At 72.4% G+C, this 107,881-nt stretch carries 98 protein-coding genes, 5 tRNA genes, 4 pseudogenes and 1 riboswitch (1 of these 108 running past the window's edge); of the genes and pseudogenes, 32 read left to right on the forward strand and 75 right to left on the reverse strand.

Features of this window, described 5'->3' with window-relative positions; translation table 11 throughout:
- Both gabT and ABZ924_RS07465 read left to right on the forward strand, forming a co-directional pair.
- Positions 1-340, forward strand: the final stretch of a protein-coding gene (gene gabT / locus ABZ924_RS07460) for a 4-aminobutyrate--2-oxoglutarate transaminase (RefSeq protein WP_361905532.1). 995 nt of this gene lie to the left of the window's left edge; 340 of the gene's 1,335 nt are visible here — the last part of the coding sequence; its start codon lies off the left edge, out of view; it ends in the stop codon at positions 338-340.
- A gap of 448 nt (positions 341-788) precedes the next feature.
- Entirely contained in the window at positions 789-1,250 is a 462-nt protein-coding gene (locus ABZ924_RS07465) for a phosphatase PAP2 family protein (protein ID WP_361905535.1), read from the forward strand.
- A 41-nt stretch (positions 1,251-1,291) separates the two neighbouring features.
- Here the strand turns inward: ABZ924_RS07465 and ABZ924_RS07470 are convergent, their stop codons facing one another.
- The 7 genes from ABZ924_RS07470 to ABZ924_RS07500 form a co-directional block, all read right to left on the reverse strand.
- On the reverse strand, positions 1,292-1,768 hold the full coding sequence (locus ABZ924_RS07470; protein WP_361905537.1) for a hypothetical protein: 477 nt from the start codon (positions 1,766-1,768) through the stop codon (positions 1,292-1,294).
- Between the two features lie 155 nt (positions 1,769-1,923).
- Positions 1,924-3,342: an FAD-dependent oxidoreductase gene (locus tag ABZ924_RS07475; RefSeq protein ID WP_361905539.1), complete on the reverse strand. Its 1,419-nt coding sequence runs from the start codon at positions 3,340-3,342 to the stop codon at positions 1,924-1,926.
- Positions 3,343-3,363: 21 nt separating this feature from the next.
- Positions 3,364-4,158, reverse strand: a complete 795-nt coding sequence (locus ABZ924_RS07480) for an ABC transporter permease (protein WP_361905542.1) — start codon at positions 4,156-4,158, stop codon at positions 3,364-3,366.
- Positions 4,158-5,087, reverse strand: coding sequence for an ABC transporter permease (locus tag ABZ924_RS07485; RefSeq protein ID WP_361905545.1), 930 nt, complete (start codon positions 5,085-5,087; stop codon positions 4,158-4,160). The genes ABZ924_RS07480 and ABZ924_RS07485 overlap by 1 nt, the downstream gene beginning before the upstream one ends.
- Positions 5,084-6,253, reverse strand: a complete 1,170-nt coding sequence (locus tag ABZ924_RS07490) for an ABC transporter ATP-binding protein (RefSeq protein WP_361905548.1) — start codon at positions 6,251-6,253, stop codon at positions 5,084-5,086. Before ABZ924_RS07490 ends, ABZ924_RS07485 begins: the two co-directional genes overlap by 4 nt.
- A gap of 69 nt (positions 6,254-6,322) precedes the next feature.
- Positions 6,323-7,570, reverse strand: a complete 1,248-nt coding sequence (locus tag ABZ924_RS07495; protein ID WP_361905551.1) for a spermidine/putrescine ABC transporter substrate-binding protein — start codon at positions 7,568-7,570, stop codon at positions 6,323-6,325.
- A gap of 51 nt (positions 7,571-7,621) precedes the next feature.
- Entirely contained in the window at positions 7,622-9,136 is a 1,515-nt protein-coding gene (locus tag ABZ924_RS07500; protein WP_361905554.1) for a gamma-aminobutyraldehyde dehydrogenase, read from the reverse strand.
- Positions 9,137-9,317: 181 nt separating this feature from the next.
- Between ABZ924_RS07500 and ABZ924_RS07505 the strand changes: the two genes are divergently transcribed.
- The gene (locus ABZ924_RS07505; protein WP_361905556.1) at positions 9,318-9,866 is read left to right on the forward strand and encodes an NADAR family protein; all 549 of its coding nucleotides are present in this window, start codon (positions 9,318-9,320) and stop codon (positions 9,864-9,866) included.
- Between the two features lie 467 nt (positions 9,867-10,333).
- Positions 10,334-11,932: a TROVE domain-containing protein gene (locus ABZ924_RS07510; RefSeq protein WP_361905559.1), complete on the forward strand. Its 1,599-nt coding sequence runs from the start codon at positions 10,334-10,336 to the stop codon at positions 11,930-11,932.
- Between the two features lie 124 nt (positions 11,933-12,056).
- On the opposite strand, the gene ABZ924_RS07515 is transcribed toward ABZ924_RS07510, so the two are convergent.
- On the reverse strand, positions 12,057-12,770 hold the full coding sequence (locus tag ABZ924_RS07515; RefSeq protein WP_361905561.1) for a DUF4190 domain-containing protein: 714 nt from the start codon (positions 12,768-12,770) through the stop codon (positions 12,057-12,059).
- Between the two features lie 110 nt (positions 12,771-12,880).
- Between ABZ924_RS07515 and ABZ924_RS07520 the strand changes: the two genes are divergently transcribed.
- From ABZ924_RS07520 to ABZ924_RS07540, 5 genes are all read left to right on the forward strand, one after another.
- On the forward strand, positions 12,881-13,906 hold the full coding sequence (locus ABZ924_RS07520; protein ID WP_361905564.1) for an adenosine deaminase: 1,026 nt from the start codon (positions 12,881-12,883) through the stop codon (positions 13,904-13,906).
- 21 nt (positions 13,907-13,927) lie between these two features.
- Positions 13,928-14,617: a glycerophosphodiester phosphodiesterase gene (locus tag ABZ924_RS07525; RefSeq protein ID WP_361905567.1), complete on the forward strand. Its 690-nt coding sequence runs from the start codon at positions 13,928-13,930 to the stop codon at positions 14,615-14,617.
- Positions 14,614-15,825, forward strand: a complete 1,212-nt coding sequence (locus tag ABZ924_RS07530) for a histidine kinase (RefSeq protein ID WP_361905570.1) — start codon at positions 14,614-14,616, stop codon at positions 15,823-15,825. The genes ABZ924_RS07525 and ABZ924_RS07530 overlap by 4 nt, the downstream gene beginning before the upstream one ends.
- Complete coding sequence (locus tag ABZ924_RS07535; protein ID WP_361905573.1) at positions 15,822-16,556, forward strand: response regulator transcription factor; 735 nt, start codon at positions 15,822-15,824, stop codon at positions 16,554-16,556. The genes ABZ924_RS07530 and ABZ924_RS07535 overlap by 4 nt, the downstream gene beginning before the upstream one ends.
- A gap of 157 nt (positions 16,557-16,713) precedes the next feature.
- Positions 16,714-17,943, forward strand: a complete 1,230-nt coding sequence (locus ABZ924_RS07540) for a serine hydrolase domain-containing protein (protein ID WP_361905576.1) — start codon at positions 16,714-16,716, stop codon at positions 17,941-17,943.
- A 33-nt stretch (positions 17,944-17,976) separates the two neighbouring features.
- On the opposite strand, the gene ABZ924_RS07545 is transcribed toward ABZ924_RS07540, so the two are convergent.
- Positions 17,977-19,155: a spermidine/putrescine ABC transporter substrate-binding protein gene (locus ABZ924_RS07545; protein ID WP_361905579.1), complete on the reverse strand. Its 1,179-nt coding sequence runs from the start codon at positions 19,153-19,155 to the stop codon at positions 17,977-17,979.
- 105 nt (positions 19,156-19,260) lie between these two features.
- The gene (locus tag ABZ924_RS07550) at positions 19,261-20,700 is read right to left on the reverse strand and encodes a gamma-aminobutyraldehyde dehydrogenase (RefSeq protein WP_361905582.1); all 1,440 of its coding nucleotides are present in this window, start codon (positions 20,698-20,700) and stop codon (positions 19,261-19,263) included.
- A 169-nt stretch (positions 20,701-20,869) separates the two neighbouring features.
- On the opposite strand from ABZ924_RS07550, the gene ABZ924_RS07555 reads away from it, so the two are divergent.
- The 7 genes from ABZ924_RS07555 (at position 20,870) to ABZ924_RS07585 (ending at position 27,905) form a co-directional block, all read left to right on the forward strand.
- The gene (locus tag ABZ924_RS07555; protein WP_361905585.1) at positions 20,870-21,373 is read left to right on the forward strand and encodes an Lrp/AsnC family transcriptional regulator; all 504 of its coding nucleotides are present in this window, start codon (positions 20,870-20,872) and stop codon (positions 21,371-21,373) included.
- Positions 21,374-21,376: 3 nt separating this feature from the next.
- The gene (locus tag ABZ924_RS07560) at positions 21,377-22,738 is read left to right on the forward strand and encodes an aspartate aminotransferase family protein (protein WP_361905587.1); all 1,362 of its coding nucleotides are present in this window, start codon (positions 21,377-21,379) and stop codon (positions 22,736-22,738) included.
- Positions 22,739-22,939: 201 nt separating this feature from the next.
- Entirely contained in the window at positions 22,940-23,728 is a 789-nt protein-coding gene (locus ABZ924_RS07565) for an ATP-binding cassette domain-containing protein (RefSeq protein ID WP_361905589.1), read from the forward strand.
- Positions 23,710-24,789, forward strand: coding sequence for a hypothetical protein (locus ABZ924_RS07570; RefSeq protein ID WP_361905591.1), 1,080 nt, complete (start codon positions 23,710-23,712; stop codon positions 24,787-24,789). Before ABZ924_RS07565 ends, ABZ924_RS07570 begins: the two co-directional genes overlap by 19 nt.
- A 26-nt stretch (positions 24,790-24,815) precedes the next feature.
- The gene (locus tag ABZ924_RS07575; RefSeq protein WP_361905593.1) at positions 24,816-25,907 is read left to right on the forward strand and encodes a Rossmann fold nucleotide-binding protein; all 1,092 of its coding nucleotides are present in this window, start codon (positions 24,816-24,818) and stop codon (positions 25,905-25,907) included.
- Between the two features lie 80 nt (positions 25,908-25,987).
- On the forward strand, positions 25,988-26,899 hold the full coding sequence (locus ABZ924_RS07580; protein ID WP_361905595.1) for a hypothetical protein: 912 nt from the start codon (positions 25,988-25,990) through the stop codon (positions 26,897-26,899).
- Positions 26,900-26,966: 67 nt separating this feature from the next.
- Positions 26,967-27,905, forward strand: a complete 939-nt coding sequence (locus ABZ924_RS07585; RefSeq protein WP_361905597.1) for a DMT family transporter — start codon at positions 26,967-26,969, stop codon at positions 27,903-27,905.
- On the opposite strand, the gene ABZ924_RS07590 is transcribed toward ABZ924_RS07585, so the two are convergent.
- From ABZ924_RS07590 to rpsB, 9 genes are all read right to left on the reverse strand, one after another.
- Complete coding sequence (locus ABZ924_RS07590; RefSeq protein WP_361905599.1) at positions 27,862-28,911, reverse strand: ABC transporter ATP-binding protein; 1,050 nt, start codon at positions 28,909-28,911, stop codon at positions 27,862-27,864. The two genes, ABZ924_RS07585 and ABZ924_RS07590, sit on opposite strands and share 44 nt — an antisense overlap.
- The gene (locus ABZ924_RS07595; RefSeq protein ID WP_361905601.1) at positions 28,911-30,527 is read right to left on the reverse strand and encodes an iron ABC transporter permease; all 1,617 of its coding nucleotides are present in this window, start codon (positions 30,525-30,527) and stop codon (positions 28,911-28,913) included. Before ABZ924_RS07595 ends, ABZ924_RS07590 begins: the two co-directional genes overlap by 1 nt.
- Positions 30,528-30,616: 89 nt before the next feature.
- Positions 30,617-31,714 carry a thiamine ABC transporter substrate-binding protein gene (locus tag ABZ924_RS07600; protein ID WP_361905603.1) on the reverse strand — a complete coding sequence of 366 codons (1,098 nt, stop codon included), beginning with the start codon at positions 31,712-31,714 and terminating at the stop codon, positions 30,617-30,619.
- A gap of 84 nt (positions 31,715-31,798) precedes the next feature.
- Positions 31,799-31,908: riboswitch (TPP riboswitch) on the reverse strand.
- A gap of 121 nt (positions 31,909-32,029) precedes the next feature.
- Positions 32,030-33,145, reverse strand: a complete 1,116-nt coding sequence (gene rlmN / locus ABZ924_RS07605; RefSeq protein WP_361905605.1) for a 23S rRNA (adenine(2503)-C(2))-methyltransferase RlmN — start codon at positions 33,143-33,145, stop codon at positions 32,030-32,032.
- A 213-nt stretch (positions 33,146-33,358) separates the two neighbouring features.
- The gene (locus ABZ924_RS07610; RefSeq protein ID WP_361905607.1) at positions 33,359-34,435 is read right to left on the reverse strand and encodes a phosphatidate cytidylyltransferase; all 1,077 of its coding nucleotides are present in this window, start codon (positions 34,433-34,435) and stop codon (positions 33,359-33,361) included.
- On the reverse strand, positions 34,435-34,992 hold the full coding sequence (frr, locus tag ABZ924_RS07615) for a ribosome recycling factor (RefSeq protein WP_361905609.1): 558 nt from the start codon (positions 34,990-34,992) through the stop codon (positions 34,435-34,437). Before frr ends, ABZ924_RS07610 begins: the two co-directional genes overlap by 1 nt.
- Positions 34,993-35,077: 85 nt before the next feature.
- On the reverse strand, positions 35,078-35,857 hold the full coding sequence (pyrH, locus tag ABZ924_RS07620) for a UMP kinase (RefSeq protein WP_361905611.1): 780 nt from the start codon (positions 35,855-35,857) through the stop codon (positions 35,078-35,080).
- Positions 35,858-36,019: 162 nt separating this feature from the next.
- On the reverse strand, positions 36,020-36,856 hold the full coding sequence (tsf, locus tag ABZ924_RS07625; protein ID WP_361905613.1) for a translation elongation factor Ts: 837 nt from the start codon (positions 36,854-36,856) through the stop codon (positions 36,020-36,022).
- Between the two features lie 138 nt (positions 36,857-36,994).
- Positions 36,995-37,849 carry a 30S ribosomal protein S2 gene (rpsB, locus tag ABZ924_RS07630; RefSeq protein WP_361905615.1) on the reverse strand — a complete coding sequence of 285 codons (855 nt, stop codon included), beginning with the start codon at positions 37,847-37,849 and terminating at the stop codon, positions 36,995-36,997.
- A 249-nt stretch (positions 37,850-38,098) separates the two neighbouring features.
- Between rpsB and ABZ924_RS07635 the strand changes: the two are divergent.
- Positions 38,099-38,557: pseudogene (locus ABZ924_RS07635) on the forward strand (M23 family metallopeptidase); the annotation flags it as partial.
- An 88-nt stretch (positions 38,558-38,645) separates the two neighbouring features.
- Here the strand turns inward: ABZ924_RS07635 and ABZ924_RS07640 are convergent.
- The 18 genes and pseudogenes from ABZ924_RS07640 to proS form a co-directional block, all read right to left on the reverse strand.
- On the reverse strand, positions 38,646-39,203 hold the full coding sequence (locus tag ABZ924_RS07640; RefSeq protein ID WP_361905716.1) for a helix-turn-helix domain-containing protein: 558 nt from the start codon (positions 39,201-39,203) through the stop codon (positions 38,646-38,648).
- 52 nt (positions 39,204-39,255) lie between these two features.
- The gene (whiG, locus tag ABZ924_RS07645) at positions 39,256-40,092 is read right to left on the reverse strand and encodes an RNA polymerase sigma factor WhiG (protein ID WP_361905617.1); all 837 of its coding nucleotides are present in this window, start codon (positions 40,090-40,092) and stop codon (positions 39,256-39,258) included.
- Positions 40,093-40,301: 209 nt separating this feature from the next.
- Positions 40,302-41,486 carry a DNA-processing protein DprA gene (gene dprA, locus ABZ924_RS07650; RefSeq protein WP_361905619.1) on the reverse strand — a complete coding sequence of 395 codons (1,185 nt, stop codon included), beginning with the start codon at positions 41,484-41,486 and terminating at the stop codon, positions 40,302-40,304.
- 224 nt (positions 41,487-41,710) lie between these two features.
- Positions 41,711-43,345, reverse strand: coding sequence for a YifB family Mg chelatase-like AAA ATPase (locus ABZ924_RS07655; protein WP_361905621.1), 1,635 nt, complete (start codon positions 43,343-43,345; stop codon positions 41,711-41,713).
- Entirely contained in the window at positions 43,345-43,716 is a 372-nt protein-coding gene (locus ABZ924_RS07660) for a YraN family protein (protein WP_361905623.1), read from the reverse strand. The genes ABZ924_RS07655 and ABZ924_RS07660 overlap by 1 nt, the downstream gene beginning before the upstream one ends.
- Positions 43,717-43,842: 126 nt before the next feature.
- Entirely contained in the window at positions 43,843-44,151 is a 309-nt protein-coding gene (locus tag ABZ924_RS07665; RefSeq protein ID WP_014675276.1) for a DUF2469 domain-containing protein, read from the reverse strand.
- Between the two features lie 55 nt (positions 44,152-44,206).
- Positions 44,207-44,713, reverse strand: a complete 507-nt coding sequence (locus ABZ924_RS07670; protein WP_361905624.1) for an NUDIX hydrolase — start codon at positions 44,711-44,713, stop codon at positions 44,207-44,209.
- Positions 44,703-45,515, reverse strand: a complete 813-nt coding sequence (lepB, locus tag ABZ924_RS07675; protein WP_361905626.1) for a signal peptidase I — start codon at positions 45,513-45,515, stop codon at positions 44,703-44,705. Before lepB (ABZ924_RS07675) ends, ABZ924_RS07670 begins: the two co-directional genes overlap by 11 nt.
- A gap of 42 nt (positions 45,516-45,557) precedes the next feature.
- On the reverse strand, positions 45,558-46,454 hold the full coding sequence (gene lepB, locus ABZ924_RS07680; RefSeq protein WP_361905628.1) for a signal peptidase I: 897 nt from the start codon (positions 46,452-46,454) through the stop codon (positions 45,558-45,560).
- Positions 46,408-47,503, reverse strand: a pseudogene (gene lepB / locus ABZ924_RS07685) (signal peptidase I); the annotation flags it as partial. The gene lepB (ABZ924_RS07680) and the pseudogene lepB (ABZ924_RS07685), both read right to left, overlap by 47 nt.
- Positions 47,484-48,251, reverse strand: a complete 768-nt coding sequence (gene lepB, locus ABZ924_RS07690) for a signal peptidase I (RefSeq protein WP_361905630.1) — start codon at positions 48,249-48,251, stop codon at positions 47,484-47,486. The pseudogene lepB (ABZ924_RS07685) and the gene lepB (ABZ924_RS07690), both read right to left, overlap by 20 nt.
- 44 nt (positions 48,252-48,295) lie before the next feature.
- Positions 48,296-48,646, reverse strand: coding sequence for a 50S ribosomal protein L19 (gene rplS, locus ABZ924_RS07695; protein WP_361905632.1), 351 nt, complete (start codon positions 48,644-48,646; stop codon positions 48,296-48,298).
- Between the two features lie 133 nt (positions 48,647-48,779).
- Positions 48,780-49,601: a tRNA (guanosine(37)-N1)-methyltransferase TrmD gene (trmD, locus tag ABZ924_RS07700; RefSeq protein ID WP_361905634.1), complete on the reverse strand. Its 822-nt coding sequence runs from the start codon at positions 49,599-49,601 to the stop codon at positions 48,780-48,782.
- Positions 49,601-50,152 carry a ribosome maturation factor RimM gene (rimM, locus tag ABZ924_RS07705; protein WP_361905636.1) on the reverse strand — a complete coding sequence of 184 codons (552 nt, stop codon included), beginning with the start codon at positions 50,150-50,152 and terminating at the stop codon, positions 49,601-49,603. The genes trmD and rimM overlap by 1 nt, the downstream gene beginning before the upstream one ends.
- Positions 50,153-50,231: 79 nt before the next feature.
- Complete coding sequence (locus ABZ924_RS07710) at positions 50,232-50,471, reverse strand: RNA-binding protein (RefSeq protein WP_007266827.1); 240 nt, start codon at positions 50,469-50,471, stop codon at positions 50,232-50,234.
- A 2-nt stretch (positions 50,472-50,473) separates the two neighbouring features.
- Positions 50,474-50,914 (reverse strand): 30S ribosomal protein S16, encoded by a 441-nt coding sequence (gene rpsP / locus ABZ924_RS07715; RefSeq protein ID WP_361905637.1) that lies wholly within the window; start codon positions 50,912-50,914, stop codon positions 50,474-50,476.
- Between the two features lie 185 nt (positions 50,915-51,099).
- Positions 51,100-51,699, reverse strand: coding sequence for a hypothetical protein (locus tag ABZ924_RS07720; protein WP_361905639.1), 600 nt, complete (start codon positions 51,697-51,699; stop codon positions 51,100-51,102).
- A gap of 211 nt (positions 51,700-51,910) precedes the next feature.
- Positions 51,911-53,323, reverse strand: coding sequence for a proline--tRNA ligase (proS, locus tag ABZ924_RS07725; protein WP_361905641.1), 1,413 nt, complete (start codon positions 53,321-53,323; stop codon positions 51,911-51,913).
- 131 nt (positions 53,324-53,454) lie between these two features.
- Between proS and ABZ924_RS07730 the strand changes: the two genes are divergently transcribed.
- The gene (locus ABZ924_RS07730; protein WP_361905643.1) at positions 53,455-54,132 is read left to right on the forward strand and encodes a methyltransferase type 11; all 678 of its coding nucleotides are present in this window, start codon (positions 53,455-53,457) and stop codon (positions 54,130-54,132) included.
- A gap of 37 nt (positions 54,133-54,169) precedes the next feature.
- Here ABZ924_RS07730 and ftsH read toward each other — a convergent pair whose 3' ends face one another.
- The 6 genes from ftsH to ABZ924_RS07760 form a co-directional block, all read right to left on the reverse strand.
- Positions 54,170-56,131, reverse strand: a complete 1,962-nt coding sequence (gene ftsH, locus ABZ924_RS07735) for an ATP-dependent zinc metalloprotease FtsH (protein ID WP_361905645.1) — start codon at positions 56,129-56,131, stop codon at positions 54,170-54,172.
- A gap of 128 nt (positions 56,132-56,259) precedes the next feature.
- Complete coding sequence (ffh, locus tag ABZ924_RS07740; RefSeq protein ID WP_361905647.1) at positions 56,260-57,825, reverse strand: signal recognition particle protein; 1,566 nt, start codon at positions 57,823-57,825, stop codon at positions 56,260-56,262.
- Positions 57,826-58,125: 300 nt separating this feature from the next.
- Positions 58,126-60,549, reverse strand: coding sequence for a [protein-PII] uridylyltransferase (locus ABZ924_RS07745; protein WP_361905649.1), 2,424 nt, complete (start codon positions 60,547-60,549; stop codon positions 58,126-58,128).
- A gap of 15 nt (positions 60,550-60,564) precedes the next feature.
- Entirely contained in the window at positions 60,565-60,903 is a 339-nt protein-coding gene (locus ABZ924_RS07750; RefSeq protein WP_361905651.1) for a P-II family nitrogen regulator, read from the reverse strand.
- A complete protein-coding gene (locus ABZ924_RS07755) occupies positions 60,900-62,252 on the reverse strand; it encodes an ammonium transporter (protein ID WP_361905653.1) in 1,353 nt (450 codons plus the stop codon). Before ABZ924_RS07755 ends, ABZ924_RS07750 begins: the two co-directional genes overlap by 4 nt.
- A 327-nt stretch (positions 62,253-62,579) precedes the next feature.
- Entirely contained in the window at positions 62,580-63,938 is a 1,359-nt protein-coding gene (locus ABZ924_RS07760) for a hypothetical protein (protein WP_361905718.1), read from the reverse strand.
- Between the two features lie 560 nt (positions 63,939-64,498).
- Between ABZ924_RS07760 and ABZ924_RS07765 the strand changes: the two genes are divergently transcribed.
- Complete coding sequence (locus tag ABZ924_RS07765; protein ID WP_361905655.1) at positions 64,499-65,167, forward strand: bifunctional DNA primase/polymerase; 669 nt, start codon at positions 64,499-64,501, stop codon at positions 65,165-65,167.
- Between the two features lie 131 nt (positions 65,168-65,298).
- Here the strand turns inward: ABZ924_RS07765 and ftsY are convergent, their stop codons facing one another.
- The gene (ftsY, locus tag ABZ924_RS07770) at positions 65,299-66,519 is read right to left on the reverse strand and encodes a signal recognition particle-docking protein FtsY (RefSeq protein WP_361905657.1); all 1,221 of its coding nucleotides are present in this window, start codon (positions 66,517-66,519) and stop codon (positions 65,299-65,301) included.
- Between the two features lie 147 nt (positions 66,520-66,666).
- Here ftsY and ABZ924_RS07775 point away from each other — a divergent pair, with 147 nt between their 5' ends.
- Both ABZ924_RS07775 and ABZ924_RS07780 read left to right on the forward strand, forming a co-directional pair.
- Positions 66,667-68,157, forward strand: a complete 1,491-nt coding sequence (locus tag ABZ924_RS07775) for a cytosine permease (RefSeq protein WP_361905659.1) — start codon at positions 66,667-66,669, stop codon at positions 68,155-68,157.
- 63 nt (positions 68,158-68,220) lie between these two features.
- Complete coding sequence (locus ABZ924_RS07780) at positions 68,221-69,207, forward strand: LLM class flavin-dependent oxidoreductase (RefSeq protein WP_361905661.1); 987 nt, start codon at positions 68,221-68,223, stop codon at positions 69,205-69,207.
- A gap of 48 nt (positions 69,208-69,255) precedes the next feature.
- Here the strand turns inward: ABZ924_RS07780 and ABZ924_RS07785 are convergent, their stop codons facing one another.
- From ABZ924_RS07785 to ABZ924_RS07800, 4 genes are all read right to left on the reverse strand, one after another.
- Positions 69,256-70,689 carry a sugar porter family MFS transporter gene (locus ABZ924_RS07785; RefSeq protein ID WP_361905663.1) on the reverse strand — a complete coding sequence of 478 codons (1,434 nt, stop codon included), beginning with the start codon at positions 70,687-70,689 and terminating at the stop codon, positions 69,256-69,258.
- Between the two features lie 234 nt (positions 70,690-70,923).
- Positions 70,924-74,856 carry an AAA family ATPase gene (locus ABZ924_RS07790; RefSeq protein ID WP_361905664.1) on the reverse strand — a complete coding sequence of 1,311 codons (3,933 nt, stop codon included), beginning with the start codon at positions 74,854-74,856 and terminating at the stop codon, positions 70,924-70,926.
- Positions 74,857-75,037: 181 nt separating this feature from the next.
- A complete protein-coding gene (locus tag ABZ924_RS07795; protein ID WP_361905666.1) occupies positions 75,038-75,253 on the reverse strand; it encodes a hypothetical protein in 216 nt (71 codons plus the stop codon).
- Between the two features lie 349 nt (positions 75,254-75,602).
- Positions 75,603-75,884 (reverse strand): acylphosphatase, encoded by a 282-nt coding sequence (locus tag ABZ924_RS07800; protein WP_361905668.1) that lies wholly within the window; start codon positions 75,882-75,884, stop codon positions 75,603-75,605.
- 135 nt (positions 75,885-76,019) lie between these two features.
- Here ABZ924_RS07800 and ABZ924_RS07805 point away from each other — a divergent pair, with 135 nt between their 5' ends.
- The gene (locus tag ABZ924_RS07805) at positions 76,020-76,901 is read left to right on the forward strand and encodes a CAP domain-containing protein (protein WP_361905670.1); all 882 of its coding nucleotides are present in this window, start codon (positions 76,020-76,022) and stop codon (positions 76,899-76,901) included.
- A 75-nt stretch (positions 76,902-76,976) separates the two neighbouring features.
- Positions 76,977-77,387 (forward strand): helix-turn-helix domain-containing protein, encoded by a 411-nt coding sequence (locus ABZ924_RS07810; protein WP_361905672.1) that lies wholly within the window; start codon positions 76,977-76,979, stop codon positions 77,385-77,387.
- Here ABZ924_RS07810 and mutM read toward each other — a convergent pair.
- From mutM to ABZ924_RS07855, 9 genes are all read right to left on the reverse strand, one after another.
- A complete protein-coding gene (gene mutM, locus ABZ924_RS07815; protein ID WP_361905674.1) occupies positions 77,360-78,229 on the reverse strand; it encodes a bifunctional DNA-formamidopyrimidine glycosylase/DNA-(apurinic or apyrimidinic site) lyase in 870 nt (289 codons plus the stop codon). The two genes, ABZ924_RS07810 and mutM, sit on opposite strands and share 28 nt — an antisense overlap.
- A 197-nt stretch (positions 78,230-78,426) precedes the next feature.
- Positions 78,427-79,263: a ribonuclease III gene (rnc, locus tag ABZ924_RS07820; RefSeq protein WP_361905676.1), complete on the reverse strand. Its 837-nt coding sequence runs from the start codon at positions 79,261-79,263 to the stop codon at positions 78,427-78,429.
- 19 nt (positions 79,264-79,282) lie between these two features.
- Entirely contained in the window at positions 79,283-79,456 is a 174-nt protein-coding gene (gene rpmF, locus ABZ924_RS07825; RefSeq protein ID WP_026165248.1) for a 50S ribosomal protein L32, read from the reverse strand.
- A gap of 2 nt (positions 79,457-79,458) precedes the next feature.
- A complete protein-coding gene (locus ABZ924_RS07830) occupies positions 79,459-80,127 on the reverse strand; it encodes a DUF177 domain-containing protein (RefSeq protein WP_361905678.1) in 669 nt (222 codons plus the stop codon).
- Between the two features lie 111 nt (positions 80,128-80,238).
- Complete coding sequence (locus ABZ924_RS07835) at positions 80,239-81,300, reverse strand: ATP synthase F0 subunit B (RefSeq protein WP_361905680.1); 1,062 nt, start codon at positions 81,298-81,300, stop codon at positions 80,239-80,241.
- A gap of 104 nt (positions 81,301-81,404) precedes the next feature.
- Positions 81,405-81,884, reverse strand: a complete 480-nt coding sequence (gene coaD / locus ABZ924_RS07840; protein WP_361905720.1) for a pantetheine-phosphate adenylyltransferase — start codon at positions 81,882-81,884, stop codon at positions 81,405-81,407.
- Positions 81,885-81,913: 29 nt separating this feature from the next.
- Positions 81,914-82,489 (reverse strand): 16S rRNA (guanine(966)-N(2))-methyltransferase RsmD, encoded by a 576-nt coding sequence (gene rsmD / locus ABZ924_RS07845; RefSeq protein WP_361905682.1) that lies wholly within the window; start codon positions 82,487-82,489, stop codon positions 81,914-81,916.
- A gap of 187 nt (positions 82,490-82,676) precedes the next feature.
- Positions 82,677-84,887, reverse strand: coding sequence for an ATP-dependent DNA helicase RecG (recG, locus tag ABZ924_RS07850; protein WP_361905684.1), 2,211 nt, complete (start codon positions 84,885-84,887; stop codon positions 82,677-82,679).
- Positions 84,888-84,903: 16 nt separating this feature from the next.
- The gene (locus ABZ924_RS07855; RefSeq protein ID WP_361905686.1) at positions 84,904-86,535 is read right to left on the reverse strand and encodes a DAK2 domain-containing protein; all 1,632 of its coding nucleotides are present in this window, start codon (positions 86,533-86,535) and stop codon (positions 84,904-84,906) included.
- Positions 86,536-86,776: 241 nt separating this feature from the next.
- Between ABZ924_RS07855 and rpmB the strand changes: the two genes are divergently transcribed.
- Positions 86,777-86,962 (forward strand): 50S ribosomal protein L28, encoded by a 186-nt coding sequence (rpmB, locus tag ABZ924_RS07860; RefSeq protein ID WP_064070327.1) that lies wholly within the window; start codon positions 86,777-86,779, stop codon positions 86,960-86,962.
- Positions 86,963-87,151: 189 nt separating this feature from the next.
- Here rpmB and thiD read toward each other — a convergent pair whose 3' ends face one another.
- Positions 87,152-87,955 (reverse strand): bifunctional hydroxymethylpyrimidine kinase/phosphomethylpyrimidine kinase, encoded by an 804-nt coding sequence (gene thiD, locus ABZ924_RS07865; RefSeq protein ID WP_361905688.1) that lies wholly within the window; start codon positions 87,953-87,955, stop codon positions 87,152-87,154.
- A complete protein-coding gene (locus tag ABZ924_RS07870) occupies positions 87,952-88,935 on the reverse strand; it encodes a thiamine-phosphate kinase (protein ID WP_361905690.1) in 984 nt (327 codons plus the stop codon). The genes thiD and ABZ924_RS07870 overlap by 4 nt, the downstream gene beginning before the upstream one ends.
- 245 nt (positions 88,936-89,180) lie before the next feature.
- Between ABZ924_RS07870 and ABZ924_RS07875 the strand changes: the two genes are divergently transcribed.
- Both ABZ924_RS07875 and ABZ924_RS07880 read left to right on the forward strand, forming a co-directional pair.
- On the forward strand, positions 89,181-89,414 hold the full coding sequence (locus tag ABZ924_RS07875) for an Lrp/AsnC ligand binding domain-containing protein (protein WP_030162831.1): 234 nt from the start codon (positions 89,181-89,183) through the stop codon (positions 89,412-89,414).
- Positions 89,415-89,437: 23 nt separating this feature from the next.
- The gene (locus ABZ924_RS07880) at positions 89,438-89,932 is read left to right on the forward strand and encodes a DUF3515 domain-containing protein (protein ID WP_361905722.1); all 495 of its coding nucleotides are present in this window, start codon (positions 89,438-89,440) and stop codon (positions 89,930-89,932) included.
- An 81-nt stretch (positions 89,933-90,013) separates the two neighbouring features.
- Here the strand turns inward: ABZ924_RS07880 and ABZ924_RS07885 are convergent, their stop codons facing one another.
- From ABZ924_RS07885 to ABZ924_RS07895, 3 genes are read right to left on the reverse strand one after another with little or no spacing between them, the layout of a single operon-like run.
- The gene (locus ABZ924_RS07885; RefSeq protein WP_361905692.1) at positions 90,014-91,171 is read right to left on the reverse strand and encodes a D-alanine--D-alanine ligase family protein; all 1,158 of its coding nucleotides are present in this window, start codon (positions 91,169-91,171) and stop codon (positions 90,014-90,016) included.
- A 39-nt stretch (positions 91,172-91,210) separates the two neighbouring features.
- Positions 91,211-92,221 carry an NAD(P)H-dependent glycerol-3-phosphate dehydrogenase gene (locus ABZ924_RS07890; protein ID WP_361905694.1) on the reverse strand — a complete coding sequence of 337 codons (1,011 nt, stop codon included), beginning with the start codon at positions 92,219-92,221 and terminating at the stop codon, positions 91,211-91,213.
- Positions 92,218-92,970, reverse strand: a complete 753-nt coding sequence (locus tag ABZ924_RS07895; RefSeq protein ID WP_361905696.1) for a lysophospholipid acyltransferase family protein — start codon at positions 92,968-92,970, stop codon at positions 92,218-92,220. The genes ABZ924_RS07890 and ABZ924_RS07895 overlap by 4 nt, the downstream gene beginning before the upstream one ends.
- A 218-nt stretch (positions 92,971-93,188) precedes the next feature.
- On the opposite strand from ABZ924_RS07895, the pseudogene cofC reads away from it, so the two are divergent.
- Positions 93,189-93,842 (forward strand): annotated as a pseudogene (gene cofC / locus ABZ924_RS07900) (2-phospho-L-lactate guanylyltransferase); the annotation flags it as partial.
- Between the two features lie 297 nt (positions 93,843-94,139).
- Here the strand turns inward: cofC and ABZ924_RS07905 are convergent.
- The 4 genes from ABZ924_RS07905 to leuC form a co-directional block, all read right to left on the reverse strand.
- On the reverse strand, positions 94,140-94,826 hold the full coding sequence (locus ABZ924_RS07905) for an HU family DNA-binding protein (protein WP_361905698.1): 687 nt from the start codon (positions 94,824-94,826) through the stop codon (positions 94,140-94,142).
- A 144-nt stretch (positions 94,827-94,970) separates the two neighbouring features.
- On the reverse strand, positions 94,971-95,198 hold the full coding sequence (locus ABZ924_RS07910; RefSeq protein WP_361905700.1) for a hypothetical protein: 228 nt from the start codon (positions 95,196-95,198) through the stop codon (positions 94,971-94,973).
- A 137-nt stretch (positions 95,199-95,335) separates the two neighbouring features.
- Complete coding sequence (gene leuD / locus ABZ924_RS07915; RefSeq protein ID WP_361905702.1) at positions 95,336-95,929, reverse strand: 3-isopropylmalate dehydratase small subunit; 594 nt, start codon at positions 95,927-95,929, stop codon at positions 95,336-95,338.
- A gap of 3 nt (positions 95,930-95,932) precedes the next feature.
- On the reverse strand, positions 95,933-97,366 hold the full coding sequence (gene leuC, locus ABZ924_RS07920; RefSeq protein ID WP_361905704.1) for a 3-isopropylmalate dehydratase large subunit: 1,434 nt from the start codon (positions 97,364-97,366) through the stop codon (positions 95,933-95,935).
- A gap of 185 nt (positions 97,367-97,551) precedes the next feature.
- Here leuC and ndgR point away from each other — a divergent pair, with 185 nt between their 5' ends.
- On the forward strand, positions 97,552-98,268 hold the full coding sequence (ndgR, locus tag ABZ924_RS07925) for an IclR family transcriptional regulator NdgR (protein ID WP_030304142.1): 717 nt from the start codon (positions 97,552-97,554) through the stop codon (positions 98,266-98,268).
- 207 nt (positions 98,269-98,475) lie between these two features.
- On the opposite strand, the gene ABZ924_RS07930 is transcribed toward ndgR, so the two are convergent.
- The 9 genes from ABZ924_RS07930 to ABZ924_RS07970 all read right to left on the reverse strand — a co-directional run bounded on the left by ABZ924_RS07930 (position 98,476) and on the right by ABZ924_RS07970 (position 102,539).
- A tRNA-Glu gene (locus tag ABZ924_RS07930) sits at positions 98,476-98,548 on the reverse strand.
- Between the two features lie 27 nt (positions 98,549-98,575).
- Positions 98,576-98,647, reverse strand: a tRNA-Gln gene (locus tag ABZ924_RS07935).
- A gap of 23 nt (positions 98,648-98,670) precedes the next feature.
- Positions 98,671-98,743: transfer RNA gene (locus tag ABZ924_RS07940), tRNA-Glu, on the reverse strand.
- A gap of 61 nt (positions 98,744-98,804) precedes the next feature.
- Positions 98,805-98,877, reverse strand: a tRNA-Glu gene (locus ABZ924_RS07945).
- Between the two features lie 27 nt (positions 98,878-98,904).
- Positions 98,905-98,976: transfer RNA gene (locus tag ABZ924_RS07950), tRNA-Gln, on the reverse strand.
- An 86-nt stretch (positions 98,977-99,062) separates the two neighbouring features.
- Positions 99,063-99,791 (reverse strand): HAD family hydrolase, encoded by a 729-nt coding sequence (locus ABZ924_RS07955; protein ID WP_361905706.1) that lies wholly within the window; start codon positions 99,789-99,791, stop codon positions 99,063-99,065.
- A gap of 131 nt (positions 99,792-99,922) precedes the next feature.
- Positions 99,923-101,407: a glutamate--tRNA ligase gene (gene gltX, locus ABZ924_RS07960; RefSeq protein WP_361905708.1), complete on the reverse strand. Its 1,485-nt coding sequence runs from the start codon at positions 101,405-101,407 to the stop codon at positions 99,923-99,925.
- Complete coding sequence (locus ABZ924_RS07965) at positions 101,400-102,200, reverse strand: fumarylacetoacetate hydrolase family protein (protein WP_361905710.1); 801 nt, start codon at positions 102,198-102,200, stop codon at positions 101,400-101,402. The genes gltX and ABZ924_RS07965 overlap by 8 nt, the downstream gene beginning before the upstream one ends.
- A 153-nt stretch (positions 102,201-102,353) precedes the next feature.
- Positions 102,354-102,539, reverse strand: a complete 186-nt coding sequence (locus ABZ924_RS07970; RefSeq protein WP_361905712.1) for a hypothetical protein — start codon at positions 102,537-102,539, stop codon at positions 102,354-102,356.
- Positions 102,540-103,102: 563 nt separating this feature from the next.
- Between ABZ924_RS07970 and ABZ924_RS07975 the strand changes: the two genes are divergently transcribed.
- The 4 genes and pseudogenes from ABZ924_RS07975 to ABZ924_RS07990 form a co-directional block, all read left to right on the forward strand.
- Positions 103,103-106,858, forward strand: coding sequence for a nitrate- and nitrite sensing domain-containing protein (locus ABZ924_RS07975; protein WP_361905714.1), 3,756 nt, complete (start codon positions 103,103-103,105; stop codon positions 106,856-106,858).
- A 9-nt stretch (positions 106,859-106,867) separates the two neighbouring features.
- Positions 106,868-107,281: a roadblock/LC7 domain-containing protein gene (locus tag ABZ924_RS07980; protein ID WP_125541158.1), complete on the forward strand. Its 414-nt coding sequence runs from the start codon at positions 106,868-106,870 to the stop codon at positions 107,279-107,281.
- A gap of 154 nt (positions 107,282-107,435) precedes the next feature.
- Positions 107,436-107,831: a DUF742 domain-containing protein gene (locus tag ABZ924_RS07985; protein WP_125541140.1), complete on the forward strand. Its 396-nt coding sequence runs from the start codon at positions 107,436-107,438 to the stop codon at positions 107,829-107,831.
- Positions 107,812-107,881 (forward strand): annotated as a pseudogene (locus tag ABZ924_RS07990) (ATP-binding protein); the annotation flags it as partial. The gene ABZ924_RS07985 and the pseudogene ABZ924_RS07990, both read left to right, overlap by 20 nt.

The raw sequence follows: 107,881 nt of genomic DNA on the forward strand, positions 1-107,881 counted from the left end.
CGAGACGATGAAGGAGCTCGACCTCAACGCCAAGGCGAAGAAGATCGAGTCCATCATGAAGTCGCGCCTGTCCGCGATGCAGGAGAAGTACGAGATCATCGGCGACATCCGCGGCCGCGGCGCCATGATCGCCATCGAGCTGGTCAAGGACCCGGAGTCCAAGACCCCGAACCCGGAGGCGGCCGGCGCGCTGGCCAAGGCCTGCCACGCCGAGGGCCTGATCGTCCTCACCTGCGGCACCTACGGCAACGTGCTCCGCTTCCTCCCCCCGATCGTCATCGGCGAGGACCTGCTGAACGAGGGCCTGGACATCATCGAGGCTGCGTTCGCGGGCATCTGAGCGAACATCCGAACACGCGTCCCGGTCGCTACCACCGGTAACGGGCGGGCGCTGTGAAGAAGATGTGGGGGGCCGATGGCAGGACCGCGTTCCTGCTGTCGGTCCCCCTTTCGCTGCCGTACGGTTTCTGCAGATGAGTGAGACACCCCGCTCCCGGGAAACCGGGGGCGACACCGGTACCGGGCTTCCCCAGCGCCGCACCGGGCCTGCGTTCGCGCACTCTCCTCACCGATCGGACGGCCGGACGCCCCAAACCCCCCGGGGCGCACGGCAACCCGATCCGGGCGGCCGTCCCGGAACCATCCCCCCTGTTCCGGGACGGCCGGCCACTTCCCTCCTCTTCCTCCTGCTCCCTTTCCTGGGGCTCGCCCTGACGACCTGGCAGGTCCTGGTCTCGGGCCCGCTGCTCGCCCCGGACGAGCGCCTCAGCCGCGCCCTGGTGCGCGCCGTGCCCGACGCGGTCACCGAGCGCCTCTCCGACCTCGGCAACGTCCAGGTCGCCGTCCCGGTCCTGGCGCTGGCAGCCCTGTACGCCGCCCGGCGCGGCAACCGCCTCGGCGCCCTCGCCGCGGCCCTGGCCATGGCCCTGGTCCCGGCCCTCGTGGTCCCGCTCAAGGAGTGGACCGCCCGCCCGGGGCCGCTGGAGCCGTGGGCCGCCGGCTACTTCCCCTCGGGCCACACCGCCACCGCGGCCGTCGCGTACATCGGCGCGGCCCTGCTGCTGCGCCCGTACACCCGCCGCCCCTGGCCGGTGGCCGTCGCGCTCGCCCTGACGGCGGCGACGGCCTGCGGCCTGATCCTGCGCGGCTGGCACTGGCCGCTGGACGTCCTGGCCAGCCTGCTGCTGTGCCTGCCGCTGCTGTGCGGCGTCGGCCTGGCCGTACGACGGGGTGTCAGACCCCCCGCCTAGTGCTGCGGCCGGCCCGCGCGTCCGGCGGCGGGTCGGGCCGGTCAGGGCCTGCGGCGCCGGTTCCCCGCGGATCCCTCCGCCCGGGAGGCCGCCGCCTCGTGCATCGCGAGCTCCAGCACCGCCGGATCGGTGAGGGTGCCGCGCCCGTCCGGCACCACCAGCCAGCGGACCGAGCCCCTCGCCCGGCCGGGGTACGGGACCGCGATCCAGCTCCCGCGCCCCGCACCCCGTACGCCGGTGCCGATCCAGTGCGCGGCCGTGCCCGCGGGGACGAAGAAGCCCAGCCGGGTGCCGCCGGAGCCGGCGAGCACCGGGCCGGGCCGGGCGGGCAGCAGCTTCAGGACGGCGAGGGCGGAGCGCCCCAGCTCCCCCGGCAGGATCAGCACGTCCCAGTGCCGGCCGGCGGGGAGCAGGACGACCCCGAGGGGGTTGCGCTCCCACTGCCGGCGGCAGGCGTGGGGATCCGGCGCCGCCGAAGCCAGCCATTCCACCGCGGTCCTGATATCCGAGCCCTGCATCGCCCGGCCTCCGTTCCCTGTAGGTGAGGGGTCCTCACCGGGAGAGAGCGGGGCCGGGCGCGGCGATGACGCGGGTTTGCGTACTCCATGGTGGTGAAGCGGCTCACGGCCCGGTCGACGGGCGCGCGCCGGAGCACGCGCCGGCGGACGGCCGGTCAGCTGTCGAAGCCCAGGCCGAACTTGTCCAGCGTCTTCAGCCACAGGTTGCGGCGGCCGCCGCGGGCGTCGGCGCGGGCCAGCGACCACTTGGTGAGGGTGATGCCGGTCCAGGCGAACGGCTCGGGCGGGAACGGCATCGGCCGGGACTTCACCATCTGCAGCTCCGTCCGCTCCGTGCGCGCCCCGTCCAGCAGGTCGAGCATCACGTCGGCGCCGAAGCGGGTGGCCCCGACGCCGAGCCCGGTGTAGCCGGCGGCGTACGCCACCCTGCCGGAGTGCGCGGTGCCGAAGAAGGCGGAGAAGCGCGAGCAGGTGTCGATGGCGCCGCCCCAAGCGTGGCTGAAGTTGATGCCCTCCAGCTGCGGGAACGCGGTGAAGAAGTGCTGGGCGAGCTTCAGGTAGGTCTCGGGGCGGTGGTCGTACTCGGAGTCGAGCCGGCCCTTGTAGGGGTAGACGGCGTCGTAGCCGCCCCACAGGATCCGGTTCTCCGGGGTGATGCGGAAGTAGTGGAACTGGTTGGCGCTGTCGCCCATGCCCTGGCGGCCCTGCCATCCGATGGCCTTCAGCTGCTCGGTGGTCAGCGGCTCCGTCATCAGCGCGTAGTCGTAGACGGGGACGGTGAAGGGGCGGATCCGCTTGACCAGCGAGGGGAAGATGTTGGTGCCGAGGGCGACCCGCCGGGCGAAGATCCGCCCGTAGGGGGTGCGTACGGCCATCCCCGCGCCCGAGGAGGCCAGCGACAGGCCCCGGGTGTTCTCGTAGATCCGCACCCCGAGGTCGAGGCAGGCCCGCTTCAGGCCCCAGGCCAGCTTGGCCGGGTTGAGCATGGCCACGCCGTCGGTGTCCCACAGGCCCGCGAGGAACGTCGGCGAGTCGACCTCGGCGCGCAGCTCGTCGCGGTCCAGCCAGCGCATCCCGCCGGCGAGGCCGAGCTTCTCGGCCTCCTCGTGCAGTTCGCGCAGTTCCTCGACCTGGTGCGGCTCGGTGGCCACGTCGATCTCGCCGGTGCGCTCGAAGTCGCAGTCGATGCCGTAGCGGGCGACGGCCGCCTCGATCTCGTCGAGGTTGCGCGCGCCGAGCTCCTCCAGCTTGGCGAGCTCGCCGGGCCAGCGGGCCAGGCCGTTGGCGAAGCCGTGGGTGAGGGAGGCGGCGCAGAAGCCGCCGTTGCGGCCGGAGGCGGCCCAGCCCGCCTCCTTCGACTCGATCAGGACGACGTCCCGGGCGGGGTCGCGCTCCTTGGCGATGAGCGCGGTCCACAGCCCGCTGTAGCCGCCGCCGATGACCAGCAGGTCGCAGGCCTCGTCGGAGGTCAGGGCCGGCTGCGGGTCGGGGCGGCCGGGGTCGTCCAGCCAGTACGAGACCGGCAGTGCTTCGGAAAGGGATTTCGCAACGCTTCGCATGGCGACTGGGGCCATGTCTTCCAACTCCCTACAGAGTTACTTGGGCTGTGCGTTCTTGCGGCGGTTGCCGGCGATCTGGCCGGCGAGGACCACCAGCACCGCGATGACGAACATCGCCGTGCCGATGACGTTGATCTGCACGGGCGTACCGCGCTGGGCCGATCCCCACACGAACATGGGGAAGGTGACGGTGTTGCCCGAGTTGAAGTTCGTGATGATGAAGTCGTCGAAGGACAGCGCGAAGGACAGCAGTGCGCCCGCCGCGATGCCCGGCGCGGCGATCGGCAGGGTCACCCGCAGGAAGGTCTGCACCGGGCTCGCGTAGAGGTCGCGGGCGGCCTCCTCCAGCCGGGGGTCCATCGACAGCACGCGCGCCTTGACGGCGGCGACGACGAAGCTGAGGCAGAACATGATGTGGGCGATCAGGATCGTCCAGAAGCCCAGCTCGATGCCCATGTTGAGGAACAGGGCGAGCAGCGAGGCCGCCATGACGATCTCGGGCATGGCCATCGGCATGAAGATCAGCGAGTTGACCGCTCCGCGCGCCCGGAACCGGTAGCGGACCAGGGCGAACGCGATGGCGGTGCCGAGCAGGGTGGCGACGAGGGTGGACCACAGGGCGATCTGGAGCGACAGGGACAGCGAGCCGCACAGGTCGGCGACCCCGCACGGGTCCTTCCAGGCGTCGAGCGAGAACTCCTGCCAGGCATAGTTGAAGCGCCCGGTGGGATTGTTGAAGGAGAAGACGGTCACGATCACGTTCGGCAGGATCAGGTACGCGAGCGTGCCCAGGCCGAGGATCACGACGAGGTTGTGGCGGAGCCATTTCATCAGACCAGGTCCTCCGTTCCCGCGCGGCGGATGTAGATCGTGACCATGACCAGGACGACGGCCATGAGGATGAACGACAGCGCGGCGGCCGTCGGGTAGTCGAGGATCCGCAGGTACTGCGACTGGATGACGTTGCCGATCATCCGGGTGTCGGTCGAGCCGAGCAGCTCGGCGTTGACGTAGTCGCCGCTCGCCGGGATGAAGGTGAGCAGGGTCCCGGAGACCACGCCCGGCATGGACAGCGGGAAGGTGACCTTGCGGAAGGTGGTGGCGGGGCGGGCGTACAGGTCCCCGGCGGCCTCGTGGAGGCGGGTGTCGATGCGCTCCAGCGAGGTGTAGAGCGGCAGGATCATGAAGGGGAGGAAGTTGTACGTCAGACCGCAGACCACGGCGAGCGGCGTGGCCAGCACCCGGTCGCCCTGGGTGACCCCGAGCCAGCCGGTGACGTCCAGGAAACCGATCTTGTTGAGGACGGCGACGACGGGTCCGCCGTCGGCCAGGATCGTCTTCCAGGCCAGGGTGCGGATCAGGAAGCTGGTGAAGAACGGGGCGATGACCAGCACCAGCAGCACGTTGCGCCAGCGGCCCGCCCGGAAGGCGATCAGGTAGGCCAGCGGGTAGCCGAGCAGCAGGCACAGCACGGTCGCGGTGCCGGCGTACGCCAGGGAGCGCAGGAACTGCGGCCAGTACTCGGTGAAGGCGTCCCAGTAGGTCCCGAAGTGCCAGGTGACCTCGAAGCCCTTTTCGAGGGAGCCGGTCTGCACCGAGGTGGAGGCCTGGTAGATCATCGGCAGCACGAAGAAGACCAGCAGCCACAGGATGCCGGGCAGCAGCAGCCAGTACGGGACCAGGCGCTTGCGCAGCGACGGCCGGTGGGCCGGGGGTTCGGCGGGGGCGGAGGCCTCGGGCGGGGCGGCGGTGGCGGTCATGCGCCCTCCTCGACCGTCTCGATGCCCGCGTCGCCCATCGTCCCTGCAAGCATGGACTGGGCGGCGTCCAGGCCGAAGGTGTGCTCCGGGTTCCAGTGCAGGACGACCTCGGCGCCGGGGGTCAGGCGGGGGTCGCGCTCGATGTTCTGGACGTACACCTCGAGCTCGGGGCAGACGGGGCTGTCGACGACGAACTGGGTGGAGACTCCGATGAAGGAGGAGTTGGCGATCCTGCCCGTGACCGTGTTGCGGCCGGCCGCGATGGTGTCCCGCTCGGCCGCGGGGACCAGGGAGATCTTCTCGGGGCGCACCCCGACCAGCAGCTTTCCGCCCGCCTTCGGGGTGGTCGAACATCGGGCCGCGGGCAGCCGGAGCCGGGTGTCGGCCGAGCTGACGACCACGTCGCTGCTGCCGGCCTCCAGGACCTCGGCCTCGATGAGGTTCGAGGTGCCGAGGAAGTTGGCGACGAAGGTGGTGCGCGGGTTCTCGTACAGCTCGCCGGGCGCGCCCAGCTGCTCGACGCGGCCGCCGTTCATCACGGCGACCGTGTCGGCCATGGTCATGGCCTCCTCCTGGTCGTGCGTGACGTGCACGAAGGTGATGCCGACCTCGGTCTGGATCCGCTTGAGCTCCAGCTGCATCTGGCGGCGCAGCTTGAGGTCGAGGGCGCCGAGCGGCTCGTCGAGCAGGAGCACCTGGGGGTGGTTGATGAGCGCGCGGGCGACGGCGACGCGCTGCTGCTGGCCGCCGGAGAGCTGGTGCGGCTTGCGCTGGGAGAACTGGCCGAGCTCGACGAGTTCGAGCATCTCCTCGACCTGCTTCTTGACGGACTTGATGCCGCGGCGGCGCAGGCCGAAGGCCACGTTCTCGTAGATGCTCAGGTGCGGGAAGAGGGCGTAGCTCTGGAAGACCGTGTTGACGGGGCGCTTGTACGGAGGCAGCTGGGTGACGTCGCGCTCGCCGAGGTGGACCGTGCCGGTGGAGGGCTCCTCCAGTCCGGCGATCATGCGCAGGGTGGTGGTCTTGCCGCAGCCCGAGGCGCCGAGCAGGGCGAAGAAGGAGCCCTGCGGGATGGTGAGGTCCAACGGGTGCACGGCGGTGAAGGTGCCGTAGTGCTTGCTGATGCCGGCGAGACGTACGTCGCCGCCCGCGGTCTTGTCAGTCATGGGCCTTGAGCCTTCGGTGGTGGTGTGTCGGGGAGGGGTGCGGGGCGCGGGTGCCGCTACGGCGGTCCGTCAGGCTCCGATGAGCTTGGCGAACTTCTCCTCGTACGCGGTCTCTTCCTCGCTGGTGAGCAAGCGGAAGGCGTGGGCCTTGGCGGCCATCTCCTCGTCCGGAATGATCAAGGGGTTGTCCGCGAGCGCAGGATCGATTTTCTCAAGGTCCTTCTTGACCCCTGCGACGGGGCAGACGTAGCTGATGAAGGCCGCCAGCTGGGCCGCGACAGGGGGCTCGTAGTAGTAGTCGATGAGCTTCTCCGCGTTCGCCTTGTGCCGGGCGTGCGCCGGGACGATCAGGTTGTCGCTCGAGGTGATGTAGCCCGGCGCCGGGATCGCGTACTTGATGTCCGGGTTGCCGGCCTGCAGCTGGATGATGTCGCCGGCCCAGGCCAGGCAGGCCGCGATGTCGCCCTTGTCGAGGTCGGAGGTGTAGTCGTTGCCCGTGAAGCGGCGGATCTGCTTGGTGTCCACGCCCTTCTGGAGCCGCCCGATGGCCGCGTCGTAGTCCGCCGTGGTGAAGGTCGCCGGGTCCTTGCCCATGTCGAGCAGGGTCATCCCGACGGTGTCGCGCATCTCGGTGAGGAAGCCGACCCGGCCCTTGAGGGAGGGGTCGTCGAGCAGCTGGGTGACGGAGTCGACCTTCTTGCCGTCCGTGGCCTTGGCGTTGTAGGCGATGACGGTGTCGATGCCGGTCCACGGATAGCTGTAGGCGCGCCCCGGGTCCCAGTCGGGGCTGCGGTACTGCGGGATCAGGTTGGCGTAGGCGTGCGGCAGGTGGGAGGGGTCCAGCTTCTGCGCCCAGCCGAGGCGGATGATGCGGGCGGCGAGCCAGTCGGTGACGACGATCAGGTCGCGGCCGGTGTCCTGGCCGGCCGCGAGCTGCGGGCGGATCTTGCCGAAGAACTCGACGTTGTCGTTGATGTCCTCGGTGTACTTGACCTTGATGCCGGTCCGTTTGGTGAACTCCTCCAGCGTCGGGTGGGTCTTCTCGTCGTCGCTGGTGTCCATGTACTCGGTCCAGTTGGAGAAGTTGATCTCCTTCTCCTGTGCCGAGTGGTCGTCGGAGGCCGCCGCCGTGCCCTCCCGCTTGGCGGGCGGGATGCCGCAGCTGGACAGGGAGGCGAGGCCGCCGAGGGTGAGCGCGCCGACGCCGGAGGCGCGCAGCAGGGAGCGGCGGGTGAGGGCGCCGCGCCCTTCGGTGAGGCTGCGGCGCATCGCGGCGGCCTGCGCCGCCGAGAGGCGATCGGGCTCGAACTGCTCCATGGGCTGTGCCCTTTCGGAAATGGTCGGGCCGCTGGTCAAACGGCCCTGCTGCTATCGGTCCCCGAAGATCGTGCGGTGCCAGTCCTTGGCGGCCACCGCCGTGTTGTCGTACATGACGTGCTTGACCTGCGTGTACTCCTCGAAGGAGTAGGCGCTCATGTCCTTTCCGAAGCCGCTCGCCTTGTAGCCCCCGTGGGGCATCTCGCTGATGATCGGGATGTGGTCGTTCACCCAGACGCAGCCCGCCTTGATCTCGCGGGTGGCGCGGTTCGCCCGGTAGACGTCGCGGCTCCAGGCGGAGGCCGCGAGCCCGTAGGGGGTGTCGTTGGCGAGGGCGATGCCCTCGTCGTCGGTGTCGAAGGGCAGGACGACGAGGACGGGCCCGAAGATCTCGGCCTGCACGACCTCGCTGTCCTGGGCCGCGTCGGCGATGAGGGTGGGCCGGTAGTAGGCGCCCCCGGCGAGCTCGCCGCCCGGGACCTCGCCGCCGGTGACGACGGTGGCGTAGGCGCGGGCGCGCTCGACGAAGCCGGCGACGCGGTCGCGCTGCGCGTGGGAGACCAGCGGGCCGAGGTCGGTCGTCGGCTCGAAGGGGTCGCCCAGGCGGACGCCGGCCATCAGCTCGGCGACGCGGGCGGTGAAGGCCTCGTACAGGGGGCGCTGGACGTAGGCGCGGGTGGCGGCCGTGCAGTCCTGGCCGGTGTTGATCAGGGCGGCGGCGACGGCGCCGTGCGCGGCGGCCTCCGGGTCGGCGTCGTCGAAGACGAGGAAGGGGGCCTTGCCGCCGAGCTCGAGGTGGAGCCGCTTGACGGTGGCGGTGGCGATCTCGGCGACGCGCTTGCCGACGGCCGTGGACCCGGTGAAGGAGGTCATCACCACGTCCGGGTGGCCGACGAGGTGCTCGCCCGCGTCGCGGCCGGCGCCGGTGACGATGTTGATCACGCCGTCGGGGATGCCCGCCTCCCGGGCGGCCTGGGCGAACATCAGGGAGGTCAGCGGGGTGAGCTCGGCGGGCTTGAGGACGATGGTGTTGCCGGCGGCGACGGCCGGGAGGATCTTCCAGGCGGCCATCTGCAGCGGGTAGTTCCACGGGGCGATGGAGCCGATGACGCCGAGGGGCTCGCGGCGCACGTAGGAGGTGTGGTCCGCGGAGTACTCGGCGGCGGCCTGGCCCTGGAGGTGGCGGGCGGCGCCGGCGAAGAAGGCGGTGTTGTCGATGGTCCCCGGCACGTCGAACTCGCTGGTCAGCTTGATCGGCTTGCCGCACTGCAGCGACTCGGCGTACGCGAGGTCCTCGGCCTGCGCGGCCAGTACGGAGGCCAGCCGGTGCAGGGCGTCCGAGCGCTCGCCGGGGGTGGCCGCGGACCAGGCGGGGAAGGCGCGCCGGGCGGCGGCGACGGCGTCGTCCACATCGGCGGTGGAGGCGAGCTCGTAGGTGAGCACCTCCTCTCCGGTGGCGGGGTCGACGACGGTGTGCGACCGTCCGGAGGTACCGGGCCTGAGCCGCCCGTCGATGTACTGCGCGCCGTCGGCGAAGCGTTCCTTGACCTGGAAGCGAATACCCATCACGCTCTCACGCTCTCGTGGCTTCAGCTCGAATTGAGTGCCGATCCTGGCAGAGGTGTTCTTCACCGCCAAGTGATTCCGTTGTTGCCTTTTGATTACGCGACGGAATCGGTCGACCATGTGTCCAGACACACCCCAAATCCCGTACGAAGTGTCAGTGGAGACTGCAAGACTCCCGTGCATGGAGAAGATCGACAAGTTGATCGAGCAGGTCAGCCGCGGTGACCGCGTGAAGTTCCTGCCCTTCTGGGGGCACCGGCCGCGTCCGGACGGGACCCTCGGGCCGAGCTGCATGAGCCAGTGGTGGCCCTCTCCCTTCACGGTAAGTGAGGTGCGCTACGACACCGCCGAGCACTGGATGATGGCGGGGAAGGCCCGGCTGTTCGGGGACCCGGAGGCCGAGCGGAAGATCCTGGCGGCCAGGACCCCGGCCGAGGCCAAGAAGGCCGGTCGGCTGGTGCGCGGGTTCGACGAGGCCGTGTGGGAGCGGGAGCGGTTCGGCCTGGTCGTGGAGGGCAGCGTGCACAAGTTCGGCTCGACGCCCGAGCTGCGCGGGTACCTGCTGGGCACCGGGGAGCGGGTGCTGGTGGAGGCGAGCCCGGTGGACCGCATCTGGGGGGTCGGCCTGGCCCCCGACGACGACCGGGTCCTGGACCCGGGCAGCTGGCGGGGCCTGAACCTGCTGGGGTTCGCCCTGATGGAGGCCCGCGAGCGGCTGCGCGCGGCGTAAATGCGTGGCGGGGGCCGGGCGCCCCCGCCTACCGTGGAACTCGTCCAGGTGCGCAGGCGAGACCTACTTCCACTCTTCATGGGGAGGCCGCGGGTTCGAGTCCCGTCACCGGCTTCGGGCCGGTGTAGCTCAGTCGGTAGAGCACCACGTGGTTTCGCCGCCTCGAACTCTGGACACCCACGTCACGCACCTCCCGGTGCGCGGGCTGCGGCTCCTTCTTTTGCAGAGAAACCCAGGCCGCCGCCACCTTGATCTCGGGAGGCCGCGTGCGGGTTGCCCGGTGCGCAGGCGACGGCTACTTCGGGACCAGGAGGTCGCGGGTTCGAATCCCGCCCGGCCACGGCCGGTGGAGCAGCTCGGAAGCTCGCCTGGCTATATATGCCGTCTCCGACTTCGATCTCGGGCATCCCGCGCGTCACGCCTCCCCCTATTTGTGCGGATTCTTACTGGATTCGGGGGGATTCATCATGGCCCGCTTCAACGTGCGCCGCTCCACGGCCGCGCCGTCCGCGGCCGCCGCGCCCGCCTCGCCCGTGCGCTCCACCGGCCGGCGGGCCCGCAACCACCACGACAGCCCCGGCTTCGCGCGCGACGCCCGCTGCGAGCTGTTCCTGCTGGCCGTGGCCAATTTCGTCGGGCAGCGCACCGCGTACGAGTCCCCCGGCAGCCGGGACGACCGCTTCGCCGCGCTCGTGCGCCGGCTCGCCGTCGAGGACCCCGAGTGGACCGCCGGCCTGCTCGGCTGGCTGCGCGGCGAGGGCAACATGCGCACCGCCTCGCTCGTCGGCGCCGCCGAGTACGTCAAGGCCCGGCTCGACACCGGAGCCACCGCGGGCCCCTCGAACCGGCAGGTCGTCGACTCGGTCCTGCAGCGCGCGGACGAGCCCGGCGAGCTGCTGGCCTACTGGACGGCCGTGCACGGGCGGGCCGTCCCCAAGCCCGTCAAGCGGGGCGTCGCCGACGCCGTGCGCCGGCTCTACTCCGGCACCTCCCTGCTGAAGTACGACACCGCCTCCAAGGGCTTCCGCTTCGGCGACGTCCTCAACCTCGTGCACGCCTCCCCCGACCCGGCCAAGCCCTGGCAGGGCGAGCTGTTCCGCTACGCCCTCGACCGCAGGCACCACCCGGAGACGGCCGAGGTCCCGGCCGGCAACCGCACCCTGGCGGCCCACGAGGAGCTCATGGCGCTGCCGGTCGAGGAGCGCCGGGCGCAGGTCACCGCGCCGGACGGCGCCGAGCGGCTGGCCGCTGCGGGCATGACCTGGGAGGCACTGGCCGGGTGGCTGCAGGGGCCGATGGACGCGGCCGCCTGGGAAGCCGTCATCCCGTCGATGGGCCCGATGGCGCTGCTGCGCAACCTGCGCAACTTCGACCAGGCGGGCGTCTCGGACGCCGTCGCCGCGCAGGTCGCGGCCCGGATCAGCGACCCGCAGGCGGTGGCCCGGTCCCGGCAGTTCCCGTTCCGCTATCTGGCCGCCTACCAGCACGCGCCGTCGCTGCGCTGGGCGTACCCGCTGGAGCGGGCGCTCGGCCACTCGCTGGCCAACGTGCCGGCGCTGCCGGGCCGCACCCTGGTCCTGGTCGACCGCTCCGGGTCGATGTGGTCCCCGCTGTCGGACCGCTCGCAGCTCAACCGGGCGGACGCGGCCGCCGTCTTCGGCACGGCGCTGGCCCTGCGGGCCGAGGAGGCGGACCTGGTGCAGTTCGGCACGGACAGCAAGCAGGTCCCGTACGCGCGGGGCGAGTCCGTCCTGAAGGTGCTGGAGCGGTTCGAGGACCTCGGCGGCACCTACACCGCGGAGGCGGTCCGCAGGCACTACAAGGACCACGACCGGGTCCTGATCGTCACCGACGAGCAGGCCTCGTACGGGTACGGGAACGACCCGACGGCCCTGGTCCCGCAGGAGGTGCCGGTCTACACCTGGAACCTGGCCGGCTACCGGGTGGGCCACGCGCCCTCCGGTTCCGGCAACCGGCACACCTTCGGCGGGCTCGGCGACGCGGCGTTCCGGATGGTGACCCTGATCGAGGACGGCAGCAACGCCGACTGGCCGTGGGCGGCGTAGCCGGAGCCACGGACGCGTGAAAGCGGCGCAGGGCCGGTCCCCCGGGCGGTACGTGCCCGGGACCGGCCCTGCGCCGTCGTCCTTGTCCTTCCTTGTCCTTCTTCGTCCTTCGTCCGCCCTGCGGTCAGACCCGCTCGCGCATGCGTGTGTCCGAGTGCGGGGTGTCGTGGCGGAAGTCGCCGTCCCGGTCGAGGATGCCGATGATCCCGATCACCAGGAGGGCGGCGCCCAGCACGATGCCGATCGCGCCCAGGATGATCCCGGCCAGGGCCATCCCGCCGTTGGTGGCCTCGCCGCGCCGGGCCTTGCCGCGGCCGAGCACTCCGAAGACGACCGCCGCGATGCCGAGCGCGACCGCGAGGAAGCTGGTGAAGCAGCCGACCACGGCGATGATGCCGAGGACGAGCGCGGTGACCCCGAAGCCGTTGCGCGGCTGCGCCCCGTACGGATAGGCGCCGTAGCCCGGGTAGCCCGGATATCCGTACGCGGGCGGGGCGGGCGCCGGAACCGGGGCCGGCCCCGGGTACGCGTAGGCGGGCGGGGCCGGCTGGGCCGGGTACCCGTAGGCGGGCGGCAGCGGCGTGGGCGCGGGCTGCTGCGGCGCGGGCTGCTGCGGTGCGGCCCCCGGCTGGGGCGCGACCCCCGGCTGCGGCCCGGGCGACGGCTGCGGCGCGGCCGCCGGGGGTATGTCGGCCCCCGGCATCCCCGCGATCGTGGGCTGGTCGTGCACGGACGGCGGGCCCGGCACCCCGTGTGCGCCCTGGGGTCCGCCGAACTCGCCCGCCGGCCGCTCCGGCGGCGCCCACGGGTCCCTCGGCTCGGGGCTCTGGTCGGTCATGCGTCGCCCCCCTCTCGTACGGTCATGCTATGTGCTGCCGCGGACAGTCCCCGGCCTGCCTACGATGAAGGCCGTCCCGTCCGCACCCGTGTTCTTCCGAAAGGCACCCCATGACCGACCTGAACCCCTTCATCGCGGGGCTGCCCAAGGCGGAACTCCACGTCCACCACGTCGGCTCTGCCTCCCCCCGCATCGTGGCCGAACTCGCCGCGCGCCACCCCGACTCGAAGGTCCCCACCGACCCCGAGGCGCTCGCCGACTACTTCACCTTCACGGACTTCGCGCACTTCATCGACGTCTACCTGTCCGTGGTGGACCTGGTGCGCACCCCCGACGACGTGCGCACGCTGACCTTCGAAGTCGCCCGCGACATGGCCCGGCAGAACATCCGCTACGCCGAACTGACCATCACCCCGTACTCCTCCACCCGCCGCGGCATCGACGAGAAGGCCTTCATGGAGGCCATCGAGGACGCCCGCAAGGCCGCCGAGTCCGAGCTCGGCGTCATCCTGCGCTGGTGCTTCGACATCCCCGGCGAGGCCGGCCTGGAGTCCGCGGCCGAGACCGCCCGCCTGGCCGTCGACCTGCGTCCGGAGGGGCTGGTCTCCTTCGGGCTCGGCGGTCCCGAGATCGGCGTCCCGCGCCCGCAGTTCAAGCCGTACTTCGACGCCGCCCGGGCCGCGGGCCTGCACAGCGTGCCGCACGCCGGCGAGACCACCGGGCCGGAGACCGTCTGGGACGCCATCCGCCACCTCGGCGCCGAGCGCATCGGGCACGGCACCAGCTCCACGCAGGACCCGGAGCTGCTGGCGTACCTGGCCGAGCACCGCATCGCCCTGGAGGTCTGCCCGACCTCCAACATCGCCACCCGCGCCGTGACCGACCTCGACCGGCACCCCATCAAGGAGATGGTCCAGGCCGGCGTGCTCGTCACCATCAACAGCGACGACCCGCCGATGTTCGGCACCGACCTCAACAACGAGTACGCGGTGGCCGCCCGCCTCCTCGAACTCGACGAGCGCGGGCTCGCGGCGCTGGCGAAGAACGCGGTCGAGGCCTCCTTCCTGGACGAGGCGGGCAAGGCGCGGCTCGCCGAGGAGATCGACACGTACACCGCTGCCTGGCTGGCGCGCTGACACCCGTCGACAATGGGTGCCATGCGCACCCTGACGGCCATCGGCCACCGCGGCGATCCCTACCGCTTCCGTGAGAACACGCTGTCCTCCATCCGCTCCGCCTTCGCACGCGGGGCGGACGCGGTCGAGATCGACGTACGGCTGACCCGGGACGGGGAGCCGGTCCTCCTGCACGACGAGACGCTCGACCGGCTGTGGGGCCATGACGTGCGGCTGGACGCCGTCACGGCCCCGCAGCTCAGGGAGTTGACCGACGGTGGGATCCCGACGCTGCGCGAGGCGCTGGCGGCGGCCGGCACGGGCCGGCTGATGATCGACCTGCCGGGGGCGACGTACGAGGCCGTACGGAAGGTGGTCGGACAGGTCCGCGAGTGCGGGGCCCGGGAGCGCACCTCCTACTGCGCGGGCCCGAACACCATGCTGGAGGTGCGGGCCGCCGACCCGGACGCGGAGATCGCGCTCACCTGGACGACGCTGTCGCCGCCGCGCCGGGTGCTGATCGACGCGGTGTCGCCCACCTGGCTCAACTACCGCTTCGGACTGGTCGGCCCGGAGCTGGTGGACGCCCTCCACCGCGACGGGCTGCTGGTGTCGGCCTGGACCACCGACACCAAGTGGTCGATGCGCAGGGTGATCCGGGCCGGGGTGGACGCCGTCACCACCAACCGGCTGGACGCGCTGGCCGCCGTGCGGGCCGGGCTCGGCCGGTGATACGCACCCTGGGCGAGCGGATCCGGCGCGCCGATCCGCGCCGGCAGGACCTGGGGCTGACGCTACTGGTCCAACTGGCCGTCTCCATCCCCTTCGTGGTGCCCCGGGCGGCCGATCTGCCGCCGGCCGACTGGCTCTCGTACGGGATGACCACGCTCGGGGTGGTGCCGCTGGTGTGGCGGCGCCGGGCGCCGGTGGCGGTGCTGGTCGCCGTCCTGGCCTTGGGGGGCGTGTACCACGTAACCCTGGACGGTCCCGGCCAGCCGCTGCCGTACGCGGGCCTCATCTCCTTCTACACGGTGGCGGTGCAGTGCACGGCGCGGGTCCGGCTCGCGGTGGGGCTGCTGACGGCCGTGGCGGTCGCGCTGTCGGTGGGCTGGAACACGGGAACGGCGCGGGAGCTGCTGTTCACCCTCTTCGTCTCGGCGGCGGCCTACGCGCTGGGGCGCCTGCAGTACACCCGGCAGGCCTACACGCAGGCCGTGGAGGCGCGGGCCGCCGAGCTGGAGCGGGCCAACCGGATCGAGGCGGAGCAGGCCGCGGCGCGCGAACGGGCCCGGATAGCCCGGGAGATGCACGACATCCTCTCGCACGCCGTCAGCATCATGATCGTGCAGGCGGAGGCCGGCCCGCCGGCGGTGCGCCGGGCCCCGGAGCGGGCGGAGGCGGCCTTCGAGGCCATCGCCGAGACGGGGCGGGACGCGATGGCGCAGCTGCGGACGATGCTCGGGGTGCTGCGCACGCAGGAGGCCCCCGCGCCGCGCGCGCCGCAGCCCGGGATCGACGGACTGCCGGCGCTGCTGGAGCGGGTCCGCGGCAGCGGGCTGGAGGTGTCCTACGCGCGGACGGGTGCGGTGCGCGCGCTGCCGGGGGCGCTGGAGGCGACGGTGCACCGGGTCGTGCAGGAGGCCCTGACGAACGTGGTCAAGCACGCGGGGGCGCGGTCGGTGTCGGTACGGCTGGAGTACGGGGAGCGGAGCCTCGCGGTGACGGTGGACGACGACGGGCCGGGGTCGGGTGCGGGCGGGACGCCAGGGGGGACGCAGGGCGGGGCGGCGGGCGGGGCGGTGGGCGGGCACGGGCTCATCGGGATCCGGGAGCGCGCGGCCGCGCACGGCGGGACGGCGGTCTGCGGCCCGCGGGCGGACGGGCGCGGGTTCCGCGTGGCGGTGACGCTTGTAACCTCCCCGCTGGAGGTGGGGAGATGACGATCCGTGTGGTGGTGGCCGACGACCAGGAGCTGGTGCGCAGCGGTTTCGCCCTGATCCTGGACCTGCAGGACGACATCGAGGTGGTCGCCGAGGTCGGGGACGGTGCCGCGGCGGTGGCCGCGGTGCGCGAACTGCGCCCGGACGTCGCGCTGCTGGACATCCGGATGCCGGTGCTCGACGGGATCGAGGCGTGCCGGGCGATCGCGGCGCAGAGCGCGTGCCGGACGGTGATGCTGACGACCTTCGACTCGGACGAGTACGTGTACGAGGCGCTGCACGCAGGGGCGAGCGGGTTCCTGTTGAAGGACGTGCGGCGGGACGATCTGGTGCACGCGGTACGGGTGGTGGCGGCGGGCGAGTCGCTGCTGGCGCCGTCGGTGGCGCGGCGGCTGATCGAGGAGTACACGGCGGTCACGGCGCGGTCTGCGGCCGGGGCGGGAGCAGCCGGGGCGGGAGCGGCCGGGGCCGGGGCGGTGTCCGGGGAGCGGCTGGAGGTGCTGACCGCGCGGGAGCGGGAGACCCTGCTGCACCTGGGGCGGGGGCTGTCGAACGCGGAGATCGCGCTGGCGATGGTGGTCAGCGAGCACACCGTGAAGACGCACGTCGGCAACGTGTTGGCGAAACTGGGGCTGCGCGACCGGATCCAGGCGGTGATCTGCGCGTACGAGACGGGTCTGATCGCCGCGGGGGCGGGGGGTGGCTCTGCGGTCCCTCCCTCGCGAGAGTGAGGAAGGGCGGGGGGACTCCCTCGCGCCGGTGAGTTGTCGTACTGCAGAAGACCCCTCTGCGTGGTGATCCGCGAAGGGCCTGGTGAGCCGCAGCATGGAGTGGTCGGGGCCGCAGGGGGCGGCCCGGATGACCCACAGGGGGAACACGATGAAGGCCATGAAGGCATCGACGCGCACGACGCTGATCGCGACGGCGCTCGTGCTCGGGATCGCGGCCGGTCCGACCGTGGCGCACGCCGCCGCCGCGGCGCCCGCCCGGGCTGCGGCCGGGGCTTCGGCGGCGGCGTCGGATGCGGGCGGGGGCGCGGGGCCGGTGGTCTCCACCCCGCCGAATGCGGCGGCACTGCAGCGGGCCATCGAGGGGCTGGGGCCCGAGCACAAGGACGCCACGGCCGCGCTGGTCCGGGTGGGCGGTACGAGCGGCAGCTGGCGGGGCAGCTCCGGCGTCGCGGACATCCGCAGCGGCCGGCCCGCCCTGGAGCAGGGCCGGTTCCGGGCCGGCTCGGTGACGAAGACCTTCACCTCGGCCGTGGTGCTCCAGCTGGCCGCCGAGGGCAGGATCGATCTGGACCGGCCGGTGCAGCAGTACCTGCCGGGCCTGTTCCCGGACTCCTTCGAGCCGATCGCGGTGCGGCAGCTGCTGAACTACACGAGCGGGATCCAGGCCCCCGACGGGCCGGGCGACGACTTCGAGGCGGAGTGGGAACACCGCTTCGACGTGACCGACCCGCGGGCGCAGATCGCGGGCGCGCTGGCCAAGGGTCCGGAGTTCCGGCCCGGCGCGGCTCAGCACTACCTGAACATCGACTACACGGTCCTGGGCGTGCTCGTGGAGAAGGTGACGGGGACGGCGTACGAGGAGGCGGTGGCACAGCGGATCCTGCGGCCGCTGGGGCTGCGCCAGACCTCCTTCCCGGGGCTGACGCAGACCCGGATCCAGGGTCCGTACAACCACGGCTACCAGGCGGTGCCGCGGCCGGACGGCTCGCGGGAGCTGCGCGACGTGTCCGAGTGGAACAGCTCGGGCCGCTGGGCGGCCGGGGACATCATCTCGACCACGGCCGACCTGGAGCGGTTCACGGTGGCCCTCTTCAGCGGGAGGGTCGTGCCGAAGGCGCAGCTGGAGGAGATGTTCACGGTCCCGCAGGTGAAGGACTTCGCCACCGGCGAGGACGCCGCGCTGACCGCGGGGATGTCCCGGATCGTGCTCCCGGACGGGACGGTGGCCTGGGGGAAGACCGGTGGCCGGCACGGGTACACGACCGCGATAGGCGCGACGCGTGACCTGTCGCGCACCCTCGTCTACTCGGTCAACGCCACGGACGCCAAGGGCAAGGACATGAACAAGGTGGCGTACGGGATCGTGGCAGCGGCCTTCGCGAAGTAGGCGGCCGGACCGGTCACCGTCCGGCCGACCCCGTCAGAGTCCGACGATGGCGTTCCAGCGGGCGGCGAGGGAGCGCCGTTCGGCCGAGGAGATGTCGCGGGCCACGGCCAGGCGCGCCCGCATCTGCTCGTCGGGGAAGATCAGCGGGTTCTCGGCCAGCGCGGCGGTCTCCTTGTCCTCCGAGCGGGCGAGCACCTCGCGTGCGGCCGGCACGGGGCAGACGTAGTTGACGGCGGCGGCGAGCTCGGCGGCCACTTCCGGCGCGTAGTAGTGGTCGATCAGCGCTTCCGCATTGGCCTTGTGACGGGCCAGGTTGGGCACGAGCATGCTCTCCGCCCACAGCTCGGCGCCCTCCTCGGGGACGACGAACTCGATGTCGGGGTTGTCGGCCTTGAGCTGGATGGCGTCGCCGGAGTAGGCCTGGCAGGCCAGGACGTCGCCCTTGCTGAGGTCGGAGGTGTAGTCGTTGCCGGTGAAGCGGCGTATGTGCCTCTTCTTCACCATGCTCTCGACCTGGTCGCACATGCGGTGGAAGTCGGACTCGGTCCACCGGGTCACGTCGACGCCGTTGCCCTGCATCAGCAGGGCGAAGGACTCGTCGAGGCCGGAGAAGAGGGTGACCTTGCCCGCCAGATCCGGGTGCCACAGGTCCCGTACGGACTTGATCTCCCGGCCCAGCGCCTTGCGGTTGTAGGCGATGCCGGTGATGCCCGACTGCCACGGGACGGTGTGCAGCCGGCCCCGGTCGAAGGCGGGGGCCCGCAGCTGCGGGTCGAGGTGCGCGGCCACGTTGGGCTGCCGGGCGCGGTCCAGCGTCTGGGCCCAGCCCAGGTGGACGAAGCGGGCGGCCATCCAGTCGCTGACCACCACGATGTCGTGGCCGGTGTCCTGGTGGTTCATCAGGGCCGGGCTGACCTTGCCGAAGAACTCGTCGTTGTCGTTGATCTCCTCGCTGTAGCGGACCTCGACGCCGGTCCGCTCGGTGAAGGCCTCCAGGGTGGGGCGGCGCTCCTCGTCCTTGTCGTCGATGTCGATGTAGAGCGGCCAGTTGGAGAAGTTCAGGGTCCGCTCGCGGTCGGAGCGGTCCGGGCCTCCCCGCCGGTTCTCGGCGACGTAGGCGGCGGGCACGCCGCAGCCGGTGAGGGCCGCGAGCAGGCCGGCGGCACCGATGCCGCGCAGGGTCGTGCGGCGGGAGAAGGCGGGTTCAGGCATGGGGAAAGCCTCGGGGAACGCGAAGAGGGCGGGCAATAGACACATTGTCTACTGCCCGCCCCCTCAGGGTCGTGCGGTGATCGATGCGACCGCCGTGACGGCAGGTCAGCCGTCGAGCGAGGTCATCACGTGCTTGATGCGGGTGTAGTCCTCGAAGCCGTAGGCGGAGAGGTCCTTGCCGTAGCCGGACTTCTTGAAGCCGCCGTGGGGCATCTCGGCGACGAGCGGGATGTGGGTGTTGATCCACACGCAGCCGAAGTCGAGGTGCTTGGACATGCGCATCGCGCGGGCGTGGTCCTTGGTCCACACGGAGGAGGCGAGGGCGTACTCGACGCCGTTCGCGTACTCCAGGGCCTGGGCCTCGTCGGCGAAGGACTGGACGGTGATGACCGGGCCGAAGACCTCGTTCTGGACGATCTCGTCGTCCTGCTTGAGGCCGGAGACGACGGTCGGGGCGTAGAAGTAGCCCTTGTCGCCGACGCGGTGGCCGCCCGCCTCGACCTTGGCGTGCGCGGGGAGGCGCTCGATGAAGCCGGCGACCTGCTGGAGCTGGTTGGGGTTGTTCAGCGGGCCGTAGAGCACGTCCTCGTCGTCCGGCTGGCCCGTCTTGGTGTCGGCCGCGGCCTTGGCGAGCGCGGCGACGAACTCGTCGTGGATGGACTCGTGCACGAGCACGCGGGTCGCGGCGGTGCAGTCCTGGCCGGCGTTGAAGTAGCCGGCGACGGCGATGTCCTCGACCGCCTTGGCGATGTCGGCGTCCTCGAAGACGACGACCGGGGCCTTGCCGCCGAGCTCCAGGTGGACGCGCTTGACGTCCTTCGAGGCGCTCTCGGCGACCTGCATGCCCGCGCGCACCGAGCCGGTGATGGAGGCCATCGCCGGGGTGGAGTGCTCGACCATGGCCTTGCCGGTCTCGCGGTCGCCGCAGACGACGTTGAAGACGCCCTTGGGCAGGACGGAGTCGATGATCTCGGCCATCAGGACGGTGGAGGCCGGGGTGGTGTCCGAGGGCTTGAGCACCACGGTGTTGCCCGCGGCGATGGCCGGGGCGAACTTCCACACGGCCATCATCATCGGGTAGTTCCACGGCGCGACCTGGGCACAGACGCCCACGGGCTCGCGGCGGATGATCGAGGTCATCCCGTCCATGTACTCGCCGGCCGAGCGGCCCTCGAGCAGGCGGGCCGCGCCCGCGAAGAAGCGGATCTGGTCCACCATCGGCGGCAGCTCCTCGCTGGCCGTCAGGCCCAGCGGCTTGCCGGTGTTCTCCGACTCGGCGGCCACGAGCTCGTCCGCGCGCGCCTCGAAGGCGTCGGCGATCTTGAGCAGGGCCTTCTGGCGCTCGGAGGGGGTGGTGTCGCGCCAGCCCGGGAAGGCGGCAGCGGCCGCGGCCATGGCGGCGTCGACATCGGCCTGGCCGGAGAGCGGGGCCGTGGCGTACACCTCGCCGGTGGCGGGGTTGACCACCTCGGTGGTCCGCCCGTCGGCGGCGTCCTTGAACTCTCCGCCGATGTAATTGCGCAGACGACGCAGTTCGGTGGTCACTACACCCACACTCCTGATCACATGTCCAATGATTGAGACGAGCCCCAAGCCTAGCCCCTCGGCGGACGCTTTCGACAGGGCCACATGCCGCCAACTACGAAATCAGCAAGATCAGCGACTCCAAACAACGGATTTCATCGATTCCGTCTTGCGGAACAGACGACTCCTCGTGCACAGTGATGTCGTGGTCAGTCGAAGCGCAGATTCCCGGAACAGACAACCGTCCCCTTCGGTCGATGCTGTGTCCCTGGCGATCATCGAGCAACTGCAGGAGGACGGCCGCCGTCCTTACGCCGCCATCGGCAAGGCCGTCGGCCTGTCGGAGGCGGCCGTGCGCCAGCGCGTGCAGAAGCTGCTCGACCAGGGCGTCATGCAGATCGTCGCCGTCACCGACCCCCTCACCGTCGGTCTTCGGCGCCAGGCCATGGTCGGCATCAACGTCGAGGGCGACGTCGATCCGGTCGCCGAAGCACTGACCCAGATGGCCGAGTGCGAGTACGTGGTGATGACCGCGGGCTCGTTCGACCTGATCGTCGAGATCGTCTGCGAGGACGACGACCACTTGCTGGAGACGATCAACAAGAGGATCCGCGCGCTCCCCGGCGTGCGATCAACCGAAAGCTTCGTTTACCTGAAGCTGAAGAAGCAGACCTACATGTGGGGAACTCGATAGCCCGTGAGCCAAGACCTCTCCAAAACCGCGTATGACCACCTGTGGATGCACTTCACCCGCATGTCGTCGTACGAGAACTCCCCCGTGCCGACCATCGTCCGCGGTGAGGGCACGTACATCTTCGACGACAAGGGCAAGCGCTACCTCGACGGTCTCGCCGGACTGTTCGTGGTCAACGCCGGTCACGGCCGCAAGGAGCTCGCCGAGGTCGCCTACAAGCAGGCCCAGGAGCTCGCGTTCTTCCCCGTGTGGTCGTACGCGCACCCCAAGGCCGTGGAACTCGCCGAGCGCCTCGCCGACTACGCGCCCGGCGACCTGAACAAGGTCTTCTTCACCACGGGCGGCGGCGAGGCCGTCGAGACCGCCTGGAAGCTCGCCAAGCAGTACTTCAAGCTGCAGGGCAAGCCCACCAAGTACAAGGTCATCTCCCGCGCGGTCGCCTACCACGGCACCCCGCAGGGCGCGCTGTCCATCACCGGCCTGCCGGCTCTGAAGGCCCCCTTCGAGCCGCTGGTCCCGGGCGCGCACAAGGTGCCCAACACCAACATCTACCGCGCCCCGATCCACGGCGACGACCCCGAGGCCTTCGGCCGCTGGTGCGCCGACCAGATCGAGCAGCAGATCCTCTTCGAGGGCGCCGACACCGTCGCCGCCGTCTTCCTGGAGCCGGTGCAGAACGCCGGCGGCTGCTTCCCGCCGCCGCCCGGGTACTTCCAGCGGGTCCGCGAGATCTGCGACGAGTACGACGTGCTGCTCGTCTCCGACGAGACCATCTGCGCCTTCGGCCGCCTCGGCACGATGTTCGCCTGTGACAAGTTCGGCTACGTCCCGGACATGATCACCTGTGCGAAGGGCATGACCTCGGGCTACTCCCCGATCGGTGCCTGCATCGTGTCGGACCGCGTCGCCGAGCCCTTCTACAAGGGCGCCAACACCTTCCTGCACGGCTACACCTTCGGCGGCCACCCCGTGTCCTCCGCGGTGGCCATCGCCAACCTCGACATCTTCGACAAGGAAGGCCTCAACCAGCACGTGCTGGACAACGAGTCCGCCTTCCTGAAGACGCTGCAGAAGCTGCACGACCTGCCGATCGTGGGCGACGTCCGCGGCAACGGCTACTTCTACGGCATCGAGCTCGTCAAGGACAAGGTCACCAAGGAGTCCTTCACGGACGAGGAGACCGAGCGCGTGCTCTACGGCTTCCTGTCCAAGGCGCTCTTCGACAACGGCCTGTACTGCCGGGCCGACGACCGCGGCGACCCGGTCATCCAGCTGGCCCCGCCGCTCACCGCCGACCAGGGCACCTTCGACGAGATCGAAGGCATCCTGCGCTCGGTGCTCACCGAGGCGTGGACCAAGCTGTAAGGACGAAGCCGCAGGGCCGGCCCGCAGGGGCCAGGCTGTAAACAGGCCCGATGACACGGCCCGGACCCCCCGTTCGAGTGAGAACGGGCAGGTCCGGGCCGTGTGCTGTCACCGTCCGGGACGTTCATCTCTTTACATCTCAGTGCGGGCGCCAGTGACCGAACCGGCTCCGCTTCGTTCCCCCGGACGGAGGTGTACGCCATGGTGGCTCCACCGGACAACGCCCCACCGGACAATGACGTCCTCTGGGCACGGTCCGTTCACTACTCCCACCGGGGGTCCCCCCGGACGAAGTCCCAGGGAGGTTCGCCCGCCCTCATCGGGGTCTCGATCAACGTCCGCCAGGGCGAGATCCTCGCCGTGACCGGCCCGCGCGGCAGCGGCAAGACCACCCTGCTGCAGTGCCTGTCAGGCCGGCTCGTTCCCGATCAGGGCGAGATCTGGTTCAACAGCGCTCCCGTCCACACCATGGGCGCCCCCGCCCGCGAGCGGCTGCGCCGCGACCGGTTCGGCTGGATCGGCCCCGAGCCGGCGCTGCTGCCCGAGCTCACCGCGTGGGAGAACGCGGCCCTGCCCCTGCTCGTCTCGGGCGCCTCCCACCGCACCGCCAAACACGCCGCCTGCGCCTGGCTGGACCGCCTCGACATCGGCGGCCTCGCCCGCAAGCGCCCCCGCGCGCTCACCCGGGCCGACGCCCAGCGCATCGCCCTCGCCCGCGCCCTGGTCAACGAGCCCGCGGTGGTCTTCGCCGACGAACCCACCGCCCCGCTGCACCGCGCCGAGCGCTCCCTGCTCCTGCGCACCCTCACCACCGCGGCCCGCTCCCACGGGATCACCGTGGTGCTGGCCACCCACGAGGAGGAGACCGCGGCCGTCGCCGAGCGCTGCTTCGGCCTCCTCGACGGCCGTCCCGCCGGGGCGGCCGCCACCGTCTCCGGCGGTCCCGGCGACACCCCGGAGGACCAGGCCGCGTGCTCGCTCTCCGCCTAGCCCGCGGCTCCCGCCCGCTGCTCCAGCTGCGCCGGCTGCTGGTCGCCGCCGTCTGCGCCGGCGCCGCCTTCCTGCTGCTCTTCGTCCTGGCCGGCGCCACCGCCCGGCCTGCCGGATCGTTCCAGCGGCTGCTGTGGGCCCTGGTCCCGCTCGCCGCCGCGGTCCAGTTCGCCGCCGCCGTCGCCCGGACCGACCCCGCGGGCCGGACCCGCGCCGGGACGGACGCCGTCGGGCTGGGACCCGTACCGCTCGCCCTCGCCGCCGCGGTCTCCACCGCCGTCTGCGGCGCCCTGGGCAGCGCCCTGGCCCTGGCCGCCTTCCTCCACCTGCGCGGCGACCTCACCGGGCTGCCCTTCGACGGCGCCGGGGCCGGGCTGCTCCACGCCGACCGGCCGCTGCCCCTCGCCGCCGCCCTCACCCTGATGGCCCTGGTCCCGCTGGGCGCCGCGGCCGCCACGGCCCTCGCCCTGCGCCCGCACACCCCGCCCGCCCCGCAGACCGGGCTGCCCTGGGGCATCGCCCTGACCGCCTGCGGGCTCGCCGTGCAGGCATGGGCCGGCCGCGGCGGCGCCGGGAACCCGGCCGGCTGGGCCCTGACCGCCGCCGGGCTCGCCCTCGCCGGGCCGGGCCTCGCCCACGCCTGCGGGGCCCTGGTCCAGGCCGTCCGGCCCGGCGCCCTGCGGCTGCTGGCCGGGCGGCCCCTGCAGGAGGAGGCGCCCCGGCTGGGCCGGCCCCTCGGAGTGCTGTGCGCGGTGGGCGCGGCTGCCCTGACCGCCTCGGCCCTGCCCGGCGGGGGCGCCCTCGGCGCCGGCGGCCCGCTGGGCCCGCTGACCGGTGCGGCCGCCGCCCTGGTCGGCGCCTGCGCCGCCGCCACGCTGCTCGCCTCCGCCGTGGAGGTCCGCCAGGCCCGCGCCGCCACCCGCGCGGTCCTGGCCGACCTCGGCGCCCCCGGCAGCGTCCTGCGCACGGCCGCCGGCCTGCGGGCCGCCGCGCTGCTCGCCGTGTGCGTACCGGTCAGCTGGGGTGTGGCGCAGCTGACGTCGCTGGTGCTGACCCGCTGACGCGCGCAGCGCTTAGGGTGGGCCGAATGGTCAACGCAGACATCGAGATCGAGACGCTCGCCGAGTTCGACCGGGTCGTCTCCCGCGGCTCCCTCAGCGGCTACCGCATCCAGTCGGTCAACCTGCTGGACCGCACGTTCGCCCTGCTGTCCGCCGACACCTCCCACGCCGTGTTCCTCGGCTGCCCGATGGAGCCCGACGCGTCCGTCAAGGTCCGCGCGGACGGAGCCCTGGTCTTCCCGCCGGTGCCGGACCTGCCGTTCAACCCCTACCGTGGCCTGCTGTACACGGCCGACGAGCTCTTCGAGGGGCTGTCCGCCGGGTACGAGGCCACCCGGGACGCCGAGTCCTACGCCTGGTACCAGCAGACCAAGGCCGACGGCGACGTGCTGTCCTCGATGCTGCGCTCCCTCCACGACGACGCCGTCTCCGACGCCCTCGACGAACACCTCGCCGGCGCCCGGGTGGTCGGCGTCATGGGCGGCCACGCGCTGGCCCGCGGCGCCGACGGCTACCGGGGCGCCGCCGAGCTGGCCCGGACCCTGGCCCGCTCCGGGCTGACCGTGGCCACCGGAGGCGGTCCCGGTGCCATGGAGGCCGCCAATCTCGGCGCCCACCTGGCCCCCGCCCCCGACGACGCCCTGCCGGAGGCGCTGGAGATGCTGGCGAAGGCCCCGTCCTTCACGCCCTCGGTCTCCGACTGGGCCCGGGCGGCGTTCGCCGTACGGGACCGCTGGCCCGACGGCGGGGACTCGGTGGGCATCCCGACCTGGTTCTACGGGCACGAGCCGCCGAACGCCTTCGCCGGCCACATCGCCAAGTACTTCGCGAACGCCACCCGCGAGGACGGGCTGCTGTCCCGATCCAACGCGGGCGTGGTGTTCCTGCCGGGCGCGGCGGGCACCGTACAGGAGGTCTTCGACAACGCGACCCCCAACTACTACGCGTCGCGCGGTGAGCCGACGCCGATGGTGCTGGTCGGACGCAGGCACTGGACCGAGCACCTGCCCGTGTGGCCGCTGCTCCGGGCCCTGGCCCGCGGCCGGTCCATGGAGTCGCGCATCGCACTGGTGGAGTCGGTGGAGGAGGTCCCGGCGGCGCTCGCCGCAATGGGCTGACGGCGCGAGGCAACTTCGGGGGCCGTTCTCACGTCTGGCAGAGGTACCGCAAAACCTGCCAGACGTGAACGGAGCGCTCGGTGCTCATAGGCCTGCTGACCGCGATAGCGGCGTCCATCTGCTACGGCACGGGATCCGTCCTGCAAGCCGTCGGCTCGCGCCGCGCGGCCCGTACGACCCCCGCCGAGGCCGGGGTGACCGCGCACGGCGGCCCGAACCTGTCTTCCACCGCCAAGGCGGCGATGACGTGGGAGTTCATCCTCGGCACCGTTCTGGACTTCGCGGGCTTCGGCCTGGGCGCGCTCGCCGCCCGGCTGCTGCCGCTCTTCCTCTCCCAGACGGTCATCAGCGCCAACCTGGTGATCACGGCGGTGCTCAGCGTGCGGATGCTCGGCATCCGGCTCACCCGCAAGGAGTGGATCTCCATCGGCGTGGTGTGCGCGGCGCTGGTGCTGCTGGCGACGGCCGCCGGCCACGAGGGCGGCCACCACGCCCCGATGTCCACGCACTGGTGGCTGTTCGGCGTGACCCTGCTGATCATCGTCGGCGGCACGGTCGCGGTACGGCTGCTGGGCGGGCGGGCGGCGATCCTCGCGGGTCTGCTGTCGGGCCTGGCCTTCGGCGCGCTCGGCGTCGGCGTGCGGATCCTGAACGGCATCGACCCGTTCGACATCGCCTCCCTGCTCGGCGACCCCGCCCTGTACGCCATCGTGCTGGCCGGTGTCGGCGGCATGTACCTGCACACCGTCGCCCTCCAGATCGGCTCCGTCAACGGCGCCACGGCCGCGCTGGTGGTCGGCGAGACCGTTCTGCCCGGCGCGATCGGCGTGCTCTGGCTGGGCGATGCGTCGCGGCCGGGGCTGGCCTGGCTGGCCGTGCTGGGGTTCGTCCTCGCGGTGGCCGGCGCGGTGGCCGTCGCCTGGTACGGCAACCACGACGGGGCGCAGGCCCCCGCCGAGCCGGCGGAGCCGGAGCCGGCCGGCGTCCGGTAGGCGCTCCCGACCGACGGACGGGGGGTGGCGGACGGCGGGCTTCCGGGCGGCGCCCTACCGTGAGGGGATGGAGCAGCGTCCCGACCGGGTGGCGCCGACGGCGTTCACCGCCGGCGCCGTGCTCGCGGGCGGCAACGCGGTCGGGGTCCGGATCTGCCTGCGCGAACTCGACCCGTTGTGGGGCGCCGCCCTCCGGTTCGGGGTGGCGGCGCTGCTGCTCGCCGGTGTCATGGCGGCCCTGCGCCTGCCCCTGCCGCGCGGCCGGGCCCTCGCCGGCGCGGTGGCGTACGGGCTGCTCAACTTCGGCGTCACCTTCGCCCTGACGTACTACGCGCTCGTGGAGATCCACGCCGGGCTGGGGCAGACGCTGCTCGCGCTGGTCCCGCTGGTCACCCTGCTGCTCGCCGTGGTCCAGCGCCAGGAGCGCTTCCGGGCGTCGGCGGCCGCGGGCACCCTGTGCGCCCTGGCCGGGGTCGCGGTGATCTCCCGGGCGCCGCTGCAGGCGTCGGTGCCGCTGCCGTCCTTCGCGGCGCTGCTCGCGAGCGTGCTGTCGTTCGCCGAGGCGGCCGTGCTCGTGCAGCGGATCCCGAAGGTGCACCCGGTGACGATGAACGCGGTCGGGATGGGCGCGGGGGCCGCGGCCCTGTTCGCCGCGTCGGCCGCGGCGGGGGACCGCTGGGTGCTGCCCGGGCGCGCCGCGACGTGGTGGGCGCTGCTGTACCTGGTCGTCGCGGGTTCGGTGCTCGTCTTCGTCTTCTACCTGCTGGTGATCCAGCGCTGGGGCGCGGCCCGGGCCGCGTACGCGTTCGTGGCGGTCCCGGTGGTCGCGATCCTCGCCTCGGCCTGGCTCGACGCCGAGCCGCTGACCGCCTCGCTGCTGCTGGGCACCCCGCTCGTCCTGGCGGGGGTGTACCTCGGGGCGCTGCGCGGGAGCGGCCGTGCCCGGAGCCGGGCCCGGCCTGCTAGGCCGACGGAAGGACGACCACCTGGGACGGGGCGAAGGTGACGGCGACCCGGTCCCCGGGGGACGGGGCTGCGGCCAGGTCGCACTCGGCCTCCAGCGGCGGACCCTGCGCCGGGCGGAGCAGCACGGCGACGTGCGTGCCGCGGAAGGTCCGCGAGAGCACCTCGCACGGCAGGCCGTCCGTGCCGAGCAGGACCCCGGCCGGACGGATCAGGACCTGCTGATCGCCCTCCGGGGAGCCGTCGGGTACGGGCACCTTGCCCCAGGCGGTCGCCGCGGCGCCGCCCGAGACGGTGGCCGGGGCCACGTTCCGGAAGCCGAGGAAGCGCGCCACGAACACCGAGGCGGGCCGCTGCCAGACCTCCAGCGGCGTACCGGCTTGCGCGATGCGGCCCTCGCGCATCACCACCACCCGGTCGGCCAGGGCGAAGGCCTCGCCCTGGTCGTGGGTGACCGCCAGCACTGTGGTGCCCAGCCGGGAGAACAGCTCGCGCAGCTCCACCACGAGGCGTTCGCGCAGCCCACGGTCCAGCTGCCCCAGCGGCTCGTCCAGCATCAGCAGCCGCGGCGAGGGCGCCAGCGCCCGGGCGAGGGCGACCCGCTGCTGCTCGCCGCCCGAGAGGGAGGACACCGAGCGGCGCTGGGCGCCGGGCAGCCCGACCAGCTCCAGCAGCTCCGCGACCCGAGCGGTGTGCGCGGCGCGCGCCCGCGCCCCGCGCCCGGCGCCGTCGGCGGAGCCGCGCATGCGCAGGCCGAAGGCCACGTTCCCGGCGACGTCACGGTGCGGGAAGAGCTGGTGGTCCTGGAACATCAGGCCGACCCCGCGCCGGTGCACCGGCACCCGTGCCTGGTCCGCCCCGCCCAGCAGGACCCGGCCGGCCGACACCGGCTGGAGCCCGGCGACGACCCGCAGCAGTGTGGACTTGCCGCTGCCGCTCGGCCCGAGCACGCACACGATCTCGTGCTCGGCGACCTCGAGGTCCACGGAGTCGACGACGGTGCGCTCTCCGAATCGGACCGACACGCCGGCCAGTTCGAGCAACGTCATCAGAACTCTCCCGAGGTCTTGTCGGGGCGCAGCCGCTCCAGCACCAGCAAGGACACCGCACACACCAGCATCAGAATCGTGCTCAGGGCCATCGCCTGTCCGTAGTTCAGCTCACCGGCCCGCCCGAGCAGCCGGGCCACGGCCACCGGCAGCGTCGGCCGGTCCGGCCGTGCGATGAAGACGGTCGCACCGAACTCCCCCAGCGAGACCGCGAAGGCGAACCCGGCCGCGATCAGCAGGGCCCGCCGCACCAGCGGCAGGTCCACCTCCCGCCAGGCTCTCAGCGGGGACGCGCCGAGCACGGCGGCGGCCTCCCGCAGCCGCACGTCCACGGCCCGCAGCACCGGCAGCATGGTCCGCACCACGAACGGCACGCCGACCAGCGCCTGCGCCAGCGGCACCAGGATCCACGAGGTCCGCAGGTCCAGCGGCGGCTCGTCCAGGGTGATCAGGAACCCGAAGCCGACCGTCACCGCGGAGACCCCGAGCGGGAGCATCAGCAGCGCGTCGAAGCCGCGGACGAACCGGCCCCCGCGCCGGGTGAGCGCGGCCGCGGCCAGTCCGCCGATCAGCACGGCGATGGCGGTGGCGGCCAGCGCGTACTGCAGGGAGTTCCAGATCGCCTCCAGCGGCGGGACCAGGAACGTTCCGCCACCGGCGCCCGCGCTCTGCAGCGCCCGGTAGAAGCCGAACCCGTACCCGCCGGGGGCGTCGAGGGACCGCTCCACCAGGACGCCGAGCGGCAGCACGACCAGCAGCGCCACGCTCAGCAGCACCCCGCCCAGCAGCGCCCACTGTCCGGCGCCGCGCGGCCGGTGCACGGTCCGGGCGGGATCCACGAGCCGCAGCGCGGTCTCGCGCCGGCGCACCGTCCAGGCGTGCACGCCGAGGATCATCAGGACGGCGGCGAACTGCACCATCGTCAGGACGGCGGCCGTGGGCAGGTCCAGCAGCTGTGCGGTCTGCCGGTAGACCTCGACCTCCAGGGTGGCGTACGAGGGCCCGCCGAGGATCTGCACGACGCCGAAGGAGGTGAAGGTGAACAGGAACACCATCAGCGCGGCGGCTGCCACCGCCGGGGCCAGCGCCGGCAGCGTCACGCGCCGCCACGCGGCGAAGCGCCCGGCGCCCAGCACCCGGGCGGCCTCCTCCTGCCGCGGGTCGAGCTGGGCCCACAGCCCGCCGACCGTGCGGACGACGACCGCGTAGTTGAAGAAGACGTGTGCGAGGAGGATCGCCCAGACGGTGGTGTCCAGCCGGACGCCCCACAGCTCCTGGAGGAGCCCGCCCCGCCCGACCAGCGCCAGGAAGGCGGTCCCGACGACCACGGTCGGCAGCACGAACGGAACGGTGACCACGGCCCGCAGCAGCTGCTTGCCGCGGAAGTCGAACCGTGCGAAGGCGTACGCGCCGGGCAGTGCGATCAGCAGGGTCAGCGCGGTTGACGCGAGCGCCTGCCAGGTGGTGAACCACAGGACGTCGGCGATGTCGGGCCGGGCGAGCACCTCGCCGATGCGGCCGAGCTGCCAGCCCTCGTCGGTCTTGACGCCCCGGCCGACGATCGCGGCGACGGGATAGGCGAAGAACAGCCCGAAGAAGGCCAGCGGTACGGCCATCAGGGCGAGCCTGACGGCCGTACCGCGTGCGCCCTCGCGCGGCGCGGCAGCGCCTGCGCGGGGGCGGCCTCCACCTGGGTCCGCGGAAATTACTTCACGACGATCGAGGACCACGTCTTGACCCACTGCTCACGGTTCTTGGCGATGGTCTCGGGAGCCACGTTCTCCGGCTTCTCGATGACCACGCCGTGCTTCGTGAACAGCTCCGGCAGCTTCGCGTCCTTGACCACCGGGTTCACGAACATCTGGAGCGGCATGTCCTCCTGGAACTTCCTGCCGATCAGGAAGTCGATCAGCGCCTTGCCGCCCTCCTCGTTCTTCGCGCCCTTGAGCAGGCCGGCGAACTCGACCTGGCGGAAGCAGGTGCCGGTGGACACGCCCGTGGGGGCCTCGGCCGGCTGCGGCTCGCCGTACAGCACCTCGACCGGCGGGCTGGAGGCGTAGGAGACGACCAGCGGACGGTCGCCCTTGGCCTTCTTGCCGCCCGCGGAGCCGGAGAAGCGCTCGTTGTAGGCCTGCTCCCAGCCGTCGACGACCTCGACGCCGTTGGCCTTCAGCTTGGTCCAGTAGTCCTTCCAGCCGTCCTCGCCGTACTTGCCGACGGTGGCGAGCAGGAAGCCGAGGCCGGGCGAGGAGGTCGCCGCGTTCTCGGTGACGAGCAGGCCCTTGTACTCGGGCTTGAGCAGGTCGTCCAGCGTCTGCGGCGGGGCGAGCTTCTTGTCGGCGAAGTACGCCTTGTCGTAGTTGACGCAGATGTCGCCCGAGTCGACCGGGGTGACCCGGTGCTGCTTGTCGAGGACGTACTCGGGCTTGACCCCGTCCAGGCCCTTGGCCTCGTACGGCGTGAAGATCCCGTTGTCGAGGGCGCGGGAGAGCAGGGTGTTGTCCACGCCGAAGAACACGTCGCCGCGCGGCGAGCCCTTGGTGAGGATCTCCTGGTTGAGGGCGGCGCCCGCGTCCCCGGACTTGAGGACCTTCACGGTGTAGCCGCTCTGCTGCTCGAACTCCTTCAGGACCGTGTCGGTCACGTTGAAGGAGTCGTGGGAGACGAGCGTGATCGTCTTCTGCTTCGGCGACTCGCTCCCGCCGGCGGCCGGCTTGTCGTCGCCGCCACCGCAGGCGGCGAGCGTGGTCACGCCGAGCGCGGTGGCGAGCACGGCGCCCGCGATCTTCCTGGTGGTGCTCACTGGTGGATTCCTCCTGGAGTGACCAGGAGAAGACGCGGCCCTGCCCGGCGCTGTCAGGAGCGGACGCCGGGCAGGGCGCAACAGCTTGAGTGATGACCGAACTTCCTACCCCGAATGACCGGGGCGAGGTTCAGAGGGTCTGCGGTGGACGGTGACCGCACTCTCAGCGCTGTGGCGCTCCCCTGTCGGAATATGCAAATAGGTACGGCCACAGCGTACCCCGTGGCCGTACCCGGGCCTGCGGGGAACCGCAGGCAACTGCGCAGGTCAGCGCGTCAGTGCCGGTCAGCGCCGGTCAGCGCCGGTCAGTGCCTGTCAGCGCTCCGATGCGGCGAGCTGGCCGCAGGCGCCGTCGATCTCCTGACCGCGCGTGTCGCGTACCGTCACCGGAACGCCGTGGCGGGCGATGGCCTCCACGAAGGCACGCTCGTCCTCGGGGCGCGAGGCGGTCCACTTGGAGCCCGGCGTCGGGTTCAGCGGGATCAGGTTGACGTGGACGCGCTTGCCCTTGAGGAGCCGGCCGAGGAGGTCGCCGCGCCAGGCCTGGTCGTTGATGTCGCGGATCAGGGCGTACTCGATGGAGACCCGGCGGCCGGACTTCTCCGCATACTCCCAGGCCGCGTCGAGGACCTCGCGGACCTTCCAGCGGGTGTTCACCGGGACGAGGGTGTCGCGCAGCTCGTCGTCCGGGGCGTGCAGCGAGACGGCGAGGCGGCACTTGAAGCCCTCGTCGGCGAAGCGGTGGATGGCCGGGACCAGGCCGACGGTGGAGACGGTGATCCCGCGCTGCGAGAGGCCGAGGCCGTCGGGCTCGGGGTCGGTCAGGCGGCGGATGGCGCCGACGACGCGGTTGTAGTTGGCCAGCGGCTCGCCCATGCCCATGAAGACGATGTTGGACAGGCGGGCCGGGCCGCCGGGGACCTCGCCGTCGCGCAGAGCGCGCATGCCGTCGACGATCTGGTGCACGATCTCGGCGGTGGACAGGTTCCGGTCCAGGCCGGCCTGGCCGGTGGCGCAGAACGGGCAGTTCATGCCGCAGCCGGCCTGCGAGGAGATGCACATGGTGACCCGGTCGGGGTAGCGCATCAGCACGGACTCCACGAGCGTGCCGTCGTGCAGCTTCCACAGGGTCTTGCGGGTGGTGTCGTCGTCGCACGAGATGTGCCGGACGACCGACATCAGGTCCGGCAGCAGCTCCTGCTGGAGCTTCTCGCGGGAGCCGGCCGGGATGTCCGTCCACTCGGCCGGGTCGTGCGCGTAGCGCGCGAAGTAGTGCTGCGAGAGCTGCTTGGCCCGGAACGGCTTCTCGCCGATCGCGGCGACCGCCTCGCGGCGCTCCTCGGGCGTGAGGTCGGCCAGGTGCCGGGGCGGCTTCTTCGCCCCCTTGGGCGCGACGAAGGTGAGCTCTCCCGGAGCGGGGCGGGGTGCCATGATCGGTCCTTCCTCAGGGCGACGAGGTCCGACGACCTCCGTACGGGCGGAGGTGATGGCGGTGGCGCGTCCGCGCCGGAGACCTCACACGAAATGCATCCCCGCGATCACGGGGTGAAGGGCGCACCACAGGTGGTGGTGCGCCCTTCAGGATAACCCGGTCGGCCCAGCCGATGCCCTCGGCCGGCTCTCGCCCCGTGCCCTGCGGTGGTGTCAGCCGGTGCCGACGAAGAGGGCCAGCAGCAGCCACACCACCGGGGCGGTGGGCAGCAGGGAGTCGAGCCGGTCCATGATGCCGCCGTGGCCCGGCAGCAGCGTGCCCATGTCCTTGATGCCCAGGTCCCGCTTGATCATCGACTCGCCGAGGTCGCCGAGGGTGGCGCTGACGGCGACCGCGAGGCCGAGCAGCAGGCCCTGCCACCAGGCTCCCCCGTCGATGAGGAACTCCATGCACAGCGCGCCGGCGCCCATCGCGAAGGCGACCGCGCCGAAGAGCCCCTCGCGGGTCTTGCCGGGGCTGATGCGCGGGGCGAGCTTGTGCTTGCCGAAGCGCCAGCCCACCGCGTAGGCCCCGGTGTCGCTGACCACGGTCAGCAGCAGGAAGGTGACCACGCGCTGGGGCCCGTCGTCCGCGGTGAGCAGCATCGCGACGAAGGTGGCCAGGAAGGGCACGTAGAACGCCGCGAAGACACCCGCCGTGACGTCCTTGAGGTAGTCCTCGGGCGGTTCGGTCATCCGCCAGACCAGGACGGCCAGCGCCGTCAGGGCCATGGCCACCCAGGCTCCCTCGGCCCCGCGGACGTATCCGGCGATGACCATGGCGGCGCCGCCGATCGCCAGCGGGACGAGCGGCGCCTTGATGCCCTTCTTCTCCTGGAGCCGGGAGGTGAGCTCCCACAGGCCCACGACGACCGCGACGACGATGACGCCGACGAAGACCGCCTTGACGATGAAGAGCGAGGCGAAGATCACCGCACCGAGGCCGACGCCGACCCCTATGGCGGCCCGCAGGTCGCGCCCGGCCCGCTTCTTCTGCGGCGGGGGCGAGGCGTCCTGCGGTGCCTGCGAAGGCGGAGGCGGGGGGCTGGGCATGGGCTCCTGCGGCGGCATCTCGGCGCGGAACGGGGGGCCGCCGTCAGCGGCAGCCCCCCGATCGCGTGCTTCCCGGTCGTCGAAGTCACGGCCGGCGGCATCGGGCACGATGGGCATGGGCCGAGTGTGCGGTCCCACCAGCGCATCGTATGCGGGACCCGCCGGAACCGGCTCCGTGGCCCAGGGAGAGTCGTTCATCAGACCTCGAGGAGCTCGGCTTCCTTGTGCTTGAGCAGCTCGTCCACCTGCGCGACGTACTTCGCGGTGGTGTCGTCGAGCTCCTTCTCGGCGCGGCGCACCTCGTCCTCGCCGGCCTCCTTGTCCTTGACCAGCTTGTCCAGGGAGTCCTTGGCCTTGCGGCGGACGGAGCGGATGGACACGCGCGAGTCCTCGGCCTTGCCCTTGGCGACCTTGATGAACTCCTTGCGGCGGTCCTGGGTCAGCTCGGGGAAGGTCACCCGGATGATGTTGCCGTCGTTGCTCGGGTTGACACCGAGGTCGGAGTCGCGGATGGCCTGCTCGATGTTGCGCAGGGCGCTCTTGTCGAACGGGGTGACGATGGCCATGCGCGGCTCGGGCACCGAGAAGGAGGCGAGCTGGTTGATGGGAGTGAGCGCGCCGTAGTAGTCCGCGACGATCTTGTTGAACATCGCCGGGTGCGCACGGCCGGTGCGGATCGCGGCGAAGTCTTCCTTGGCGACGACGACGGCCTTCTCCATCTTCTCCTCGGCCTCGAGGAGGATTTCTTCGATCACCACGTGCTCCTGCATGTCTTGAATGGATGGTTCAGGCGGGCGGTGCGGGCCGGGCCCCGCGGGGCCCGGTCCGGCTGCGGACCGCTCAGGCCCGGGTTCCCTGGTCGCTCACGAGCGTGCCGATCTTCTCACCCTTGACGGCGCGGGCGATATTGCCCTCGGCGAGCAGTTCGAACACCAGGATCGGCAGCTTGTTGTCGCGGCACAGCGTGATGGCGGTGGCGTCGGCGACCTTGAGGTCGCGGGAGAGCACCTCGCCGTACTCCAGCGCGTCGAACTTCACTGCGTCGGGGTTCTTCTTCGGGTCGGAGTCGTAGACCCCGTCGACGCCGTTCTTGCCCATGAGCAGGGCCTCGGCGTCGATCTCCAGGGCGCGCTGGGCGGCCGTGGTGTCGGTGGAGAAGTACGGCATGCCCATGCCCGCGCCGAAGATGACGACGCGGCCCTTCTCCAGGTGCCGTACGGCGCGCAGCGGGATGTACGGCTCTGCGACCTGGCCCATGGTGATCGCGGTCTGCACACGGGAGTCGATGCCTTCCTTCTCCAGGAAGTCCTGGAGGGCGAGGCAGTTCATGACGGTGCCGAGCATGCCCATGTAGTCGGACCGGGCGCGGTCCATGCCGCGCTGCTGGAGTTCGGCGCCGCGGAAGAAGTTGCCGCCGCCGATGACGACGGCGATCTCCGCGCCGTCGCGCACCACCGCGCCGATTTCACGCGCGATGGCGTGCACGACGTCGGGGTCGACGCCCAGTCCTCCGCCACCGGAGAAGGCTTCGCCGGACAGCTTCAGCATGAAGCGGCGGCCCTTCTTCCCGTGGTCGCTCTTGTCGTCGGAAGCGGTGTGGGGGTCCACGCCCTGATTCATGGAGATCTCCTCGTGCGCATACGAAGAAGGCCATTGCCGGTGGGTCCTCGCGGTTCCCTCTACGGCAATGGCCTCCTCGTCAGATCTGCGGTCGTTCCGCGCGGACGCGGACGACTGCTTCAGACCCTACCGGGGTCCGGTGTCCGTCGTGTACCGACGGACTCAGATGCCGACCTTGATGCGCGCGAAGCGCTTCAGGGTGACACCGGCCTCGTCCAGAACCTTCTGGACGGACTTCTTGTTGTCCAGCGCGTACGGCTGGCCGAGGAGGGTGGCCTCCTTGAAGAAGCCGTTGACGCGACCCTCGACGATCTTGGCGATGGCAGCCTCGGGCTTGCCCTCCGCGCGGGTGACCTCTTCGGCGATGCGGCGCTCGGACTCGACCTTCTCGGCCGGGACGTCCTCGGCGGACAGCCACTGCGGGGCGAACGCGGCGATGTGCTGCGCGACGCCGCGGGCGACCTCGGCGTTCTCCTTGTCGAGCTCGACCAGGACGCCGATCTGGAACGGCAGGTCGGGCATCGTGCGGTGCATGTACGCGGTCACGTAGCCGCCGGAGAACTGCGCGAAGCGGTCCAGGACGATCTTCTCGCCGAGGTTGGCGTTGGCCTCGTCGACGAAGGCGGTGACGGTCTTGCCGGGCTCGATCTCGGAGGCGAGCAGGGCCTCGATGTCGGCCGGGGAGGTGGCGGCGACGTGGGCGGCCAGCTGGTTGGCGACGGCCAGGAACTTGTCACCCTTGGCGACGAAGTCCGTCTCGCACTTCAGCTCGACGATGACGCCGGAGGTGTTGTCGTCGGCAATGAGGGAGACGACGGCACCGTTCTCGGCAGAACGGCCCTCGCGCTTGGCGACACCCTTCTGACCCTTGATGCGGAGGGCCTCCTGGGCCTTCTCGACATCGCCGTCGGCCTCGACGAGCGCGTTCTTGCAGTCCAGCATGCCGGCGCCGGTGAGCTCGCGGAGCTTCTTGACGTCAGCGGCGGTGTAGTTCGCCATGAGTCTTTTGCTTCTCTCTCGAAGTCGTAGATCTACGGGTGAACGGCGGAGGAGGCGCGCTTCGTGAGCGCGGCTCCCCCGCCGTCATCGTCCGTGCTGCGAGTGCCCGGCACGTGAACGCCGGGCGCTCCCAGTGGGTCAGGCCTGCTCGGCGTCCGCGGCCGGGGCCTCGGCGGCCGGGGCCTCGGCGGCGGCGGCCGGCTCGTCGGCCTTCTTCTCACCCTCGAGCAGGTCGCGCTCCCACTCGGCGAGCGGCTCGCCGGCGGCCTTGTCGCCCGGCTTCGAGTCACCGGTCGCAGCGCCGGAGCGGGCGATGAGGCCCTCGGCGACGGCGTCGGCGATCACGCGGGTGAGCAGGGTGACGGAGCGGATCGCGTCGTCGTTGCCCGGGATCTTGTAGTCGACCTCGTCGGGGTCGCAGTTGGTGTCGAGGATCGCGACGACCGGGATGTGCAGCTTGCGCGCCTCACCGACGGCGATGTGCTCCTTCTTGGTGTCGACGATCCAGACGGCGCTGGGGACCTTCGACATCTCGCGGATACCACCGAGGGTCTTCTCCAGCTTGGCCTTCTCGCGGGAGAGGACCAGGAGCTCCTTCTTGGTGAGACCCGAGGCAGCGACGTCCTCGAAGTCGATCGCCTCGAGCTCCTTCAGGCGCTGCAGGCGCTTGTAGACGGTGGAGAAGTTGGTGAGCATGCCACCCAGCCAGCGCTGGTTGACGTACGGCATGCCGACACGCGTCGCCTGCTCGGCGATGGCCTCCTGGGCCTGCTTCTTCGTACCGACGAACATGATGGAGCCGCCGTGCGCGACGGTCTCCTTGACGAACTCGTAGGCGCGGTCGATGTACGACAGCGACTGGAGCAGGTCGATGATGTAGATGCCGTTGCGCTCGGTGAAGATGAAGCGCTTCATCTTCGGGTTCCAGCGACGGGTCTGGTGACCGAAGTGGACGCCGCTCTCCAGCAGCTCCCGCATCGTTACGACGGCCATGGCCATCTCCTTGGTTTTCTCGGTTTGGTCCTGACGTCCCATCGCGTCCTGCCCCCGGGAGGGGACCGAGAGACGCTGCCGCGCGGCCGGATCGGCCGGTGCTGGGGCGTGCGAAGTCGACCCGGTGACCCGGATCGCCGTAAGAAGTGTACGGGACCGGGCGGTATGCCAGGTGACGCCGCTGTCCACAGCGGGCCGCCCGTCCACAGGCGCCGTCGCGCTGCGCGACGGGTTCGGGACGCTGCGGTCATGACGACGCTGCTGCTCATCCTGCTGCTGGCGGTGGTTCCCGCCCGCGCCGCCGGCCCGCCCGCCGCCGGCCTGCCCACCGCCGGCCCGCCCGCTGCCGGCCCGGCGGCGGCTGCCGGCGGCGCCCGGCCGCTGGCCGCGCCCTTGGTCGTGGTGGGCTGGTGGGACCCGCCGCCGGGGCCGTACGCGGCCGGGCACCGCGGGGTGGACCTGGCCGCTCCGGTGGGGGCGCCGGTGCGGGCGGTGGGGCCGGGCCGGGTCCACTTCGCCGGGCCGGTCGCCGGGCGCGGGGTGCTCTCCCTCACCCTGCCGGGCGGGCTGCGCACCACGTACGAGCCGGTCAGACCGCTGGTCGCGGAGGGCGAGGCAGTCACCCCGGGCCAGGTGGTGGCGGTGCTGACGGAGGGCGCGCACTGTGCGCAGCCGTGCCTGCACTGGGGCCTGCTGGCCGGCGAGGCCTACCGCAACCCGCTCGCCCTGGTCCCCCGGCCCACGCCCCGACTGCTGCCGTCGGCGGCGGTGCCCGCCGGGCCGGCAGCCCCCGGCCTCAGCCCCGTACGCCGTGCAGGGCCATGGCCACGGCCGTCTCGGTCACCACGGCCGGGTCCTCGGCCGCGCCGAGCTCGATGCGCCGCACCGCCGCGTCGACCACGCCCTGCAGCAGCATCGCGGCCAGCTTCGGCTGCTCCTGGCCCAGGGCCCCGAGCGCCTCGACGATCATCGCCACGAGTCCGCCGTGCGCCGCGCGGATCTTCTCCCGCGCGCCCGCGTCCAGCTCGCTGGCCGAGATCGCGACCACCGCCCGGTGCCGCCGGTCCCCGACCAGGCCCAGCTGGCTGCGCACATACGCCTCGATCTTCGCCTCGGGCGTCGGCGCCTGCTCCATGGCCGCCTCGATCTCGGCGGCCCACACGGGGAAGTCCACCGCGCAGAGCTCTTCGACCACGGCCGCTCGGGAGCGGAAGTACTCGTACACGGAGGACCGGGCGAGCCCGGTCCGCTCCGCCAGGGCGGGGAAGGTCAGCGCTTCCGTACCGCCTTCGGACAACAGGGTCCGGGCGGCGTCCAACAGGGCGCCGCGCTGCATCGACCGGTGCTCGGCCACGGAGGCCGCTCGAATCCTGGGCACGCTCCCACTGTACGGAGCCACCGCAGGCTCAGCGGCCCACATCCGCCAGCTTGGCGCGCAGTTGGAGCACGGACTTGGTGTGGATCTGGCTGACCCTGCTCTCGGTGACGCCCAGGACGTTGCCGATCTCGGCGAGCGTGAGGCCCTCGTAGTAGTAGAGCGTCACCACGGTCTTCTCGCGTTCGGGCAGCGTGTTGATGGCCCGGGCCAGCAGTCGGCGCAGCTCGCGGTCCTCGGCCACCTCCACGGGGTCGTCCGCGGCGGTGTCCTCGAGGGTGTCCATCAGGGAGAGGCGGTCACCGCCCTCGCCGCCGACGTGCAGCAGCTCCTCGAGGGCCACCACGTTGGCCAGCGACAACTGGCTGAAGACCGTGTGGAGTTCCTCCACCGCGATCCCCATCTCGCCGGCCACCTCGTGCTCGGTGGGGGTGCGGCGCAGCTGCGCCTCCAAGGTGGCGTAGGCCCGCTCCACGGCCCGGGCCTTCTGCCGCACGGAGCGCGGGATCCAGTCCAGTGCCCGCAGTTCGTCGATCATCGCGCCGCGGATGCGGGTGATGGCGTACGTCTCGAACTTGATGGAGCGGTCGAGGTCGAACTTCTCGATGGCGTCGATCAGCCCGAAGACCCCGGAGGAGACGAAGTCGGCCTGTTCCACGTTGGGCGGCAGGCCCACGCTGACCCGGCCGGCCACGTACTTCACGAGCGGCGAGTAGTGCAGGATCAACTGCTCCCGCAGCCGCTCGTCCCCCGTCTCCTTGTACGAGCGCCACAGCGCCTCCAGGGACGAGGGCGCGGTGGACCGCACGCTGCCGCGGGCAGCGGAGGGCACAGCAGCGCGGTCGGACCCTGAGGTGTGCTGGGGCATGCTTCGCCTTTGCCGGAGCCGGATTCCTTGGGAGCGTAGCGTGACGAGAGTGTCGCGGTGCGCGAAGAGTACGGGATCGTATGAGGCCCCAGCAGCGCCCCGACTCGCGCGGGCGACCCGGGACCGGCGCCTGGCGCTCGGTCCCGGCGGCTGCCGGCGGGAAGACCGCGTGATTCATCGCCTTCACTCTTTCACCGCAGCGCCCCAGGTCAACGACCGCCTCGCCGGGCGCCACCGGTTTGAGTGCCTCCTTCTCGTGTTCGCGGGGTCAACCGCCAGCCGTCGCCCAGCCGTTCGACGAACCCCAGAGAGTGAAGTTCGTACAGTCTGCCGATGACTTCATCGGTGCCGGTTCCCGCGGCGAGGGCCAGTTGCGCCGGCTGTACGGGGCGGCCCGCCGGGATGGCTTCGAGCACCCGGGCGGTGTCCGGGTCCAGCAGGTCCCGGGCGAGGATCGGCCCGCGCCGCGCGGGGGCCAGCTCGCCCATGCCGCCGACCAGCTCGACCACCTCCGCGGCGTCCGTGACGAGCACGGCCTCGCCCCGCAGCAGCTCGTGCACCCCGGCCGACAGTCCGCTGGTGGCGGGCCCGGGCACGCCCATGGTGAAGCGGCCCAGCTGCCGGGCCCACCGTGCCGTGACCAGGGAGCCGCTGCGGTAGGCGGCCTCGACCACGACGGTCCCGCGGGTGAGGGCGGCGATGACGCGGTTGCGCAGGACGAAGCGGCTGGGGGTGGGATGGCTGCCCACCGGCAGCTCGCCCAGCACCAGCCCCTGCCCGGCGATGGCGCCGAGCAGCCCGGCGTGCCCGCGGGGGTAGGCGACGTCCACCCCGCAGGCCAGCACCGCGGCCGTGGCGCCGCCGGCGCCGAGGGCCCCGCGGTGGGCGGCCGCGTCCACCCCGTACGCCGCTCCCGACACCACGACCCAGCCGCGCTCGGCGAGCCCCGCGGCCAGGGTGTGGGCCATGTGCGCGCCGTACGGGGTGCAGGCACGGGCGCCGACCAGGGCGACCGAGCGCAGCGCCCAGGTCCGCAGGTCGGGCCGGCCCCGCACCCAGAGGCCGACGGGCCGTGCGTCGCCGAGGTCGTCGAGCTGGGTGGGCCACTGGGGCGAGCCGGGGCAGATGAACCGGCAGCCCGCCGCGGCGGCCTCGGACAGCTCCCGCCGCGGGTCGGCGAGCGCGGCCCGCGCGCGCCATCCGGCGAGCCGCTGCGGCCCGACACCGGTGAGCTCCTCCGGCTCGGGATCCGGGCCGGTCAGCAGCCGCATCAGCCCGGCGGCGCCGTGCTCGCGCAGCCAGCGCCCGCCGTGCTCGTCCCCGGGCTCGATCACCCGGGCCAGCGCCACCCGCGCCAGCACCTCGTCGCCGTCCCCGCCCTCCGGTTCCCACACCGCTGCCCCGGACGTACTTCCACCGGCCGCCCCCGCCCCGGACACCGCTGCGCCGGCAGCGCCGGACAGCCCGGCCCCGGGCACCGCTGCACCGCTCGCCCCGGCCCCGGACACCCCCGCATCAGATGCCTCCTCACCGGGAGGCCCGCCACCGGAACCCCGGGCCGGGAGCGACCACGGGTCGGCTCCCGGCTCCGGCTCCGGGGGCGGCCACGGCGGCGCGGTCATGACCCGGCTCCCGGGGCCAGCAGGGCGCCGCGGGCGATGCCGGTGCGCAGTTCCAGGGCGACGGCCGCGTCCAGGGCGTCGGGGCGGTCATTGCCCCGCAGGTCGGCCACGGTCCAGGCGACCCGCAGCACCCGGTCCAGGCCGCGGGCGGTGAGCAGACCCCGCTCCAGCTCCCGCTCCGCCTGGGCCAGTGCCCCCGGCGCGGCGGGCCAGCGGGTGCGCAGCTCATGCCCGGGCACCTCGGCGTTGACCCGCCACGGGGTGCCCTCCAGCCGGGCCGCGGCGCGCTCCCGAGCCGCGCGGACCCGCTCGGCGACCGCCGCGGTGGCCTCGCCGCGGCCGCGGCCGCCGAGCAGGTCGGAGCGGCTGACCGGCTCGACCTCCACCCGCAGGTCCACCCGGTCCAGCAGCGGCCCGGACAGCCGCGCCTGGTAGCGCCGGACCACCGAGGGCGGGCATTCGCAGCCGGTGCCGTGCGCGGTGTGCCGCCCGCAGGGGCAGGGGTTCGCCGCGAGCACCATGAGGAAGCGGGCGGGCAGCTGCACCACCCCGGCGGCCCGGGCGATGACGACCCGCCCCGATTCGAGGGGCTGGCGCAGTGCGTCGAGCGCCTTCGCGCTGAACTCGGCGGCCTCGTCGAGGAAGAGCACGCCGCGGTGGGCCAGCGAGACCGCGCCCGGCCGGGGCACCCCCGCCCCGCCGCCGACCAGGGACTGCATGGTCGCCGAGTGGTGGGGCGCGCAGTACGGGGGCCGCAGGACCAGCGGATCGCCGGGCGGCAGGATGCCCGCGACCGAGTGGACGGCCGTGACCTCGAGGGATTCCTGCCGGCCGAGCGGCGGCAGGATCCCGGGGATCCGCTCGGCCAGCATGGTCTTGCCGGCGCCCGGGGGCCCGCTGAGGAAGAGGTGGTGGCCCCCGGAGGCAGCCACCTCCAGGGCCCGGCGGGCAGCATGCTGCCCGGCGACGTCGGCGAGGTCGGGGAGGTCCGCCTCGGCCCCCGCCCCCGCCCGGCCCGGGGAGATCCCGGTGCCCAGCCCCGCGCCCGGGAGCAGCAGGCCGGCCGGTACCGCGCCCGGCGGTCCGGCCCGGTCCGGCGGTTCCTCCTCGGGGACCTCCCCGTCGGTCAGGACCGCGATCAGCTGCCGCAGGGTCCGGACGCCGAGGACCGCGACGTCCGGGACGAGCGCGGCCTCGGCGGCGCACGGCTCGGGCACCACCACATGGCGGTGGCCCGCCTCGGCCGCGGCGAGGACGGCCGGCAGGATGCCGGGCACCGGGCGCACCCGGCCGTCCAGCCCCAGTTCCCCGATGAGCACCAGATCGGCGATGACGGCCGGATCCACCACCTCGGCGGCGCCCAGCACGGCGGCCGCCACGGCCAGGTCGAAGCCGGCGCCCGATTTGGGCACGGAGGCCGGGCTGAGCCCGACGGTGAGCTTCTTCTGCGGCCAGGCCGCGCCCGAGTTCACGACGGCGGCCCGGACCCGGTCCCGGCTCTCGACCAGGGTCTTGTCGGGCAGCCCCACCAGGGTGAAGGCCGCGACCCCGGGTTCGAGATCGGCCTGGACCTCCACCACCACGCCCTCGACGCCCACCAGGGCGACCGAGCAGGCCCGTGCGAAGCCCATCACGCCACCCCCCGCACGTGCTCCACGACCGGCGCGCCGCGCCGCGGCAGCAGGACGCCCACCAGGTCGATCCGCACGCCGCCGGGCGGCGGTCCGCCGTGGTCGGCGAGCCAGCGCCCGGCGAGCCGGCGCAGCCGCTCGGCCTTGCCCGCCCGCACGGCGGCCATGGGATGTTCGAAATCCCCCGTCCGGCGCGTTTTGACCTCGCACACCACGAGGGCGTCCCCGTCCCGCGCGACGATGTCGATCTCCCCGCTGCGGCACCGCCAGTTCCGCGCGATGACGGTCATCCCCGCCTCGGTCAGCCGCCGTACCGCGAGCTCCTCGCCGTACCGCCCCAGTGCCTGCCGTGCCACGTCCTTCGCGTTCATCGGGCACCACCTCCGCCCCCGACGATCCCGGGGGCGCGCCCGACGAGTGGATCTTTGTGGACGGTCAGGCCGTTGTGGACAAGCCGCTCACCCCCAGGGGTGAGACCAGGGCCGTGACCTGCGGGATCAGCCGCCCGGCAGTTCGAGGTCGCTCTTGTTGAGCTCCTCGATGTTGACGTCCTTGAAGGTCAGCACCCGCACCTGCTTCACGAAGCGGGCCGGCCGGTACATGTCCCAGACCCAGGCGTCGGCCATGGTGACCTCGAAGAACACCTCCCCCTGGACCGAGTGGACCTGCATCTCGTAGTCGTTGGTGAGGTAGAAGCGGCGTTCCGTCTCGATCACGTACTTGAACAGCCCGACGACGTCGCGGTACTCCCGATAGAGCTTCAGCTCCATCTCGGTCTCGTACTTCTCGAGGTCCTCGGCGCTCATGGCATGTTCCCCTTCAGCCGTGCGTCCCCCTATTGTGCGCCAGGCCGGGGCCCCCCTAGACGATTTCCGGCGCCAGGACCACCGGCGCGCCCGGAGGTCCGTCGTCGAGCAGCGTACGCAGCAAGACCGCGAGCCGCTTCGGATACACCGTTTCCCGGGCCGCGAGGAGCTCCGCGGAGGTCCACCACCGGGTCCCGGTGACGCTGCGCCGCTCCAGCTCCGTCAGCCCGCCCATCTCGGTGCGTGTCTGCGCGGTCCGGGCCAGGTAGTACCACTCGTCCTGCTCCCAGCGCCGCCCGTCGAACGGGAAGGAGCAGTACCGCTGCCACACGACCGGCCCGAGCTCGACCTCGGTGATCCCGGTCTCCTCGGCGAGCTCCCGCAGGGCGGCCTCCTCGCGGCTCTCCCCGTCCTCCAGGCCCCCGCCCGGCGTGAACCACCAGTCGACGCCCGGATCGTCCGGTTCGAAGCCGTGCAGCAGCAGGATCCGGTCCTCGGGGTCGAGCAGGATCACCCGGGACACCTTGCGCGGGCCGTCCGCGGCGGCCGGCTCAGCGGGCACCGGCCGGCTCCCCCGCGCGCCCGCGCCCGCGGCCCCGCCCCAGCATCCGCGCGAGCGGCCCGTACGCGGCCCCCAGCACCACCAGCGCCGCCCCGGCGCCCACGGCGGCCAGCTGCAGCTTCAGCGGGCCCGCCTTCGAGGTCCCGCCGGGCAGGGCGTCGTATGTCTGCGGCCGCGCGAGCATGGTCATGGACGGCCAGGCCACGGCGTCGACCCGGGCCCGGACCGCCGAGCGGGGCACGGTCCCCTGGCCGGCCTCCTGCAGGTGGGCCCGGGAGTCCAGCGAGGCGGAGCGCCGGTCGCCCAGCAGGAAGAGGTTGCCGTCGGGCACCGTCACCTCGAACGGGGTGTCGGAGGGCGCAGCGATGCCCGTGATCGGGTCCGGGCGGCCCTTGTCGGGGTCGACATAGGGCTCGTCGAGCTCCTTGCCGTTCACCGTGAGCCGGCCGCCCTGGCCGCAGCACTTCACGGTGTCGCCGCCGATGCCGACGACCCGCTTGACCATGGGAGAGTCGCTCCACATGGCATCAGTAAAGACGACCACGTCGCCGCGGCGCACCCGGCCGCCGTCGATCCGCTGGGCGAGCACCCGGTCACCGGGCTTCACGGTCGGCATCATCGAGTCGGTCGGCACGGTGTACGGCTGGTAGACCAGCGCCCCCCACACGAAACCACCCAGGAAGAGCACGAAGCCGACGGCCACGGCGATGCCCGACAACACGTTGCCGATACCGCCGCGGCCGTCCTTTCCACCGCGTATTGCCTGCGTTGCTTGCGCTCCGCTTGCCTGCGTTCCGCCCATTGCAGCGCCCCCACATCCGGGATCGACGACCTGGGCGGCACCCTACCTGTCGGTAGTCCTGCTGGTCAGCCCCCTGCGGCGGCGCCACAGCACGACCGGGACCGCCCCGGCGAGCCCGAGCGCGGCCGGTCCGACCCCGATGGCCTTCGCCGGGGCCTGGTCTCCGATGCCGGGCTGGTCGAAGGTGTCCGGGATCGGCAGGGTCGCCCAGCGGGTGACCGGCCAGGCCACCACCACGGCCCGGCCGACGACCTTGTCGACCGGCACGAAGCCCTGGGTGGAGTCCTGCATGTGGTAGCGGGAGTCCTGGGAGTTCTGGCGGTGGTCGCCCATCACCCAGATCTTTCCCTTGGGCACGGTGATCGGGCCGAAGGGGGCGTCGTCGCAGGGGGTGTTGCCGGGGAAGATGTACGGCTCGTCGAGCTCCTTGCCGTTGACGACGACCGGGCCGCCCTTCTTGCACTCGACCGTGTCCCCGCCGATGGCGATGGTCCGCTTGATCAGGTCCTTCTCGTCCGCGGACGGCATCAGACCGATCTTGCTGAGGATCTGCTGCGCGAAATTGGGCTCCGGGGTGGGCTCCCCGGCCAGCCAGCTCGCCGGGTCGTGGAAGACCACGACCTCGCCGCGCTCGGGCTCCGAACCGAACCAGGGGGTCAGCTTGTCCACGAGCACCCGGTCGCCGCGCTGCAGGGTGTTCTGCATGGAGTCGGACGGGATCGAGAACGCCTGCACCAGGAAGGTCTTGATCAGCAGGGCGAGCAGCAGGGCGATACCGATCAGGAGCGGGAGCTCCTTCCAGAACGACCGGTGCGGGCGCGCCTCGGCGCCGTCCTCCGCGCCGTCGTCGCTCTCGCGGGCATCGCGCTCGGCATCGCGCTCGGCACCCTCCGGCCGCTCCTCGCCTTCGTCGCGTCCGGACCGCGCGCCTACCGCCACGTCCCCCACATCCACTCCTCACTCGGAATTGCCGCCCCGCGCCGAACCGGTCACGGGTCCTCCCCTCCCTTAACGAGCGGGAGTTCCCTAGGGCTCGGGAGACCGAGGACACACTATGCGACGGGCACGCCCCGGCGGCGCCCGCGGCGGCCGCGTCGTCGGCTGCGTTGCTGATCGGGGACCGTGCGGAAGGTCGCGGGCTGCTCCAGCTTGCGCCAGTGGTCGAACGGCCAGGCGATGACCACGGCCCGCCCCACGACGCCCTCCTCGCCGATCGTGCCCTGGAAGGCCTCGTCGAGGTGGAAGCGGGAATCGGCCGAATTCGCGCGGTGGTCGCCCATGACGAACAGCCGTCCGGGCGGTACGTGCACCTCAAACCGGATGTCGGAGGGGGAATTGCCGGGATTGACGTACGGCTCCTCGAGCGGCGCGCCGTTGACGGTGACGCGGCCCTTGGCGTCGCAGCACGCGACGGTGTCGCCGCCGACCCCGATGACCCGCTTGATCAGGTCCTGCTCGTCGGCCGAGGGCAGCAGGCCGATGAAGGTCAGCGTCTGCTTGATCTGCTTGACGCCGACGGGGTCCTGCGGCGGGCGGGCGGCCTCGCCCCGCAGCCAGCCGCCGGGGTCCTTGAAGACGACGACGTCCCCGCGCTCGACCTTCGAGCCGAACCACGGGGTCAGCTTGTCCACGAGGACCCGGTCGCCGATCCGGATGGTCTGCTCCATGGAGCCGGACGGGATGAAGAACGCCTGCACCAGGAAGGTCTTCAGGAGCAGGGCGATGCACAGGGCCGCGACGACCAGCAGCGGCACCTCGCCGGCCCGGCGGGTGCGCCGGCGCCTGCGGACCTTGCGGGCCAGCCGGCGCCGCTCGGCCCGGCCCCCCGCCTCCGGCGGCGCGGCGGAGCGCCGGGGTCCGGCGGAACGCTGCGGCTCGGCCGAAGCCTGCGGCTCCGCCGGTCCCTGCGGCTCGGGCTCGCGCTCCGGCTGCGGCTCCGGACCGCGCTCGCGGCGCGGCCTCCCCCGGCTACCCATGGCCGCCCGCATCCGCGGCGCCCCAGCGCGCGGGGGGCCAGCCGATCCAGTCGGCCCGGCCGATCACCTTCTCCACGGGCACCATCCCTCCGCCGGGCTCACCCAGGTGGTCCCGGGAGTCGCGGGACTGGGACCGGTGGTCGCCCATGACCCACAGCGTGCCGAGCGGCACGACGATCCGGAACGGCACGCGCGACGGCGTGTCGCCGGGGTACAGGTACGGCTCCGCCACGGGCACTCCGTTGACCTTGATCCGCCCGTCGGCATCGCAGCAGACCACGTCGTCGCCGCCCACGCCCACGACCCTTTTGACGAAGTCGGTCTCGGACGGCTCGCCGATCCCGAGGGCGGAGCCCGCGCCGCGCAGCAGCCCGGCGAGCGGGCCGGCCTCGGCCTTCTCCCGTACGAAGGAGCCGGTGCCGTCGAAGACCACCACGTCCCCCCGTTTCGGCTGCGCGCCGAAACGGTACGCCAGCTTGTTGACCAGCACCCGGTCGCCGACCTGGAGCGTCGGCTCCATGGAGCGGCTCGGGATCAGGAAGGGCTGGACGACGAAATGGCTGAGCAGCAGCAGGAAGACCGTGCAGAGCGCGCCGAGCGCCGCGGCCCGCCGCCATCCCGAAAGCCGCCGCCCGCCCGGGAGCGCGGGCCCGGGACCGCCCTCGGGACCGCGCCCGCGCCCCAACGCAGAACGCGGCCGCCCCTCCCCCGTGTCGGGGGAGGAGTGGCCGCGCTGTGTGAGCTCTGCTTCGGTGTCCATCGGGGGCGAGCCTATCCGGCCGTCCCCTGGATCCGGAGAGGAGATCAGCGGTCGCGCTTCTCCTTGATCTTCGCGGCCTTGCCGCGGAGCTCACGGAGGTAGTACAGCTTGGCGCGACGGACGTCACCGCGGGTGACGAGCTCGATCTTCTCGAAGATCGGGGAGTTCACCGGGAAGGTGCGCTCGACGCCGACGCTGAAGGAGACCTTGCGAACGGTGAAGGTCTCGGAGACGCCGGAGCCCTGGCGGCGGATGACGACGCCCTTGAACTGCTGGATACGGGAGCGGTTGCCCTCGATGACGCGGACGTGCACGTTGATCGTGTCACCCGGGCGGAAGTCCGGGACGTCGGAGCGCAGCGTGGCGGCGTTGACGCTGTCGAGCAGGTGAGACATGTTCTTCGTCTGCTTTCTTCGCACGACGCCACAGGTCGCCGATGCGGGTTTTCGTAGAGAATTCTTCAGCCGGGTCACTCGGCGGACGACGGTCCCCCTGTGGCAGGGGCGTACGCGAGCACACAGCAGCCGCTCATTCTTCCACGGCCCGGGGCCTGCGCCAAAATCGGCCGTCGGCGGTCGGCTGCCAGCCCAGGATGCTCAGCAGCTCGCGGTCCTTCTTGTCGAAGGCGGACGCCTCGCAGCGCTCGATCAGGTCCGGCCGGTTCTGCGCGGTGCGGCGGAAGGCCTCGTCCCGGCGCCAGCGGGCGATCTTCCCGTGGTGGCCGCTGAGCAGCACCTCGGGGATGCCGCGGCCGCGCCAGGTCGGCGGCTTCGTGTACACGGGCCCTTCGAGCAGGTTCTCCATCTCGCCGGGCGCGAAGGAGTCGTCGCGGTGGGACTCGGCGTTGCCGAGCACACCGGGCAGCAGCCGGGCCACGGCCTCGGTGACCACCAGGACGGCGGCCTCGCCGCCCGCGAGGACGTAGTCGCCGATGGAGACCTCGTACACCGGCATCCGCGTCGCGTACTCGTCCATCACGCGGCGGTCGATGCCCTCGTAGCGGGCCGGCGTGAAGATCAGCCAGGGCCGCTCGGAGAGCTCGACGGCCAGCTCCTGGGTGAAGGGGCGGCCGCTGGGCGTGGGGACGACCATGACCGGGCCGTGCGCGCCGGACTCGTACCCGTCGGCCAGCGCCTCGTCGAGGGCCTCGCCCCACGGCTCGGTCTTCATGACCATGCCGGGGCCGCCGCCGTACGGGGTGTCGTCGACCGTGTTGTGCCGGTCGTAGGTCCAGTCGCGCAGGTCGTGGACGTGGACGTCGAGCTGCCCGCGGGCCCGTGCCTTGCCCACGAGGGAGACGTTCAGCGGTTCCAGGTACTCGGGGAAGATCGTGACGACGTCGAGCCGCATCAGTCCTGGTCCCCGTTGTCGCGCGAGGAGACGATCTCGGCGCGGTCGTCGATCAGCCCGGGCGGCGGGGTGATGACGCAGCGCTGCTCCTCCAGGTCGATCTCGGCGACGATCTCCTCGACGAAGGGGATCATCACCTCGGAGCCGTCCGGCCGCTCGACGATGAACAGGTCCTGCGAGGGCAGGTGGGAGATCTCGGTGATCCGGCCGACCTCCGTGCCGTCCTCCAGCACCACGTCCAGGTCGATGAGCTGGTGGTCGTAGTACTCGTCCTCCTCCTCCGGCAGCTCGGAGGGGTCGACCTCGGCGATCAGGAGGGTGTTGCGCAGCGCCTCGGCGGCATTGCGGTCCTTGACGCCCTCGAACCGGAGCAGGAGGCGGCCGCTGTGCACCCGGCCCGTCTCGATGGTCAGGGGACCCGCCGTGGCCGGTTCGGTCTGCAGGACCGCGCCGGGCGCGAGCCGCAGCTCCGGCTCGTCCGTCCGCACCTCGACGGTGACCTCACCCTTGATCCCGTGGGCGCGGCCGACCCGCGCGACTACCAGCTGCACTGCATCTCTCCTGTTCAGACGACGACGGGCCGGGGCGGGCACGTATGCCCTCCCCGGCCCGTGCCGGTGATTCAACTGCTCAGCGGACCTGGTCCACGTCGACGAGGTCGACGCGGATGCCACGGCCGCCGATGGCTCCCACGACGGTGCGCAGGGCACGTGCGGTGCGGCCGTTGCGGCCGATCACCTTCCCGAGGTCGTCCGGGTGGACCCGGACCTCGAGCACCTGCCCGCGGCGCAGGTTGCGCGAGGCGACCTGCACGTCGTCGGGGTTGTCCACAATGCCCTTTACGAGGTGCTCAAGAGCCTCCTCGAGCATGATCAGGCCTCGGTCGACTCGGCGGCGGCCTCAGCCTCGTCCGCCTTCTTGTCGGCCTTCTTCGCCTTCTGCGTGATGGCCTCGCCCTTGCCCTCGCCGATGCCCTCGAGGGCCTTGGCGAACTCCTCGAAGGAACGACGCTTGTCTTCCTTCGTGGCCGGCTGCAGCAGCGGCGCCGGGGCCGGCAGGCCCTTGTGCTTCTGCCAGTCGCCGGTGAGCTTCAGGATGGCGAGAACGGCGTCGGTGGGCTGGGCGCCGACCGAGAGCCAGTACTGCGCACGCTCGGCGTTGACCTCGATGCGCGAGGGGTTGTACGTCGGCTGGTAGATGCCGATCTCCTCGATCGCGCGGCCGTCCCGGCGGGTGCGGGCGTCGGCGACGACGATGCGGTAGTGCGGAGAGCGGATCTTGCCGAGGCGCTTGAGCTTGATCTTGACTGCCACTGGAGTGGTGTCTCCTGAACTTGACGTGGTGGGGCACTTGAGATGCCACGTGGGGTTGCGGTACTCGGGTGCCCGATGGACGCGTCAGCCGGAGGAGAGAGGGGTCCTGTGCGACTGTCGAGTACAGCTTGCCATTGTGCCACATGCCCGGCGCACCTCCGCGCGGGGGCCGGACCTCCCGCAGTTCAGGAGGCTGCCGCGACCACCGCGACCTCGGGGATGCGGAAGGGCTTCATACAGCCGCCGCAGACGATCGGCGCCTGCGCCAGCACGGACGGCACGACCCGCACGTTGCGCCCGCAGTCGCAGACCGCCTTGACGCGGACACCGCCGCCGGAGGAGCCGTGGCGCGCCGCCGGCCCGCGGAAGCTGCGCTTGGTGTCCGCCATGGTGGCCGCCGTGTGCGCCTTCAGGGCGCGCTGGAGCCGCTCCATGGTGGGCCGGTAGCGCTTCTTCGCCTCCGCGTTGAGCGTGACCAGGGAGAAGCCGCTGCTGGCATGCGGCTCGTCCGAGTGGTCCAGGCCCATCTCCTCGGCGATCGCGAGGAATCTGCGGTTGTGGTAGCGGCCGGCCCGGGAGGTGTCGCGCACTCCGCGGGCGGCGGCGATGCCGTGGACTGCCTCGTGCAGCAGTCGCTCGAAGGAGAGCTCGGCGCCACAGGCGGACGAGGACTCTCCGATCAGGGACTCGGGCGCGGCAAGATCGGGCAGCTCGGGGTGGTACCGCTGAATGTCGGCCCACGCCTGCGCCAGCTCTGCGGCGAGAACAGGTGGTGTCGTGCTCACGTCGTGACAACGAGCCGAGGTGCCCCGGTGTTCCGATTCCGGGCCATTCCAAAATTTTTTGCACGTACCCGTCAGTTCAGCCTGATGCGTCCCGACGAGGACCCATGCGCCGATCCCAGGAGGAGTCGGTACGTAACGACGACCGGTACGCCTCAGCCCCGGCGCGGCTGGGGCCGGGCGCCGGGGCTGAGGCGGAGCAGTGCGGTGGCGGTCAGTACGAGCGCGCGACGATGGCGAGGGTACCGGGGGCGTCGTCGGACTCGGGCACCGACCCGTCCTCGGCGATCAGGCAGCGCACGGTGACGGCCTGCTCGCCCAGCTTGGCCTCGCCCTCGGGGCCGAGGTCGGCCCACGGGATCCGGGCCCAGCCGCCGGCGATCGCGGCCTCGGCCGCCTCCTCCAGGGTGGAGACGTCGCTGGTACGGGCCTCGCGGCGCTCGCGGGACTCGCGCAGCAGCTGCGCCTGGTCCTCGTCCAGCACCTTGGGCAGCAGGTCGGCGAGGGCGTCGATCTGCACCGGCTCCTTGCCGCCCGGGATCCGGCGGGCGAGCATCGCGGTGCCGGCCTCCAGGTCGCGGGGGCCGATCTCGATGCGGACCGGTACGCCCTTGAGCTCCCAGTCCACGGCGCGGCGGCCGAAGGGGATGTCGACCCGGTCGTCCACGTGGACCCGGATGCCGGCGGCCTTCAGGCGGTCGCCGAGCTCGCGGACCTTGGCCACGGCCTCGTCGCCCTTGATCGCCATGACGACGACCTGGACGTGGGCCAGCCGCGGCGGCACGCGCAGGCCGTTGTCGTCGCCGTGGGACATGATCAGACCGCCGACCATGCGGGTCGAGACGCCCCAGGAGGTCTGCCAGACGAACTCCTGCTTGCTGTCCTTGGACAGGTACTGGGTGTTGAACGCCTTGGCGAAGTTCTGGCCGAGCTCGTGGCTCGTGCCCATCTGCAGGGCCTTGCCGTCGCCCATCATGCCCTCGAGGGTGAGGGTGTTGATGGCGCCCGCGAAGCGCTCCTTGGGGGTCTTGCGGCCGAGCACGACGTCGATGCCGAGCACGTTGACCATGAAGTCGCCGTACACGTCGCGGTGGATCCGGGCCGCGTAGTCGCGGGCGTCCTCGTACGTGGCGTGGGCGGTGTGCCCCTCCTGCCACAGGAACTCGCTCGTCCGGAGGAACACGCGCGGACGCATCTCCCAGCGCACCACGTTGGCCCACTGGTTGATGAGCAGGGGCAGGTCGCGGTAGCTCTGGACCCACTTGGAGAAGTAGTCGTTGATGATCGTCTCGGACGTCGGCCGGACCACGACCGGCTCCTCGAGCTGCTTGCCGCCACCGTGGGTGACGACCGCGAGCTCGGGGGCGAAGCCCTCGACGTGCTCGGCCTCCTTGGTGAGGTAGGCCTGCGGGATGAACATCGGGAAGTAGGCGTTCTGGGCGCCCGCTTCCTTGATGCGCGCGTCCATCTCCTGCTGCATCCGCTCCCACAGCCCGTAGCCGTACGGCCGGATGACCATGGTGCCGCGCACCGGGCCGTTGTCGGCCAGCTCGGCCTTGTTGATCAGATCCTGGTACCAGCGGGGGAAATCCTCCGCCTGGGGGGTGAGAACGGGAGCCTTTGCCATGGCGCGAATGGTACGGCGCCGGGCGCTCGATGCGTGAATCGGGTGGCGCAGTCCTCTGGACGCCGGGGCGAATGGGGAGTTCTCTGGCAACGGGGGCAAGGGGGCGACAAGGAATCAGGAGCGCTCTTTCGATGACACCGACGCCGACGGCCACGCTCGTCGCCCGGGACTGGGCCGAGATCCAGGAACGGATGCTGGTACCGCTGTACGAGGCGGTTTTCGACCGGCTGGAGGTCGGTCCGGGCGACCGGCTGCTCGGCCTGGACTGCGGCGCCGGGCTGGCCCTGCTGCTGGCCGCCGGGCGGGGCGCCGCCGCCACCGGGGTGGAGGCGGAGCCGGCGCGGCGGGCGCTGGCGCGCGAGCGGCTGCTGGAGGTGGCGGCGGCCCCGCCGGGCGGCTCCCGGCCCTACGACGTGCTGCTGGGCTTCGCGCCGTCCGCGGCGGCCCTGGACGCGGCCCTGCCGGCCGTCCGGCGGGGCGGGGCCGTTGTCCTGGCCGACTGGGGGCCGCCGGAGCGGTGCACGGTGCCGGCGGTGCTCGGCGGCGGCCCCGCACCGCACGACCTGGACTCGCTGGTCGCGGGGGCCGGGCTGCTGCCCGACGGCTCCGGGCGGGTGTTCTGCCCGTTCGGGTACGCGGATGCGGACAGCGCAGTGCGCGGGCTGGTCTCGACGGGGCTGTACGACGCCCCGGGGGACCCGGCGCAGCTCGAGAAGGAGCTCGCCGAGGCGCTTCACCCGTACGAGCGAAGTGACGGTTCCGTCTGGCTGCCGAACATCTTCCGCTACGTGATCGCCCGCGTGCCCTGACCGGCCGGCCGGCCGGGCCGCCCCGCGGGAGCCGCGCTCACTTGGCCGTGCGGGGGATGCCGGCCGTGGCGTAGGCGGCGGCCTCGTCGAGGGTCTCGTGCTCCAGCAGCGCCTCGGCGAGGGCGTCGAGTTTCGGCCGGTGTTCGCGCAGCAGCCGGCACGCCTCCGCGTAGCACTCGTCCACGATCCGCCGCATCTCGACGTCCACCGCGTCGAGGGTGGCGGGTGCCGCCACGAGGCCGTACGGGCTCTGCGCGTCCGACGGGATCGCGGTGAGCCGGCCGATCCGGTCGCTCATGCCCCAGCGGCCGACCATGGCGCGGACGATGTTGGTGACCTGTTCCAGGTCGTTCTCGGAGCCCGTGGTGATCACGTCGTACACGGTGTGCTCGGCCGCCATGCCGCCGAGCGCCCCGATGATCCGGCCGCGCAGGTACTGCTCCGTGTACGCGTAGCGGTCCGCCTCCGGGGTGGACAGGGTGACGCCCAGCGCCCGGCCGCGCGGCACGATGGTGATCTTCCGGACCGGGTCCGCGCCGGGCTGGAGCATGCCCAGCAGTGCGTGCCCGCTCTCGTGGTACGCGGTGCGGCGGCGCTCCTCCTGCGGCATGACCAGCGGTCGTTCCGCGCCGAGCTGGACCTTCTCCAGGGCCTCGGAGAGATCGGCCCGGGTGACCGCGTCCCGCTTCCGCTTGACCGCGAGGAGGGCGGCCTCGTTGGCCAGGTTGGCGAGTTCGGCGCCGGTCATGCCGGGGGTCGTCGCGGCCACGTGCGCCAGGTCCACGTCGGGGGCGAGGGGGATCTCGCGGGTGTGGATCTTCAAGATGGCCTCGCGGCCGCTCTTGTCGGGCGGGGAGACCGTCACCGTGCGGTCGAAGCGGCCGGGCCGGGTCAGCGCCGGGTCCAGGACGTCCGCGCGGTTGGTCGCGGCGATCACGACGACGCCCTCCGAGCCGGAGAAGCCGTCCATCTCGGTCAGGATCTGGTTCAGGGTCTGTTCGCGCTCGTCGTGGCCGCCGAGGCCGCCGCCGGCTCCGCGGGCCCGCCCGATGGTGTCGATCTCGTCGATGAAGATGATCGCGGGGGCGACCTTGCGCGCCTCGGCGAACAGCTCGCGGACCCGGGAGGCGCCGACGCCGACGATCATCTCGATGAACTCGGAGGCCGAGGCCGAGAAGAACGGCACGCCCGCCTCGCCCGCGACGGCGCGCGCCAGCAGGGTCTTGCCGGTCCCGGGCAGGCCGGACAGCAGCACGCCGCCGGGCATCCGGGCGCCCATCCGGCGGTACTGCTGCGGGTTCTTCAGGAAGTCGACGACCTCGCTGAGCTCCGCCTCCACCTCGTCGATCCCCGCCACGTCCTCGAAGGTGCTGCGCTTGGCGCCCGCCTGGAGCTCCACGGGCCGGGGCGGCGCCTTGCGGCCGAGGCCGCCGAGGCCGCCGCCCAGGGCCGAGCCCATCCGGCGGGCGATGAACACCCACAGCAGGACCAGCAGCAGCATCGGGGCGAGCGAGAGCAGGAGGTTGGCCAGGAAGCTGCGCTGCACGACGACCGGGGAGGCGGTCACGGTCACGTGCTGCTTGGTGAGCTCGGCCCACAGGTTGTCGTCGGCGAAGGCGGGGCGCTGGGTGACGAACTTGGTGTAGTCGCCCTTGCCGCCGTCGGGCAGCGCCTGCTCGGCCTTCAGCTCGCCCTGGATCCGGTCGCCCTTGGAATAGATCTTCGAGACGTTGCCGGCGCCGACCTGCTTGCTGAACTCGGTGTACGAGATCGTCGGCTCGCCGCCCTCGTTGAAGAACGACAGGACCACGTTGGTCAGCAGGAAGACGATCAGGGCGGCGAGGATCAGTCCGCGCCAGCCGCCCGGCATCCGCCGCCTCGGCGGAGGGGTGGGCGGCGCACCCTCGGAGCGCCAGGGGGTGTCGGCCCGGTCGCGGGGCGGTGCGGGGGTGGGGCTGGGCACCGTGGCCTCCTTACTGCCGTCCCCCCGGCCGACCATAAGGGATATTCCGGACGGCGGCTTCCGCACGGACCCGGCAGCGGGTCCCGTACGCACGGGGCCCCGGCCGCACCGAGCGACCGGGGCCCGCACGCACTCCACGAGCTACTGCGTGAACTGCTGCAGAACTACTTCATGAACTTCTTGAACTCGTCCGGCAGGTCGAAGTCCTGGCCGTCCGGGCCGCCGGCCGGCAGGCCGAACGGGTTGCCGGCGGGCTGGGCGCCCTGCGGGCCCTGCTCGCGGCGGGCGGCAGCGGCCGCCTCCTCCGCCTTGCGCTTCATCGGGTTGCCGCTCTGGCGCTTGCCCTTGGCCTGCTTGACCTGCTTCTTCTGCCGGCCGGGACCGCCGCCCATCCCCGGGATGCCCGGCATGCCCGGCATGCCGCCGCCCTGGGCCATGCGGGACATCATCTTGCGGGCCTCGAAGAACCGCTCGACCAGGCTCTTCACCGCGCTGACCTCGACGCCGGAGCCCTTGGCGATGCGGGCGCGGCGCGAGCCGTTGATGATCGTCGGGTCCTGGCGCTCGGCCGGGGTCATCGACTTGATGATCGCGGCGGTGCGGTCCACGTCGCGCTCGTCGATGTTGTTGATCTGGTCCTTGATCTGGCCCATGCCCGGCAGCATGCCGAGCAGCTTGCTGATGGAGCCCATCTTGCGGACCTGCTCCATCTGGGACAGGAAGTCGTCGAGGGTGAACTCCTTCGGCCCCTTCGCCAGCTTGGCCGCCATCTTCTCGGCCTCGGCCTGGCTGAAGGTCTTCTCGGCCTGCTCGATCAGGGTGAGCATGTCACCCATGTCGAGGATCCGGCCCGCCATGCGGTCGGGGTGGAAGGCGTCGAAGTCGTCGAGCTTCTCGCCGTTCGAGGCGAACATGATCTGCTTGCCGGTGACGTGCGCGATGGAGAGCGCGGCGCCACCGCGGGCGTCGCCGTCGAGCTTGGACAGCACCACGCCGTCGAAGCCGACGCCGTCGCGGAAGGCCTCGGCGGTGTTGACCGCGTCCTGACCGATCATGGCGTCGACGACGAAGAGGATCTCGTCCGGGCTGACGGCGTCGCGGATGTCCGCGGCCTGCTGCATCAGCTCCTGGTCGATGCCGAGGCGGCCGGCGGTGTCGACGATGACGATGTCGTGCTGCTTGGTGCGCGCGTACTCGATGGAGTCCTTGGCCACCTGGACCGGGTCTCCGACGCCGTTGCCCGGCTGCGGGCCGTAGAAGCCGACGCCGGCGCGCTCGGCGACGATGCTCAGCTGGTTGACGGCGTTCGGGCGCTGGAGGTCGCAGGCAACCAGCAGCGGGGTGTGGCCCTGGCCCTTGAGCCAGAAGCCGAGCTTTCCGGCGAGGGTGGTCTTGCCCGCGCCCTGGAGGCCCGCGAGCATGATCACGGTCGGGGCGGTCTTGGCGAAGCGGAGGCGGCGGGTCTCGCCGCCGAGGATGCCGACGAGCTCCTCGTTGACGATCTTCAGGACCTGCTGGGCCGGGTTCAGGGCCTTGGAGACCTCTGCGCCGCGGGCGCGTTCCTTGACGTTCGCGATGAAGGAGCGGACGACCGGGAGGGCGACGTCGGCCTCGAGGAGGGCGATACGGATTTCCCGGGCCGCCGCGTCGATGTCGGCCTCGCTCAGGCGGCCCTTGCCGCGAAGGCTCTTGAAAGTCGCGCTGAGGCGGTCGGAAAGCGTATCGAACACGGTGGTCGCGATTCCTCGGGTCGGGGCGGGGTGGTCGTACCCCAGGGTATCGGTCCGAGCCACCGGCCCGGCCCTGCGGGCGCTTTTCCCCACCCCGCCCCTTCCCGAAACCGGGGGCTCCGCCCCCGGACCCTCCCCTACCGCTGGGGGTACCCCCCGCGCCTCAAACGCCGGCGAGGCTGGAAAATCCAGCCCGCGCGGCGTTTGAGCGCACCGGGCGCGAAGCGCCCGGAACCGGGTCCGGGCAGAGCCCGGCGGGAAGGGGCGGGGAGGGGAATCGCTCCGCGCAGCGGAGGCGGCTTACGACAGAGCGGCGGCCAGGGCTTCGGTGACCTTGGTCGCTTCGGACGGGGCGAGGGGTTTGCCCTCGGCGGTGGTGACGTACAACGAGTCGACCGCGTTGGCGCCCAGCGTGGAGACGTGGGCGCTGCGGACGCGGACGCCGGCGCCCTCCAGGGCCCGGCCGATCCGGTGCAGGAGCCCGACGGCGTCGGGGGCGCGGACCTCCAGGACGGTGGCCAGGGAAGAGACCCCCGGGACCGCCCTGACCCGGGGCGGCGGGGGGACCACCCCCCGGCGGCGCGGGTACGCCGCCTCCCGCTCGGCGAGCTTCGCCGAGACGTCGAGGGACCCGTCCAGCACCCGGATCAGGTCGCTCCGCAGCCGCGCCGCCTCGGGCAGGGACCCGTACTCGGCGGCCACCCGCCAGCGCAGCACGAGAACCTCGCCGAGCCGATCGGGAAGCTCCAGGGACCGCAGATCGGCGGCGCGGACGGTGAGGCGGTGCAGGGCCAGGACCCCGGCCACCGCGGGCAGCACGCCCGGCTGGTCGGGGACGGCGACGGCCAGTTCCACCCCGACGGCGTCCTCCTCCTGCCGGGCGTGCAGCGCCAGCACCGGCTCCCCGGTCCGCAGCGCCTCCACGGCGAGCCGCTCCTCCTCGGCGGAGGGCGCCGGGTCGGGCTCGTCGGGGACGGGGGCCCCGCCCAGGACGGCCGCGACCCGCGCGACCAGGTCGGCCACGAGCGAGGCCCGCCAGGCCGACCAGGCCGCCGGCCCGGTGGCGAGCGCGTCGGCCTCGGTGAGGGCGTGCAGGAGCTCCAGCGTGCCGGGGCTGCCGACGGCCTCGGCGACCGCCCGCACGGTGGCTGGGTCGTCCAGGTCGCGCCGCGTCGCGGTCTCCACCAGCAGCAGGTGGTGGCGGACCAGCGCGCCCAGCACGTCGGCGTCGGCCGCGTCGAAGCCGACCCGCAGCGCGGTGTCGCGGGCGATGGTCTCCCCCACGACGGAGTGGTCGCCGGGCCACCCCTTTCCGATGTCGTGCAGCAGCGCCGCCATGAGCAGCAGGTCGGGCCGGCCGACCCGGCGGGTCATGGCGGAGGCCCGGACGGCGGTCTCCACCAGGTGCCGGTCCACGGTCCAGGTGTGCACGGGATTGCGCTGCGGGCGGCAGCGGACGCGCTCCCAGTCGGGCAGGAGCGCGGAGATGATCCCCTCGGCCTCCAGCGCCTCCCAGACCCCGACGGTGGGCTCCCCCGCACCGAGCAGGGTGAGCAGCTGCTCCCGCGCCTCGCCCGGCCAGGGCACGGGCAGCGGCCTGCCGTGGGCGGCGAGGCGGCGCACGGCGTGCAGCGAGACCGGCAGCCCGGCCTGGGCGGCGGCCGCGCCGAGCCGCAGCGGCAGCACGGGGTCGCGTTCGGGCCGGGCGGCGAGGGCGAGCACGGCCTCGCCGTCGGACTCGACGACCCCCTCGGCCAGCGGGGCCCGTTCCCCCGCGGGGGCGCCGCGGCCGCCGAGGAGTCCGCGCAGCCGGGGCCGGGCGGCGCGGGCGCGCAGGACGCGGCCGACCTCGCGCCAGGTGACGTCGGCGGCGTAGGCGACGGTCCGGGCGGCCTCGTACACCTCGCGCAGGAGCGCGTCGGCGTCGGCGAGGCCGAGCCGGGCGGCGACCTGGGCCTGTTCCTGCAGGGCGAGGCGGTCGCCGGCGCGCCCGGTGACGAGGTGGAGGGCGTCACGGGTGTCGAGCAGCCGGCGGCGGGCGTCGGCGAGCCCCTCGCGGGGGGCATCGGCCAGCCAGGAGGCGGCGACGGCGCGCAGGGCGGCGGCGTCGCGCAGGCCGCCGCGTGCCTCCTTGAGGTCGGGTTCGAGGAGGAAGCGCAGTTCGCCGGAGCGTTCGGCCCGTTCGCGGCACAGGGCGTGCAGCTGGGGCAGCCGTTTGGCGGCCTGGTTGCGCCAGTCGGCCAGGACGGAGGTGCGCAGGCCCGCCAGCAGTCCGGCGTCGCCGGCGACGGGGCGGGCGTCGAGCAGCCCGAGGTGGACCTTGAGGTCCTCGGCGGCGGTCTTGCGGGCCTCGCCGGGGGTGCGGACGGAGTGGTCGAGGGAGAGTCCGAGGTCCCACACGGGGTACCAGAGGCGGTCGGCGAGCCGGGCCAGGTCGGCGGGGGCGGCCTTGCCGTCGTGGAGGAGCAGCAGATCGAGGTCGCTGCGGGGGGAGAGTTCGCCGCGCCCGTAGCCGCCGACGGCGACGAGGGCGGCGCCGCGCACGCCGATCTCGCGTGCGGCGGTGGTGAACAGGGCGTTCAGCCAGTCGTCGGTCAGCCCGGCCAGCGCGGAACGCCGCGAAGGCCCGGACCGCGACTCCTCGTGGAGGAGCCGCAGCCGGGCCGCGGCGTAGCCGCCGGTTCCGGGGTCGGAGGTGTCCGTGTTGTCTTCCACGCTCGTCACCCAGGTTCTCCCTCGTCAGAGCGCTTCGGCGCCGCGCTCACCGGTGCGGACGCGGATCAGGGCGTCGACGGGGACGCTCCACACCTTGCCGTCGCCGATCTTTCCGGTGCGGGCGCCCTGCACCAGGATCTCCATGACGGACTCGGCGTCGTCGTCCTCGACGACGACCTCGATGCGGATCTTCGGTACGAGGTCGACGGTGTACTCGGCTCCGCGGTAGACCTCGGTGTGTCCGCGCTGGCGGCCGTATCCGCTGGCCTCGGAGACGGTCAGGCCCTGGACCCCGTAGCGCTGGAGGGCGTCCTTGATCTCGTCCAGCCGGTGCGGCTTGACGATCGCGGTGATGAGCTTCATGCGTCAACCTTCTTGGTCGCGGCGGCAGCGGTGGTGTGGACGGCGGTGCTCCGGGAGGAGGCGCCGCCGCCGGCTCCGCTGAAGTCGTAGGCGGTCTCGGCGTGCTCGACCTGGTCGATGCCGGAGACCTCGTCGTCCTCGCTGACGCGCATCCCCATCGTCTTGTCGAGGAGGAGGGCGAGCACCGCGGACGCGACGAGAGAGTAGGCGAGGACGGAGAAGACCCCGATGGCCTGCTTGCCCAGCTGCTCCAGGCCGCCGCCGTAGAAGAGGCCGGCCGCGTCGGACTGGACCCCGCCTGTGGCGAAGAAGCCGACGAGGAGGGAGCCGACGACGCCGCCGACGAGGTGGACGCCGACCACGTCGAGGGAGTCGTCGTAGCCGAACTTGTACTTCAGGCCGACGGCCATGGCGCACAGCAGGCCGGCGATGGCGCCGATGGCGATCGCGCCGAGCGGGGAGCAGGAGCCGCCGGAGGGGGTGATGGCGACGAGGCCGGCGACCGCGCCGGAGGCGGCGCCGAGGGTGGTGAAGGAGCCGTGGCGCAGCTTCTCGTACGCGAGCCAGGCGAGCATGGCGGCGGCGGTGGCGACCTGGGTGTTGACGAACATGACGGCGCCGACGCCGTCGTCGTTGCCGAGCCAGGATCCGGCGTTGAAGCCGAACCAGCCGAACCACAGCAGGCCGGCGCCGAGCATCACCAGGGGCAGGCTGTGCGGGCGCATCGGGTCCTTCTTGAAGCCGACGCGCTTGCCGATGACGAGGATGACGCCGAGGGCGGCGGCGCCGGCGTTGATGTGGACGGCGGTGCCGCCGGCGAAGTCGATGACGCCCAGGTCGAAGAGCCAGCCGCCGGTGCCCCAGACCCAGTGGGCGACGGGGAAGTAGACGAGGCTGACCCACAGGGCGGTGAACAGGGCCCAGGCGCTGAACTTGACGCGGTCGGCGAGGGCGCCGCTGATCAGGGCGGGGGTGATCACGGCGAACATGAGCTGGAAGACGGCGAAGACGTAGACCGGAATGGTGTAGCCGTCCCAGAGCTCGGTGATGCCGATGCCGCTGAGGCCGACGTAGTCGGAGTTCCAGCCGATGATGCTGCCGGAGTCCGTGCCGAAGGCGAGGCTGAAGCCGTAGAGGACCCACAGGATCGTGACGATCCCGAGGCTGATGAAGCTCATCATCAGCATGTTGAGGGTGCTCTTGACGCGGACCATGCCTCCGTAGAAGAAGGCGAGGCCCGGGGTCATCAGCATGACCAGGGCGGAGCAGATGAGCATGAACCCGGTGTTCGCGGCAGAGAGCGTCGGGGCGTCTGCCGCGAGGGTCGTGATGGCTGCTGCTGAGGCCATCGGCGTCTCCTCGTCGTCGGTACGTTCGCGTGCGGGCGATCGTGAAAACCTGAGCGGCGCAAGGCGTAAGGCCGGGGGTGGGGCCTGGGGGCTGGCCGGTTATTGGCCCTGAGATTCGCGCAGGCCGGTTTCCGGCGGTGCCGCTCGATGTTTCGCGCCCGTGACGAAGAGGTCGGACGTGTTACGCGTCCATGAACGGGTCGGGTGGGGGGTGGTGCGGTACGGCCGGCCGCGGCAGCACCCGGGAGACCTGGCTGGGGGAGCCTGATCGGGCTTCACGGGGTGTCTGCCGCGGCCGGGGCCTTGGGGGCGGCCCGGGGAGGGCCGTCAGACGGCCTCCGCGGCCTCGGGGAGGCGCGAGGCGAGGTGGTCGGTGAGCCGGACGATCTCGGCGACGTCGCCGTACTCACGGGCGGCGGTGTCGACGGTCTTGCGCAGCCGGGTGTTCACCCTTTCGGACCGCACCTTTCCGGCCACGTCGAGGGCGCGGTCCACGAGGACGGCGGCCTGCTCGGGCTCGCGCTGGAGCAGGTGGACGGTGGCCATGCCGATGAGGTTGAGGGCGTAGGAGCGCTGGTGCTCCTCGTCCTTCTGGAAGAGCTCGACGGCGCGCTCCATGACGGGTTCGGCCAGCGAGGCGTACATGGGGCTGCGGCCGGCGACGTAGGCCAGGTCGCGGTAGGAGTGGGAGTTCTCGCCGTTGAGCTCGGCCTCGGAGAAGAAGCGGATCCAGTCGGGCTCGGGCTCGCCGCCGAAGCCGACGTCGCCGAAGGTGTCCTCGGCCATGCGGACGGCCCGCTTGCAGCGGCTGGGCTGGCCCATGTTGGCGTAGGCGCGGGCCTCCATCGCATACAGCATGGCCTGGGTGCGGGGGCCTGCGCAGTCGCGGCTGCCGTACTGGGCGAGGTGGATGAGCTCCAGGGCGTCCTCGGGGCGGCCGAGGTGGATCATCTGGCGGCTCATGTTGGAGAGGATGTACGAGCCCAGCGGCTTGTCCCCCGCCTCCTTGGCGGCGTGCAGCGCGAGGACGAAGTACTTCTGGGCGGTGGGGTGCAGGCCGACGTCGTAGCTCATCCAGCCGGCGAGTTCGGCGAGTTCCGCGGCCACTTTGAACAGCCGCTTCATGGCCGGGGCCGGGTGGTTCTCCTGGAGCAGGTCGGTCACCTCGTGCAGCTGGCCCACGACGGCCTTGCGGCGCAGTCCGCCGCCGCACTGAGCGTCCCACTGCCGGAACATCACGGTGGTGGCTTCGAGGAGGTCGAGCTCCGGCTCGGAGAGCCTCGGCGGGCGGTGGCCGCCGGGCGCGCCGACGGTCAGCGGCTCGCGGACGCCAGGGTCGGCGGCCGGGACCGGGACGAGCCAGCGCTGCATGGGCTCGATGAGGGCGGGGCCCGCGGAGAGGGCGAGGGAGGTGCCGAGGAAGCCCCGGCGGGCCAGCATCAGGTCGCTGCGCGAGAACTCGCTGAGGAGCTCGACGGTCTGGGGGCCGGCCCAGGGCAGGTCGACGCCGGAGACGGAGGGCGTCTGGTGGGCGGTGCGCAGGCCGAGCTGCTCGATGGCGACGACGGAGCCGAACCGCTCGGAGAACAGCTCGGAGAGGATCCGCGGGACGGGTTCGCGGGGCTGTTCGCCGTCGAGCCAGCGGCGGACGCGGGAGGTGTCGGTGGAGATGTGGTGGGCGCCCATCTGGCGGGCCCGCCGGTTCACCTGGCGGGCGAGCTCGCCCTTGGACCAGCCGCTGCGCACGAACCAGGAGGTGAGCTGTTCGTTGCGGGCGGCCGGGCCCGCAGCGTCCGGGACGTCCGGCACGTCGGGCTCCGCGCTCGTTCCGCTTGCGCCGCTGCCGCTCACTGGAACGCCCCCATCCGCTCTGGCTCCTCGCACGAAAACCCTGGCCGGGACGGCGCCTGCCGCCGGGGACCTTCACAGGTCCCTCACACCTTGCCTCCGGCATAACCACACATCGGTCCGCTGCCGGGGTTCGTGCACTGAAAGTAATCCTACGATCACCCCTCCCGCGAGGTCGATTCCAGAAACGCCACCATTCGCCACCCCTTCGAATGAACTCGCCACCGGCCAGGCGCGATTCACTTGACAGCGAGGCGAAACGATCGGTTGGACAGGAGTGCGCTCGGGGCGCGCGCGGCGAGGAGTGCGCCGGGCCGTATCGCCGGGACCCGGGCCCGAACCCGCCCTGCCGACGTCGTAACCACCGGCGCGTCCGACCCGTTGGAGGGGGCATGGGCATGGGCTTCACGATCGGCGGCAGCCGCAGCACCAAGGAATTCCGCTCCGCCGCCCGGCGGCGCGGACGCACGTCGGAGTGCACGGCGGTGGCGGAGTACACCGGCCTGTGGGGCTGGGACGTGGTTCCCGGGGCCCGGGCCGCCGCACCGGCCCGCGACTGCTCCTGCGGCCGGGCGCAGTGCGCGGCTCCCGGGGCGCACCCGCTGCCCCTCGCACCGACGGTCCCCGCGGGCGCCACCCTCGACCGAGTCACCGAGATCTGGGGCGAGTACCCGGGCGCGGCGGTGCTCCTCCCCGTGGGCCGCGGCTTCGACGTCATCGAGGTCTCCCAGGAGGCCGGGCGCCGGGCGCTGGTCCGCCTGGAGCGGATGGGCCTGCCGCTCGGGCCGGTGACCGCGACCCCCGACGGCCGCGCCCAGTTCTTCGTGGCCCCGGGCGCGGCGGCCGAGCTGCCGCAGCTGCTGTACCGGATGGGCTGGGACGACGCGGACCTGGACCTGCAGGCCCTGGGCACGGGCGCCTACGTGACGGCGCCGCCGTCCGACCACGCGGGCCTCGGTCCGGTGAGCTGGCTGCGCCCGCCCGCCCTGGACTGCGCGGGCGGCCCGCCGCAGGCGCGGCTGCTGCTCGGCACCCTCGCGTACATCTGCCACCGCCTGCGCCGCTGACCGCAGCCGCGGCCCGTACGGCGCCGCCCCCTCGGTCCGTACGTACGCCGGCGCCCCCGGGTTCCGTGCGGAACGCGGGGGCGCCGGCGTGTGCACGGGCCGCCGCGGGGCGGCGCCGTACGGGGCGGGGCTCAGTCGCCGATCAGGGCGTCGACGAATGCCTCCGGCTCGAAGGGGGCGAGGTCGTCCGGGCCCTCGCCGAGGCCGACGAGCTTGACCGGGACGCCGAGCTCGCGCTGGACGGCGACGACGATGCCGCCCTTGGCGGTGCCGTCGAGCTTGGTCAGGACGATGCCGGTGATGTCGACGACCTCGGCGAAGACGCGGGCCTGCATCAGGCCGTTCTGGCCGGTGGTCGCGTCCAGGACGAGCAGGACCTCGTCCAGCGGGCCGTGCTTCTCCACGACGCGCTTGACCTTGCCGAGCTCGTCCATCAGGCCGGTCTTGGTGTGCAGGCGGCCGGCGGTGTCGATGAGCACCACGTCGGCGCCCTCGGCGATGCCCTCCTTGACCGCGTCGTAGGCGATCGAGGCGGGGTCGCCGCCCTCTGGGCCGCGCACGGTGCGCGCCCCGACCCGCTCGCCCCAGGTCTGGAGCTGGTCGGCGGCGGCGGCGCGGAAGGTGTCGGCGGCGCCGAGCACCACACTGCGGCCGTCGGCGACGAGGACGCGGGCCAGCTTGCCGGTGGTGGTGGTCTTGCCGGTGCCGTTGACGCCGACGACCATCACGACGCCCGGGGTGTCGGTGCCGCTCTCGGTCTTCACCGCGCGGTCGGAGTCGGTGCCGACCAGGGTCAGCAGCTCCTCCTTGAGCAGGGTGCGCAGCTCCGCCGGGGTGCGGGTGCCGAGCACCTTGACCCGCTCGCGCAGCCGGTCGACCAGCTCCTGCGTCGGGACGACGCCGACGTCGGCGATGAGGAGCGTCTCCTCGATCTCCTCCCAGGTGTCCTCGTCGAGGTGCTCGCGGGAGAGCAGCGTGAGCAGCCCCTTGCCGAGGGAGTTCTGCGAGCGCGCGAGGCGGGCGCGCAGGCGGACCAGGCGGCCCGCGGTGGGCTCGGGCACCTCGATCTCGGGTGCGGCCGGCAGCTCGGGCTCGGCGACCGGCGCCTCCGCGGGCGGGGCGGGCGCCGCCTCGGCCTCGGGGAGGGCGACCTCCTCGATCGTGCGGCGCGGCTCTTCGACCGTCGTTGCGGCGTCCTCCCCCACCTGCGGTTCTGCGGGCGGGGCAGTGATGGTCGGCGTGGTGGGCGGGGCCGGCGGCAGCTGCTTCTTCTTGCGGCTGGTGACCAGGAGCCCGCTGATCACGCCGACCGCGACCAGGGCGATGACTACAGCAAGGATGAGGATGTCCATAACGGCACCAGTATCGGCCACGGCCTCCCCGGGCCACGGACACCGAGGGCCCGGAGCGGACCGTAAGGGCCTATTTGTTGTATAGGCAGTAAATCTACAATGATGGGCGACTTGCCCACCCGTACCCGCCCCTTCCGGAGAAACCGCATGTCCGCCGAGCCCGCAGACGGCGCGCTGGAGCACCCGACGACCGAGACCGCGATGGAGACCCGCGGCCTCGAACCCGTCCCCGACGCCGAGCGCACCGGCCGGGTCCGCGAGCTGGTCCCCACCTGGGTCGCCGCCAACATCAGCGTGCTGCTGCTGACCATGGGCGCCGGCCTGGTGATCTTCAACGAGCTCAACATCTGGCAGGTGCTCGTCGTGGCGGTCGCCGCGCCCGTGGTCTCGTACGGGCTCGTCGGCCTCATCTCGATCGCGGGCAAGCGCGGCGGCGCCCCCGGCATGGCGCTGTCGCGGGCGGTGTTCGGCCAGCGCGGCAACCTGTTCCCCGGCGCCCTGATCTGGGTGGCGCGCTGGGGCTGGGAGACCATCAACGCGGTCAGCGGCGCCTTCGCCATGCTGACGGTGCTGGACCTGCTGTTCGGCGTGCGGAAGAACACCGCGCTGGTGGTGGTCACCCTGCTGCTCTTCGTCGGCTGCACCTTCCTCGTCTCCGGCCTCGGCATCAGCGCGCTGCGCGCGTGCTCGACCTGGTCGACGTACCTCTTCGGCGCCTTCAGCGTGCTCGTGCTGGGCTACCTGGTCGCCGAGACCGACTGGGCGGCCGTCCTCGACAAGCCGGCCGGCTCCACCGCGATGATGGTCGCGGGCATCGGCACCATCGCCGCCGGCGGTATCAGCTGGGTGCCCTCCGGACCGGACTTCACCCGGTACCTGCCGCGCACGGCCTCCGCCCGGGGCATGGTCGGCGCCACCGTCGGCGGGGCGGCCGTGGTCGTCGTGCCGATGGTGCTGATGGGTGCGGTCATGGCGGTCGGCACACCGGACCTGGCCTCCGCGCAGGACCCGGTCTCCTTCATCGGCAGCCTGCTGCCCGCCTGGATCGCGGTTCCGTACCTGCTGATCGCACTCATCGGCATGCTGCTGATCAACTCGATGTCCATGTACTCGGCGGGCTTCACGGCGCAGACGCTCGGCATCAAGGTGCCGCGGGCCGCTGCGGTCAGCGTCAACGCCGTGATCAGCCTGGTCTTCGGCTTCCTGCTGATGGTGGTCGCGAGCAGCTTCTTCGGCTCGTTCATCTCCTTCCTGACCCTGCTGGCGGTGGCCTTCTCCGCGTGGATCGGCGTCTTCGGCGTGGACATGCTGCGCCGGACCTCGTACGACGGCGCGGCCCTGCTCGACACCACCCCGGGCAGCGCCTACTGGTACCGGGGCGGCTTCGCCTGGCAGGCGATGACCGCCTGGGGCACGGCGCTGGCGGTGGGCCTGCTGTTCACCGAGGTCGACTGGTTCGCCGGCCCGCTCGCCGGCACCTGGGTCGGGGCGAACGGGCTGGGCTGGGCGGCCGGCATCCTCACCTCCGGTGCCCTGTACGCCGTACTGCCGCGCACGGCGCAGGAGAGCGGGCCCGCGCCCGCGCCGACGTCCGCGCCGGAGCCGGCACCCGAGCCCGCCGGATCCCTGGCCGACTGACGCTCCGTCAGCTAACGTCCCCCTTCGCCGCCCACCCACATCCGGCGAAGGGGGATTTCCGCCATGACCGTCACCGTGGCCCGGTTCAATCTCGTCGACCCGAACGGCACCCCCGAGAGCCTCTCCGCCCGGTACCGGGCCGCGCTGGAGATGGCCCGGTACGCCGACGACCGCGGGATCGACACCGTCCAGACCGAGGAGCACCACGGCACCGCGAACAACTGGCTGCCCTCGCCGTTCGCGTTCGCGGGGGCGGTCCTCGGCGCCACCCGGCGGATCGCGGTCACCGTGTCGGCGATCATCGGCCCGCTGCACGATCCGCTGAAGGTCGCCGAGGACATCGCCGTCCTGGACCTGCTGAGCGGCGGCCGGCTGGTGACGGTCGCGGGCATCGGCTACCGGCCCGAGGAGTACGAGCAGCACGGCGTGGAGTGGGGCCGTCGCGGCCGGCTCCAGGACGAGCTGCTGGAGACACTGCTGTCCGCGTGGACGGGCGAGCCGTTCACGTTCCGCGGGCGCACGGTGCGGGTGACGCCGGTGCCGTTCACCCGGCCGCACCCGCTGCTGCTGGTCGGCGGCAGCTCCCGGGCCGCGGCCCGGCGGGCGGCCCGGCTGGGGCTGCCGTTCTTCCCCAGTGCGCACCTGCCGGAGCTGGAGGCGTACTACACCGGGCAGCTCGCGGAGTACGGCACGGAGGGGTTCTGCATGATGCCGGCGGCCGAGACCCCGCTGCTGCACATCGCCGAGGACCCGGACCGGGTGTGGGCCGAACACGGCGGGTGCTTCCTGCACGAGGCGGCCACGTACGCGTCCTGGCAGTCGAAGGACATCACCAGCGCCGTACGGTCGCGGGCGCGTTCGGTGGCGGAGCTGCGGGCGGAGGGCGTGTACCGCGTCCTGACCCCGGACGAGGCGGTCGCGTACGCCGAGGGCGCGGGCGGGGCGGGGAACCTGGTGCTGCACCCGCTGTGCGGCGGGATGCCGCTGGACGAGGGCTGGCGCAGCCTGCACCTGCTGTGCGAACAGGTGCTGCCCCGGCTCAGCGGATGAGCCGGGGCAGCACCTGTCGACGAGGAGAGGGGGTGGTGGCGGGGATGGTTACCCCATCTCCTCCAACGCCTTGCCCTTGGTCTCCGGCACCCAGAGGAGGATGAACGGGATCGAGAGCGCGGCGAAGACCGTGTAGATCACGTAGGCGCCGGAGAGGTTCCAGTCCGACAGCGTCGGGAACGTGACGGTGATGAGCCAGTTGGCGACCCACTGCGCGGCGGCGGCCACGCCGAGCGCGGCGGCGCGGATGCGGTTGGGGAACATCTCGCCGAGCAGCACCCAGACCACGACGCCCCAGGAGAGGGCGAAGAACAGCACGAAGGAGTGGGCGGCGACGAGGGCGACGGTGCCCTGGGTGTCGGGCATCGTGATCTGGTCGCCGCTGCCCTCCTTGTACGAGAACGCCCAGGCGGCGAGGCCGAGCGAGAGGGCCATGCCGACGGAGCCGATCAGGGCGAGCGGCTTGCGGCCGAGGCGGTCGACGAAGACCATCGCGATCACCGTGCCGACGATGTTGATGATCGAGGTGGTGAAGGAGTACAGGAACGAGCTCGACGGGTCGATGCCGACGGACTGCCACAGCGAGGAGCTGTAGTAGAAGATCACGTTGATGCCGACGAGCTGCTGGAAGACCGACAGGCCGATGCCGATCCAGACGATGGGCAGGAAGCCGAAGCGGCCGCCGAGCAGGTCCTTGAAGGTGGACTTGTGCTCGGAGCTCATCGCGAGCTCGATCTCGCGCACGCGTCCGTCGAGGTCGACGCCGGAGCCCTCGACCTCGCGCAGGACCGCCCGGGCGTCGTCGGTGCGGCCGGCGGAGATCAGGTAGCGCGGGGACTCGGGGATGACGAAGGACATCAGGCCGTAGAGCACGGCCGGGACCACCATGACGCCGAGCATCCACTGCCAGGCCTCGAGGCCGGCGAGCGTGCCGCGCTGGTCGCCGTCGGCGAGGTTCAGGATGCCCCAGTTGACCAGCTGGGAGACGGCGATGCCGATGACGATGGCGGCCTGCTGGAACGAGGCGAGCCGGCCGCGGTAGGCGGCCGGGGAGACCTCGGCGATGTAGGCGGGGCCGATGACGGAGGCCATGCCGATGCCGAAGCCGCCGAGGACGCGCCACAGTGCGAGGTCCCACAGCGCGAAGGGCAGGGCGGAGCCGATGGCACTGGCCGTGAACAGGACGGCGGCGATCTGCATGCAGCGGATGCGGCCGATCCGGTCGGCGATGCGGCCGGCGGTGGCGGCGCCGAGGGCGCAGCCGACCAGCGCGGCGGCGATGACCTGGGCGAGGGCCTCGGAGCCGACGTCGAACCGGTCGCGGATGGCGACGACGGCGCCGTTGATGACGGAGCTGTCGTAGCCGAAGAGGAAGCCGCCCATGGCGGCCGCGGCGGCGATGAAGACGACGCGGCCGAGGTGGTCGGGCCTGGCGGCCCGGCCGCCCTTCGGGGCCGGCGCCGGCGCTGTGCTGCTGGTCAAGGTGTGCTCCTGCGTGCCCGGCTGCGGTGGCGGGCGGGTGGGGGTGAACCCCTCCAGTGGCGCACAGGGCAAGATCCGGCACCACTCGAAGGGAAGAGGCGGCGGAGCGAGCCTATGTCTTCAGTTCTTGAAGTCAAGAGGGGGCAGGGAACGGAGATGAACTCCACTCGCGAGGGCTGACAAGGGCCGCGAAGGGCGGGCCATTCACTTCTTGAAGGAAATGGGTCGATCGTTTCAGCGGAGGCGCTGGCTGATGACCTTCGAGACGCCGTCGCCCTGCATGGAGACGCCGTAGAGCGCGTCCGCGACCTCCATCGTCCGCTTCTGGTGCGTGATGACGATCAGCTGCGAACTCTCCTGGAGCTCCTCCATGATCCGGATCAGGCGCTGCAGATTGGTGTCGTCGAGCGCCGCCTCGACCTCGTCCATCACGTAGAACGGGCTCGGGCGGGCCTTGAAGATCGACACCAGCAGCGCCACGGCGGTCAGCGAGCGCTCGCCGCCGGAGAGCAGCGAGAGCCGCTTGACCTTCTTGCCGGGCGGCCGGGCCTCGACGTCAACGCCGGTGGTGAGCATGTTGTCCGGGTCGGTGAGGACGAGGCGGCCCTCGCCGCCGGGGAACAGCCGGGAGAAGACCCCCTCGAACTCGCGGGCCGTGTCCCGGTAGGCCTCCGTGAAGACCTGCTCGACGCGCTCGTCCACCTCCCTGACGACCTGGAGCAGGTCCGCGCGGGTCTTGCGCAGGTCCTCCAGCTGCTCGCTGAGGAACTGGTGGCGCTCCTCCAGCGCAGCGAACTCCTCCAGTGCGAGCGGGTTGACCTTGCCCAGCTGCTGATAGGCGCGTTCGGCGGCCTTGAGGCGCTTCTCCTGGTGGGCGCGGACGAACGGGCCGGGCCGGTTGCGGGGGTGCTCGGGGTCCTCGGGGAGCTCCTCGCCCTCGGCGGGCGGGCTCGGCGGGACCGGCTGGTCCGGTCCGTACTCGGCGACGAGGGCGGCGGGCCCGATGCCGAACTCCTCCAGGGCGCGGCCCTCCACCTGCTCGATGCGCAGCCGCTTCTCGGCTCCGAGCACCTCGCCGCGGTGCACGGAGTCGGTGAGCTTGTCGAGTTCGGCCTTGAGGTCGCGGCCGCGGGTGCGCGCCCCGGCGAGCTCCTGCTCGCGCAGGCGCTTGGCGTGCTCGGCGGCGGTGCGCTCGGCGTCGGCCCGGCCGAGGGACACCTCCAGGTGGGCGAGGAGCTGGCGGGCGCCGTCGGCCACGGCCCGGGCCACCGCGGCCTCGTGGCGCAGCCGTGCCCGGCGCCGCTCGGCCCGGGCTCGGGCCTCGCGCTCGGCGCGGGCGCCGCGGTCGAGGGAGTCGGCCCGGCCGGCCAGGCCCTTGACCCGCTCCTCGTGGGTACGCAGCTGGAGGCGGGCCTCCATCTCGGTCTGGCGGGCATTGGCCCCGTCGGCGGCGAGCCGGTCGCGGCGGGCGGTGTCGGGTTCCTCGGTGACGGGCATCTCCTCGGCGATGGCGAGCCGCTCGGCGCACTCCTCCACCTCGGCGAGGGCCTGCTCCAGCGCGCCCTGCGCCTTGTCCGCGGCGGCGGCGCTGCGCTCGGCCTCGCCGGCGGCGCCCTTGGCCTGGCCGGCGAGCCGCCCGAGCTGCTGGGCGAACCCGGCCCGGGCCTGTTCGCCGGCCCGGCGGCGCTCGCCGATCTCCTCGACGCGGGCGGCGAGGTCGCGGCGCGCCTCGCGGGCGGCCTCCTGGGCCTCGGCCAGCTCCTTGCACTGCCCGTCGAGCCGTTCCAGCTCGGCGGTGGCCTCGTCGACGGCCGCCTGCACCTCGATCAGGCTGGGCGCCCCGGCGGAACCGCCGTGCGCGAGGTGCGCCCCGAGCACGTCCCCGTCGGGCGTCACGGCCACCAGCTCGGGCCGCACCGCGACGAGCTGCTGCGCCTGGTCGAGATCACCGACGAGGACGTGGTCCCGCAGCACCCATCCGACGGCCCGCACCGCTGCGCCGTCCCCCCGCACGAACCGCTCCAGCGGCACGCCGCCGTGCGCCCGGTCGTCCCCGGCAGCCTGCCCGGGCACCCTGACGGCGGCGGCCCCGCCCTCCGGCAGCGCCGCCTCGCCCCGGGCGGGGTCGGCGACCGCGGTCGAGGGGATGGGGCCGGCGGGCGCAGCTTCCGACGGCATCGCGTCCCCGCCGACAGCGCCGGAAACGACAGCGGGGGCCGCAGCCCCGGCGGATGCGGAACTCGCTTCCGGGAGGGCCGGCTGCGCTGCCGCGCGGCCACCGGCCGCGGTCGGGCCGGGGGCAGGCGCCCCGGCAACAGCCGCACTGCCAACGGGGGACGGACCGCCGGCGGGGCCGGGCGCCGCGCCGCCGGGCGCGGCCTGGCCCGGCAGCGCGGGTTCCGGCTGGACGGCCGCGGCCGGACCGCCTGGTGCGGCCTGGCCGGGGAGCGTCGACGGGGTGATCAGGAGGGTGGCTCGGCCGGTGTCCGTGCTGCGCAGGTGGCGCAGGGCCTCGGCAGCGGCGGGCGGGGAGGTCACGGCCAGGGCGTCGGCCGCGGTGCCGAGGGCGGCCGCCACGGCGGCCTCGTACCCCGGGGTCACCGTGAGCCGTTCCGCGGCCGGGCCCAGCAGGCCGGCCAGCTTCTCCTTCGCCGCGAGCAGCGCCCCCGTGCCGTCCTTGCGCCGCAGGCCGAGCGCGAGTGCATCGCGCCGGGCGGCCACCGCGGCCCGCGAGCGCTCGGCGGCGGTGGCCGCGTCCCGCGCCGCCGCGAGGGCCGTCTCCGCCTCCGCGAGCCCGGCCCGCGCCGCCTCGTACTCCGCGTCCGCCGACGACGTCTCGTCGAGCCCCCCGACCTCCTCGGCCAGGGCCTCGTACTCGGCCTGCGCGGCCCGTGCCCGCAGCGCCGCCTCGTCCCGGGCGGCCACCAGCCGGTCGATCTCCGCCTGGGCGGCGCCCGCGCGGGACCGGGCAGCGCCGAGCCGCCCGGTCAGCCGGGCCAGGGCCTCGCGCCGGTCGGCCACGGCCCGCGCGGCGTCCCGCAGCCGCCGCTCCTCCTCGGCCAGGGACCGCTCCAGCTCGGCGCGGTGCTCTACGGTGTCCTCCAGCGCGCGGGAGGCGGCCTCCAGCGCGGCCGCGAGCTCCGCCTCCTGCTCGCGGATCCGCTCCGCCTCGCGCTCCATGTCCTCGGGGTCGCGGCCCCGCCGCTCCTCCTCCACCGGGGCCGAGGCCGACTTCACCCGGGCCTCGGCCAGGGACGCCGTGCCGCGTACCCGTTCGGCCAGCTGCGACAGCTCGTACCAGGTCTGCTGCGCCCGCTGGAGGCGGGGAGCCAGCTGCCGCACCGTTTCCTCGAGCTCCGCCTCCCGCCGCAGCGCCTCGGCGAGCTGGGCCTCGGCCGCCTCCTTGCGCTCCTTCAGCGCCGCCTCGTCGGCGATCTCGGCCGCCAGCGCGCCGCGCAGCGCGACCAGGTCGTCGGCGAGCAGCCGCAGCCGCGCGTCGCGCAGGTCGGCCTGGATGACGGCGGCGCGCCGGGCCACCGCGGCCTGCCGGCCGAGCGGCTTGAGCTGCCGCCGGAGCTCGTCGTTCAGGTCCTGTACGCGCGCGAGGTTGGCCTGCATCGCGTCGAGCTTGCGCAGCGCCTTTTCCTTGCGCTTGCGGTGCTTCAGGACGCCGGCGGCCTCCTCGATGAAGGCGCGGCGGCCCATCGGGTCGGCGTGCAGGACGGAGTCCAGCTGGCCCTGCCCGACGATGACGTGCATTTCGCGGCCGATGCCCGAGTCGGACAGCAGCTCCTGGATGTCGAGCAGCCGGCAGGTGTCGCCGTTGATCTGGTACTCGCTGCTGCCGCCGCGGAACATGATCCGGGTGATGGTGACCTCGGCGTACTCGATCGGCAGGGCGCCGTCGGAGTTGTCGATGGTCAGCGACACCTCGGCCCGGCCGAGCGGCGGGCGCCCGGTCGTCCCGGCGAAGATGACGTCCTCCATCTTCCCGCCGCGCAGCGACTTGGCACCCTGCTCGCCCATGACCCAGGACAGCGCGTCGACCACGTTGGACTTGCCCGAGCCGTTCGGGCCCACGACACACGTGATGCCGGGCTCGAAGCGCAGGGTGGTGGCCGAGGCGAAGGATTTGAAGCCGCGCAGGGTCAGGGACTTGAGGTGCACGCCGCCGGACTCTACCTTTCGCGTTCGGTTTCACCCATGAAGGTGCAGGGCACAAGTGACGTCAAGGGATCATCCCTCACCTGGAGGAACGCGGCGGCGGCGAAAGAAAGAAGGGACGCCGGGGCGTCCCTTGCAGATCGTGCTTGCGGAGATCGAGCGACGAGTAGCGCGGATCAGCGGATCAGGTGAGCGCAGGCTCCGCCTGGGGTACGTCGATGTCGATGCGGTCCAGCAGCGTCTCTCCGTGCTGAGCGGCGGCCGCGTTCAGCGCGTCGTTCTCGGACTGAATCCGTACGAGCTCGGACTCGAGGTCCTGGACGCGCTGCTGAAGCCGTCGCATCTCGGCGAGGAGTCGCGGGTCGGAGCCGCCGACGTAACCGAGAAGCGCCTTTGCCATGATGGATGGTCCTCCACACTGAGTGACCGACCGAAGCGGTGTGGGTCGTGAGGGAATCGCACCCGCGGATGTCCGGCAGCGACTGTCAGTCACTGCGCTTAACTCTGCCAGCACTGCCAAACAGCTCAGGTGCGCGGGGCTTCCAGCGTCTCACCAAAAAGTTTGACGGTCAACACGATCACGCCCCGTATCGGCGGGCCGCTCGGCTCTGGCTCGGGACGTGGAGATCGTCCTCGCTCCCGAGCCTTCCACGGATGACCGCGCGCGGCAACGCGCAGCGGGCGAACGTGCAGTTCCGGTGCCGTGCACCTGCTCGACGGGTGTGATCAGTACACGATCAGCCGATCGGTCACCGGATCGCGAAGTCGTCGTAGCCACCGCGCGGTGTCCCCCAGATTTCTGTCACTCCGTCGACCCTCCCGGGCGTGTCGTCGGAGCGCAGCCAGTCGAGCAGCCGGTGGCAATTCTCACGTTGACCCTCGGCCACCACCTGCACTCGCCCGTCGTCGAGGTTGAGCGCGAAGCCGAGGAGCCCGCCGATCTCGAGTGCATTGGCCCTGGTGAACCATCGGAAGCCCACGCGCTGTACACGGCCGCGCACCCATGCGGTCAGGCGGACATCGTCATCCATGCGTGCACGCTAACGGGCGGGCCCGCTGGACGACGCACCGCCCCCGGGGCCCCATGGCGTACAGTCGCGGACCAATGAACTCACCCATTTGGGTGGTTTAAGGATGATCTTAACTCGTCAGGAAGGTCCGCGCCGATGGGACGCCACCGACTCCAGGCCGCGCCGCGCCGCGGGGACAAGCGCCGCACCGCCGTGCGCGCCGGCCTGCTGGGCGCCTGCGTGGCCGTGGTCCTCGGCACGGCGGCCGTCACCACGGGCATGGTGCCGGTCGGGAACTCGTTCCCGTACGTCGGCGTCACCGCCGCCGGCTCGGCGGCCAAGGCGGAGCCGCAGGCCGCGGCGAAGACCACCCCGCGCCCCGAGCCCGTCACCCAGAACGCGCCGGGCGGCCTGCGCAACCTGTCGGGCCCGGCCTCCGCGGGCCCCGCCACCGGCTCCTCCCCCTCCCCCTCGGCCTCGCCCACCCCGTCGGCCACGCCGATCCCCTCGGCCTCCCCCACCCCGACGGCCTCCGCCCCTGCGCCGGAGAAGCCCAAGGCGGCCGCCCCGAAGCCGGCCGCCCCCAAGCCCGCCGCCCCGAAGCCGGCTGATCCGAAGCCCGCCGCCCCCAAGCCCACGGCGCGGACCTCCGGCGACGGCCACTCGGCCGAGGAGGCCGCCGTGCTGGCCCTGGTCAACCAGGAGCGGGCCCAGGCCGGCTGCGGTCCGGTGCGCGCCAACCCGCCGCTCGCGGCGCTGGCCGCGGCCTTCAGCAAGGACATGGCCGTCCGCGGCTTCTTCGACCACACCGACCCCGACGGCAACACGCCGTGGGACCGGGCCACGAAGGCGGGCCTCGCCGGGCTCGGCGGCGAGAACATCGCCCGCGGCCAGGGAGATGCCGAGGCGGTCATGAAGGCCTGGATGAGCAGCCCCGGCCACAAGGCGAACATCCTCAACTGCGAGTACCGCACCCTGGGCGTCGGCATGTACTCCGCCGCCGGCGGCCCCTGGTGGACGCAGGACTTCGGCTTCTGATCCACGGCCCGGCACATGCTTTCCATCGGAAAGCGCAACCTGTCGGAAAGCGCTACCCGACGTTAAGCTGGCTCCATGGAGACGACTGCGGACCTGACGACGGAACCGACGACCCCGGACCTGCCGTTCGACGCCTTCGCCCGCGCCTGCCCGTCGCGGGCGACGCTGGAGCACGTCACCGGCCGCTGGGGCAGCCTCACGGTCGGGGCGCTGCGCGACGGCTCCTGCCGCTTCAACGAGCTGCGCCGCAAGGTGGACGGGGTCAGCGAGAAGATGCTCTCGCAGACCCTGCACGCCCTGGAGCGCGACGGCATCGTCCACCGCGAGGCCCAGCCGACGAACCCGCCGCGCGTCGACTACGAGCTGACCCCGCTCGGCATCGAGGTCGCCGACCGGCTGCTCGCCCTCATCCACTTCCTGGAGGGCAGCATGCCGCAGGTGCTCTCCGCCCGGAAGTCCTACGACGCCGCGCGCGGCGGCCGCTGACAGCGCGGGCAGAAGTAGCTGGAGCGGTTCATCCACGGGCGGCGCCGCATCGGGGTGCCGCAGCGCCGACAGGGCTCGTCCTCGCGCCCGTAGGCGTCGAGCGAGCGGTCGAAGTAGCCGGACTCGCCGTTGACGTTGACGTAGAGGCTGTCGAAGCTGGTGCCGCCGACCGCGAGGGCGGCGTTCATCACGTCCCTGACGTGGCCGAGGAGTTCCGTGCTCCGCGGGCGCGTGAGGGTGGCGGTGGGGCGCTCGTAGTGCAGCCGGGCCCGCCACAGCGCCTCGTCGGCGTAGATGTTGCCGACGCCGCTGATCAGGGACTGGTCCAGCAGCGCCCGCTTGACGGTGGTCCGCTTGGCGCGCAGCGCGAGGTGGTACACGGCCTCGTCGAAGAGGGGGTCCAGCGGGTCGCGCGCAATGTGCGCGATGACGTCGGGCAGCCCGTCCTCGCTGCCGGCGGCGGCCTCGTGGAGCGAGAGCCCGCCGAAGGTGCGCTGGTCGACGAAGCGGAGCTCGGTGCCGGCGCCGTCCTTGAACCGGACGCGGATGCGCAGGTGCTTCTCGTCGGGGGCGTCCTCGGGCTGGACCAGCAGCTGGCCGCTCATGCCGAGGTGGCCGAGGACGGACAGTTCCCGCCCCTCCAGGGGCAGCCACAGGTACTTTCCGCGCCGCCGCGGGATGCCGATGGTCTGCCCGGCCAGCCGCGCCGCGAAGTCGGCCCCGCCCGCGGGGTGCCGGCGTACGGCGCGCGGGTGCAGCACCTCGACGGCGTCGACCGTCCGCCCGGCCACCCAGCGCTCCAAGCCGCGGCGCACGACTTCGACTTCGGGCAGCTCGGGCACGATGTTCCTCCGACAGGGGTGCGGACGGCGCGGGACGGGGCGTCTCGGGACGGGGCATCTCGGGACGCGGGCGTCCGCCTCTGCCGCGAGCCTACCCGGCGGCCCGGCGCGGCAGGGGCCCCGCCCGCAAACGGGTCCGCCCGCCCCTGCCGGTGGCAGGAGCGGGCGGGAGGTACCCGGAGGAAGGAAGCGTCGGGTCAGGCCTTCGAAGCCGGATCGGCGGAGGTCGGCGCCCCGCCGTCCCCGGCCCTGGCCGGTGCCCCGCCGGCGCCGGCGGACGCCGCTTCCGCGGCCTTCCGCTCGTCCGCCGCGGCGCGGATCCCGCGCCACGCGGACTCCGCCGCCTGCTGTTCCGCTTCCTTCTTGCTGCGGCCGGTGCCGGTGCCGTACGAGACACCACCGACGCGGGCGGCAGCGGTGAAGGTCTTCTCGTGGTCCGGGCCCGTCTCGGTGACCAGGTATTCCGGTACGCCGAGGCCCTCGGCCGCCGTGAGCTCCTGGAGGCTGGTCTTCCAGTCCAGGCCGGCCCCGAGGTTCGAGGACTTCTCGATGAGCGGGTCGAAGAGCCGGTGCACCAGCTCCGAGGCCGCTTCGAGACCCTTGTCGAGGTAGACCGCGCCGATCACCGCTTCGAGGGTGTCGGCGAGGATGGAGGCCTTGTCCCGGCCGCCCGTGCCCTCTTCACCCCGGCCGAGCCGGATGAAGGAGCCGAGGTCGAGGCCGCGCCCCACCTCCGCCAGTGCACGCGAGTTGACCACCGCGGCCCGCAGTTTGGCCAGCTGGCCCTCGGGCAGGTCGGGGTGGGTCGTGTACAGCGTGTCCGTGACCACCAGGCCGAGCACGGAGTCCCCGAGGAACTCCAGGCGCTCGTTGGTGGGCAGGCCGCCGTTCTCGTACGCGTACGAGCGGTGGGTCAGCGCACGCACCAGAAGGGCGGACTCGAGTCGGTACCCGAGCCGCCCTTCCAGAAGCGTGTGGGACGAGGCCGCGTTGTTACTGTCTGTCTGCTTCTCAGCGTTCGACAGCTCGGACATTGCGCCTCTCACCAGCCGCTCAGACCTCGAGGACCTGGCGCTTGTTGTAGGTGCCGCAGCTCGGGCACGCGATGTGCTGCTGCTTCGGCTCCTGGCAACGCTCACACGAAACCAGGGTGGGGACCGCAGCCTTCCACTGCGACCGGCGGTGGCGCGTGTTGCTGCGCGACATCTTCCGCTTCGGAACAGCCACGGCTACTTCTCCTGCTTCTCGGCGGCGCTCTGAACGTCGTCAGATGCAGTGCCGCTCATGTTGTCCTTCTCGCCGTCCTGATCGGTCACGACGAGTTCCTGCAAAGCCGCCCAACGGATGTCGACGGCGTCGTGGTGGTGGTCCGGGTCCTCGTTCAGGCTGGTCCCGCAGTCGGGGCACAGTCCGAGACAGTCCTCCCGGCACACCGGCTGCAGCGGCAGTGCGAGCACCACCGCGTCCCGCAGCACGGGTTCGAGGTCGAACAGGCCGTCCTCGAGGTAGAGCGTGTCCTCGTCGTCCTCGGCGTCGTCGGCCGGCTCCGCCTTGGGGCGGCCCCGGTCGTCGGCGTCAGGGTACGAGTACATCTCCTGGAAGTCCGCCGTGAGCTCGCGCCCGACGGCCTCCAGACACCTTACGCACTCCCCCTCGGCCGATGCACGGACGGTGCCTGTGACAAGCACCCCTTCCATGACCGACTCCAGGCGGAGGTCGAGCTTCAGCGGGGCGCCCTCCGGCACTCCGATGACGCCGGCGAGACCGAGGTCCGCCGGTGCCGCGATCTCGCGGGACAGCCGCTGCATGGCACCAGGACGCCGACCCAGCTCGTGCGTGTCGAACACGAGGGGGTTGCGGTGGTCGAGGCGGGTGTTCAGGGCCGTTCCTGCTTTCACAGATCGCTGAAGATCGAGAATTCTGCCGCTCAAGGGCAGCACGGATCGCGGCGCATACGCGCGACCGAACAGCCAGGATACCCGGCGCTTCGCTCTGAGCCCAATCCGGGATCAGCGGCCTTGTTCGTACTGGCGCAGCTGGTCCAGGTTGATCATGCTCGTGTCGAAGAAGCTGGTCTCGTCGAGCGCGGGCTGCTGCTGCGGGGCCGCCTGGGACGCCCCCTGCTGCCCGTAGGCGGCGTACGGGTCGGGCTGCTGTCCGTAGCCCGCTGCGTACGGGTCCGGCTGCTGGGCGGCCTGCTGGACCGGCTGCTGGTAGCCGTACGCGTCCTGGTACGGGTAGCCGTCCTGGGCGGCGGGCTGCGGATAGCCGTACGCGTCGTACACGGGCTCGGGCCGGGTCTGCTGCGGGATCACGGGCGCCGCCTGCGCCAGGGGCTCCGCCGGCTCGGCCAGGCCCGCCAGGAAGTCCGCGTCGCTCGTCGAGCGGGGCTGTGCCGCCCCCGCCGCGTCCTGCGCCGCGATGTGCGCCCCGAGGTCGTCGGTGGGCCCCCGCCCCAGAAGCTTCTGCCGGCCGCGGCCGACCGCCTCCAGGGTCTTGGAGAGCACCGCCTCGAAGGTGGCCAGCTTGGTGTCCACGTACGCATCGGCCTGCAGGCGCTGCGTCTCGGGGTCGCTGCTGCGCTCGGGGGCCTCCGCGTCCGGGTAGCCGTGCTCGTCCAGGCCCGGCCCGCGGCCCAGCAGCTTCTCGCGGCCGCGGTCCACCGAGCCGATGGTCTTGGTGAGGACGACCTCGAAGTTCGCGAGCTTGCTGTCCACGTAGTCGTCGGCCTGGGCGCGGATCTCCTCGGCCTCCCTGCGGGCCTCCGCCAGGATCCGGTCGGCCTCGCCCTGCGAGCGGCGCGCGATCTCCGTGTCGGAGATCAGCGAGCCGCGCTGGGCGTGGGCCGACTCGATGATCCGCTCCGCCTCCCGGCGCGCCTCCTCGACCATCCGCTCGCGGCCGCCGATGAGCTCCTGCGCCTGCGCGAGGGAGCCGGGCAGCGCCTGGCGCACCTCCTCGAGCCGGGCGAGCAGCTCGGCGCGGTTGATGACGCAGGAGGCCGACATGGGCATGGACCGGGCGCCGCCGACGGCCGCGACGATCTCGTCGAGCTTCTTCTGCACGTCCATGGGGGCTCGCACTCTCTCGGCCTCGGGGCGGTTCCTGAGACGGACGGGACGACTGTAAGGCCACCCGGCGGGCCCCCGACACCGCCTGATGCACTGTCAGCCGATCAGCGGTTGTGCAGCCGCTCCAGGAGCGCCGCGTGGACGTGGGGCGGCAGCAGGTGGGCGACGTCGCCGCCCCAGGTCGCGACCTCCTTGACCAGCGAGGAGGACAGGAAGCTGTAGGTGGGGATCGTCGGGACGAAGAGGGTCTCGACGCCCGACAGGCCCAGGTTCATCTGGGCCATCTGCAGCTCGTAGTCGAAGTCGCTGACCGCGCGCAGGCCCTTGACGATGGCCGGGATGTCCCGCTGCTTGCAGAAGTCGACGAGCAGCCCGTGGAAGGACTCGACCTCGATGTTGCCGTAGTCGGCAGTCGCCTCGCGGATCAGTTCGACCCGCTCCTCGACGGTGAACAGGCCCTGCTTCGACTTGTTGATCATCACGGCGACGTGCACGACGTCGTAGAGCCTGGAGGCGCGTCCGATGATGTCGAGGTGTCCGTTGTGGATGGGGTCGAAGGACCCCGGACAGACGGCGCGGCGCAACTTGGTCCCCTTGCTCTCCGGAGCGGTCATCATGAATCTTCGCTGGTGAAGGCGGCGCGACCGTACCAAAGGGTGCCTTCGCCGTACTTGCGCGAGCGCAGCGGCTCGAACCCCTCCGGCCACGGGAACGCTCCGCTCCTCGTGCCGCGCTCCACGGTGACGAGCGCATCGTCGGTGAGCCAGCCATTGGCGCGGAGTGTGAGGAGGATCTCGCCAAGATCGCCGTGGGTGACGGCGTACGGCGGGTCCAGGAAGACCACGTCGTACGGCTCCCCCGCCGGCACCGCCACGACCTGCTCGGCCTTGCCCGCGCGGAACTCGGCGCCGGGCAGGCCGAGCGCCTTGATGTTGTCCCGGATCGCCTTGGCGGCCTTGGCCTCGGCCTCCACCAGCAGCGCGTGCGCCGCGCCGCGCGAGAGGGCCTCCAGGCCCACGGCGCCGGAGCCGGCGTAGAGGTCGAGCACCCGGGCCCCCTCGATGCCGTGCAGCGACTCCCAGGTCGAGAAGAGTCCTTCCCGCATCCGGTCGGAGGTCGGCCGGGTGCCGGTGCCGGGGGGCACGGCCAGCCGTCGCCCGCCGGCGCTGCCGGCGATCACGCGGGTCATCTGGGGTCCTTCGGTACGGCGGTCAGGTGGTGGGGCGGCGGGTCCGCGGCCGGGTGCCGCGGGCCCTGGGGCGGCTGCCGGGCACCGCCGGCCGCCGCGGGGTTCCACGATAGGTCCAGGGCGCCGGCCGGTGCCGCCCGGCCCGGGACCGTCTCCTGCGGATCTGCCGGTCCTTCCCGGCCGGTGCTCAGCCCTTCTCCAGGTACTGCTCGCGTTCGTCGTCCAGCAGGGCGTCGAGAGCGGTGCGCAGGGCGGGCAGGTGCTCCAGCTCGGGGTCGGCGGCCACGGTCCGGGCGGCCTCCTCGCGGGCCTGCGCGATGATCTCCTCGTCCTCGATGACGGCCAGCATGCGCAGGGACGAGCGGACACCGGACTGGGCCTGGCCGAGCACGTCGCCCTCGCGGCGCTGCTCCAGGTCGATCCGGGACAGCTCGAACCCGTCGAGGGTCGCGGCCACGGCGGCCAGCCGGGCCCGCGCAGGGCTGGCCTCGGGCATCTCGCTGACCAGCAGGCACAGGCCCGGGGCGGAGCCGCGGCCGACACGGCCGCGCAGCTGGTGGAGCTGGGAGACGCCGAACCGGTCCGCGTCCATGATCACCATGACGGTGGAGTTCGGCACGTTCACGCCGACCTCGATGACCGTCGTGGCGACCAGCACCTGGACCTCGCCGGCGGCGAACCGCCGCATGACGTCGTCCTTGTCGGCCGGGTCCATCCTGCCGTGCAGCACCTCCACCGCCAGCCCGGCCAGCGGCCCGGTGCGCAGCTTCTCGGCGGTCTCCAGGACGGCGAGCGGGGGCCGCTTCTCGGCCTCGTCCTCGGGGGACTTCGCAGCCTTGGCGGCCTTCTTCTCGTCCTCCTCGTCGCCGATGCGGGGGCAGACCACGTACGCCTGGTGGCCCTTGTCCACCTCCTCGCGGACCCGCTCCCAGGCGCGGGTGAGGAAGTGCGGCTTGTCCTTCGCGGGCACCACGTGGGTGGCGATCGGGGAGCGCCCGGCGGGCAGCTGGTCGAGGACGGAGGTCTCCAGGTCCCCGAAGACCGTCATCGCGACGGTGCGCGGGATCGGGGTCGCGGTCATCACCAGCAGGTGCGGCGGCTGCTTGCCCTTGGAGCGCAGGGCGTCGCGCTGCTCGACCCCGAAGCGGTGCTGCTCGTCGACGACGACCAGGCCGAGGTCGTGGAACTGCACCTTGTCCTCGATCAGCGCGTGGGTGCCGATCACGACGCCGGCCTCGCCGGTGACCAGGTCGAGCAGGGCCTGCCGGCGGGCGGCCGTCCCCATGGAGCCGGTGAGCAGCACGACCTTGGTGGCCCGCTCGGCCCCGCCCAGCATCCCGCCCTCGGCGAGCTCGCCCATCATCTCGGTGACGGACCGGTGGTGCTGCTGCGCGAGCACCTCGGTGGGCGCGAGCATCGCGGCCTGCCCCCCGGAGTCCACCACGGTGAGCATGGCCCGCAGCGCGACCAGCGTCTTGCCGGAGCCGACCTCGCCCTGCAGGAGGCGGTGCATGGGGTGTTCGGCGGCGAGGTCGTCGAAGATCTCGCGGGAGACGGTCTGCTGGCCGTCGGTGAGGGTGAAGGGGAGTTTGGCGTCGAAGGCGTCGAGCAGGCCGCCGGGGACGGGGCGGCGCGGGACGGCGGGCAGCTGGGAGTCGGCGTGCCGGCGTCGGGCGAGGGCGACCTGGAGGACGAACGCCTCGTCCCACTTGAGGCGGTCGCGGGCCTGCGCGACATCGGCCTTGGTGCGCGGGCGGTGGACCTTGATGAGGGCCTCGGGGAGGGTGAGCAGCCCGCGGCCCTCGCGCAGGGCGGGCGGCAGCGGGTCCGCGGCCTCCTGCGCGCTGGGCAGGACCGCGTCCACGGCCTTGGCGATCTTCCAGCTCTCCAGCTTGGCGCAGGCCGGGTAGATCGGGATGAGCTGGTTGGCGAACGCGTCGACCGCCGAGGCTCCGGCGTCGGCGCCGAGCAGTTCGTACGCGGGGTGCGAGAGCTGGAGGCGGTGGTTGAACCTCCCGACCTTGCCGGCGAACATCGCCCTGCTGCCCGGCAGCAGGTCCTTGTGCGGCTTGTGCACGCCGGAGCCGAAGAAGACCAGCTGGAGGCGGCCGTACCCGTCGGTGATGGTCACCTCCAGGCGTCTGCCCCGCCCTCCGTTGAAGGTGTGCACGCGGGCGTCGGCGACCTGCGCGACCACCGTCACGTGTTCGTCGAGCTGGTCGCCCAGGTCGGCGAGCGAGGTCAGCTCGCCGCGCTCGGCGTACCGGCGGGGGTAGTGGTGCAGCAGGTCGCCGACCGTGTGCAGGCCGAGCTGCTCGGCCAGCACCTTCGCGGTGGCGGGGCCGAGCGTCTTCTTGAGGTCTTCGTCGAGCGCGGGCACGTGTTCATTGCACACCATGGCGCCGACAAGGCGGCTATTCGACCCCGATGAGCAGGGGCGCGCAGTAGCGCCCGCCCCGGTAGGTGACGGTGTCCACGGCCAGGTGCCCGTGCTGGACGTACGCCTCCAGGCGCCCGGCGAGCGCGTCGGGCGCCTCGGGGCCGAGGACCAGGGTGACCAGTTCGCCGCCGGAGCCGAGCATCCGCTCCAGGACGGCCTCGGCGGTCCCGGCGAGGTCGCGGCCGATCACGGCGACGTCGCCGTCGATGAGGCCGAGCACGTCGCCGGCCTGGCAGATGCCGGCGGAGGTGAACGACTGCCGTTCGGCGACGGCGAGTTCCGCGTAGCGGGTGGCGCCGGCCGCGGCGGTCATGGCGACGACGTCCTCGTCGAAGCTGTCCTCCGGGTCGTGGACGGCGAGGGCGGCCAGGCCCTGGACCGCGGAGCGGGTGGGGATGACCGCGACCCGGACCCCGTCGGCGCGGGCCCGTTCGGCGGCGGCGGCCGCGGCGGCCCGCTCGTCGGGGCCGCCGGGCAGCAGCACCACCTCGCGGGCGTGGGCGCGCCGCACGGCGTCGAGGAGCCCGTCGGCGTCGGGCGTCCGGCCGGGGCGGGCGAGGACGGTGGTGGCGCCCGCCTCCGCGCACAGGGCGGCCAAGCCCTCGCCCGGGACCACGGCGACCACGGCCCGCTGGACGCGCTCGCCGCGCGCGCGGCGGCGTTCGTCGCCGAAGTGCGTGATGCGGATGCGGTGGGGCCGGCCCGCGGCCACGCCGGCCTCGACGGCGGCGCCGGGGTCGTCGACGTGGACGTGGACGTTCCACAGCCCGTCGCCGCCGACCACGACCAGGGAGTCCCCGAGCCCGTCGAGGCGCTCGCGCAGCCGGGCCACGGCCGGCTCGCCGGCCTCCAGCAGGTAGACGACCTCGTACGCGGGTCCGGCCTGCTCCTCGGCGGCGCAGGGCTGCGCGGGCTGCGGTACGGGCACGGCCCGGCCCCGGACCGCCTCCGCGGCGGGCTCCTGCCCGGACAGGGTCTGCCACAGCGCCCCGAGGACGGCGACCAGCCCGCAGCCCCCGGCGTCGACGACCCCGGCCCGGCCCAGCTCGGCGAGCTGCCCCGGGGTGGCGGCGAGGGCGGTGCGGGCACCGTCGTAGGCGGCCCGGGCGACGTCCGCGGCGGTCCCGGCGGCGGCCTCGGCGGCCTGTGCGGCCTTCGCCGCGGCGGCGGCGACGGTGAGCATGGTGCCCTCGACGGGGTGGGCGACGGCCTCGTAGGCCTCCTGGGCGGCCCGGGTGAGGGCCTGGGCGAGCAGCGGGCCCGGGCTGCGCCCGTCGGGGTCGTCGCCGAGGACGTCGGCGACGCCGCGCAGCAGCTGGGCCAGGATCGTCCCGGAGTTCCCGCGGGCGCCTATGAGCGCGCCGTGCGCCCAGGCCCGTACCGCCTGGGCCAGGGAGGCGGCGCCGGCGGCGTCCAGGGCGCGGTCCGCCGACTCGGCGGTGAGGTAGAGGTTGGTGCCGGTGTCCGCGTCCGCGACGGGGTAGACGTTGATCGCGTCGATGTCCTCGCGGGCCCGGCCCAGGGCGGCCAGGGCCAGCGAGCTCCAGGTGCGCACCGCTTCGGCGTCGAGCTCGTCGGCGGGCTGCGGCTGCGGCTCGTGCGGCACCGGGCGTTCCTCCTTGTGCGGGCCAGGGTTCACCGCAGGGTAACGAAGGACTGCCGGGGCGTCGGGCCCGCGGGGCGGGCCGGGCGGCAGCCGTGGTAGTTTTCTTGGACGGGAGCAGCCGTTGTATGCTGCTCCGGTTGCCCGATGAGAGTCGGGCGGTTCCCCCGGCAAACCACTTCAGATCTCTGATCCGGTGCGCCGGATTTCACTGTAAGTGCATCTGAAGTCTTTGGAGTGACCTGTGGCTGCCAACTGCGACGTTTGCGGCAAGGGGCCGGGCTTCGGCAACAACATCTCGCACTCGCACCGCCGTACGTCCCGTCGCTGGAACCCGAACATCCAGCGCGTGCGTGCCGTGGTCAGTGGGACGCCGAAGCGCCTCAACGCCTGCACCTCGTGCATCAAGGCCGGCAAGGTCTCGCGCTGACGCGTCCCGTCGTCGTAGCGCAGCCCTTCCCGGTTGCCAAGAAGGCCGGTCCACCTCGGTGGGCCGGCCTTTTGCCTTGCCCGGACGTCCGGGTGCGGCAGGAGGGCCGCCGCCTCGCGTCCATGACGTGAGGCGGCGGCCCTCCTGCCGTATGTCGTACGGGCCCGCGGTCGGGCCGTGTCGTGCGTGTCAGCGGCGCCACTGCCAGGCGTGGTGGACCGGGCCGATGCCGCCGCCGAGCGCGAAGCCGGCCGCGATCGCGCCGGTCACGTACTCCTTGGCCTCCCTGACGGCCTGCGGCACGTCCTGTCCCTTGGCGAGGCCGGCCGCGATCGCGCTGGCGAGGGTGCAGCCGGTGCCGTGGGTGTGCCGGTTGTCGTGACGGGGCGCCCGCAGCCACAGCTGTGTGTCGCCGTCGGTCAGCAGGTCGGCGGCCTCGTCCCCGTGGGCGGCGAGGTGTCCGCCCTTGATCAGCGCCCACTGCGGCCCGAAGGCGAGGACGGCGTCGGCGGCCCGGCGCATGTCGTCCTCGCTCTGCACCACCACGCCCGTGAGCTGCGTCACCTCGTCCAGGTTGGGGGTCGCCACGGTGGCTCGCGGCAGCAGCTCCTTGCGTACGGCCTCCAGCGCCGAGGCGGCGAGCAGCGCGTCCCCGTGCTTGGAGACCCCGACCGGGTCGACGACGGCCGGGGCGTCCGTGGCGGCGAGCAGCCCGGCCACCGTCTCCACGAGGGCCGCGGAGGCCAGCATGCCGGTCTTGACCGCCTGGACGCCGATGTCGCCGGTCACCGCCCGGTACTGGGCCGTCACGGCCTCGGCGGGCAGTTCCCAGACCCCTTGGACGCCGAGGGAGTTCTGCGCGGTCACGGCGGTCACCACGCTCATCCCGTGCACGCCGAGCGCCAGCATGGTCTTGAGGTCGGCCTGGATGCCGGCGCCGCCACCGGAGTCCGATCCGGCGACGGTCAGGCACAGCGGCGGCGCGTCGCTCATCTCGGGGTCTCCTCCGGGGCCGGGTCGGAACCGAAGTGGTCCCAGCCGCCCGTGCTCGTCCAGGGCGCGCCGTCCACGGTCACCTGGGGCAGCGCGGACCGGTTCAGCACCTCCCCGATGACCTTCCAGCGGGCGGGCAGCTTCACGTCGGGCGGGAAGGTCGCCACGATGGCGTGGTCTTCCCCTCCGGTGAGCACCCACTGCAAGGGGTCGACGCCGACGGCCTGACCGATGTCGTGCATCTGCGTCGGGATGTCGACGGCCGCCGAGCGCAGGTCGATGCGGACCTTGCTGGCCTCGGCGATGTGCCCGAGGTCGGCGATCAGGCCGTCGCTGACGTCGGTCATGGCGGTGGCGCCGAGTCCGGCGGCCGCGGGACCGGCGTGGTAGGGCGGCTCGGGGCGCCGGTGCGCCTCGACGAAGGCCCGCGGGGAGCGGAAGCCGCGTGAGAGGACCGCGTAGCCGGCCGCGGACCAGCCCAGCCAGCCCGTGACGGCGACGACGTCGCCGGGCTGGGCGCCGGAGCGCAGCACGGGCTCGTGGTTGCGCAGGTCACCGAGGGCGGTGATGGAGACGGTGATGGTGTCCCCGCGCACGACGTCGCCGCCGACCACCGCGGCGCCGGCGACCTGGCACTCGTCGCGGATGCCGTCCATCAGCTCGGTGGGCCAGGTCACCGGCAGTTCCGCGGGGACGACGAGCCCGAGCAGCAGTGCGGTCGGAACCGCGCCCATGGCGGCGATGTCGGCGAGGTTCTGCGCGGCGGCCTTGCGGCCGACGTCGTAGGCCGTGGACCAGTCGCGCCTGAAGTGCCGGCCCTCCAGCAGGATGTCCGTGCTCGCCACGACCCTCCGGTCGGGGGCGGACACCACCGCGGCGTCGTCGCCGGGTCCGAGCCGGACCGCCGGGGTGGTGGTGAGCCGTGAGGTGAGCTCCCGAATGAGCCCGAACTCCCCCAGCTCGCCCACAGTGCCCTTCATCGCTGTGCCCCTTCTTGCCCAGTCCGCTTGCGGTCGCGAGCCGTCACAGCTCTGGGTACCGTCAACAGATACGTCAACTTCTGCTCTTCGTACGCCCCGCTGTGCGTGGCGCCGCACACCCGGGTCTCCCGCTGGTGCACGGCAACGCGGTACCGTGGCGTCCCTTCTTCCCCGGGCCCGCCTGCTCTCCGCGGGCCCACCCTGAGGTTAGGGGAATCGATCCTCGTGGCCGCCCTGGAGGTTCCGTGGTACAGGCGTACATCCTTATCCAGACCGAGGTGGGCAAGGCGTCGTTCGTCGCCGAGTCCATCAGCCAGATCCCGGGGGTGATCCAGGCGGAGGACGTGACGGGCCCGTACGACGTGATCGTGCGCGCCCAAGCGGACACCGTGGACGAGCTCGGCCGCATGGTCGTCGCCAAGGTCCAGCAGGTGGAGGGCATCACCCGCACCCTGACCTGCCCGGTGGTCCATCTGTAGCCCCCGTCTACTCTTGGCCGGTGATGTCATTGCACCGCCGGCCCCTCCGTGTGCCCGCCCTGCTGCCTGCCCTGGCCGCCGCGGCAGCCCTCGCGGGCTGCTCCCCGGGCGGCGGCGAGGCCCGGGTGGACCCGCCGCCCGCGCCGCCGTCCGATGTCGCGGGCTACTGTGCGGCGCTGCACAAGGAGCTCCCGGCGACGGTGGCCGGCCTGGCGCGGACCCCTGCCGAGCCGGAGTCCGATCTGACCGCCGCGTGGGGCGGCTCGGCGATCGTACTGCGGTGCGGCATCCCCAAGCCCGCCAAGATGCGCGATCCGAAGCAGGAGGGCGTGCACGTGAACGGTGTGGCCTGGCTGCTGGAGAAGCTGGACGACGGGTCCTTCCGCTTCACCACCGGGTTGCGGCTGGCGTACACGGAGGTCCGGGTCGACAAGGAGCATGCCACGGACGCGGGGACGCTGGTCGGGCTGTCCACCGCGATCGCCAAGGCCGTCCCCGAGGGGATCTCGTCGTACTGACGCCACCCCGCCCCCCGTGTTCTCGCACCGACCGCCCGCCGGGAATCCCGGCGGGCGGTCGGCGTGGCGGGCGGGCGCGCCCTAGCGCAGTCCGGTGGAGCGGCGCAGGGCCGCCTGGATCAGGCGGTCCACCAGCTCCGGGTAGGCGATGCCCGACTCCTGCCACATCCGCGGGTACATCGAGATCGGCGTGAAACCGGGCATGGTGTTGATCTCGTTGATGACGAAGGTGCCGTCCTCGGTGAGGAAGAAGTCGGCGCGCACCAGGCCCTCGCAGGACGCGGCCTCGAAGGCCTCGATCGCGAGCCGCTGCACCTCGGCGGTCTGCTCCGGGGTGAGCGGGGCGGGCACGATGCCGGAGGCGGAGTCGATGTACTTCGCCTCGAAGTCGTAGAAGTCGTGGCTGGAGACCGGCGGGATCTCGGCGGGCGCGCTGGCGCGCGGGCCGTCCTCGAACTCCAGCACGCCGCACTCGATCTCGCGGCCGCGCAGGAGCGCCTCCACGATGACCTTCGGGTCGTGGCGCTGGGCCTCGCGGATCGCCGCGTCGAGGCCGGAGACGTCGTCGACCTTGGTGATGCCGATGGAGGAGCCGGCCCGGGCGGGCTTGATGAACAGCGGCCAGCCGTGCTCGGCGGCGAAGTCCAGGATCCGGCCCTTGGCGGCGTCCCGGTCGGCGTCCCACTCGCGCGGGCGGACGGTCAGGTAGGGGCCCACGGGCAGGCCGAAGGAGGTGAAGACGCGCTTCATGTACTCCTTGTCCTGGCCGACGGCCGAGGCGAGCACGCCGGAGCCCACGTACGGGACGCCGGAGAGCTCCAGCAGGCCCTGGAGGGTGCCGTCCTCGCCGTACGGGCCGTGCAGCATCGGGAAGACGACGTCGACCTCGCCCAGGGCCTTGGGGACGGCCCCCGGCTCGGTGTAGACGACCTCGCGGCTGGCGGGATCGACGGAGAGGACGACGGCGCCCTCCTCGGATTCCGCGAGCTCCGCGACGCTCGGGAGCTTGCGGTCGGCGATGGCCATCCGCTCGGGCTCGTCGGCGGTCAGCGCCCACCGTCCGTCCGTGGTGATGCCGATGGGCAGCACCTCGTACTTGGAGCGGTCGATGGCGCGCAGCACGGCGCCCGCCGTGACGACCGAGATGGCGTGTTCCGAGCTGCGGCCGCCGAACACGACGGCCACGCGGGGCTTGCGGCCCTGCTGCTCCGGGGACTGGGGGAGGTTCTCGCTGCTCATATCGCCACGAGAGTACCCGCTCAAGCGTCCGGAAAGGAGTCAGCGCCGTTCCGGTTTGGCGCTGCGCGCCATGAGCTCCTTCAGCGCGACCAGCGGGGGCTTGCCGTGGTGGACGATGTCGACGACCGTGTCGGTGATCGGCATGTCGACCCCGTGGCGGCGTGCCAGATCGGCCACCGACTGGCAGGACTTGACGCCTTCGGCGGTCTGCTTGGTGACCGCGATGGTCTCCTCCAGGCTCATCCCGCGGCCCAGGTTGGTGCCGAAGGTGTGGTTCCGGGAGAGCGGCGAGGAGCAGGTGGCGACCAGGTCGCCGAGGCCGGCGAGGCCCGAGAAGGTGAGCGGGTCGGCCCCCATCGCCAGGCCCAGCCGGGTCGCTTCGGCCAGCCCGCGCGTGATGAGGGAGCCCTTGGTGTTGTCGCCGAGGCCCATGCCGTCCGCGATGCCGACGGCGAGGCCGATGACGTTCTTCACGGCGCCGCCGAGCTCGCAGCCGATGACGTCGGTGCTCGTGTACGGGCGGAAGTACGGGGTGTGGCAGGCCGCCTGGAGGCGCTGCGCGACCGCTTCGTCGGCGCAGGCCACGACCGCGGCGGCGGGCTGGCGCGCGACGATCTCGCGGGCCAGGTTGGGGCCGGTGACGACGGCGACGCGCGAGGCGGGGACCTTCGCGACCTCCTCGATCACCTCGCTCATCCGCTTGGCGCTGCCCAGTTCGATGCCCTTCATCAGCGAGACGAGGACGGTCTCGGGCTCGAGCAGCGGGGCCCACTCGGCGAGGTTGCCGCGCAGGGTCTGGGAGGGGATGGCGAGGACGGCGTAGTCGGCGCCGGCGGCCGCCTCGGCGGCGTCGGTGGTGGCGCGCATGTTCGCGGGCAGCTCGACGCCCGGGAAGTACTCCGGGTTCGTCCCGGTGGTGTTGATCGCGTCGACCACCTCACGGCGGCGGCCCCACAGGACCACCTCGCAGCCGGCGTCGGCGAGCACCATGCCGAATGCGGTGCCCCAGGAGCCGGTTCCGAAGACGGCCGCCTTCACGGGACGTGTCACTTGCGCTCTCCCCCCGCGGCCTTGCGCCGCTGCTCCGCCCGGGCCTTGCGGTGGTCGTAGGGCGTCTCGGGCGCCTTCTCGCCGCGCAGCTCCTCCAGCAGCGCGGTGATGGCCGCCATGATGATCTCGGTGACTTCCTTGAGCACGTCCGGGGTGGGTTCCCGGTCGTAGTACGCGGAGAGGTCCAGCGGCGGTCCCGCGAGCACCTGGAGGGTCTTGCGCGGGAAGAGCCGGACCTTGTTCTCCTTGGCGTAGGGCGGCATCGCGAGGTTGGCGCCCCACTGGGCCACCGGCACGACCGGCGCCCTGGTCATCAGCGCGACGCGGGCGGCGCCGGTCTTGCCGGCCATCGGCCACACCTCGGGGTCGCGGGTGAGGGTGCCCTCCGGGTAGAACGCCACGCATTCGCCGCGCTCGATCGCGTCCACGGCGGCCCGGAACGCGTCCAGGGCGTTGGTGGTCTCGCGGTAGACGGGGATCTGGCCGGAGCCGTGCAGGATCGCGCCGACGAAGGGCACCTTGAACAGGGCGGCCTTCGCGAGGAAGCGGGGCACCCGGCCGGTGTTGTACTGGAAGTGCGCGTAGGACAGCGGGTCCAGGTAGGAGTTGTGGTTGACGACGGTGATGAATCCGCCGTCGGCCGGCATGTGCTCCGTTCCCCGCCAATCCCGCTTGAAGAGCACCACCAGCGGCGGTTTTGCAATGACCGCCGCCAGGCGGTACCAGAAGCCGATTCTGCGGCGGGACACTGGAACACCTTCCTCTAGTACCGGTGCGCGGGGGTACCTCCCAGCGGTGGCTGGGGAAGCTTGGGCACCTCGTCGGCCGGACAAGTGTGGCGTCAGGTCCGGACTCTGTCGAGAACACCGTACGCCCCGCTCCGGCCGCCGGACCTCCGGGTTGCCCGGGCACGGGTGACAATGGGCCGACGCATGACCAGGCCATGACCCGGCCGTGGTCCGGGCATGTGCCGCAGCGCACGGGAGGGAAGGGGTCCGCCACGAACGCCGTCTGGAGCCTGGTGATCCCGCTGAAGCCCCTGGCGGTGGCCAAGAGCCGTCTCGCGGCGGCCGTGGGGGCGTCCAGGGCGGGGCTGGCCCTGGCGTTCGCGCAGGACACGGTGGCGGGCGCGCTGGCCTGCACGGCGGTGCGGGATGTGGTGGTCGTCACGGACGACGCGGCGGCCGGGGCGGAACTGGCCCGGCTGGGGGCGCGGATCGTGCCGGACGTGCCGGCGGCGGGCCTCAACGCGGCGCTCGCCCACGGGGCGCGGCGGATACGGGCGGCCCGGCCCGGGGCGGCGCTCGCGGCGATGAACGCAGATCTTCCCGCTCTTCGTCCGCCGGAATTGCTACGCGTGCTCGAAACCGCATCCGCATTTCCCCGGGCATTTCTGGCGGATGCGGCGGGAATCGGTACGACCTTGCTTTCCGCGGGTCCGGAGTCGGAATTGGCACCCTCGTTCGGGGGCCGGTCCCGGGCCAGGCATTCCGCGTCGGGGGCGGCGGAAATCGCGCTGACGGGCGTGGACAGCGTGCGCCGGGACGTGGACACCGGCGCGGATCTGCGGACGGCCCTCTCCCTCGGTGTCGGCCCCCACACGGCCCGATACAGTTCCGGTATGCAGGCGACCGCGTACACGTACGACTCCCAGACCCGCAGCGGCAGTGTGCTGCTCGACGACGGCACCCCGGTGCCCTTCGGGGCGGCGGCGTTCGACGCGGGCGGGCTGCGGCTACTGCGCCCCGGCCAGCGGGTGCGGATCGAGACCGAGGGCGAGGGCCCTGCCTTGCGGATCACCCTGGTCACGCTGCAGACGTTCTGACCCCGACCCCCTGTATCTGACCTGCGAAAACGCACCGCGGGCCGGCCTCCCCCAAAGGGAAGCCGGCCCGACGTGTGTAACGGGCGCCCGCCCTCACTTCTTGCGGGCGGTCGTCTTCTTCGCGGTGGTGGTCTTGCGCGCCGTCGCCTTCTTGGCGGGCGCCTTCTTCGCGACGGCCTTCTTGGCCGGCGCGGTGGTCTTGGCCGTGGTCTTCTTCGCGGCCGCGGTCTTCGCCGGCGCGGCCTTCTTGGCCGCGGCGCTGGTCTTCTTGGCCGTCGCCGTGGTCTTCTTCGCCGTGGCGGCGGTCTTCTTCACGGTGGCCTTCTTCGCCGCCGCGGTCTTCGCCGGCGCGGCCTTCTTGGCCGGCGCCGCCTTCTTCGCGGTGGTGGCCTTCTTGGCGGCGGCCTTCTTGACCGTCGAGCGGCTGGAGGCGGCAGCGGCGGCGGCCATCAGGCTGCCCTTGGGGGCTTTCTTGACGGCCACCTCGTCGCCCTTGGGGAGCTTCTTGGTGCCGCTGACCAGGTCCTTGAAGCCCTGGCCCGCGCGGAAGCGGGGAACCGAGGTCTTCTTGACCCGGACGCGCTCACCCGTCTGCGGGTTGCGGGCGTAGCGGGCCGGCCGGTCGACCTTCTCGAACGAGCCGAAGCCCGTGACCGAGACCCGGTCGCCCGCGACCACCGCGCGGACCATGGCGTCCAGTACCGCGTCGACAGCGTCAGCGGCCTGCTGGCGGCCGCCCAGCTTGTCGGCAATCGCTTCTACGAGCTGCGCCTTGTTCACGTCTTCCCCTTCGGAGACTTCGCCAGAACGAATGTGTTCAAGCTTATTTCGCACGTTAGGCGGATATATACCGCAAATCAAACACGAAACGGGCTAATCACCCTAGTGCCGCAACGGAAGTGCCCGTTGCGGAGTTCCTTCGCATCAGTCGCCTTCAGGGAATCGACCCTCGTCGAGGTCCTTCATCAACCTGTCCAGGCGCCTTGCCGCATCGGCGAGATCATGCTTCGCCGCGGCCGTGACGACCAACAGCTTCCGGGACAGCGCCATCCTTACCGCCTCCGGGACTTGCAGCGTGCGCACCCTTGCGTGTGCTTCTTTCAACCGGTCCGCGACGAGTTCGTAGAGCTCAAGTTGACTGTCGCGTTCCATGCACAGATTGTGCCATCTGGGGCGAGTTGTCGCCTCACGGGGCCTCAACACACAGCTGTGCCCCCCGCCGGAAGGCGGGGGGCACAGTGTTCTCGATGTGATCACCGGAAGGTGAATAAGCGCTGATCAGGCTGGAATCAGACCTGAATCGTGCGCGGCTTGAAGGCGGGTCGCGCGCTTTCGTACGCGTCGATGTCGGCTTCGTTCTGAAGGGTGAGCGAGATGTCGTCCAGACCCTCCAGCAGACGCCAGCGGGCGTTGTCGTCGAGCTCGAACTCCGCCTCGATTCCCGCCGCGCGGACCTGCCGGGCGACCAGGTCGACGGTCACCTCGGCGGTGGGGTCGGCCTCGGTCAGCTCCCAGATCCGCTCGACGGTCTCCTGCGGCAGGACCACCGTCAGCAGACCGTTCTTCAGCGAGTTGCCGCGGAAGATGTCGGCGAAGCGCGAGGAGATGACCGCCTTGAACCCGAAGTTCTGCAGGGCCCAGACGGCGTGCTCGCGCGAGGAGCCGGTGCCGAAGTCGGGGCCGGCGACCAGCACCGTCGCGCCCGCGCGCTCCGGGCGGTTCGTGATGAAGTCGGGGTCCTTGCGCCAGGCCTCGAAGAGCCCGTCCTCGAACCCGTCGCGGGTGATCTTCTTCAGCCAGTGCGCCGGGATGATCTGGTCGGTGTCGACGTTGCTGCGGCGCAGCGGTACGGCCCGGCCGGTGTGGGTGGTGAAGGCTTCCATGGTTCAGACTCCGGAGGGGGCGGGATCGGCCGAGTTGGCGGTCAGGTCGGCGGGCGAGGCCAGATGGCCCAGCACCGCGGTGGCGGCGGCCACCGGCGGGGAGACCAGGTGCGTGCGGCCGCCCTTGCCCTGCCGGCCCTCGAAGTTGCGGTTGGAGGTGGACGCGGAGCGCTCACCGGGGGCCAGTTGGTCGGGGTTCATGCCCAGGCACATGGAGCAGCCCGCGTGCCGCCATTCCGCGCCGGCCTCCTTGAAGACCACGTCCAGGCCCTCCTCGACGGCCTGCAGGGCGACGCGGACCGAGCCCGGGACGACCAGCATCCGCACGCCGTCGGCGACTTTGCGGCCCTTGATGACGTCGGCGACGGCGCGCAGGTCCTCGATCCGGCCGTTGGTGCAGGAGCCTACGAAGACGGTGTCGACCCGGATGTCGCGCAGCGGCTGCCCGGCGCTCAACCCCATGTACTCCAGGGCCTTTTCGGCGGCCAGGCGCTCCGAGGCGTCCTCGTACGAAGCAGGATCGGGGACGCTGGCGGAGAGCGGCGCGCCCTGGCCGGGGTTGGTACCCCACGTGACGAACGGCGACAGGGAGGCACCGTCGATGACGACCTCGGCGTCGAAGACCGCGTCCTCGTCGGTGCGCAGCGTCTTCCAGTACGCGACCGCCGCGTCCCAGTCCTCGCCCTGCGGGGCGTGGTCGCGGCCCTGCAGGTAGTCGAAGGTGGTCTGGTCGGGGGCGATCATGCCCGCGCGGGCGCCGGCCTCGATCGACATGTTGCAGATGGTCATCCGGGCCTCCATCGAGAGCTTCTCGATGGCCTCGCCGCGGTACTCCAGGACATAGCCCTGGCCGCCGCCCGTACCGATCTTGGCGATGATCGCCAGGATCAGGTCCTTGGCGGTGACGCCCTCCGGCAGCTCGCCCGTGACGGTGATCGCCATCGTCTTGGGGCGGGCCAGCGGCAGCGTCTGGGTGGCCAGGACGTGCTCGACCTGGCTGGTGCCGATGCCGAAGGCCAGCGCGCCGAAGGCGCCGTGCGTCGAGGTGTGCGAGTCGCCGCAGACCACGGTGGTGCCCGGCTGGGTCAGGCCCAGCTGCGGTCCCACGACGTGGACGACGCCCTGCTCGACGTCGCCCAGCGGGTGCAGGCGTACGCCGAACTCGGCGCAGTTCTTGCGCAGCGTCTCCAGCTGGGCCCGGGAGACCGGGTCGGCGATCGGCTTGTCGATGTCGAGGGTGGGGGTGTTGTGGTCCTCGGTCGCGATGGTGAGGTCGAGACGGCGGACCTTGCGGCCGGCCTGCCGCAGGCCGTCGAAGGCCTGGGGGCTGGTCACCTCGTGCAGCAGGTGCAGATCGATGAAGAGGAGGTCGGGCTCGCCTTCGGCGCGCCGGACGACGTGGTCGTCCCAGACCTTCTCCGCGAGTGTCCTACCCATCGCTTTCCCTCCGGCCGGCCCCTCGGGCCGGCGCTTCATAGAGATGTGGTGCGGCTGATCGCCGGTACCCCACGTGCCGGACGACGGCCTCGGACCCAGTGGTTCGTGGACCCGCACATACAGACTCGCTTGTTCTTGGAAAAATTGAACTTGCGTTTCACAGTGTGAGACGTGAATATCGTTTCATGGACAACTCTAGCGGCGTCGGCGTTCTCGACAAGGCAGCTCTGGTATTGAGCGCACTGGAGTCCGGTCCGGCCACCCTCGCCGGGCTGGTCGCGGCGACAGGGCTCGCACGACCCACGGCACATCGCCTGGCCGTGGCACTGGAACACCACCGGATGGTGGCGAGGGACATGCAGGGCCGGTTCATCCTCGGACCGCGGCTGGCGGAGCTCGCCGCCGCGGCCGGCGAGGACCGCCTGCTGGCCACGGCGGGACCGGTACTCACCCACCTGCGCGACGTGACCGGGGAGAGCGCGCAGCTCTACCGCCGGCAGGGGGACATGCGCATCTGCGTGGCGGCCGCCGAGCGGCTGTCGGGCCTCAGGGACACCGTCCCGGTGGGCTCCACGCTCCCGATGAAGGCCGGCTCCGCCGCGCAGATCCTCATGGCCTGGGAGGAGCCCGAGCGGCTGCACCGCGGCCTCCAGGGCGCGCGCTTCACGGCGACGGCCCTGTCGGGCGTGCGGCGCCGCGGCTGGGCGCAGTCGATCGGCGAGCGGGAGCCCGGTGTGGCGTCCGTCTCGGCGCCGGTGCGCGGGCCGTCGAACCGCGTGGTGGCCGCCGTGTCGGTCTCCGGGCCGATCGAGCGCCTGACCCGCCACCCGGGCCGGATGCACGCCCAAGCCGTCATCGACGCCGCGGCCCGCCTGACGGAGGCCCTGCGCCGTTCCGGCTGAGCCCCTCCCCGGTCGCAGACCTCTCTTCCACCAGTCCCCCGGGCCCGGGGGCGCGTACGACGCCGCACACGTCCGAACACGCGCCTTCGGGCCCGTACTTGTGCGCCCCCCGGGCTCGCTCCGGGCCGCCCCTGCACAGCCCCTGCGCAGGGTGCGGAAACACGAAGGAGGCCCTCCGCGATGAACGCGGAGGGCCTCCTCGATGCGTACCCCCGACCGGATTCGAACCGGCGCTACCGCCTTGAGAGGGCGGCGTGCTAGGCCGCTACACAACGGGGGCATGCCTTGCAGCTGACGCTGCACTGCGCTGGGCTACCAGGACTCGAACCTAGAACAAAGGAACCAGAAACCTTCGTGTTGCCAATTACACCATAGCCCAAGGTGGTCTAAACCAGACCTCAGTACCCCCGACCGGATTCGAACCGGCGCTACCGCCTTGAGAGGGCGGCGTGCTAGGCCGCTACACAACGGGGGCCCTAGCGATCCTGCATCAAGACGTCCGGGAGCTACCCAGAACACCTCGCGGGAAGGATCTGTACCCCCGACCGGATTCGAACCGGCGCTACCGCCTTGAGAGGGCGGCGTGCTAGGCCGCTACACAACGGGGGCAAAGCACTGCGTTACTGCTGCACTGCGCTGGGGTACCAGGACTCGAACCTAGAATAAGGGAACCAGAAACCCTCGTGTTGCCAATTACACCATACCCCACCAAAAGTCAATCCCTTGCGGGGACTTTCCTTCGGGCGGCGCCTCCGTCCGGCCTTTCGGCCCGCTCCGGCGGCGCAGAAAGAACATTACCGGATGCCTGACCGTGCTCCAAAACGGGTATCCCCGGCCAGCACCCCCGGGAGCTGCGAGAGCCCCGCGATCCGGTGCACACCACCGGGTCCGGGGCCCCGTCCACCGTCGCGATCCAGCCAGACCGCGGTCAGGCCGGCGTCACGCGCGCCGCGCGCATCGATCTCCGGCTGGTCCCCCACGTACGCCACCTCGGCCGGCGGCAGGCGCAGCGCCTCGCAGGCCGCGAGGAAGGCCGCCGCCTCGGGCTTGCTGACCCCGAGCTCGGCGGCGCACACGAGCACCTCGAAGCGCTCGCGCAGCCCGAGCCGGCGCAGCTTGGGGTCCTGGTTGGCGCTGGAGGAGTTGGACAGCACCCCGTGCCGGTAGCGGCGCGCCAGGGCGTCCAGGGCGGGCAGGACGTCGGGGAACACCGTCCAGGCGGCCTGGTAGTGCTCCACGTACCGCTCGAACCAGGCGTCGGCGGTGTCGTCGTCCATCGCGGGCTCGTCCAGGAAGTCCCGCACCCGGTCCCGGCGCTGCCCCTGGAAGGACACCTCGCCGGCGGCGAAGCGGTCCCAGTGCCGGGCGGTGGCCTCCCGCCACCGCGCGAGGGCCTGCGCGGGGGTTCCGTAGCGCCGGTCGAGCCCGTCCTCGGCGAGCCGTCGCGCGAGCCCGGCGGTGTCGGCACCCGTGTAGTCGAAGAGGGTGTCGTCGATGTCCCACAGCACGGCGCGGATCGGCATACCGCCGAGGCTACGCCGACTCCCCGGCCCGCGGCGGCCGGACGGTGAAGTCCGTCACCTCGAACGCCGCAGGGGGCGGCCTCCGGACGAACCGGGGGCCGCCCCCTGCGGGACGACGGGCGCCTTGACGCCTACGCGGTGGCGGCCAGCTTGGCCAGGGCCGCGTCGATACGGGCCAGCGAGCGGTCCTTGCCCAGGATCTGCAGGGACTCGAAGAGCGGCAGGCCGACGGTGCGGCCGGTGACGGCCACACGGACCGGCGCCTGCGCCTTGCCGAGCTTGAGGCCGTGGGCCTCGCCGGCGGTCAGGACGGCCTGCTTGAGGGACTCCGGGTCGCTCCAGTCGGCCGTGTCCAGGTGGGCGCGGGCGCTGGTCAGCAGAGCCGCCGGCTCGCCCTTCATGGCCTTGTCCCAGGACGCCTGGTCCTCGACCGGCTCCTTGCGGAACAGGAAGTCCACGTTGGCGGTGATGTCCGACAGGACGGTCACACGGGTCTGGGCGTACGGCGCGATGGCCTCCCAGGCCGCCGTGTCGAACTCCTCGGGCTCCCAGTTGGCGAACGGGGCCTGCAGCCACGGGGCGCAGGCGTCCGCGAAGGCCTTCGGGTCCAGCCGGCGGATGTGGTCGGCGTTGATCGCCTCGGCCTTCTTCAGGTCGAAGCGCGCCGGGTTCGCGTTCACGTCGGGGATGTCGAACTTCGCCACCATCTCCTCGATCGAGAAGACGTCCTGGTCCTTGGAGAAGGACCAGCCGAGGAGCGAGAGGTAGTTCAGCAGGCCCTCGGGCAGGAACCCGCGCTCGCGGTAGAGGTTGAGCGAGGACTCCGGGTCGCGCTTGGAGAGCTTCTTGTTGCCCTCGCCCATCACGTACGGCAGGTGGCCGAACTGCGGGATGCCGGTGGCGATGCCCAGCTCCATCAGCGCCTTGTACAGCGCGATCTGGCGGGGGGTGGAGGACAGCAGGTCCTCGCCGCGCAGCACGTGGGTGATCTGCATCAGTGCGTCGTCGACCGGGTTGACGAGCGTGTACAGCGGTGCGCCGTTGGCCCGCAGGATGCCGAAGTCCGGCACGTTCTCCGGGGTGAAGGTCAGCTCGCCGCGGACCAGGTCGGTGAAGGTGATCGGCTCGTCGGGCATCCGGAAGCGGACGATGGGCGTGCGGTGCTCGCCCTGGTACGCCTCCAGCTGCACGGCGGTCAGCTCGCGGCAGTGGCCGTCGTAGCCGGAGGGCTTGCCGGCGGCGCGGGCGGCCGCGCGGCGGGCGTCGAGCTCCTCGGTGGTGCAGTAGCAGTCGTACGCGTAGCCGCCGTCGCGGAGGCGCTGCGCGACGTCCGCGTAGATGTCCATGCGCTCCGACTGGCGGTACGGGGCGTGCGGGCCGCCCACCTCGGGGCCCTCGTCCCAGGTGAAGCCGAGCCAGCGCAGCGAGTCGAGCAGCTGGCCGTAGGACTCCTCGGAGTCGCGGGCCGCGTCGGTGTCCTCGATGCGGAAGACGAACGTGCCGCCGTGGTGGCGGGCGAACGCCCAGTTGAACAGGGCGGTGCGGACCAGGCCCACGTGGGGGTTGCCGGTCGGGGAGGGACAGAAACGTACGCGGACGGGGGTCGCGTTAGCCACGCTTGATCACCTTGTTGGTGAGAGTGCCGATGCCTTCGATGGTGACGGCGACCTCGTCGCCGACGTTGAGGGGGCCGACTCCGGCCGGGGTCCCCGTGAGGATGACGTCGCCGGGGAGCAGCGTCATGGCCTCGGTGATGTGGACGACCAGGTCCTCGACGGAGCGGACCATGTCGCTGGTGCTGCCGAGCTGGCGCTGCTGGCCGTTGACCGTGCACTGGACGGCCAGGCCGGCGGCGATCGCCTCCGGGTCCAGGCCGGTCTCGATCCAGGGGCCGAGGGGGCAGGCGCTGTCGAAGCCCTTGGCCCGGGCCCACTGCTTCTCGCGCTGCTGGACGTCGCGCGCGGTGACGTCGTTGGCGCAGGTGTAGCCGAGGATCACGTCCTTGACGCGCTCGCGCGGGACCTCGCGGCACATGCGGCCGATGACCACGGCGAGCTCCGCCTCGTGGTGGAGGTCCTGGGAGAAGGAGGGGTAGGTGATCGGGTCGCCCGGGCCGACCACCGAGGTGGAGGGCTTGAAGAAGGTGATGGGGGCGTCCGGGACCTCGTGGCCGAGCTCGGCCGCGTGCTCCGCGTAGTTGCGGCCGACGGCCACGACCTTGTTGGGGAGCACGGGCGGCAGCAGCCGGACCTTGCTCAGCGGGACCTTCGTGCCGGAGAGCTCGAAGTCCGCGAACGGGATGCCCTTGATGATGTCGAGGACGAGCTCACCCTCGGCGCCGGGGGCGGTGTCGCCCTCGACCGCGCCGAACGCGACATTGCCGTCGATCGAGAACCTGGCGATGCGCACGTGCTGCGTCTGCCCCTCTTTGTATTTCCGCTGGCTGGAGTCTGCGGACTCCAGGCTAACGCGGCGGGCAGCGGCGCCCCGCGTTCATTGCGCCGCCGGGCCGGCGGCGGGGCGTCTGTGCTCTCTCCTCCCGGGCTGCTCGCCGGGCGGCTGCTACTGGGCGGCGGGGGCGGCCGGGGCGTGCATCAGCACGGTGCGGCGCGGGTTCGCGGTCTGGGTGGGCAGCTCGACGGCGTGCTCCGGAGCCTCGACGGCCTGCAGCTCCTCGGCGTCCTTGAGGTGCGCGAGGGTGGTGCGGCGCGGGTTGGCTATGTTGCGGAACATCATCGTCGTCTTCATCGGAGTTTCGGGCCCTCGGCTCGGTCGGTGGTGGGGTTGTCGGTTGCGTCAACCCTGTAAAGGGCAAGGCTAAACATCCGATTCCCCGCCTGAACCGGGAAGTATTGGCCACGGCCGTGTGAGTTTGCTCACCCGTGACACGACAATCCGGGCATAACCGTCAGTCAATTCGGGCGCCAGAAACGGACATTGCGCCACTGAATCAGCCATTCCGCTCCTGATCATCTCGACTGGGACACCTTGCCAGCCTCGGCGTTTGGGCGGTGTAAGTCCGATTCGCCCTGAAAGCTGGCCCACATGGCGTAGCGCCGCCATCACGGCTCGTGACCGACGCTCCAGGCCGACACGCGCACCTTGTTGGAGATCCGCCACTGTGCTGGAATTCGCGGGACCGCCGCGGGAGACCGCCGGCGCGCAGGTGGCGCGAGACGCGCCGCGCGGCGGTGCAAGGAGAGAAAGACGCGCCGGTCACCGACGACCACCATGGGGCTGCGACGCCCCACGACTCGACACCGTCCCACCGGTCGCCCGGCGGGACGCCTGGTCCAGAGGTTGCGACGCTAGTGCAGGGACGATTCAAGAGGGATGGCAAGGGGTCTCCCCAGGCCCTTCAGGGCCGAGAGGAAGCTGCTGCGGAGCAGGACCCGCGCGGCGGGACCGACCGTGGCTCCTCGCCCCAGCACGCCCAGGGCCGCGGGCCCGCCATCGAAGGCGCAGGCCCCGACTCCTCCGAAGCGAAGGCCAAGGCCTCACGCCTCAAGCCCAAGGGCAGGACCAAGGGCAAGGGCGCCAAGGGCAAGGCCGCGACCGACGAGTCGGCCGAGAACGACACCGCGATACCGAAGGCCCCGCCCGGGCCCGGTTCGCGTCTGCACATGCAGAACTGGCGCATCAGCACGCGACTGGTGTCGCTGCTGACCCTGCCCGTCGTCGCCGCCACCACCCTCGGTGCCTTCCGTATCGACGACTCGCTGACCGACATCGCCCAGCTCGAGCACATGCAGCTGCTCACGACGATGACCCGGCAGGCCACCAACCTGGCCGCCGCGCTCCAGGAGGAGCGCGACCAGTCGGCCGGTCCGCTGTCGATCAACAAGACGGACAAGCCCGACAGCTTCGTCATGGGCGTCCGCTCGCAGACCGACGCCGCCGTCAAGGCCTTCGCCGCCGCGACCGACAAGGTCGACGGCACGGAGGACAAGGACGAGACCCTCAAGTCGATCCGCAACAACATCCTGCAGATCGGCCGTCAGCTCGGCGAGCTCGACGCGGTCCGCAAGAAGGCGTACCAGAACGGCGCCCAGCAGACCGTCACCGAGTACAACTCGCTGATCGTCTCGCTGCTCTCCCTCTCCCAGGACATGGCCCAGGCCACGTCCAGCCCGGAGATGATCAAGCGTACCCGTGCGCTGGCGGCGTTCTCCTCCGCCAAGGAGTACGCCTCGATCCAGCGCGCGATCATCGCCGCCTCGCTGCCCGACGGCAACGAGAAGACCGCGGGCAAGCTGTCCGAGAACGACCGCCTGTACGCGCTCTCCGCGCTCCGCGGCGAGAGCCAGGCGAAGAAGACCTTCGAGCTCGTCTACCAGGGCAAGTCGGAGGAGCTCCTCTCGTCGCTCGGCGACGGCAACCCCGAGATCGGCAAGGCGGACCACTACACCCGCCGCGTCCTGTCGACCGCCGACCAGTTCTCCAAGGAGACCCAGTACAAGTCCTGGCTGGACTGGTACGACGCGGACGGCACCAAGCTCCAGGCCATGAAGGTCATCGAGCTCACCCTGCTCGAGGAGATGGAGCAGAAGGCCCGTGAGCTGAAGAACGAGTCGCAGCGCGACGCGATCATCAACGGTGCCCTGATCCTCCTCGTGCTCGGCGTCTCCCTCGTCGGCGCGTTCGTCATGGCCCGGTCCATGATCCGCTCGCTGCGCCGCCTGCAGGACACCGCGACCAGGGTCGCCCAGGACCGTCTGCCCGAGCTCGTCAAGCAGCTGTCCGAGTCCGACCCGCAGGACGTGGACACGTCCGTGGAGTCCGTCGGCCTGCACACCCGCGACGAGATCGGCCAGGTGGCCGCGGCCTTCGACGACGTGCACCGCGAGGCCGTCCGCCTCGCCGCCGAGCAGGCCCTCCTCCGGGGCAACGTCAACGCGATGTTCACCAACCTCTCGCGCCGCTCCCAGGGCCTCATCCAGCGTCAGCTGTCGCTCATCTCCGAACTGGAGTCGCGCGAGGCCGACCCGGACCAGCTGTCCTCGCTCTTCAAGCTCGACCACCTCGCCACCCGCATGCGCCGCAACGGCGAAAACCTCCTCGTCCTCGCGGGTGAGGAGCCAGGCCGCCGGTGGACCCGCCCCGTCCCGCTCGTCGACGTGCTCCGTGCCGCCGCGTCCGAGGTGGAGCAGTACGAGCGCATCGAGCTCGCGTCGGTGCCCGGCACCGACGTCGCCGGCCGCGTCGTCAACGACCTCGTGCACCTCCTCGCCGAGCTGCTGGAGAACGCCACCTCGTTCTCCTCCCCGCAGACCAAGGTCAAGGTCACCGGCCACGCGCTGCCCGACGGCCGCGTGCTCGTCGAGATCCACGACACCGGTATCGGCCTCTCCCCCGAGGACCTCGCGTCCATCAACGAGCGGCTCGCCGCGCCGCCCACCGTGGACGTCTCCGTCTCCCGCCGCATGGGCCTGTTCGTGGTCGGCCGCCTGTCCCTGCGACACGGCATCCGCATCCAGCTGCGCCCGTCCGACTCGGGCGGTACGACGGCCCTCGTCATGCTTCCGGTGGACGTCGCCCAGGGCGGCAAGAAGCCGGGCCAGGGCGGTCCCGGCGGCCAGGGCGGCCCCGGCACCGGCGGTCCGCAGGGCGGTCCCGGCGCCTCCGCCGGCCAGGGCTCCGGCCCCGGCGGCGGTGCCCGCCAGCCCGTGGGCGCCGGCCAGCGCGCCGGTATCGCCGCCGCCATGGGCCAGCGCGCCGCGCTGCCCGGGCAGGGCGGTCCCGGCGGGCGTCCGCAGGGCGGTCCGGGCATGCCCGGCGGTCCCGGTGTGTCCGGTGGTCCGGGCATGGCCGGTGGTCCCGGTATGTCCGGTGGTCCGGGCATGGCCGGCGGTCCCGGCATGCCGGCCGCGCCGACCGGCCAGGGCCACGGTGCCTTCGGCGGCGGCGCCCCGCTGCCGAACCGCGGTCCGGCGGGCGGCCCCGCCGACGCTCCCCAGGCCCGTCCGGCCTCCGCTCCCTCCGGCCCGGCCGGCTTCCCGCAGGGCAACGGCTTCGAGCGGCCGCAGCCGCCCCAGCCCGGCGCCCCCACGGGCCCGGCCGGCCAGGCCCACGCCCAGCCCCAGGCTCCCGCCCCGGCTCCGCAGCGCGGCCCGCGGGCGCAGCTGCCGCCGCGCGGCGGCGCCGTGCGCCCGGAGCTCCCCGGCACCGGCGGCGCGCCCGCCGGGGTCCCGCAGACCGCAGGCTGGGGCGCCGACCCGGCCCGCCAGGGCGGCCAGGAGATCCCGCGCGGCCACGACGAGCTCTCGGGCCCCGGCTCGACGGCCGAGTTCCCGCGCCCGGACTTCAACGCCCCGCCCCCGCAGGCCGGCCCGGCCTCCACCACCGGACAGTTCGAGCGCCCGGACGTGCGCGGCCCGATGGACCCGTCCACCACGGGCCAGTTCGCCCGGCCCGACTTCCAGGCCCCGCGGCCCGGCGGTCCCGGCGTCGGCGGCTACGCCGCCCAGCCGCAGGCCCAGCTGCCGCAGGCCCCCCAGCCGGAGGCGCTGCCCCCGGCCCAGGGCCTCGGCGGCGAGCGCAGCCCGATCTTCGAGACGCTCGAGTCGAACTGGTACCCCCAGCAGGGCTCCCAGCCGACCGGGCAGATGCAGTCCACCGGGCAGATGCCGGCGGTGCCCCAGCACCCGCAGGCCGCCGCCCCGGCTCCGGCCACCCGCCAGCGCCCGCAGCAGCCGCTGCAGCGGCGCGGCCAGGAGCCCGCGGCCGAGCCGGCCCAGACGGCGACCGGCACCACTCCGACCGTCAGCTGGAAGTCGTCTCCGAACGACGAGCTGATGCGGCAGGCCGAGCGCGTGCGCCAGCCCGCCGCCGGCGGCATCACCACCTCGGGGCTGCCGCGCCGGGTACCGCGGGCGAACCTCGTGGCCGGCACCGCACAGCAGCAGACCGACACTCAGGCCGGTCCGCAGGTCAGCCGTGCACCGGACGAAGTCCGTGGCCGTCTGACCAACCTCCGACGCGGTATCCAGCAGGGTCGCCAGGCCGGGAACAACGGCCAGACGACCGGCAGCTACCCCATCGACCCCACTTACCAGCAGGAGCGTTAGTTGAGTTCGATGAGCCAGGCGGCACAGAACCTGAACTGGTTGATCACCAACTTCGTGGACAACACCCCCGGGGTGTCCCACACGGTGGTGGTCTCCGCCGACGGCCTCCTTCTGGCGATGTCCGATGGATTCCCGCGCGACCGCGCCGATCAGCTGGCGGCCGTGGCCTCCGGACTGACCTCGCTGACCGCCGGAGCCTCCCGCATCTTCGAGGGCGGACCCGTCAACCAGACCGTGGTCGAAATGGACCGGGGATTCCTCTTCCTCATGTCCATCTCCGACGGGTCCTCGCTCGCGGTGCTCGCGCACCCCGAGTGCGACATCGGCCTCGTCGGCTACGAGATGGCCCTCCTCGTGGATCGAGCGGGCACGGTCCTCACCCCGGACCTGCGCGCCGAACTGCAGGGAAGCCTGCTCATCTGACCCACCATCCTCCGGGCCGGACGGTACTTCCGGCCCGGGGGACCGGGGCTCTGGCCCCGGATCCCAGTACCACCGCCAGGCCGTCATACCATCCCCCCCACCGGCCGCCCCGTCAGACGGCACGCTGACCACTGCTGTCCAGCCCGGAGGATCAATGACCCCGCCCCCCGCCTACTCCGATGCGTACGACGACTCGTCGTACTCGGAGGGCGACCAGCCGCTCGTGCGCCCGTACGCCATGACCGGCGGACGGACCCGGCCGCGCTACCAGCTCGCCATCGAGGCGCTGGTCAGCACCACGGCCGATCCGATGCACCTGTCCGGCCTGCTGCCCGAGCACCAGCGCATCTGCACGCTGTGCCGCGAGGTCAAGTCGGTCGCGGAGGTCTCCGCACTGCTGTCGATGCCGCTCGGTGTCGCCCGGATCCTCGTCGCCGACCTGGCAGAGGCCGGAATGGTGGCCATCCACCAGCCGGGCAACGGAGAGGCCGGCGGCACGCCGGACGTGACACTGCTCGAAAGGGTGCTCAGTGGACTTCGCAAGCTCTAACGGCGGGGCGGCTCGCTCCACCACCTCCGCGAAGATCGTGGTGGCCGGCG

Origin of the sequence: Streptomyces sp. NPDC046876 (assembly GCF_040645035.1) — a bacterium.
Classification (GTDB): Bacteria; Actinomycetota; Actinomycetes; order Streptomycetales; family Streptomycetaceae; genus Streptomyces.

What these genes read in the sequence shown, in the direction of transcription:
- ABZ924_RS07585 (WP_361905597.1), top strand. Translation starts at nt 26,967, where the DNA reads ATGGAGCAGCGTCCCGACCGGGTGGCGCCGACGGCGTTCACCGCCGGC.
- ABZ924_RS07500 (WP_361905554.1), bottom strand. Translation starts at nt 9,136, where the DNA reads ATGGGTATTCGCTTCCAGGTCAAGGAACGCTTCGCCGACGGCGCGCAG.
- ABZ924_RS07540 (WP_361905576.1), top strand. Translation starts at nt 16,714, where the DNA reads ATGAAGGCATCGACGCGCACGACGCTGATCGCGACGGCGCTCGTGCTC.
- ABZ924_RS07810 (WP_361905672.1), top strand. Translation starts at nt 76,977, where the DNA reads ATGGAGACGACTGCGGACCTGACGACGGAACCGACGACCCCGGACCTG.
- ABZ924_RS07985 (WP_125541140.1), top strand. Translation starts at nt 107,436, where the DNA reads ATGACCCCGCCCCCCGCCTACTCCGATGCGTACGACGACTCGTCGTAC.
- rlmN (WP_361905605.1), bottom strand. Translation starts at nt 33,145, where the DNA reads ATGGCACCCCGCCCCGCTCCGGGAGAGCTCACCTTCGTCGCGCCCAAG.
- ABZ924_RS07490 (WP_361905548.1), bottom strand. Translation starts at nt 6,253, where the DNA reads ATGACTGACAAGACCGCGGGCGGCGACGTACGTCTCGCCGGCATCAGC.
- ABZ924_RS07730 (WP_361905643.1), top strand. Translation starts at nt 53,455, where the DNA reads ATGACACCGACGCCGACGGCCACGCTCGTCGCCCGGGACTGGGCCGAG.
- whiG (WP_361905617.1), bottom strand. Translation starts at nt 40,092, where the DNA reads ATGCCCCAGCACACCTCAGGGTCCGACCGCGCTGCTGTGCCCTCCGCT.
- ABZ924_RS07470 (WP_361905537.1), bottom strand. Translation starts at nt 1,768, where the DNA reads ATGCAGGGCTCGGATATCAGGACCGCGGTGGAATGGCTGGCTTCGGCG.
- ABZ924_RS07980 (WP_125541158.1), top strand. Translation starts at nt 106,868, where the DNA reads ATGAGCCAGGCGGCACAGAACCTGAACTGGTTGATCACCAACTTCGTG.
- rplS (WP_361905632.1), bottom strand. Translation starts at nt 48,646, where the DNA reads ATGTCTCACCTGCTCGACAGCGTCAACGCCGCCACGCTGCGCTCCGAC.
- ABZ924_RS07515 (WP_361905561.1), bottom strand. Translation starts at nt 12,770, where the DNA reads ATGACCGACCAGAGCCCCGAGCCGAGGGACCCGTGGGCGCCGCCGGAG.
- ABZ924_RS07780 (WP_361905661.1), top strand. Translation starts at nt 68,221, where the DNA reads ATGACCGTCACCGTGGCCCGGTTCAATCTCGTCGACCCGAACGGCACC.
- ABZ924_RS07970 (WP_361905712.1), bottom strand. Translation starts at nt 102,539, where the DNA reads ATGAAGACGACGATGATGTTCCGCAACATAGCCAACCCGCGCCGCACC.
- ABZ924_RS07590 (WP_361905599.1), bottom strand. Translation starts at nt 28,911, where the DNA reads ATGACGTTGCTCGAACTGGCCGGCGTGTCGGTCCGATTCGGAGAGCGC.
- proS (WP_361905641.1), bottom strand. Translation starts at nt 53,323, where the DNA reads ATGGCAAAGGCTCCCGTTCTCACCCCCCAGGCGGAGGATTTCCCCCGC.
- ABZ924_RS07520 (WP_361905564.1), top strand. Translation starts at nt 12,881, where the DNA reads ATGACCGACCTGAACCCCTTCATCGCGGGGCTGCCCAAGGCGGAACTC.
- thiD (WP_361905688.1), bottom strand. Translation starts at nt 87,955, where the DNA reads ATGAGCGACGCGCCGCCGCTGTGCCTGACCGTCGCCGGATCGGACTCC.
- leuC (WP_361905704.1), bottom strand. Translation starts at nt 97,366, where the DNA reads ATGGGTAGGACACTCGCGGAGAAGGTCTGGGACGACCACGTCGTCCGG.
- ABZ924_RS07955 (WP_361905706.1), bottom strand. Translation starts at nt 99,791, where the DNA reads ATGCCGATCCGCGCCGTGCTGTGGGACATCGACGACACCCTCTTCGAC.
- ABZ924_RS07655 (WP_361905621.1), bottom strand. Translation starts at nt 43,345, where the DNA reads ATGGGCTTCGCACGGGCCTGCTCGGTCGCCCTGGTGGGCGTCGAGGGC.
- ABZ924_RS07885 (WP_361905692.1), bottom strand. Translation starts at nt 91,171, where the DNA reads ATGAGCAGCGAGAACCTCCCCCAGTCCCCGGAGCAGCAGGGCCGCAAG.
- recG (WP_361905684.1), bottom strand. Translation starts at nt 84,887, where the DNA reads ATGGTGTGCAATGAACACGTGCCCGCGCTCGACGAAGACCTCAAGAAG.
- ABZ924_RS07870 (WP_361905690.1), bottom strand. Translation starts at nt 88,935, where the DNA reads ATGAAGGGCACTGTGGGCGAGCTGGGGGAGTTCGGGCTCATTCGGGAG.
- ABZ924_RS07545 (WP_361905579.1), bottom strand. Translation starts at nt 19,155, where the DNA reads ATGCCTGAACCCGCCTTCTCCCGCCGCACGACCCTGCGCGGCATCGGT.
- pyrH (WP_361905611.1), bottom strand. Translation starts at nt 35,857, where the DNA reads ATGAATCAGGGCGTGGACCCCCACACCGCTTCCGACGACAAGAGCGAC.
- ABZ924_RS07765 (WP_361905655.1), top strand. Translation starts at nt 64,499, where the DNA reads ATGGGCTTCACGATCGGCGGCAGCCGCAGCACCAAGGAATTCCGCTCC.
- ABZ924_RS07805 (WP_361905670.1), top strand. Translation starts at nt 76,020, where the DNA reads ATGGGACGCCACCGACTCCAGGCCGCGCCGCGCCGCGGGGACAAGCGC.
- rsmD (WP_361905682.1), bottom strand. Translation starts at nt 82,489, where the DNA reads ATGACCCGCGTGATCGCCGGCAGCGCCGGCGGGCGACGGCTGGCCGTG.
- ftsY (WP_361905657.1), bottom strand. Translation starts at nt 66,519, where the DNA reads ATGGACATCCTCATCCTTGCTGTAGTCATCGCCCTGGTCGCGGTCGGC.
- lepB (WP_361905626.1), bottom strand. Translation starts at nt 45,515, where the DNA reads ATGGGCGGAACGCAGGCAAGCGGAGCGCAAGCAACGCAGGCAATACGC.
- ABZ924_RS07505 (WP_361905556.1), top strand. Translation starts at nt 9,318, where the DNA reads ATGGAGAAGATCGACAAGTTGATCGAGCAGGTCAGCCGCGGTGACCGC.
- ABZ924_RS07760 (WP_361905718.1), bottom strand. Translation starts at nt 63,938, where the DNA reads ATGGGCGCCCACCACATCTCCACCGACACCTCCCGCGTCCGCCGCTGG.
- ABZ924_RS07660 (WP_361905623.1), bottom strand. Translation starts at nt 43,716, where the DNA reads ATGAACGCGAAGGACGTGGCACGGCAGGCACTGGGGCGGTACGGCGAG.
- rpsB (WP_361905615.1), bottom strand. Translation starts at nt 37,849, where the DNA reads ATGGCCGTCGTAACGATGCGGGAGCTGCTGGAGAGCGGCGTCCACTTC.
- ABZ924_RS07595 (WP_361905601.1), bottom strand. Translation starts at nt 30,527, where the DNA reads ATGGCCGTACCGCTGGCCTTCTTCGGGCTGTTCTTCGCCTATCCCGTC.
- ABZ924_RS07800 (WP_361905668.1), bottom strand. Translation starts at nt 75,884, where the DNA reads ATGGATGACGATGTCCGCCTGACCGCATGGGTGCGCGGCCGTGTACAG.
- ABZ924_RS07755 (WP_361905653.1), bottom strand. Translation starts at nt 62,252, where the DNA reads ATGGCCTCAGCAGCAGCCATCACGACCCTCGCGGCAGACGCCCCGACG.
- ABZ924_RS07565 (WP_361905589.1), top strand. Translation starts at nt 22,940, where the DNA reads ATGGTGGCTCCACCGGACAACGCCCCACCGGACAATGACGTCCTCTGG.
- ftsH (WP_361905645.1), bottom strand. Translation starts at nt 56,131, where the DNA reads ATGGTCGGCCGGGGGGACGGCAGTAAGGAGGCCACGGTGCCCAGCCCC.
- ABZ924_RS07710 (WP_007266827.1), bottom strand. Translation starts at nt 50,471, where the DNA reads ATGCTCGAGGAGGCTCTTGAGCACCTCGTAAAGGGCATTGTGGACAAC.
- ABZ924_RS07480 (WP_361905542.1), bottom strand. Translation starts at nt 4,158, where the DNA reads ATGAAATGGCTCCGCCACAACCTCGTCGTGATCCTCGGCCTGGGCACG.
- trmD (WP_361905634.1), bottom strand. Translation starts at nt 49,601, where the DNA reads ATGCGGCTCGACGTCGTCACGATCTTCCCCGAGTACCTGGAACCGCTG.
- ABZ924_RS07535 (WP_361905573.1), top strand. Translation starts at nt 15,822, where the DNA reads ATGACGATCCGTGTGGTGGTGGCCGACGACCAGGAGCTGGTGCGCAGC.
- ABZ924_RS07750 (WP_361905651.1), bottom strand. Translation starts at nt 60,903, where the DNA reads ATGAAGCTCATCACCGCGATCGTCAAGCCGCACCGGCTGGACGAGATC.
- ABZ924_RS07485 (WP_361905545.1), bottom strand. Translation starts at nt 5,087, where the DNA reads ATGACCGCCACCGCCGCCCCGCCCGAGGCCTCCGCCCCCGCCGAACCC.
- ABZ924_RS07880 (WP_361905722.1), top strand. Translation starts at nt 89,438, where the DNA reads ATGTCATTGCACCGCCGGCCCCTCCGTGTGCCCGCCCTGCTGCCTGCC.
- rnc (WP_361905676.1), bottom strand. Translation starts at nt 79,263, where the DNA reads ATGTCCGAGCTGTCGAACGCTGAGAAGCAGACAGACAGTAACAACGCG.
- ndgR (WP_030304142.1), top strand. Translation starts at nt 97,552, where the DNA reads ATGGACAACTCTAGCGGCGTCGGCGTTCTCGACAAGGCAGCTCTGGTA.
- ABZ924_RS07665 (WP_014675276.1), bottom strand. Translation starts at nt 44,151, where the DNA reads ATGAGCGCCGAGGACCTCGAGAAGTACGAGACCGAGATGGAGCTGAAG.
- ABZ924_RS07795 (WP_361905666.1), bottom strand. Translation starts at nt 75,253, where the DNA reads ATGGCAAAGGCGCTTCTCGGTTACGTCGGCGGCTCCGACCCGCGACTC.
- ABZ924_RS07610 (WP_361905607.1), bottom strand. Translation starts at nt 34,435, where the DNA reads ATGAACGACTCTCCCTGGGCCACGGAGCCGGTTCCGGCGGGTCCCGCA.
- ABZ924_RS07910 (WP_361905700.1), bottom strand. Translation starts at nt 95,198, where the DNA reads ATGGAACGCGACAGTCAACTTGAGCTCTACGAACTCGTCGCGGACCGG.
- ABZ924_RS07475 (WP_361905539.1), bottom strand. Translation starts at nt 3,342, where the DNA reads ATGGCCCCAGTCGCCATGCGAAGCGTTGCGAAATCCCTTTCCGAAGCA.
- ABZ924_RS07775 (WP_361905659.1), top strand. Translation starts at nt 66,667, where the DNA reads ATGTCCGCCGAGCCCGCAGACGGCGCGCTGGAGCACCCGACGACCGAG.
- ABZ924_RS07575 (WP_361905593.1), top strand. Translation starts at nt 24,816, where the DNA reads ATGGTCAACGCAGACATCGAGATCGAGACGCTCGCCGAGTTCGACCGG.
- tsf (WP_361905613.1), bottom strand. Translation starts at nt 36,856, where the DNA reads ATGGCGAACTACACCGCCGCTGACGTCAAGAAGCTCCGCGAGCTCACC.
- ABZ924_RS07835 (WP_361905680.1), bottom strand. Translation starts at nt 81,300, where the DNA reads ATGGACGTGCAGAAGAAGCTCGACGAGATCGTCGCGGCCGTCGGCGGC.
- lepB (WP_361905630.1), bottom strand. Translation starts at nt 48,251, where the DNA reads ATGGACACCGAAGCAGAGCTCACACAGCGCGGCCACTCCTCCCCCGAC.
- ABZ924_RS07510 (WP_361905559.1), top strand. Translation starts at nt 10,334, where the DNA reads ATGGCCCGCTTCAACGTGCGCCGCTCCACGGCCGCGCCGTCCGCGGCC.
- ABZ924_RS07525 (WP_361905567.1), top strand. Translation starts at nt 13,928, where the DNA reads ATGCGCACCCTGACGGCCATCGGCCACCGCGGCGATCCCTACCGCTTC.
- leuD (WP_361905702.1), bottom strand. Translation starts at nt 95,929, where the DNA reads ATGGAAGCCTTCACCACCCACACCGGCCGGGCCGTACCGCTGCGCCGC.
- ABZ924_RS07495 (WP_361905551.1), bottom strand. Translation starts at nt 7,570, where the DNA reads ATGGAGCAGTTCGAGCCCGATCGCCTCTCGGCGGCGCAGGCCGCCGCG.